The organism is Marinomonas lutimaris (genome assembly GCF_019426345.1).
Taxonomy (GTDB): Bacteria; Pseudomonadota; Gammaproteobacteria; order Pseudomonadales; family Marinomonadaceae; genus Marinomonas; species Marinomonas lutimaris.
Genome location: NZ_JAHLLW010000017.1, coordinates 1 through 96,787, shown reverse-complemented (window position 1 = coordinate 96,787; position 96,787 = coordinate 1). Strand labels below are relative to the sequence as shown.

The 96,787-nt window shown below is 43.0% G+C and carries 84 protein-coding genes and 1 other RNA gene; 45 read left to right on the top strand and 40 right to left on the bottom strand.

Annotated features, from left to right (window positions below):
* Nucleotides 1-92: 92 nt before the first annotated feature.
* The 6 genes from KPL72_RS16720 to KPL72_RS16695 form a co-directional block, all read right to left on the bottom strand.
* Entirely contained in the window at nt 93-1,616 is a 1,524-nt protein-coding gene (locus KPL72_RS16720) for an HAL/PAL/TAL family ammonia-lyase (protein WP_219703797.1), read from the bottom strand.
* A gap of 15 nt (nt 1,617-1,631) precedes the next feature.
* Nucleotides 1,632-2,459, bottom strand: coding sequence for a quaternary amine ABC transporter ATP-binding protein (locus KPL72_RS16715; RefSeq protein ID WP_219703796.1), 828 nt, complete (start codon nt 2,457-2,459; stop codon nt 1,632-1,634).
* A 2-nt stretch (nt 2,460-2,461) separates the two neighbouring features.
* On the bottom strand, nt 2,462-3,307 hold the full coding sequence (locus KPL72_RS16710) for an ABC transporter permease (protein ID WP_212916571.1): 846 nt from the start codon (nt 3,305-3,307) through the stop codon (nt 2,462-2,464).
* Nucleotides 3,308-3,374: 67 nt separating this feature from the next.
* Nucleotides 3,375-4,343 (bottom strand): glycine betaine ABC transporter substrate-binding protein, encoded by a 969-nt coding sequence (locus tag KPL72_RS16705; RefSeq protein ID WP_219703795.1) that lies wholly within the window; start codon nt 4,341-4,343, stop codon nt 3,375-3,377.
* A 274-nt stretch (nt 4,344-4,617) separates the two neighbouring features.
* Nucleotides 4,618-5,373 (bottom strand): histidine utilization transcriptional repressor HutC, encoded by a 756-nt coding sequence (gene hutC, locus KPL72_RS16700; RefSeq protein WP_346729526.1) that lies wholly within the window; start codon nt 5,371-5,373, stop codon nt 4,618-4,620.
* An 83-nt stretch (nt 5,374-5,456) separates the two neighbouring features.
* Entirely contained in the window at nt 5,457-6,131 is a 675-nt protein-coding gene (locus KPL72_RS16695) for a cytochrome b/b6 domain-containing protein (protein WP_219703793.1), read from the bottom strand.
* 184 nt (nt 6,132-6,315) lie between these two features.
* On the opposite strand from KPL72_RS16695, the gene KPL72_RS16690 reads away from it, so the two are divergent.
* From KPL72_RS16690 to KPL72_RS16660, 7 genes are all read left to right on the top strand, one after another.
* The gene (locus KPL72_RS16690) at nt 6,316-7,347 is read left to right on the top strand and encodes an SRPBCC family protein (RefSeq protein WP_219703792.1); all 1,032 of its coding nucleotides are present in this window, start codon (nt 6,316-6,318) and stop codon (nt 7,345-7,347) included.
* 65 nt (nt 7,348-7,412) lie between these two features.
* Nucleotides 7,413-7,610, top strand: a complete 198-nt coding sequence (locus tag KPL72_RS16685) for a hypothetical protein (RefSeq protein ID WP_219703791.1) — start codon at nt 7,413-7,415, stop codon at nt 7,608-7,610.
* Nucleotides 7,611-7,720: 110 nt separating this feature from the next.
* The gene (pepQ, locus tag KPL72_RS16680) at nt 7,721-9,022 is read left to right on the top strand and encodes a Xaa-Pro dipeptidase (protein ID WP_219703790.1); all 1,302 of its coding nucleotides are present in this window, start codon (nt 7,721-7,723) and stop codon (nt 9,020-9,022) included.
* A 302-nt stretch (nt 9,023-9,324) separates the two neighbouring features.
* Entirely contained in the window at nt 9,325-10,317 is a 993-nt protein-coding gene (locus KPL72_RS16675) for a tripartite tricarboxylate transporter substrate binding protein (protein WP_212916578.1), read from the top strand.
* Between the two features lie 79 nt (nt 10,318-10,396).
* Complete coding sequence (locus KPL72_RS16670) at nt 10,397-10,912, top strand: tripartite tricarboxylate transporter TctB family protein (RefSeq protein WP_219703789.1); 516 nt, start codon at nt 10,397-10,399, stop codon at nt 10,910-10,912.
* A 7-nt stretch (nt 10,913-10,919) separates the two neighbouring features.
* Nucleotides 10,920-12,428: a tripartite tricarboxylate transporter permease gene (locus KPL72_RS16665; protein WP_212916580.1), complete on the top strand. Its 1,509-nt coding sequence runs from the start codon at nt 10,920-10,922 to the stop codon at nt 12,426-12,428.
* Nucleotides 12,429-12,831: 403 nt separating this feature from the next.
* The gene (locus tag KPL72_RS16660; RefSeq protein WP_219703788.1) at nt 12,832-14,973 is read left to right on the top strand and encodes a methyl-accepting chemotaxis protein; all 2,142 of its coding nucleotides are present in this window, start codon (nt 12,832-12,834) and stop codon (nt 14,971-14,973) included.
* A gap of 128 nt (nt 14,974-15,101) precedes the next feature.
* Here the strand turns inward: KPL72_RS16660 and KPL72_RS16655 are convergent, their stop codons facing one another.
* Nucleotides 15,102-16,955, bottom strand: coding sequence for a bifunctional sugar phosphate isomerase/epimerase/4-hydroxyphenylpyruvate dioxygenase family protein (locus KPL72_RS16655; protein WP_219703787.1), 1,854 nt, complete (start codon nt 16,953-16,955; stop codon nt 15,102-15,104).
* Between the two features lie 331 nt (nt 16,956-17,286).
* Between KPL72_RS16655 and pcaQ the strand changes: the two genes are divergently transcribed.
* Both pcaQ and KPL72_RS16645 read left to right on the top strand, forming a co-directional pair.
* Nucleotides 17,287-18,252: a pca operon transcription factor PcaQ gene (gene pcaQ, locus KPL72_RS16650; RefSeq protein WP_219703786.1), complete on the top strand. Its 966-nt coding sequence runs from the start codon at nt 17,287-17,289 to the stop codon at nt 18,250-18,252.
* A gap of 34 nt (nt 18,253-18,286) precedes the next feature.
* The gene (locus KPL72_RS16645) at nt 18,287-19,228 is read left to right on the top strand and encodes an AEC family transporter (RefSeq protein ID WP_219703785.1); all 942 of its coding nucleotides are present in this window, start codon (nt 18,287-18,289) and stop codon (nt 19,226-19,228) included.
* A 72-nt stretch (nt 19,229-19,300) separates the two neighbouring features.
* Here the strand turns inward: KPL72_RS16645 and aroQ are convergent, their stop codons facing one another.
* The 4 genes from aroQ to KPL72_RS16625 all read right to left on the bottom strand — a co-directional run bounded on the left by aroQ (nt 19,301) and on the right by KPL72_RS16625 (nt 22,545).
* On the bottom strand, nt 19,301-19,753 hold the full coding sequence (gene aroQ / locus KPL72_RS16640) for a type II 3-dehydroquinate dehydratase (RefSeq protein ID WP_219703784.1): 453 nt from the start codon (nt 19,751-19,753) through the stop codon (nt 19,301-19,303).
* Nucleotides 19,754-19,812: 59 nt separating this feature from the next.
* Nucleotides 19,813-20,745, bottom strand: coding sequence for an AEC family transporter (locus tag KPL72_RS16635; protein WP_219703783.1), 933 nt, complete (start codon nt 20,743-20,745; stop codon nt 19,813-19,815).
* A gap of 83 nt (nt 20,746-20,828) precedes the next feature.
* Nucleotides 20,829-21,536, bottom strand: a complete 708-nt coding sequence (locus tag KPL72_RS16630; RefSeq protein ID WP_219703782.1) for a GntR family transcriptional regulator — start codon at nt 21,534-21,536, stop codon at nt 20,829-20,831.
* Nucleotides 21,537-21,690: 154 nt separating this feature from the next.
* Nucleotides 21,691-22,545: a shikimate dehydrogenase family protein gene (locus tag KPL72_RS16625; RefSeq protein WP_219703781.1), complete on the bottom strand. Its 855-nt coding sequence runs from the start codon at nt 22,543-22,545 to the stop codon at nt 21,691-21,693.
* Between the two features lie 490 nt (nt 22,546-23,035).
* On the opposite strand from KPL72_RS16625, the gene KPL72_RS16620 reads away from it, so the two are divergent.
* The 3 genes from KPL72_RS16620 to KPL72_RS16610 all read left to right on the top strand — a co-directional run bounded on the left by KPL72_RS16620 (nt 23,036) and on the right by KPL72_RS16610 (nt 26,413).
* Complete coding sequence (locus KPL72_RS16620) at nt 23,036-24,250, top strand: LysR family transcriptional regulator (protein ID WP_219703780.1); 1,215 nt, start codon at nt 23,036-23,038, stop codon at nt 24,248-24,250.
* A 142-nt stretch (nt 24,251-24,392) separates the two neighbouring features.
* Nucleotides 24,393-25,340, top strand: a complete 948-nt coding sequence (locus tag KPL72_RS16615) for a Gfo/Idh/MocA family oxidoreductase (RefSeq protein WP_219703779.1) — start codon at nt 24,393-24,395, stop codon at nt 25,338-25,340.
* A 92-nt stretch (nt 25,341-25,432) separates the two neighbouring features.
* On the top strand, nt 25,433-26,413 hold the full coding sequence (locus KPL72_RS16610; protein WP_219703778.1) for an aldo/keto reductase: 981 nt from the start codon (nt 25,433-25,435) through the stop codon (nt 26,411-26,413).
* A gap of 97 nt (nt 26,414-26,510) precedes the next feature.
* Here KPL72_RS16610 and oadA read toward each other — a convergent pair whose 3' ends face one another.
* Complete coding sequence (oadA, locus tag KPL72_RS16605; protein ID WP_212916591.1) at nt 26,511-28,319, bottom strand: sodium-extruding oxaloacetate decarboxylase subunit alpha; 1,809 nt, start codon at nt 28,317-28,319, stop codon at nt 26,511-26,513.
* A gap of 18 nt (nt 28,320-28,337) precedes the next feature.
* Complete coding sequence (locus tag KPL72_RS16600; protein WP_212916592.1) at nt 28,338-29,753, bottom strand: acetyl-CoA carboxylase biotin carboxylase subunit; 1,416 nt, start codon at nt 29,751-29,753, stop codon at nt 28,338-28,340.
* A 200-nt stretch (nt 29,754-29,953) separates the two neighbouring features.
* Between KPL72_RS16600 and KPL72_RS16595 the strand changes: the two genes are divergently transcribed.
* The 3 genes from KPL72_RS16595 (at nt 29,954) to KPL72_RS21510 (ending at nt 33,927) form a co-directional block, all read left to right on the top strand.
* Nucleotides 29,954-30,904, top strand: coding sequence for a LysR family transcriptional regulator (locus KPL72_RS16595; RefSeq protein WP_219703777.1), 951 nt, complete (start codon nt 29,954-29,956; stop codon nt 30,902-30,904).
* A 272-nt stretch (nt 30,905-31,176) separates the two neighbouring features.
* Nucleotides 31,177-32,481, top strand: coding sequence for a methyl-accepting chemotaxis protein (locus KPL72_RS21390; RefSeq protein WP_219703776.1), 1,305 nt, complete (start codon nt 31,177-31,179; stop codon nt 32,479-32,481).
* Nucleotides 32,482-32,625: 144 nt separating this feature from the next.
* A complete protein-coding gene (locus KPL72_RS21510; RefSeq protein ID WP_219703775.1) occupies nt 32,626-33,927 on the top strand; it encodes a methyl-accepting chemotaxis protein in 1,302 nt (433 codons plus the stop codon).
* 74 nt (nt 33,928-34,001) lie between these two features.
* On the opposite strand, the gene KPL72_RS16580 is transcribed toward KPL72_RS21510, so the two are convergent.
* From KPL72_RS16580 to KPL72_RS16555, 6 genes are read right to left on the bottom strand one after another with little or no spacing between them, the layout of a single operon-like run.
* The gene (locus KPL72_RS16580) at nt 34,002-34,850 is read right to left on the bottom strand and encodes a class III extradiol dioxygenase family protein (protein ID WP_219703774.1); all 849 of its coding nucleotides are present in this window, start codon (nt 34,848-34,850) and stop codon (nt 34,002-34,004) included.
* Entirely contained in the window at nt 34,850-35,212 is a 363-nt protein-coding gene (locus KPL72_RS16575; protein ID WP_212916597.1) for a protocatechuate 4,5-dioxygenase subunit alpha, read from the bottom strand. Before KPL72_RS16575 ends, KPL72_RS16580 begins: the two co-directional genes overlap by 1 nt.
* A gap of 41 nt (nt 35,213-35,253) precedes the next feature.
* Nucleotides 35,254-36,126, bottom strand: coding sequence for an amidohydrolase family protein (locus tag KPL72_RS16570; RefSeq protein WP_212916598.1), 873 nt, complete (start codon nt 36,124-36,126; stop codon nt 35,254-35,256).
* A 53-nt stretch (nt 36,127-36,179) separates the two neighbouring features.
* On the bottom strand, nt 36,180-37,268 hold the full coding sequence (locus KPL72_RS16565; RefSeq protein ID WP_219703773.1) for a 4-oxalomesaconate tautomerase: 1,089 nt from the start codon (nt 37,266-37,268) through the stop codon (nt 36,180-36,182).
* A complete protein-coding gene (locus tag KPL72_RS16560; protein WP_212916600.1) occupies nt 37,261-37,938 on the bottom strand; it encodes a 4-carboxy-4-hydroxy-2-oxoadipate aldolase/oxaloacetate decarboxylase in 678 nt (225 codons plus the stop codon). Before KPL72_RS16560 ends, KPL72_RS16565 begins: the two co-directional genes overlap by 8 nt.
* Nucleotides 37,939-37,968: 30 nt before the next feature.
* The gene (locus tag KPL72_RS16555; protein ID WP_212916601.1) at nt 37,969-38,976 is read right to left on the bottom strand and encodes an amidohydrolase family protein; all 1,008 of its coding nucleotides are present in this window, start codon (nt 38,974-38,976) and stop codon (nt 37,969-37,971) included.
* A gap of 682 nt (nt 38,977-39,658) precedes the next feature.
* Between KPL72_RS16555 and KPL72_RS16550 the strand changes: the two genes are divergently transcribed.
* The 3 genes from KPL72_RS16550 to KPL72_RS16540 all read left to right on the top strand — a co-directional run bounded on the left by KPL72_RS16550 (nt 39,659) and on the right by KPL72_RS16540 (nt 42,501).
* Nucleotides 39,659-40,672 (top strand): DctP family TRAP transporter solute-binding subunit, encoded by a 1,014-nt coding sequence (locus KPL72_RS16550; RefSeq protein WP_212916602.1) that lies wholly within the window; start codon nt 39,659-39,661, stop codon nt 40,670-40,672.
* 84 nt (nt 40,673-40,756) lie between these two features.
* Nucleotides 40,757-41,230: a TRAP transporter small permease gene (locus KPL72_RS16545; RefSeq protein ID WP_212916603.1), complete on the top strand. Its 474-nt coding sequence runs from the start codon at nt 40,757-40,759 to the stop codon at nt 41,228-41,230.
* Nucleotides 41,231-41,232: 2 nt separating this feature from the next.
* A complete protein-coding gene (locus tag KPL72_RS16540) occupies nt 41,233-42,501 on the top strand; it encodes a TRAP transporter large permease (protein ID WP_219703772.1) in 1,269 nt (422 codons plus the stop codon).
* Between the two features lie 92 nt (nt 42,502-42,593).
* Here KPL72_RS16540 and KPL72_RS16535 read toward each other — a convergent pair whose 3' ends face one another.
* Both KPL72_RS16535 and KPL72_RS16530 read right to left on the bottom strand, forming a co-directional pair.
* Nucleotides 42,594-43,073, bottom strand: a complete 480-nt coding sequence (locus tag KPL72_RS16535) for a peroxiredoxin (RefSeq protein ID WP_212916605.1) — start codon at nt 43,071-43,073, stop codon at nt 42,594-42,596.
* 62 nt (nt 43,074-43,135) lie between these two features.
* Nucleotides 43,136-45,112 (bottom strand): methyl-accepting chemotaxis protein, encoded by a 1,977-nt coding sequence (locus tag KPL72_RS16530; RefSeq protein ID WP_219703771.1) that lies wholly within the window; start codon nt 45,110-45,112, stop codon nt 43,136-43,138.
* Nucleotides 45,113-45,367: 255 nt separating this feature from the next.
* Between KPL72_RS16530 and KPL72_RS16525 the strand changes: the two genes are divergently transcribed.
* From KPL72_RS16525 to KPL72_RS16515, 3 genes are all read left to right on the top strand, one after another.
* Nucleotides 45,368-46,780 (top strand): aminotransferase-like domain-containing protein, encoded by a 1,413-nt coding sequence (locus KPL72_RS16525; protein ID WP_212916607.1) that lies wholly within the window; start codon nt 45,368-45,370, stop codon nt 46,778-46,780.
* Between the two features lie 212 nt (nt 46,781-46,992).
* Nucleotides 46,993-47,403, top strand: a complete 411-nt coding sequence (locus tag KPL72_RS16520; protein ID WP_212916608.1) for a PilZ domain-containing protein — start codon at nt 46,993-46,995, stop codon at nt 47,401-47,403.
* A gap of 37 nt (nt 47,404-47,440) precedes the next feature.
* Complete coding sequence (locus tag KPL72_RS16515) at nt 47,441-47,956, top strand: DUF501 domain-containing protein (RefSeq protein ID WP_219703770.1); 516 nt, start codon at nt 47,441-47,443, stop codon at nt 47,954-47,956.
* An 85-nt stretch (nt 47,957-48,041) separates the two neighbouring features.
* Here the strand turns inward: KPL72_RS16515 and KPL72_RS16510 are convergent, their stop codons facing one another.
* Together KPL72_RS16510 and glpK are read right to left on the bottom strand one after the other, a co-directional pair.
* Nucleotides 48,042-48,332, bottom strand: coding sequence for a hypothetical protein (locus tag KPL72_RS16510; protein WP_212916610.1), 291 nt, complete (start codon nt 48,330-48,332; stop codon nt 48,042-48,044).
* A 92-nt stretch (nt 48,333-48,424) separates the two neighbouring features.
* Entirely contained in the window at nt 48,425-49,909 is a 1,485-nt protein-coding gene (glpK, locus tag KPL72_RS16505; RefSeq protein WP_212916611.1) for a glycerol kinase GlpK, read from the bottom strand.
* Nucleotides 49,910-50,079: 170 nt separating this feature from the next.
* On the opposite strand from glpK, the gene KPL72_RS16500 reads away from it, so the two are divergent.
* From KPL72_RS16500 to KPL72_RS16490, 3 genes are all read left to right on the top strand, one after another.
* Complete coding sequence (locus KPL72_RS16500; RefSeq protein WP_212916612.1) at nt 50,080-50,850, top strand: DeoR/GlpR family transcriptional regulator; 771 nt, start codon at nt 50,080-50,082, stop codon at nt 50,848-50,850.
* A gap of 195 nt (nt 50,851-51,045) precedes the next feature.
* Nucleotides 51,046-52,533: a glycerol-3-phosphate dehydrogenase gene (gene glpD / locus KPL72_RS16495; protein ID WP_219703769.1), complete on the top strand. Its 1,488-nt coding sequence runs from the start codon at nt 51,046-51,048 to the stop codon at nt 52,531-52,533.
* 121 nt (nt 52,534-52,654) lie between these two features.
* The gene (locus tag KPL72_RS16490) at nt 52,655-53,425 is read left to right on the top strand and encodes a TSUP family transporter (RefSeq protein ID WP_219703768.1); all 771 of its coding nucleotides are present in this window, start codon (nt 52,655-52,657) and stop codon (nt 53,423-53,425) included.
* Nucleotides 53,426-53,428: 3 nt separating this feature from the next.
* Here KPL72_RS16490 and gcvA read toward each other — a convergent pair whose 3' ends face one another.
* The 4 genes from gcvA to KPL72_RS16470 all read right to left on the bottom strand — a co-directional run bounded on the left by gcvA (nt 53,429) and on the right by KPL72_RS16470 (nt 57,480).
* Nucleotides 53,429-54,370 carry a transcriptional regulator GcvA gene (gcvA, locus tag KPL72_RS16485; protein WP_219703767.1) on the bottom strand — a complete coding sequence of 314 codons (942 nt, stop codon included), beginning with the start codon at nt 54,368-54,370 and terminating at the stop codon, nt 53,429-53,431.
* A 543-nt stretch (nt 54,371-54,913) separates the two neighbouring features.
* Nucleotides 54,914-56,293 (bottom strand): glyceraldehyde-3-phosphate dehydrogenase, encoded by a 1,380-nt coding sequence (locus KPL72_RS16480; protein ID WP_212916616.1) that lies wholly within the window; start codon nt 56,291-56,293, stop codon nt 54,914-54,916.
* 262 nt (nt 56,294-56,555) lie between these two features.
* Nucleotides 56,556-56,885, bottom strand: a complete 330-nt coding sequence (locus tag KPL72_RS16475; RefSeq protein ID WP_212916617.1) for a DUF3392 family protein — start codon at nt 56,883-56,885, stop codon at nt 56,556-56,558.
* 34 nt (nt 56,886-56,919) lie between these two features.
* On the bottom strand, nt 56,920-57,480 hold the full coding sequence (locus tag KPL72_RS16470; RefSeq protein WP_219703766.1) for a uridine kinase: 561 nt from the start codon (nt 57,478-57,480) through the stop codon (nt 56,920-56,922).
* A gap of 126 nt (nt 57,481-57,606) precedes the next feature.
* Between KPL72_RS16470 and KPL72_RS16465 the strand changes: the two genes are divergently transcribed.
* On the top strand, nt 57,607-58,218 hold the full coding sequence (locus tag KPL72_RS16465; protein WP_219703765.1) for a uridine kinase family protein: 612 nt from the start codon (nt 57,607-57,609) through the stop codon (nt 58,216-58,218).
* Between the two features lie 37 nt (nt 58,219-58,255).
* Here the strand turns inward: KPL72_RS16465 and dnaJ are convergent, their stop codons facing one another.
* The 3 genes from dnaJ to grpE all read right to left on the bottom strand — a co-directional run bounded on the left by dnaJ (nt 58,256) and on the right by grpE (nt 62,146).
* Nucleotides 58,256-59,383 carry a molecular chaperone DnaJ gene (dnaJ, locus tag KPL72_RS16460; protein ID WP_072840194.1) on the bottom strand — a complete coding sequence of 376 codons (1,128 nt, stop codon included), beginning with the start codon at nt 59,381-59,383 and terminating at the stop codon, nt 58,256-58,258.
* A 164-nt stretch (nt 59,384-59,547) separates the two neighbouring features.
* Nucleotides 59,548-61,464 carry a molecular chaperone DnaK gene (gene dnaK, locus KPL72_RS16455; protein ID WP_212916620.1) on the bottom strand — a complete coding sequence of 639 codons (1,917 nt, stop codon included), beginning with the start codon at nt 61,462-61,464 and terminating at the stop codon, nt 59,548-59,550.
* A gap of 103 nt (nt 61,465-61,567) precedes the next feature.
* Complete coding sequence (gene grpE, locus KPL72_RS16450) at nt 61,568-62,146, bottom strand: nucleotide exchange factor GrpE (protein WP_212916621.1); 579 nt, start codon at nt 62,144-62,146, stop codon at nt 61,568-61,570.
* Nucleotides 62,147-62,331: 185 nt separating this feature from the next.
* Between grpE and recN the strand changes: the two genes are divergently transcribed.
* Nucleotides 62,332-64,002 carry a DNA repair protein RecN gene (gene recN, locus KPL72_RS16445; protein WP_219703764.1) on the top strand — a complete coding sequence of 557 codons (1,671 nt, stop codon included), beginning with the start codon at nt 62,332-62,334 and terminating at the stop codon, nt 64,000-64,002.
* A 115-nt stretch (nt 64,003-64,117) separates the two neighbouring features.
* Here recN and fur read toward each other — a convergent pair whose 3' ends face one another.
* Nucleotides 64,118-64,528 carry a ferric iron uptake transcriptional regulator gene (fur, locus tag KPL72_RS16440; protein WP_012071629.1) on the bottom strand — a complete coding sequence of 137 codons (411 nt, stop codon included), beginning with the start codon at nt 64,526-64,528 and terminating at the stop codon, nt 64,118-64,120.
* A gap of 69 nt (nt 64,529-64,597) precedes the next feature.
* Between fur and KPL72_RS16435 the strand changes: the two genes are divergently transcribed.
* Nucleotides 64,598-64,915, top strand: a complete 318-nt coding sequence (locus KPL72_RS16435) for an outer membrane protein assembly factor BamE (RefSeq protein ID WP_212916623.1) — start codon at nt 64,598-64,600, stop codon at nt 64,913-64,915.
* Here KPL72_RS16435 and KPL72_RS16430 read toward each other — a convergent pair.
* Genes KPL72_RS16430 through KPL72_RS16420 form a run of 3 tightly spaced genes read right to left on the bottom strand, consistent with a single transcriptional unit; the run spans nt 64,912 to nt 66,989 of the window.
* Nucleotides 64,912-65,196 carry an RnfH family protein gene (locus KPL72_RS16430; protein ID WP_212916624.1) on the bottom strand — a complete coding sequence of 95 codons (285 nt, stop codon included), beginning with the start codon at nt 65,194-65,196 and terminating at the stop codon, nt 64,912-64,914. The genes KPL72_RS16435 and KPL72_RS16430 overlap by 4 nt on opposite strands.
* A 1-nt stretch (nt 65,197) precedes the next feature.
* Nucleotides 65,198-65,629 carry a type II toxin-antitoxin system RatA family toxin gene (locus KPL72_RS16425; protein ID WP_212916625.1) on the bottom strand — a complete coding sequence of 144 codons (432 nt, stop codon included), beginning with the start codon at nt 65,627-65,629 and terminating at the stop codon, nt 65,198-65,200.
* Between the two features lies 1 nt (nt 65,630).
* Nucleotides 65,631-66,989, bottom strand: coding sequence for a sodium-dependent transporter (locus KPL72_RS16420; protein ID WP_219703763.1), 1,359 nt, complete (start codon nt 66,987-66,989; stop codon nt 65,631-65,633).
* Between the two features lie 181 nt (nt 66,990-67,170).
* On the opposite strand from KPL72_RS16420, the gene smpB reads away from it, so the two are divergent.
* The 10 genes from smpB (at nt 67,171) to KPL72_RS16370 (ending at nt 76,084) form a co-directional block, all read left to right on the top strand.
* Nucleotides 67,171-67,650 carry an SsrA-binding protein SmpB gene (gene smpB / locus KPL72_RS16415; RefSeq protein ID WP_212916627.1) on the top strand — a complete coding sequence of 160 codons (480 nt, stop codon included), beginning with the start codon at nt 67,171-67,173 and terminating at the stop codon, nt 67,648-67,650.
* A 101-nt stretch (nt 67,651-67,751) separates the two neighbouring features.
* Nucleotides 67,752-68,113, top strand: a transfer-messenger RNA (tmRNA) gene (ssrA, locus tag KPL72_RS16410).
* A gap of 322 nt (nt 68,114-68,435) precedes the next feature.
* Nucleotides 68,436-69,083: a hypothetical protein gene (locus KPL72_RS16405; RefSeq protein ID WP_212916640.1), complete on the top strand. Its 648-nt coding sequence runs from the start codon at nt 68,436-68,438 to the stop codon at nt 69,081-69,083.
* A gap of 270 nt (nt 69,084-69,353) precedes the next feature.
* Nucleotides 69,354-69,965, top strand: coding sequence for a Yip1 family protein (locus tag KPL72_RS16400; RefSeq protein WP_212916641.1), 612 nt, complete (start codon nt 69,354-69,356; stop codon nt 69,963-69,965).
* Between the two features lie 311 nt (nt 69,966-70,276).
* Nucleotides 70,277-73,075 (top strand): monovalent cation/H+ antiporter subunit A, encoded by a 2,799-nt coding sequence (locus KPL72_RS16395; RefSeq protein ID WP_219703762.1) that lies wholly within the window; start codon nt 70,277-70,279, stop codon nt 73,073-73,075.
* Entirely contained in the window at nt 73,075-73,440 is a 366-nt protein-coding gene (locus KPL72_RS16390) for a Na+/H+ antiporter subunit C (protein WP_212916643.1), read from the top strand. The genes KPL72_RS16395 and KPL72_RS16390 overlap by 1 nt, the downstream gene beginning before the upstream one ends.
* Nucleotides 73,441-74,952 carry a monovalent cation/H+ antiporter subunit D gene (locus tag KPL72_RS16385; protein WP_219703761.1) on the top strand — a complete coding sequence of 504 codons (1,512 nt, stop codon included), beginning with the start codon at nt 73,441-73,443 and terminating at the stop codon, nt 74,950-74,952.
* Nucleotides 74,949-75,434 (top strand): Na+/H+ antiporter subunit E, encoded by a 486-nt coding sequence (locus KPL72_RS16380; RefSeq protein WP_212916645.1) that lies wholly within the window; start codon nt 74,949-74,951, stop codon nt 75,432-75,434. Before KPL72_RS16385 ends, KPL72_RS16380 begins: the two co-directional genes overlap by 4 nt.
* Nucleotides 75,428-75,697 carry a K+/H+ antiporter subunit F gene (locus KPL72_RS16375; protein WP_212916646.1) on the top strand — a complete coding sequence of 90 codons (270 nt, stop codon included), beginning with the start codon at nt 75,428-75,430 and terminating at the stop codon, nt 75,695-75,697. The genes KPL72_RS16380 and KPL72_RS16375 overlap by 7 nt, the downstream gene beginning before the upstream one ends.
* Nucleotides 75,698-75,706: 9 nt before the next feature.
* Nucleotides 75,707-76,084, top strand: coding sequence for a Na+/H+ antiporter subunit G (locus KPL72_RS16370; RefSeq protein WP_219703760.1), 378 nt, complete (start codon nt 75,707-75,709; stop codon nt 76,082-76,084).
* On the opposite strand, the gene amt is transcribed toward KPL72_RS16370, so the two are convergent.
* Together amt and KPL72_RS16360 are read right to left on the bottom strand one after the other, a co-directional pair.
* Entirely contained in the window at nt 76,059-79,115 is a 3,057-nt protein-coding gene (amt, locus tag KPL72_RS16365; protein WP_219703759.1) for an ammonium transporter, read from the bottom strand. The genes KPL72_RS16370 and amt overlap by 26 nt on opposite strands.
* A gap of 262 nt (nt 79,116-79,377) precedes the next feature.
* Complete coding sequence (locus KPL72_RS16360) at nt 79,378-81,405, bottom strand: hypothetical protein (RefSeq protein WP_219703758.1); 2,028 nt, start codon at nt 81,403-81,405, stop codon at nt 79,378-79,380.
* Between the two features lie 374 nt (nt 81,406-81,779).
* Here KPL72_RS16360 and KPL72_RS16355 point away from each other — a divergent pair, with 374 nt between their 5' ends.
* Complete coding sequence (locus KPL72_RS16355; protein ID WP_212916650.1) at nt 81,780-82,070, top strand: hypothetical protein; 291 nt, start codon at nt 81,780-81,782, stop codon at nt 82,068-82,070.
* A gap of 23 nt (nt 82,071-82,093) precedes the next feature.
* On the opposite strand, the gene KPL72_RS16350 is transcribed toward KPL72_RS16355, so the two are convergent.
* Nucleotides 82,094-83,611: a Ppx/GppA phosphatase family protein gene (locus KPL72_RS16350; RefSeq protein ID WP_212916651.1), complete on the bottom strand. Its 1,518-nt coding sequence runs from the start codon at nt 83,609-83,611 to the stop codon at nt 82,094-82,096.
* A 531-nt stretch (nt 83,612-84,142) separates the two neighbouring features.
* Here KPL72_RS16350 and rho point away from each other — a divergent pair.
* Nucleotides 84,143-85,408 (top strand): transcription termination factor Rho, encoded by a 1,266-nt coding sequence (rho, locus tag KPL72_RS16345; RefSeq protein WP_072842412.1) that lies wholly within the window; start codon nt 84,143-84,145, stop codon nt 85,406-85,408.
* A 132-nt stretch (nt 85,409-85,540) separates the two neighbouring features.
* Complete coding sequence (locus KPL72_RS16340) at nt 85,541-86,269, top strand: NAD(P)H-flavin reductase (RefSeq protein WP_212916652.1); 729 nt, start codon at nt 85,541-85,543, stop codon at nt 86,267-86,269.
* Between the two features lie 96 nt (nt 86,270-86,365).
* Here KPL72_RS16340 and KPL72_RS16335 read toward each other — a convergent pair whose 3' ends face one another.
* Together KPL72_RS16335 and mqo are read right to left on the bottom strand one after the other, a co-directional pair.
* The gene (locus KPL72_RS16335) at nt 86,366-86,638 is read right to left on the bottom strand and encodes a YfcL family protein (RefSeq protein WP_212916653.1); all 273 of its coding nucleotides are present in this window, start codon (nt 86,636-86,638) and stop codon (nt 86,366-86,368) included.
* Nucleotides 86,639-86,730: 92 nt separating this feature from the next.
* Complete coding sequence (gene mqo, locus KPL72_RS16330; RefSeq protein WP_430010744.1) at nt 86,731-88,281, bottom strand: malate dehydrogenase (quinone); 1,551 nt, start codon at nt 88,279-88,281, stop codon at nt 86,731-86,733.
* Between the two features lie 342 nt (nt 88,282-88,623).
* Here mqo and KPL72_RS16325 point away from each other — a divergent pair, with 342 nt between their 5' ends.
* Nucleotides 88,624-89,025, top strand: coding sequence for a CBS domain-containing protein (locus KPL72_RS16325; protein ID WP_212916654.1), 402 nt, complete (start codon nt 88,624-88,626; stop codon nt 89,023-89,025).
* Nucleotides 89,026-89,049: 24 nt separating this feature from the next.
* Here the strand turns inward: KPL72_RS16325 and hslO are convergent, their stop codons facing one another.
* Nucleotides 89,050-89,925, bottom strand: coding sequence for an Hsp33 family molecular chaperone HslO (gene hslO / locus KPL72_RS16320; protein ID WP_219703757.1), 876 nt, complete (start codon nt 89,923-89,925; stop codon nt 89,050-89,052).
* Nucleotides 89,926-90,183: 258 nt separating this feature from the next.
* On the opposite strand from hslO, the gene KPL72_RS16315 reads away from it, so the two are divergent.
* From KPL72_RS16315 to KPL72_RS16300, 4 genes are all read left to right on the top strand, one after another.
* On the top strand, nt 90,184-92,109 hold the full coding sequence (locus KPL72_RS16315) for an ABC-F family ATP-binding cassette domain-containing protein (RefSeq protein ID WP_219703756.1): 1,926 nt from the start codon (nt 90,184-90,186) through the stop codon (nt 92,107-92,109).
* A 149-nt stretch (nt 92,110-92,258) separates the two neighbouring features.
* Entirely contained in the window at nt 92,259-93,254 is a 996-nt protein-coding gene (gene hemB, locus KPL72_RS16310; RefSeq protein ID WP_219703755.1) for a porphobilinogen synthase, read from the top strand.
* Nucleotides 93,255-93,399: 145 nt separating this feature from the next.
* Complete coding sequence (ppk1, locus tag KPL72_RS16305) at nt 93,400-95,619, top strand: polyphosphate kinase 1 (protein WP_212916658.1); 2,220 nt, start codon at nt 93,400-93,402, stop codon at nt 95,617-95,619.
* Nucleotides 95,620-95,873: 254 nt separating this feature from the next.
* The gene (locus KPL72_RS16300; RefSeq protein WP_219703754.1) at nt 95,874-96,611 is read left to right on the top strand and encodes a substrate-binding periplasmic protein; all 738 of its coding nucleotides are present in this window, start codon (nt 95,874-95,876) and stop codon (nt 96,609-96,611) included.
* Nucleotides 96,612-96,787 lie beyond the last annotated feature (176 nt).

The following is a 96,787-nucleotide window of genomic DNA, read 5'->3' as shown; positions in this document are numbered from 1 at the left end:
GCCGGTTAATAAAGTGTCCAACTTTATGGGGTCACTTCACCAATCTAAGTTGAAAGGGTCTTTTTTTAGAGCGACTTTCTTACTATTGAATATTACTGAACATCCGCAAAATGCGTTGCTAGCAACGCGTTACTGCGAACCAACAGACTACTTTTTTCGATTTCTGGTGCTAACCAGCGATCTTCATCATAAGAAGGAATACTTTCACGAATCAGCTCCCACGCTTTAAAAGTTCCCTCTCCCATGCTGCCAGGTTCAATAAACTCACAGGCTTGGGCGGCACAAAGGTACTCGATCGCTAAGATTTTGTTAGTGTTTTCCAGTACGGTTAATAACTTAAGCGCAGCCATGGTGCCCATACTCAAATGATCTTCCTGCAAGGCAGAAGTCACATAGTTATCTGTCACTGCAGGTACCGCAAAGCGTTTGTTCTCGGCACACAAAGAAGCAGCCACATATTGAACAATCATCATGCCAGAGTTCACACCTGGTTCAGACACCAAGTAGGCAGGTAAACCGCTGACCAATGGATTCACCAGTCGATCCAAGCGGCGTTCAGAAATGCCTCCTAACTCAGCAATGCTGATGGCCATCAAATCCGCCGCAATGGCCACACTCTCACCGTGAGGATTGGCTTGCGAGACCACACGATAATTTTCCGGCGTGCCAAGCACCAACGGATTGTCAGTAGCCGAACTAAGCTCCGTATTTACTTGCATAGCAACATGCTTAAGTTGATCTCTTACCGCGCCATGCACTTGAGGAATAGAGCGAACACTTAAGGCATCCTGAGTGCGAATGCCGTGATGACTCGTTAGATTTTCACTACCTTTGAGCAGACCTCGTAAATTACGTCCAACCGTTTGTACACCTTCATAAGGCTTTAACGATAAGACTTCTGGGTCGAGTGCATCTTGCTGGCCTTCTAATGCCTCAAAACTTAACGCACTAATAACATCTGCCCATTTGGTTAAGCGCCATGCGTCATCTATCGCAAGACAAGATAACCCTGTCATACATGGCGTGCCGTTCACTAGACTTAAACCGTCTTTTGCACCCAATCTAATTGGCTCCAACCCTTCCGCCAAAAAAGCATCGGTGGTTGGTACTACCTTGCCTTGATAAGAAACGGTTCCGATACCTAATAAGCAAACACCAATATGCGCCATATGCGTTAAATAACCGACTGATCCCTGGCTAGGCACCTGAGGTGTTATTCCACGATTCAAGAAATCCAATAAGCCTTGAACCAGATTGCGGTGAATACCAGATTTTCCCTTACTGTAATTCACCACCGCCGCGCACATAATGGCGCGGCACTGCTCATCGGGTAAGATTGGCCCAACGCCACAAGCATGGCTGAGCAAGGTGTTACGAGACAACTTACTCAGTTGCTCTGCCGTCAAACTCACACTACAAAGCGACCCTAAACCTGTGTTAATGCCATAAGCATTTTTGCCACTTTTAACAATGCATTGAACAATAAGCTGGGCGTTATCAATTTTCTCCCAGATGGAGTCCGATAACTCTAGCAAGGTGCCATAACGCGCTACTTGCACAACGTCTTGCCAACGAATCGCTTGTTCGCCAATTATTACTTTTGCACTATTACTCATTATATCGCTCAATTTTCACACAGTTGCGGCGCGACGCTGAACAAAGCGGTCAACGTATTCGTCCGCAGGATTATTCAAAATATCATGAGGCGTGCCGACCTGAATCAATTGCCCGTCTTTCATGATCGCAATACGATTACCAATACGCAGCGCTTCGTCCAAGTCATGAGTGATAAACACGATGGTTTTGTGAAGTGTGCTTTGCAATGTTAAAAGCTGGTCCTGCATTTCTGTACGAATAAGCGGATCTAAGGCACTAAACGCCTCATCCATCAAAATAATATCGGTATCCGCAGCTAACGCACGCGCCAAGCCTACACGCTGACGCATCCCGCCAGATAATTGTGCAGGATAACGAGATTCATAACCTTTCAGGCCAACCGTGTCTATCCAATAATTGGCTTTTTCTTCTTGGTACGCTTTGGTTTCACCGCGTACTTTTAAGCCGTAACCAACATTGTCCAATACGGTTTTGTGAGGCAATAAACCAAAGCTTTGAAACACCATACTGATTTTATTACGGCGGAACTGACGTAGTTGATTTGAGTTGTATTGCAGGATGTCTTCACCGTCTACGTAAATATGACCACTTGTCGGGTCAATCAGACGATTAAAGTGGCGCACTAAGGTAGATTTTCCTGAACCAGACAAACCCATGATGACAAAAATCTCGCCAGAGTCGATGCTCATTGAAATGTCATTTACGCCAACCACACAACCGGTTTTGGCCAAAATATCACTTTTTGATTCAGAGCTTTCGATCAGTTTTATTGCAGCGGGAACATTGTCGCCAAATACCTTAAATACGTTTTCGATTACTATTTTTTGCTTTGAAGAGGTCATACTTATGCTCCGTATTTTGGCTTGCCATAGGCTTGTGTGATTCGGTCAAACACCACAGCTAAAATAACAATGGCCAATCCAGCTTCGAGCCCACGCCCCACATTTAGTGTCTGAATGCCAATAAGAACATCTTCGCCCAATCCTCGAGCGCCAATCATAGAAGCAATCACAACCATAGAAAGAGCCATCATGGTAGTTTGGTTAATACCCGCCATAATGCTAGGCAAGGACAAAGGCAACTGCACACCAAAGAGCAGCTGAGAACGAGTCACACCAAAAGAATGCACAGCTTCAATAACTTCTTTATCCACTTGGCGAATACCCAGATCTGTTAACCGTATAAGAGGTGGCACAGCATAAATAACTGTCGCAAAAATAGCGGGCACTTTCCCTAAGCCAAACAACATAAGCACTGGAATCAAGTAAACAAAACTTGGCATGGTTTGCATGATATCCAGCATCGGCATAAGTACTTTTCGCAACCTATCACTGCGCGCAGAAAGTATCCCCATCGGTATACCAATCAATACCGAAATAAAGGTGGAAATCAGCATCAGCGCCAAGGTTTGCATGAGCTTATCCCACAAGCCAACTGCTCCGACAAAAAAGAGCAAGCCTGTAAGAATCACCGTTGGCAAAATTTTTCTAGTCGCATGAAAAGCAATGACCGCCACAAATATAAGCATCATCCACCAGGGTACAAAGCGGAGAAACTTTTCAAGATTCACGATGGAAATTAAAAGGACATCAGAAATATGTCGAAAGACATCACCGTAATTGGTTACAAGATCATCAACCCAAGCGTTGATCCAATTAGCGGTTGTAAAAGTAAACTGCTGTGGAAACATATCAGTACCTAATTTTTATTCGAAAAATGCGCCTTCTCTGCATTTCCTTTAAGAGAAGGCGTCATGATTAAAGACCGCTTTGAATGTTTTTCGCCGCGTTAGCACTCACCCACGTCGTCCAAATCTCAGGCTTTTCTTTAAAGAAAGTTTTGGCCAGTTCAGGCGCATCAATATGCTCTACGCTCATACGCGCTAAATAGGTATTTAACAGATCAATAGGGATATTTACTTTCGAAAGCACATTCACAAGCTCAGGCGCTTCATCGTGAAAGGTTTTAGATAGTCCAACTTGAATAGTAACGCTTTTGTCTACGCCCGGTTTTTCCTCTAATTTGATTACATCAACACGACCTAAAAGCGCGGTTGGTGACCAGTAATAGAATAAAATAGGTTCTTTACGTTTATAGCTAGACAGTACTGCTGCATCTAAGGCAGGGCCCGTGCCGGATCGGAAATTCGTATAGCTGTTTTCTAAACCATAATCTTTTAGCATTTCTGTGTTTTCTGTTTCACATGTCCAGCCAGCAGGACAGTTATAGAAGCGACCTTTAGAGGGCTCTTCTTGATCTCGAAAAATAGCAGAGTACTGAGCGAGATCGGCAATATTTTTTAAATTAGGAGCGCTGGCTTTAATACCACGAGAAGCATCCCCTTCAACCACAAAACGTGGTACGTACCAACCTTCTACCGCGCCGACTACTGGCGCTCCAACACCTACAACTTTGCCCGCTTCAGCCGCTTTATTCCACACTTCACTTCGGCCTACCCACTCTTCCGCAAACACTTGAATATCATTGGTGCTAAGAGCATTTTCCATTGAGATAGAGTTACCAGGTAAGCTATCTACTTTACAGCCATAACCTTCTTTTAAAAGTGTTTGCATGATCTCAGTTAGCAGCATGCCACTTTCCCAATTCAGTCCTGCAAATTTCACCGCTTTACCTGAATCGCACCAATCACTGGCAAAACTGGCATTTGCGCCAGCGGTTAAAGCAAGGCCCACAGCAACACATTTTACTTTGCTCATTACTTTCATGTGATCGTTCCTCATGTTCGTTTTTTTAATTTGGCCACAAGTTATCGATGCGTCTCAGCTAACCCACACCTAATGGAATTAATTGCATCAATAATATTTTATACAACAAATGGTAGTAACATGTATATACAAGCAAGCCATATGCCAACATTTTTTTCAAACTAATCACGAGAGAAATAAAAGAAAATAAGAAACAAAATAGGTCGTACAGCACATAAAAAAGCCCTTTCTATGCACTAAAAAGGGCTCCTGTGCACCAAAATAAAACAAAAAACTAACGACCAAAATGTCCGAATAGTTGAAAACGCGAACCAGGGTGTAAGAGGCGAGCAGCCGTGACGATCTCATCGCCCGCCCAAGTACGACGCTTGATTTGTAAACAAGGTTCTGATACTTGAATTTGTAGGCGTTCGCATTCGACAGCATTAGGCAAGACAGCTTCTACTAAATGCTCGCCTTCCGTCATCGGTGCTACACTCATCAGGTATTCATAAGGCGTGTGTCTGGCAAAATCTTGTTTATCGTAATCTGGTGCTAACGTTGCATTAACAATTCGTTCTTCTATTTGAATAGGTAAATCGTTTTCGAAGTGCAAAACCACAGAGCGAAAAATGCCATGATTTGTACGAACGCCGAGCGTCATTGCCTCTTCCATGGAGGCTTTGGCAGATTCCAGTACTAATAATTCAGAACGATGTTTATGGCCACGAGCAGCAACCTCTTCCGCTATGTTATGAACTTCAAATAACGCTGAATGAGCTTTTTTCTCCGCAACAAACGTACCTAAGCCTTGGTGACGAACAAGGTAGCCTTCTGCCGTTAATTCACGTAATGCACGATTCACCGTCATACGACTCACACCCAATGCCTTAACGACTTCCGCCTCCGAAGGTATACGTTGATTCGTTTGCCACTCACCCGATGAAATTTTTAACGAGATAGCCTGTTTTAGTTTGGCATAAATAGGCTGTGGTGCATCTGGTAAATCATCGAACAAGTTAGCTAAATTGGGAGCGGTTACGTCAGACACTAGAGATTCCATATGTTCATGAATTTAAGGGGAAATTATATCGTGAGTCGGCAAGAACAAACAATAAACTTGTCTATACACTACTAAATAGGTGCCAGCCAGAGTGCAGCTAACCACGAAAGCCCCATCAATAAAGAAAAGATCACGCCCCAGCGGGGCGTCTTCACCTCAACAGGAGCCGCTTCAATAGATGTCGCTGTGTGATGCTTTTTTCGACCAAGAATCATAGCTTCAATTAGACGCTCTTTGAGGCATAGCTCATGATATAACACAGCCAACACATGCACAGCGACCAGCCCAAGTAGGACGTTAGGTAAGAAGTGATGAATCGACGCTAATTGGCTAGCTAAATCTTCTGAAATTAAAGAATTAAATGGGCCGAACCAAAACACTTCATCACTGGTAAACAGTCCTGTACCCCACTGTACTGAAAGCGCGAGTAACAAAACCACCACCATTAATGCACCGATCGGGTTATGACCTAAATATTTTTTGGGTCGACCAGACAGCAGCGACATAGCAAAGCGAAAAGCGGCTTTTGGCCCTTTCACAAATTGACTAAAACGCGCGTAATAAGAGCCATAAAAACCATAAAGAATACGAGCAACAATAACCGCAGACAAACCATAGCCCATATAAAAATGGTACTGAATATAATCACCGTCTGATTTCCCTGTCACAATCAAACCTGTAAACAAAAGCACCATCAGCCAATGGCTAATGCGCACAGGCCAATCCCACACTAATGTTGATTTCATCTTTATGATCTCCTGCCAATATTCAGCGCCCGATTTCATTCTTGTGCAAAAAACATGCTCTTGCTAAAAGGTGACATTAAACACTATGCTGTGAAAAGCAAGATTCTGATTGCCTATTTTCAGCACTTAGCAGATAAACGCGTATCTCTGAGCATTATCAATATTCGACGGATAGGGCAAAAATATGATTGTCATTGTATTCCTGATTACATTTTGCACCACAGTATTGTTAGCGTATCTATTTTTATTTAATGGTCGCTTTTTTAGTCGGCAAAATGCAGTCATCGGTGTACCTATTGAGGTGATAGCAGAAGATTTAAGCGACCTTACCAACTGGAAAACCTGGTTACCTTGGCTTATTTATGAACCTAAAGCTTATGTTGACTATGAATACTTAAACTCAGGCATTCATTCAGTTTTACCTACTTGCTTAGTTTGGCAAGGTAAACTCATTAAAGATGGCTATATTACTCTAGAGCCATCTCGCTCTAGCGCTCATTACTTTCATACACTATTAGAAGCACCAGCTTTTTATCCAAACGATGTGCATTTCAATATTGATCTAACCAAACAAAAAGACCGCACCTTAGTCACCATCCAGATTACTGGTAAACTGCCTTTTTTCAGCCGTTGGAAACAAAGAAACTACGGCCTCCGCGCAGATAAAGACACAGAACTCGCGCTACTAAAATTATTGGCTTACCTAAACAAATACAGCAAAGCATCAAGCCATGAATACAACGCTCCCGCCTTTGAGTGGCTCGAACGAACCAGGCTGGATAATGTGGATGCGGTGACTCGACCTTTTGTGGTAAGTAACCAGCCAATGTCACAAAAAATGGATCAAGGTTTCCACGATTTAATTACCGAGCTTGGTCCAGAAAATCCACCTGCAGGCCCATGTTTCGCCTTGTACAAAAAAGCTGACATCGCCCACCATTATTTTTCTGGGCGATTAGGCATTCCCGTTCAAAACCTTGTACCGTGTGAACTCTACCCAGAGCGTATTGTCTTACGAGGTAGTTATTTACATCTACGCTATATGGGAAGTTACCAAAACCTTTCTTTGGGGTGGCATGTTTTATACAGTTTTATGAGGCTACACCATTTGAAACCTCATCGACGACACTATGGTGTGGAAGTTTTTGAAGTGGGGCCATTACAAACCAACAACTCAAAAGACTTTGTCACATCAGTATATTTACCCATCAAATAATAGACTTAGCTGTTTTATGGGAAAATGTTTTTTTCAACCCATTTCTTTTAAGGAAATACAACACTATGGTTACCTCCCCCAAAGTTATGCAATTGGTCGAGAGTCTTTTGCGCATTATTTTAACGATTGTATTTTTCTATGCTTTTAAAGCCTTGTTTGATGTAGAAAATGATTTATTGCTGGCGTTCTTTTCTGTGCTATGTGCCTTCGTCTTATTCAAAGGGTTAGTACTGGGTTTCAATAGAATCACAGCCAAAAAATAGTGCCAATCCGCGCTAAACTTAGCGTATCCTAATGGTTTATATCCCCCTGAATACACAATGCAGATTGAATGGATACAAGCCTGCATTCTAGCTAACACTTGCAGATAAACATGAGTCCTTCTATGACGACACTCTATCAAGAACATCTTGCCGTTCTCAGTAATCGATATGAAAACACCATGACACATTTTGGCCTAGACGCCATTGTTTTAGCCTCAGGGGAAAAAAGCTATTATTTCCAGGATGATCACACCCATCCTTTTCATGCCTATTCTGGCGCACAGCAATGGTTACCTTTTACTCTAGGTGCAGAAACCTATGTTGTACTAAAAACGGGCGAAAAGCCGACCTTAATATGGCCTATTCGTGATGATTTTTGGCACGCTCCAAACCCCGTTCCGAGCGGCGATTGGCAACACGATTGGAACATTGTTACCGCACGAAAAGCAGATAAATGGTTTGCAGACTTACCTAAACAAACCGCTTGGCTTGGCCCACAATCGATGCCATTCGCTGTGGCCTGTGAAGGCTTAAAAGCCTATGTAGATTTTGCCAAAGCGGTAAAAACTGATTTCGAAATTCAAGCCATGCGCCAAGCAAGCATGCGCGGCTCTGCCGGTCATATCGCAGCAAAAGAAGCCTTCTTAGCAGGCGGGAGCGAACTAGAAATTCATCTCTCCTTCTTAAAAGCCAGCCAGCAAAGCGCTTTTCAAGAACCCTATCCAGGCATTGTCGGTTTAAACGAGCACGCTGCTGTGCTGCATTATGAACATAAATCCATAGAGCAAATGGCGAATTCTCGTACGCTACTTATTGATGCAGGTGCCAACGAGCATGGTTATGCCAGTGACATTACGCGTACCTTTACCCGCCACGATAATGACTTTAACGCCTTGATCAATGACCTCGATACGATGGAGCAAAAGCTTTGCCGCAGCGCCATGTCTGGTGTTAGCTTCCGAGATTTGCATCAAGACACACTAGTGGGTATTGCGACGTTACTTCTTGAGCATAAGGTTTGCTCGTTAAGTGTTGAGGAGCAGTTAACCAAGCGCATTCCACAAGTTTTCTTTCCCCATGGTTTGGGTCACTTGCTTGGCTTGCAGGTTCACGATGTGGGCGGTCATCAAATTGATCAAGCGGGTACATTAAGCAAGCCAGACGATAGTGCTCCATTCTTGCGCCTCACCAGAACATTAGAGAAAAATATGGTGATCACCATAGAGCCTGGCTTATATTTTATTCCAATGCTAATCGACAAGATGAAGGCAGAGGTATCAAATCACGGTTGCGATATGGCACGTATTCAGCACTTCATGCCTTATGGCGGCATCCGTATTGAAGACAATGTCGTGGTGAAAAACGACCAGCCAGAAAACCTCACTCGCATCGCCTTTTCCAATCAAGCCTAAGCAAAATCGTTTACTTCTTCATCAATATCAAAGGATTGATATTGATGAAGCCTCCAATCTTACTTTTTTCTGGCCGAATCTCCCGTAATTTACATATTTAAACTTAGTCATCTATAACTAAAAGACAATAAAATGAGTAAAATATGGAATACATACAGTATTTATCAATAATCACTCATCGGCTAAGGTTACAACGGTTGCAAAATATCTGTTTAAGGATTAGTCAGGTATTTATAGACGATAATAAAAAAAACACTAACCAAGCCAAAACCATCGCAAGATGGACGCTACAGAGGCCCCTAATGAAAAAAACAACAATTGCGTTACTAGCAGCACTATCCCTTACTTCCAGTCTAACTCTCGCTGATTATCCTACCAAAGACATTCAAGGCATTATCCAATGGGGAGCCGGTGGCTCAACTGATACGGTTATGCGCTCTATTGCCCCACACGTTGAAAAAGAGCTTGGCGGCGATATCATCCTGACCAACAAAACTGGCGGTGTTGGTGCTATTGCGACTAAATATGTCAATGCGAAAAAAGCCGACGGTTACACCCTTCTGATGGGTGCCGAAAATCCTCAGATGTATAAAATCCTAGGGCTTTCCAATATCGACTACAGCGATATGATTGCAATAAATGTATTGGCTCGTGGGACGCCAATTATTGTGGCAAACAACGACGCACCATTTAATACCATGCAAGAACTCATCGAGTATACAAAAGCTCATCCAGGCGAAGTAAAATTCGGCTCTACAGGCCCTGGCGGATTAACCTCTATTGTGACTGCCATGCTGGACTCTCAAGTCAAACTAAACTACATCAGCATTCCGTACAATGGTGATGGTCCAGCGTTAACAGCACTACAAGGTGGTGCTATTGATGTAATGCCTGCTGTATTAGGCGCGACCATCGAACAAATTAAAGCGGGCCGAATGAAAGCCATCAGCCTTGTCGACGTGGAGTCAAATAAGCTACTTCCTGACCTTGCGCCTATTACCGATGCATTACCAGGTATGAAATCTTACTTACCATGGGGACCTTTCTTTGGCGTGTTCGTAAAAAAAGGCACACCAGATGAAGCCGTAGAAAAACTACAAGCGGCCTTCCAAAAAGCTGCTTACAACAAGGACTTTGTTGACCTAATGCAAAAGCGCGGTTTTACCATCATGAATATTTCTGGTAAAGAAGCTGATTACTTCCTAGAAGCTTACCGTTCAACGTCTTCTTGGCTAGTACATGACGCTGGTTTTAGTAAGTTCTCACCAGAAGAGTTTGGCATCCGTAAACCATAAGGCAGCCACTCCTTTTTGATCCTAGACGCGACTTACTCACTGTAAGCGCGTCCCATCTTTTGTTTTATCTGGAGTTACAATGTCCAGTCAATCTCCTTCATTAACAACTCGCAAACCCGGCGAGCGTATTTTTTGTTTTCTGCTGGTTTTAGGAAGTGTTTATCTGTTTTGGCAAGCTTATAAAATTTCAGGCTTCAGCTCGTTAAGCTCTCCTGGCGCTTTTCCACTTGCCGCCTCCGCTGCCATGGTACTGGCATCCTGCATAACGTTTTTGAATACGCTGAAAGCACCAGCCGCAGAAGATGTTCGTTTCGTTTATCACTGCTTCCCGCCAGTAGTGGCGTTTATTATGGCGTTGATTCTCATCTATTCAGTGGTTTTAGAAAGTCTAGGATTCGTTCTGACAAGCTTTGTTTTTCTGTTTATTTCCATCCAGTTTTTATATCGACGCAGTCCACTCACGACGCTTGCTATTACATTGCTATCACTGATTGTTGTGTACATTATTTTCCGCCTCGTTTTTCAAGTCGTGCTTCCCGAAGGCATAATGCCTGAGCGCGAAATTCTATCCTCAATAACATCTTTGTGGAGATAGTCATCTTATGGATGCTTTTAATTATTTCGCCATGTCTTGGCTGTCCCCAGAATTACTAGGCTTAACAGCGCTAGGTACTTTCTTAGGGATTTATGTCGGCGCGATTCCCGGCTTATCGGTCACTATGGCCGTTTCTATTTTGATCTCGTTTACGTTCTCATGGGACGTGAATTACGCACTGTGTCTTATGGTTGGCGTCTATATGGGCGGAGTTTATGGTGGTTCTCGTACCGCTATATTACTCAATATCCCAGGCGCACCTTCCGCGATTGCTACGGCATTAGACGGTTACCCGTTGGCGAAAAAAGGCTTAGCTGGGGAAGCCATTGGTTTGTCTACGGTTATGTCCGTGGTCGGTGGTTTTGTCGGCATTATCGTCTTGGCGATTGCGGCACCGACAGTGAGTGAGTTTGCCATCACCTTTCAACCACGTGATTACATGATGTTGGGCATACTCGGCATTATGTTAGTAGGCTCTTTGTCTGGTAGCAGTTTGGCACGAGGTATTTTTGCGGGCGCTCTTGGACTATTGATAGGTACCGTTGGTCTAGACCCTATGACAGCTGAGGAGCGCTTTACGTTTGGCGTGGTCGAGCTTTGGGATGGCATTAACCCTGTTGCGGTGATGATTGGTATGTTTGGTATCTCTGAAGCCTTGCATCAGTTACACCATATGAACAAAGCCGTAGTGAAGCAGAAGATATCTCGCATCATTCCGAAATGGTCAGACATTAAAAAGTACATGCCACTTAGTCTACAAACGTCTTTCATTGGCGTCATTGTAGGAGCGTTACCCGGAACAGGTGGTGATATTGCCGCTCTGATGGCTTACGACCACGCTAAACGCGTTACCAAAAATCCAAAAGTCCCATTTGGAGAAGGCGCCAAAGAAGGCTTGATCGCACCAGAATCGGCGAATAATGCCGCAGTCGGTGGTGCTTATATTCCAATGTTAACTTTGGGAATTCCTGGCGACGCAGTAACCGCGGTATTCATTGGCGCCTTGTTTATACATGGTTTGAATCCAGGTCCTTTGCTGTTAGTCGAACAACCTCACATGTTCTGGTTTACCGTCGGCAACCTAACATTAGCCAATATTTTCGTGCTGATCTTTGGCTTAACTGGCATCAAACTATTCTCGAAAATCGTCGAATGCCCTAAAGGCATTTTGATTCCGCTGATTTTCCTTTTATCTATTGTTGGCGCTTATGCAATTAACAATGCCATTACAGATATTTGGTGGATGTTAGCCTTTGGCGTGTTTGGCTACTTTATGCGCCTCTATGGTTTTCCGGTTGGCCCTGTAATCTTAGGTGTAATTCTGAGTTCACTAACCGATGAAAACTGGCGTCGTGCCATTCTGACGGAGCGCGGCAGCGTGAGCGATTTGTTTATCAATATGCTCCATAGCCCACTATCAACCGTATTGTTCAGCGTGATTGTATTGATCCTCTTTACTAAATCTCCTATTTGGACGAAATGGTTAAAACGGAAAGTTTTTCGCCCATCTGCATAGCTTTTTATTAGCAATAAACAAACACCGGCTGTCTCGTTTAATCAATGACACAGCCGGTTTTTTTTAGGCTCCACCATTCAAAAATACTTATTATTGATTCTTGGCTAATCCTTCAATTTACATCTGAAAGCGCCATATTGTTGATTCTTATCGCCAAAACGAACCAATCTGGAGCAATAAAAACCATAAAAAAACCAATACGGTGCAAGCCTAAAATATCAAGATTAAATAAAACACTGTTTTATTCTTTATATCCAGTCGAATTATAATGTCACTTTATAAGTTTGCAGTACATCAAACTAAAGTTTTAAATTGAGAAAACAATGGCAAAAAAATTGCTTTTTTAAAGCTCCCCTAAGCGCCTGCAACGAAGTAGTGCTTAACGCAATGGAGCGATATAGACATGAGTTTGAAAAGCAATCAGATGTTACTTTCAGCAAAAGAACGTCGTTGGTTACCTTGGTTTGGCAATACTGGTCGACTCTCTCTTTTTTGGTCATGCTACTTAAATAAAGAAACCTATCCTAATATCGAAAAAACCTTTGAAAGCATTGCCAACACAAGGGTAAAACTACTCAATACTTGGGTAAATAATCAATGGTCGCAGTTGGATGTTTTGTTAGAAATCATCACCGGCTCATTCCCACATATTGAACAAGAAGCGCTAGAAGAACGCCTAAACATAGTGCCTGATGTATCCGAATATTTTGTGATTGATACTCAAGGCAAAGTGCTCAAATCCACATACAAAGATCGCGTTAATAAAATAGACTTACAAGCTAAAGCAGTAGAAGCTGGCTTAAATCATCAGTTCCTCCATGGACCTTATGTGGACCAAAACACGCTAAGCATTGGTGCTTCCAGCTCAAAATTCCATGATGCCGTGACGCTGATGTTCTATCTGCCAATTAAACAAAACGGTGTCAGCGTAGGTGCCATTTGCGCTCGTGTTCCCAATGATGTTGTTGGCGACCTGATTCAGCGCGAAGCCGGACATATTTATAAAGAATCCGGCGACAACTATTTGTTCATGGTGAAATCTGAGTTCGACAAATCCCTACTACCCGGAACAGCGCTTTCCCGTTCACGTTTTGAAGACAATACCTTCAGCCATGGAGAGAATCTAAAAGGCGGAATCACAACAAATTGGGGAGCTGTAAAAGTTCAACAGCATACCGAATTTGAAATCCGCTTTACTGACCCAGCAACAAAAGAATTGCATCCAGGGGTACGAGAAACCATTAAAAACGGTCAGAATCTTTTTGTAACTTACCCAGGCTATTCTGACTATCGACACATTCCCGTTATCGGTAAAGGCGTCACCTTTCAGTTAAAAGGCAGCCCAGACACATGGGGAATGATGTGTGAAGGCGATTTGGAAGAAGTCTATCGTCGTCGCTCTATCAATCTAAAATTAATGAAAAGCTACCTAATGGCCTCCAGTGTTCCTCTTGTCGTTAGTACCTCATTACAAGCCTACACCAATTTATCCATCGTCTTGACCAGCGTGGCGGCTTTCGCCAGCTTAGGCGTTGCTGGGCTGCTGTTTAATAGGCTCAGCACCAAAAAAATAAGCAGCAGCATGAGTCAAATGACGGAAGTAATTCAAACCATCGCAGAGGGTGAAGGCAACCTTAAGCAGCGTCTTGACGACGATCTTGCCAACGACGAAACCGGCGATATGGGACGCTGGATGAACAGCTTTATAGATAATCTTGATACCACTATGGGACAAGTTATCTCTGCCAGCACCAACGTCAAAAAGTCTAATGACTTTATGGTTCGTACTAATGAAGAAGCTAGCCAAGCCTCACATTATCTCGAGTCCACCGTAGAAAGCATGCTTAACGTATTTCAACAACAAATAAACGAAGTGCAAAACGCCTCGAAAACCGCGGATGATTTGAAGCAAGCTATGAATCAAGTGGCAGCAGAAACACAATCTCGCTTGCTAGACGCCAAAACAGGCACACAAGAAATACGCGATGTAGTACGGGCCACAGCGGAATCGGTAAAATCACTAGATCAAAAAACCAATGAAGTCGCAGGTATCATCACCACTATTTCGGATATTACCAACCAAACCAACCTATTGGCATTAAACGCTGCGATTGAGGCCGCAAGGGCAGGTGAACATGGACGTGGGTTTTCTGTCGTTGCTGACGAAGTACGCAGTCTAGCGTCCAAAACAGCCGCTGCTGCAGAAGAAATACAAGCCATGCTAGAAGGTATTCAGGAAGAAACACGCAGTGCGGTGAGTTTTATGGAAAAAGGCGCAGAAAATGTCGATAAAAATCTCATGGCAAACGAACAAACCAACACTGGCGACAGTGCTTTATACGCCTTAGTCGACACCATGTTTGAGGCTATTTTATTGCTCAACGAAAGTAACAAAGAAAATGCGAAAACTGCCCATGAAATGGGTGCAGCGACAGAACAAATGCAACGCTCGATTGCTGCACTACAAAGACGCTCGTCCCGCGTTGGATTGTCAGCACTAAAACTCAACTCGCTGGTTGGTCAGTTCCAAGTAACCGCCAAATAACAAAAAGACGCAACTGTCTTTTTCACTTTATTAAAGCAAAAAAAACCGGAGGAAGTTTCCTTCCTCCGGCATAGTTTCCTCACAAAAGGATACGCCTAAAATACATCATTCCCCGCAATGACAATGATTTATTTTTTCTCTTGGCGCGCCTGTGAGGCAAGACGGACAAATGCATTCGCTTCGCCATAACGGCTGTAATTACCAACTCGTTGTACAACTTCAAAAAAGACGCCATGCACTTCTTCTGTATAAAAATGGAAGAATTCACCTTCGTCATTTTGGTCATACATGATGTTGTGTGACTGCAATTTTTTAATCATCTCTGCAGGCAAGCCAAAGCGCGCTTCAATATCACGATAATAGTTCTGTGGGATTGGCAGCTGTTTTTCGCTATCAATGTTTTTTGCCGCAGCAAAAATATCATCACAAGCAAACGCAATTTGATGCACACCAGAACCTTTTGATTTCTGAATAAAACGCTGTGCCGACGCGCCACGTGCGTTGGTCATATTCAATGGAATACGTACACGCTTGTCTTTGCTTAGCGCCGTACGACTCACGACCAACCCATGAATATCCGGCAAGTCTTGACTGGCATCGATATCGAAGCCAAACAAGGACTTATAAAAGAAAGTCGCCGATAGAAAATCGGTATTGGAAACCGTTTGGCCAATGTGATCAAAGCGGGTTAAGCCCACGCCTGTTTCACCTTGAATGCCTTGAATGGGTTTAAAGTCCACCTCAAAAAAACGTACCGCAGCATCTGCAGAAACAAGATACACCAAGCTATCACCAATACCTCGAAGCGCTGGGATGTTTAATTCCCCAGGACCGGCTTGGTTTTCAAAACGCTCTACTCGATAACGCTCAGCCAGTGACAAGGTCGCTTTAACATCTTCAGAAGCAAACGCCATTGCACAAACTGACACACCATGTTTTTGATAATGCTCGTGGGCTTGGCTTTTCGGTTCGCGGTTTAAGATCAGGTTAATATTTCCTTGGCGCATCAAGCTAACGTTTTTAGAGCGATGTTTATGGGTTTCATGAAAACCTAACTGGGCCAAAGTATTGGTTAACGCTTCTCCGCTTTCGCCTTCAATGGCAAACTCTATGAACTCAACATCACTCACTTGTGGCGCTTCAATTGGAGCATTTTTTTCTTCACGTTTGCTCACCGTTTGGTCATCGAGCCAAATCAATGAACGCATGCCATCAATGGCTTTTTCCAGTGGAGAAGAAGAGCGGAATTCGTCGTTGAAAATTTCATGAGACAAATAGTCATCAAACCCTTTGTCTTTCAAAACTTGTAGAAACTCGACCACTGGCATGTCGCCTTGGCCAGGGAAACAACGGAAATGTCGACTGTATTGCAACACGTCCATCTGTAGACTTGGCGCATCAGCCACTTGCACCAGCGCAATCTTGTTTAAAGGAATGTCATCACGCAGAACATCTAGCGTGTTGCCACGGGAAAACATGTGGAAGGTATCTAAAATTATCCCCAAGTTCGGATGATCAACACGCTTCACTAAATCCCATGCTTCATGATAATCAGCAATATGGAAACCCCAAGCTAGGGCTTCATAACCCAGCATGATGCCTTCTTTTTTAGCTATTTCAGCCAGAGCAAATAAGTCCGCCGCGCAAACATCACGATCCGCAGAAGAATAAGGCTGCACGTTACTGCAAAACAACAAACGATTCGTACCCAGCTCATGAGCAACATCTATTTTGTGTTGCAACATCTTTGCCTTTTGCGAGCGCATTGGCTCAGGCATGCCTTCCATATCGCGGAATGGTTGCAAAGCAATAATTTCCAAGCCTAGATCTTGCGCCATACGGCGCACATCTTTTGGCGAACCATCGAACTGAGTTAAGTCATTCTCGAAGATTTCCACACCTTGGAAGCCAGCTTTTGCCGCCGCTTCGAATTTTTCTCTCAGCGTGCCAGATATGGTTACGGTTGCGAGTGCTGTTTTCATTCTTACGCCCTGACTGTCTACATTTCATAACGAAAACGATATATGAGAAACAAACCTGTTTTTTGCTTCTATATTTACTAATATTGATGCTAGCACAAGACTTTGAAATTGAACGTCATCTTAAGAATGAAATAAAGCGCCAAAAATATATCGAAAAAGGAATACATAGCATCTTTCCAAAAACGTGACATAGGAGTGTAATATAGGAAAATCATTCCCTTATTAGCGCTTGTAATGAGCCTGATTCCTTAGTGTTTCTTACTTAGTGGCTGACTACCTAATAACCAATTAGCAGCGACTGAAACCATGCGTGTACGATGGGAGACTTTTTATGTTAGAAAACCGTATTAAATATCGCCACCTTCAATGTTTTTTAGAAGTCACTCGCCAAGGCAGCGTTGTTCGCGCCGCCGATGTATTAGCTCTCACCCAACCAGCTGTATCAAAAAAACTGAAAGAATTGGAAGACATTTTAGGCGTCAGGCTCTTAGAGCGCAGTAAAAAAGGCGTTGAGTTGACTCCATTCGGCAATGTATTTCTGGAGCACGCTAGCACCAGCGTTGCGGCATTACGAGAAGGCACCGAACGCGTTGTTCAAGCACAACAAAAAGGCATAAGCCGAATCAGTATTGGTGTTTTACCAACCGTTGCGACCAGTATTTTACCGGAATCCGTGAAGCGCTTTCGTACCGGTGGTATTGATGTTCGTCTGCATTTGGTCTCTGGCCCAAACGCCTTATTAATGAGCCAACTAAGAGTTGGCGAATTGGATTTAGTAGTTGGCCGCCTAGGCGTTCCAGAAGCCATGTCTGGCTTGTCATTCCAACATTTGTATTCTGAACAGGTAACTTTTACCGTTCGCCCCAATCACCCATTGCTAACAAAAGAAAACTTCCAAATCAGCGATATTGCCAATTACACCGTGCTCTACCCGCCAAAAGGTTCCATTACCGCACCTTATGTAGATCGTTTTTTATTATCCCAAGGGGTTAGCACTCTCACCGATAGAATCGACACCGTATCAGATTCATTTGGTAAGGAGTTTATTCGCAACAACGATGCAGTGTGGATCATTTCCCGTGGCGTAGTAGCGCGAGAAATTTCGGATGGCGAACTGGATGAATTGCCTATCGACACAAAAGAAACGCTAGGGGCGGTTGGTTTAACAACACGAGCGGACTCGGTGCCGTCTATGGCGCTTAAACTCTTTATGAATGCCATTCGAGATACGGCACAAACCTTAGACAGCTACTACAAACCGATTGATCATCACCATAAAGATGGCCCAGCCATTTAAACTGCTCTTTTAGTTACAAAAACAGGAACCTTAGATGCTGACTATTGTTGCGATCACAACTCCGATTTTTATCATGATTATGTTGGGGTACTTTGCGGTTCGCGTTAAGTTGGTTCCTGGTGACACCATTGCGGGCATGGCGAAAATCGTCATGTATTTCACGCTTCCTGCATTGATTTTTAGCACCTTGGCCAGAATGGAATTTAATGAGGTTATTGTCCCAACCTATCTTGCCACATACGCCATTGGTTCAATCTTAACCCTTCTTATTGGAATGGTGATTAGCTTAAAAATAATGGGGCGTTCTTTAATAGAGAGTACGTTGAAAGGCGCGGGAATGTCCTGTTCAAACTCGGCATTTTTCGCTTATCCTGTGATGCTACTGGCCTTTAGTGATCCCCCAACGGCAGCATTTGCCATGTCATTAATCATAGAAAACATTCTGGTTCTGCCAATCACATTTGTGATTCTAGAAATAAGCGCTTCCAGAGGACAAGGCTTAAAACCCTCCTACATGCTCTATACCGTGGTAAAAAGGTTGATCAAAAATCCGTTGATTCTGGCCGTCACTGGCGGTGTATTAGCCTCGACCTTTCATCTAGAATTGCCTGCTGTGATTGATCGAGTATTGGTCATGCTATCCGGAGCATCTGCCACACTCGCACTCATTGTGCTTGGCGGTTCATTAGTCGGAACCAGCCTAACAGGCAATGCCAAAGACATTTGCTTTGTCACCACAGGAAAACTCGTACTACATCCATTGATGATTGCTGTCGTGGCACTCTTTATGCCAGAAATGGACCGTAACCTGCTGCTCGGTGGTATCTTGATTGCGGCCGTTCCTATGATGAGTATTTATCCCATTATCGGTAGCCAGTATGGATTCCGTTCTCTTTGTGCAAGTATTTTATTGATCACCACACTGGCGTCATTCGTCACGCTTGCCGTTATTTTGTCTCTGATGGGCTTAAGCTAAGACCATCAGAAAGACAAAAATGGATTATAAATGAGTATTTTGAATCTGTTTTTAACAAAGTATTAGCAAGCACTAAGCTTTGATCTTATGCACTAAGCCCTGAATCCCCAACACATACCCTTGAACGCCCATACCAACGACGATTCCGGCCGCGGCAGGAGAGATATAAGAGTGGTGACGGAAGGCTTCGCGAGCGTGTACATTAGAGATATGAACCTCAATCACGGGCACATCAGCGCCTTTTATCGCATCGTGAAGCGCAACAGATGTATGAGTATAAGCACCTGGATTGAATACCACACCCAATACTTCGCCCGCTTTAATACGACGTCCCGCTTCATGAATGAGGTCAATCAAAACACCTTCATGGTTAGATTGATGGCATTCCACCTCATGACCTAATGATGCCGCCGCTTCACGACACATAGCTTCAACATCAGCGAGCGTCTCGTAACCATAAGTTGCTGGCTCACGAGTGCCAAGTAAATTTAAATTTGGACCGTTTAATACCATGATGGTAGACATAATAATTGCTCCTATAAATCAATATAAATATTCAAACAAACTGGGGGATGGTCTTACTCTTATACAAAGAATCGCAATAAGACGCTCAAGGTAAAAAATGACAACACAGTGGTTATTAACAAAGTGCTGGCGCAAAAAGTGCGCGCGCCATATGCCCCGCAAACAATGGGATAAGTGCTAAACATAGGCACTGAAGCGAATATAATTACCGCGATTTTGAATTCGTTTGCCATGTTAGGTGTAAGCAACAAGAACAAGGTAACCAGCACTGGAAACAGCACTAACTTACCAGCAGCCACCAGCAAAATAGGGCTTAGTTGACCTTTAATAGATACGCCAACTAAAGAGCCGCCAATCACAATAAGCGCAGCTGCAGAAGCCGATGCAGCCAGTAAATCCAAGCCTTTGCCAATAAAGTTCGGCAAACCTAGTTCAAAAATAGAAAACGTTAGGCCAGCGACTAACGCAATTAATAATGGATTAGTCGAGATGCGCTTTAAAACAACAATGAAAAGCGCTTTACCACTGCTTTCACTCTTACCCAACACTGTTTCTATAAAAATTAAGCAAATTGGCAGAAAGATAATATTTTCGACCATCAACGACATCACAAATGCCTGCGTCAAAGGAGGATCAAAAAACTGTAATAGGACAGGAAAGCCAATAAAAGCGCTGTTTGACATGGTTGCCCCAACACCTCTTACGCCAGCATCAACCAAACCACTTTTAAGCAATCGCCAGCTCAGCAACACAGTAATAAAAAAAGTCGCTAAACCACTCGCTGCATACACAGCAAGATAGTCAAAATGCAGGACTTCTTTCAGCTCCATGCTTGATAATTTCATAAAAATCAAAGCAGGCAAGGCAAGATACAAAACAAAACGACTTAACCCAGGAATTGCAGCTTGCGGCAGAAAGGAATATCGAACACAGATAAATCCCACAAATATCAAAAAAAAGATCGGTGCTGTGATGTTTATTACGGCTTCCATGTCACCATATCCTCGTGGTTTATTGCGTTATATGCTTTTAACTCGGCTAGAACTTTCATCATAGAAATCATATCGAATGAGCGTTAAGCGATAGCTTTAGATTTTGTATTGAATGATATTTTTTCAGGATCTGGTAGGACCAACCCTTTCTGAATATGCGAATCTAAGATAGTCAATACTGACTCAATTTCATCATCAAGAAGGTGTTTAAGCAGTTTCTGATGCTCTTCTACAGAAGCTTGGCCGCGAAATGGCCGGCGGTGTAACGCCAACACCTGATAACGCATATAAAGCTCAATCACTGATGCGTGGTAACGAATCAACTGCTGCGAACCACAATGAGACACCATGGTAACGTGAAAGTCTCGGTCAGCTTTTTCCCATGCCTGAACATGGCTACCTTCATCTTCCATCATCAGCTTTTCAACACAGTTCAAACGAAAATGCGCGCTGATCAAAGCGGACTTCCATTCCATATGACCTATTTTATTTTCCATTGATTTGCGTACTGCCGACAACTCCAACATTTGTCTCAGCTCTAATAATTCACGCAAATCGGCGGTAGAAACGGGTTTTACAGTAAAACCTTTTTGATCTACAAATAGTACAAAACCATCTGATACTAAGCGCATCAAGGTTTCACGTAAGGTATTCACACTGGCACTGTAACGAATACGCAAGGCGTTTAATTTAAGCTTTTCACCTGGAGAAAGCTTACCCGTTACGATATCTGAACGTAGCTGCTCATAGACAGATTGCCCAACCAATTTACGGTCATCGGAGTTAATCATAGAAAATTTTAAAGGCCTTTTCTTTTTCTTGTAAGACCTCTGCACTATATCACGAGCAAAGTTATCTTAGTGGATAAACCAAACTAGAAGACGCCATTTGGCGTCTTCTCTTCATCACTCATTCTATGAATTTATTTAGTTACCAACAATCTCTCTAGATCAATGAGCTCACTACATCGTATTTTTCACGGAATTGATCCCAAACAGGTTTCACATCCGTTACTTCCTGACCAGTGAAAATTTCGAAAGCATCGATTCCTTGATAAAAGAACAAGTCAAAGCCAGACACAATTTGCAGACCTTTTTTATTAGCTTCTATCAAAAACTCTGTATCCATTGGGGTGTAAACCGCATCAAACGCCCATTTCTGCCCTTGAATCAACTCTGCCGCCAATGGCATACCTGGACTTTTCAAATGGCCAACAGGTGTACAGTTTACCAATCCATCGACTTCTGCGGCTGCTTCTGCAATGTCTTCTTTGGCAACAACACGCGCCTTGTAGCCAGCTTCATTAATAGCATCAACCAAAGATTGCGCGCTGCGTTCGCTCAAATCGGTGACTAATACTTCTGTCGCCCCCACTTCAAACAAGGCAAATCCAATCGCTCGGCCCACACCACCAGCGCCAATCATCAGTACTTTACCTGCTGGCAAATCCCCGACTCGACCTTTATAACCACGAATAAAACCAGTGTAATCGGTATTAAAAGCACACACTTTGCCGTCTTTTAGTAACAAGGTATTGCTGGCGCCAACTTTCTTCACCGCGTCGTTTACTTCGTCTGCGCTGTCGATGGCGATTTGTTTATAAGGAAAAGTAACATTAGTGCCGACAAAACCTAAGGCACGAATTTCAGCAAGCTTGGCGTTAAAGGATTCCGCCGTATCATCTTCTGGCACTTGCAACTGATAATCCACTGGCAACTGCTTTAGTTCACCCAACATCATGTGTAAAGAAGGAGATCGAGAAGCGGCAATAGCCTGACCAATTAGACCTAAATGTAACATTGTAATTGCCTCCAACGTATTCCAAAAAAGAATGTCATAGCGTTAATAATTGAGAATTAGAAGATAAAAAAACGCTGCTACTAACAGTGTGTTAATGCTCTATTAAGGAGTCCTTCTGGAACGAAAACCCTTGTTAAGTCTTACGTAAGCAACACAGGTCACTGATACAAAAACGCTTCTTTTATCAAAGATAGAAGAAGCGTATACCAAAACTCGTGTTTTGTTGTATGACAATTTGACATGTATTTTGAGTGAAAAAATTATATCAGCATTACCTGTATCAAACAGCAGGCATCAAAACAAACGAACAATAAAAAAGTTGTACCCAAATCTATTATTACCATTTGAAAAATAGAACGCATTATTTCCATGTATTCTAGATGATCAGGCCATTCTGGTTGCATATATCAAACAATCAGAGATTAATCTTAATCCTTGATTCCTTTGATATTCATTTTTGATATAGTTTATAAAAAACTAAGGAGGTCTCATGGAGATAGCAATTCCCAACTTACGGCATTTACGGGTATTTCTAGCAGTCGCAGAACTAAAAAGCATCACCCGAGCTTCTGAAAATATCTTTTTATCTCAGCCAGCTATCACTCAAGCCATCGCCAAGTTAGAAGGCTTATTAGGTGCACCACTTTTTGAGCGCCATTCAGATGGCATGTATCCCACACCGTCAGGCGAGGTATGGCAAAACCGTGTTAGTCGCGCCATAGATTATATTCAAACCGCCACACAAGAAATCGTTAAAGACGCGACTCAAAAAGAACGTACACCTAAAAATCTCATCGCCTTAATTAGCACCACACAATTAAGAGCTTTAATTGCTGTGAGCGAAGCGCAAAACTTCAGCATTGCGAGCCGAAATCTAGCTGTGTCACAGTCTTCAGTGCATCGTGCGGCTCGTGACTTAGAGCGCCTGCTCGGCGTTATATTATTCGAAAAAAACAGCTTAGGCACCAGCGCAACCAAAGCAGCTCAAATCTTAGCAAAAGCAACAAAATTGGCCTTCAGCGAATTACGCCAAGGCATTTACGAGATCAACGCCTTACAGTTTAAAGATGTCAGTACTATCACAATAGGCAGCATGCCTTTGGCACGTATGACCATTTTGCCAAAATCGATTTTACAGTTTAACGAGCGTCATCCTGATGTGAACATCAATGTAACCGAAGGTCCGTATGCGGATTTGCTTCATCACCTACGCCAAGGCGACATCGACATTATTTTAGGTGCCTTACGTCATCCAACACCGGCGGATGATGTGGTTCAGGAAGAATTATGGGCGCCACCATTGTCGGTAGTGGCTCGTAAAGATCATCCATTAATGAGCAAAAGCACCATCAGCGCACAAGACCTCGCCGAGTTTGCTTGGGTCGTTCCCGCCAAAGGCACACCGACTAGGCAAGCTTTCGAAGACATTTTCAAAGACGCTGGTATCGCCTTACCAACACGATTGGTTGAATCCAGTTCACAGATACTTATTCGTGAGCTATTAATCGAAAGCGATCGGTTGACTCTCATCTCGGCACACCAAGTGGAGCGAGAAATTAATATTGAATTGCTCAATGTCATCAACTTTCCGTTGGACCATACACGCCGCCCAATTGGGCTTTGTGTGCGAAAAAGCTGGCTTCCGACCGTCACTCAATCCCACTTTCTGAGTTTATTACGAGATATCTCAGAACATTTTCGGTGAAAGCTAAAAACTGTCATTGCAAAAAATGAATAGCTTATGCGGTTAATGGATTACCCCCAAGAGGCGACGAATGTTAGATTCTTTAATAATATCAAAGCCTAATTTTTTAAAATAACAGACTCATATTTACAGGAGCTGACTAATGAGAATTTGTATCGCTGGTGCATCAGGCGCTTTCGGCATGAAACACATGGACGCCATTAAGGCGATCGAAGGTGCAGAAGTCGTTTCTGTGGTTGGCACAAAAATCGATGCGATTAAAGCCTTCGCTGAAGAGCGCGGTGTTCCTCACTACACAACGGATCTAGCAGAAAGCCTAGCTCGTGATGACGTTGATGCGGTAATCCTAGCTACCCCAACTCAAATGCACGCAGCACAAACGATTCAATGCCTAGAAGCTGGCAAACATGTTATGTCTGAAATTCCAATGGCAGACAACATTGAAGACGCTCGCAAAGTGGTTGAAGTACAAAAGAAAACTGGCCTAGTTGCCATGGCAGGACACACTCGTCGCTTCAATCCTTCGCACCAGTGGATTCATAACAAGATAATGGCTGGCGAATTAAACGTTCAACAAATGGACGTGCAAACCTACTTTTTCCGCCGTTCCAACAAAAACGCCCTTGGCCAAGCACGTTCTTGGACTGACCACCTTCTATGGCACCATGCTTGCCACACTGTGGATTTGTTCCAGTACCAAACTGGCGGAACAGCAAGCAAGGTTCAAGCACTTCAAGGTCCGATCCATCCTGAACTGGGCATCGCCATGGACATGAGCATTGGTATGAAAGTGCCTAACGGTGCAATCTGTACGCTATCTTTGTCCTTCAATAACGACGGTCCATTCGGTACTTTCTTCCGTTATATTTGCGATAATGGCACTTATATCGCGCGCTACGACGATCTATTCGACGGCAGCGAAAACAAGATTGACCTATCTGGCGTAGCGGTTTCAAATAACGGCATCGAACTACAAGACAGAGAATTCATTGCAGCGATTCAAGAAGGTCGTGCACCAAACTCTTGTGTGACTCAAGCCATTGAAGCGATGGAAACGCTACATCGCCTGGAAGAATGTCTAGAAGCCTAAGGCGCAATAGTCTAAAGTGACAAGACTCTAAAGTGACTCAACAACACTCAAACGGGGAGCTTCGGCTCCCTGTTTTTATTAAGGATATTGTTATGTCAAAACACCCTCACTTAGCCAGCCCCAAAATCGGCTTAGGCTGCATGAACCTATCCCATGCTTATGGCTCACCGGTTGAAGAAGATCAAGCTATCAAGGCACTTCATCAAGCTTTTGAAATGGGCTATCGCCATTTTGATACCGCGACTTTATATGGCGGCGGCAACAATGAGCTTTTGGTTGGCAAAGCGCTAAAAGATCGCCGAGATGAAATCTTCCTCGCCAGCAAATGTGGCATGGCGATGGTGGATGGCAAAAAAGAGATTAACGGCCGACCAGAAAACATCCGTAAGCAATGCGAAGACAGCCTAAAACGCCTGCAAACAGAGCATATCGATTTGTATTATTTGCATCGCTTGGACTTCAATGTGCCCATCGAAGAAAGCGCAGGCGCTCTGGGCGATCTGGTAAAAGAAGGCAAAATTGGTGCTGTGGGGTTATCAGAAGTGTCTGCTGAAACGCTAACTCGTGCTCACAACGAGTTCCCAATTACCGCGATTCAGTCCGAATATTCTTTATGGACACGTAACCCAGAAATTGCTGTGTTAGAAGCCTGTAAAAAATTAGATATTACTTTTGTCGCTTTCAGCCCAGTAGCACGCGGATTCTTAACCGGTACTCTGAAAGACATCGCGGATTTAGAAGCTAAAGATATTCGCAATAACATGCCACGCTTTAACGCCGAGCATTACCCGAATAATCTTGCCTTGTTGAACGATTACTTTGCCCTTGCCAAAGACATCGGCTGTACTCCAGCGCAACTGGCTTTGGCTTGGCTCACCGCAAAAGATGAAAATATTGTCCCTATTCCGGGCACTCGTTCGGTTAACCATATGAGAGACAATTTTGAAGCGGCGCAATTAAAGCTAGATGCCAAACAAGTCAGCTTGCTAGACGAGATGATTAATCAAAATAACGTCCACGGCACGCGATATACCGCAGCCCAACAAGCCGAAATCGATACAGAAGAGTTTTAACCTTAGCAAACCTGCTCAGCCAATAAAAAGCCCCTTTGTCGATAACAAAGGGGCTTTGTTTTTAAAGCGTTTTCTAGGGTATTAACCGAACCTAGGTTTACGCAATCTCAATCAGCATTTCACCCGGGGTAACTCGGTCGCCTTTCTTAACGAAAACGCCTTTTACCGTACCCGCCACATTGGCATGTACTTCGGTTTCCATCTTCATCGCTTCAGTGACGAGTACAGCTTGACCCGCTGTTACCGTGTCGCCTTCTTTGACCAAGACATCAATGATATTACCTGGCATTGCTGCGCTAACATGGCCTGGTTCTGTGGCACGAGAGCGACCCGCACCACCTTCAGCAACGTATTCGTTCAGAGATTCGAACACCACTTCTTCTGGCATACCGTCCAAAGACAAGTACAACTTGCGCTTGCCAACCCCAAAGTCACCCACGCCGGTGATTTCCACATTGTAGACTTCACCATGCACATCGATCTTGAACTCGGTAGCTAAGCCACCCGCTGCTGCACCTTGGCCAGCCTGCTCTGGCGGTAGCAAGACTTCTGGAACCAAGGTTCCGTCAGCACGTTGCTGTAAAAACTCACGGCCTAGTTCAGGGAACATAGCAAAGGTCAGTACGTCCTCTTCTGATTTCGCTAACTCGCCGATTTCTTTGCGCAGCTTATAAAGCTCTGGAGACAATGAATCTGCAGGACGAGCATCGTTAACCGATTCATTACCTACGGCTTTTTTCTGCACGTCTGGATTGACTGCCGCTGGCGGTTGGCCGTAGCCACCCAACAAGTAACGTTTCACTTCATTGGTGATGGTTTTATAACGCTGACCTGCCAATACGTTATAAACCGCCTGTGTACCAACGATTTGCGAGGTAGGCGTTACCAAAGGCGGATAACCTAAGTCAGCACGAACACGAGGAATCTCGGCAAACACCTCACGAATCTTGTCTAAGGCATTTTGCTCTTTTAACTGGTTCGCCAAGTTGGACATCATGCCGCCCGGTACTTGGTTAACCTGAACAGACACATCTTCGCGAGTAAATTCACTTTCAAATTGATGATACTTTTTACGAACATCACGGAAGTAATCGGCAATCTCTGACAACAAGGCCAAATCTAAACCCGTGTCGTAATCGGTATCTTTCAAAGCCGCCACTTGAGTCTCAGTCGCTGGGTGGCTGGTGCCACTGGCAAAGGATGAAATCGCGGTATCAATACGGTCGGCACCAGCTTCGATGGCTTTAAGCTGACACAAAGGCGCCAAACCTGAGGTTGAGTGGCTGTGTACGACCAAAGGCAAGTCGACTGCTTCTTTGATGGCTTTCACCAGATCATAAGTCGCATAAGGCGTTAACAAACCTGCCATGTCTTTAATAGCAATAGAATCTGCCCCCATGGCTTGCATGGCTTTAGCTTGCTCGACAAACAAGGCTGGCGTATGCACTGGGCTGGTCGTATAACAAATCGTACCTTGCGCATGTTTACCGGCTTTTTTTACCGCTTTCATCGCCGTTTCGATATTACGCAAATCATTTAGCGCATCAAACACACGGAAAACATCGATACCATTGTCTGCGGCCTTTTGCACAAAAGCTTCCACAACATCGTCAGCATAATGGCGATAACCCAGTAGATTTTGGCCACGCAATAACATTTGTAAACGGGTGTTTGGCAAAGCCGCACGAAGCTGACGCAAACGCTCCCAAGGGTCTTCTTTCAAAAAGCGTACGCAGGCATCAAAGGTTGCGCCGCCCCACACTTCCAAAGACCAAAAGCCTACTTGGTCGAGTTTCTCACAAATAGGTAACATGTCTTCCGTACGCATACGTGTAGCAATAAGTGATTGGTGAGCATCACGCAAGGTGACATCTGTCACTTCTATTTTTTGTTTAACTTGACTCATTTTCCTTCCTCCTGCGGATTATCGACCAACATGCGCTGCAATAGCGGCTGCCAACACCAAAGCGATATCACTTGGATGGCGTCTAACGGAATAATTTAATAATTCAGGGTGCGCTGGAACGAATCCAGTATTGAATTTCCCTTTGATGAAATCTGGATGTTTTAGAATTTGCTGATAATAATTGGCCGTGGTTTTGATACCATGCAAACGCATATCGTCAATAGCCCGACGACCGCGCGCCACCATCTCATCCCAGGTCAGCGCCCACACCACCAACTTCAAACACATGGAATCAAAGTAAGGTGGAATCTCGTAACCAGTATAAATCGCCGTATCCACACGAACCCCCGGTCCACCCGGTGCGTAGTAGTGAGTAATACGCCCAAAGCTGGGTAAGAAATCGTTCTTTGGATCTTCCGCGTTAATACGGAACTGCATCGCATAACCACGATAACTAATGTCTTCTTGGCGGAAGCTGAGCGGCGAACCAGCCGCGATACGAAGCTGTTCACGCACAATATCGACACCGGTGATTTGTTCGGTAATCGTGTGCTCAACCTGAACTCGCGTATTCATTTCCATAAAATACACTTCATTACCAGACAATAAGAACTCCACTGTACCCGCGTTGACATAGCCTACTGCTTTGGCTGCTCGCACCGCGAGATCACAAATGTATTGGCGTTGTTCTGGAGTGAGTTGTGGGCTTGGTGCAATCTCTATGAGCTTTTGGTTACGACGTTGAATCGAGCAATCACGTTCATACAAATGAATCGCATCACCTTGGGAATCCGCCAAAATTTGCACTTCAATATGACAAGGGTCAACAATGCATTTCTCTAAAAACACTTCAGCTGAACCAAAGGCTTTGGTCGCTTCTGAAATAACACGAGGATATTGGGAGGTTAATTCTTCTGGTGTATCGCAGCGGCGAATGCCTCGACCGCCACCACCAGAGGTTGCCTTGATCATCACCGGATAACCCACTTTCCCAGCTAAGGCAAGCGCCTCTTCAAGGTTCGCTAAATTCCCCTCTGAGCCAGGTGTAATTGGAATACCTGCAGCACGCATACTGTCCCGCGCTTGGGTTTTATCGCCCATTTTATGAATGACAGAAGAATGAGGCCCGATAAAGGTAACGCCTTTTTGCTCACACAGCTCTGCAAAATGCGCATTTTCAGACAAAAAACCATAACCTGGGTGAATCGCATCACAACCTGTTTCTATGGCTAAGTTCACTAGACGCAAAGGGTCTAAGTAACCGGCAAGTGGATCATCGCCTAACGAGTAAGACTCGTCTGCACGTTTGACATGCAACGCATATCGATCCGGTTCCGTAAATATCGCGACAGAGCGAATCCCAGCCTCTGAGCAAGCGCGAATGATACGAACCGCAATTTCACCTCGGTTAGCGATCAACACTTTTTTTAACATGAGTCACTCCTTTCTTGTTTGAAGAGATCACTGCACAACGTAGCCAGCACAACTTTTGTACAAATATCTCTGAATATTCAGACTACTCAAATACCAACCAAAGTAAAAATTGATATTACGACATTTATGTATAAGCTATTCCTGATAGATAAAAGCTGATAGATAAGAAAAAATAGATAAACCAAGGGGAAATAAAAACAATGCCTCAAAGTGTACAAAGTTTAGTCAGCCGACTCACTTTTAGACAGTTGCAAGTATTTAAGAGCGTTTATGAATTAAGCAGCTATAGCCGAGCTGGCGATATGTTGGGCCTTAGTCAGCCTGCCGTTAGCAACCAAATACGACAACTTGAACAAGCACTGGAACAACCACTGTTTGAATACGTTGGTCGCCAGCTTTACAGCACTGCGACGGCGAAGCGATTAGCTCAATGCATTCAGGCCATGTTTGATGAAATACAACGTTTTCAAGATGACTTATCAGAAGAAGCGGGGCTGATATCTGGTGAGTTAACCTTGGTTGCTGTGAGTACAGCGCAATATGTGGTGCCTTACTTACTTCGGGCTTATACCAGCCTGCATCCAAACGTCACAATAAATGTGAAAGTCATGAACCGCGCGGCGGCCATTGAACGACTCAACGAAAACCATGATGAATTAGCAATAATGGGCATGGTACAGAATGATAAGCCTATGTTTAGTATACCTTTTTTGAACAATGAGTTAATCGCTGTCGTACCACAAAACCACCCTCTTCTCACTCTAGAAGAGATCTCATTAAGTACCTTTTTAGAAAACAATTTACTACTTCGAGAAGCGGGTTCAGGCAGTCGATTAGCACTAGAACTGCATTGCCAAAAACAACGCATTCGCCTGCAAGCAGAAATGGAAATTGGCTCCAATGATGCCATAAAACACGCTGTTATTGCAGGGCTTGGTGTGGCTGTATTGCCCAGACTATGCATTCTCTCTGAATTAACTCTTGGCACCTTAATCGAAGTACCGATCAAAGACTTTCCCCTTCGCCGATCTTGGTGTTTAATCCATCCACAAGGACGTCACCCAACCCCAGCGATGCGTTCTTTTATTGACTATATTCAACAGAATATCGGTCAGTTTGAAACCATGTTTTCTCGAATGACTGAAAAATAATTTATTCAGGCCCTTTAGAGAAGGCTAACTTCCTTATCTACAGGGCCACTCATAGCTAATCATTTTTTCTTCCCCAAAAGACAACATCTATTCACACAGTGTTACTCAGTATTAGTGAACCACTAACAAACATCACGCGTATATGACACTTATCACACATTAAAGCCAAGCATTACAGTGTAAAATTCAACCAATACTGTAGGAATATGCCTACACGAAATCAGGGGGATACAGCTGTCTTACTGACGAAACATCCCAAGCGAGGAACTGTAATGTTTTTTACGAAACAAAAGAAAGCTAACGAAGAAACCATACCTAAGAACGAAGATTCGGCTTTCATCAAAGCGATGGAAAAGTTTTGTGCAACTATTAATTTTTTACCTGACGGCACAGTGTTAGACGCTAATTCATTATTCCTCAATACCGTGGGATATTCACTAGCAGAGATTCAAGGTCAAAAACATGCTCTATTTTGCCCAACTGAAGTTATATCCAGTCAAGATTACAAATATTTTTGGTCAGATTTAGCCGCTGGTAAAAGTAAACAAGGCACTTTTTTACGTAAGCATAAAGACGGTTCAGACATTTGGCTTGAAGCCACTTATTTTCCAGTCGAAGTCGATGGAAAAATAGTCAAAGTGGTTAAAATTGCTTCCGATGTTACGCAAAATAAAATCATTACTGATAGCCAAAGTGCTGTCTATAACGCTATTGATAGATCCTCAGCAACCATAGAATTTATGCCTAACGGCACTATTATCACGGCTAATGATAATTTCATTTCTACTATGGGGCACCGTTCTCGAAAAGACATTATTGGTCAACATCACCGTCAATTTTGCACACCTGAATTTTATCAAGAAAATCCTAAATTCTGGGCAGAGTTAGCTCATGGTGATTTCAAAACAGGACAATTCAAACGTATAAACAAACAAGGCAAAACAATTTGGCTCGAAGCTAGCTACAACCCAATTTTCGACCAATTTGGCAAAGTTATTAAGATTCTTAAAGTCGCTTCAGACATTACAGAACGAGTAAATACGCAACTAGCAATTCAGCACGCTGCTGAAGTGGCAAACTCAACATCGTTACAAACCGCCAAAGTGTCTGAAAATGGCGCAGATATATTACGCCGTACCGTTAATACCTCTGACAAAATCGTAGCAGATATTCAAGTATCTACCGATCTGATTGAGCAGCTAAATCACCAATCGCAAAGCATCGCCAAAATAGTCTCCACCATTGGCTCGATTGCCGATCAAACCAACTTGTTAGCGCTAAATGCGGCGATAGAAGCCGCCCGTGCAGGAGAAAATGGCAGAGGTTTTGCTGTTGTCGCTGATGAAGTTCGTACGCTCGCCGCCAGAACAAGTAAATCCACGGTCGAAATTGAAGACATGGTCAAACAAAATAGTAATTTAACCCTGCAAGCAAAAAATAGCATGAGTAAAGTAAGTGAACGCTCAAGCGAAAACGCACAACTAATTAATGAAGCATCAGACATCATTGATGAGATTTTAAAAGGCGCTAAACACGTTTCAAATACAGTAAGTACATTGCTGCATACAGAAAACTAATTACCTTTTCTTATCTAAAAGGTAACCAACCGTTACATTTCAGGACATTTTCACTACAGCTATAGAAATAAACACCATTTATAGTCTGATTATTAACACAGCAATAAACACTAAAAAATATGCAAGGCTAGGGAGAAGAAGCAAATGTTTTTCAGTAAAAAACAGACCGAATATAAACCAGTTCAATCTGTCGATAGTGCAGCAATAGAAGCAATGAGCAAATTTTGCGCTACTATCAGTTTTTTACCTGATGGCACCGTACTAGAAGCAAATCCCCTATTTCTTAATGCGGTTGGCTACTCTTTTGAAGAAGTTCAAGGACAAAAGCACGCCCTATTCTGCCCGACTCAAATCACATCTAGCCTAGATTACAAAAATTTCTGGCCAGACCTAGCGACAGGAAAAAGCAAACAAGGCACCTTTTTGCGCAAGCACAAAGACGGTTCGGATATTTGGCTTGAGGCGACTTATTTTCCTGTTGAAATAGATGGCATAGTAGTGAAAGTAATAAAGATTGCTTCCGATGTGACCAAAGCTAAACTTATAGCAGACAGTCAGCTAGCCGTTTACAACGCTATTGACCGCTCTTCTGCCACCATTGAATTTACACCAGACGGCACTGTAATTAGCGCAAATGACAATTTTTTAATGGCATTAGGTTATCAGTCAAAAAAAGACATAATTGGCCAGCACCACCGTAAATTTTGCACTGAACAATTTTATCAGGACAACCCAAACTTTTGGGCAGAGCTTGCTAATGGCGACTTCAAAACTGGTCAATTTGAGCGTGTTGGTAAACAAGGACAAACTGTCTGGTTAGAAGCCAGTTACAACCCTATTTTCGACCAATTTGGTAAGGTTGTAAAAGTCCTTAAAGTTGCCTCTGATATTACAGAACGGGTCAACATGCAACTCGCTATTCAACACGCAGCAGAAGTAGCTCACTCCACGTCAGTAGAAACCGCGCAAGTTTCAGAGAATGGCGCTCAAATTTTACGCCGTACAGTCGAAACGTCAGACAAAATTGTGGCCGATGTTGAAGTTTCTACCGAGTTGATCGAACAATTAAACCATCAGTCTGAAAGTATCGCCAAGATAGTGACAACCATTGGGTCTATTGCTGATCAAACCAATTTACTGGCATTAAACGCCGCGATAGAAGCCGCTCGCGCTGGCGAAAATGGTCGTGGGTTTGCGGTAGTGGCCGACGAGGTTCGAACACTAGCAGCAAGAACAAGCAAATCAACGATCGAAATTGATGACATGGTAAAACAGAACAGCAACTTAACTCGTCAAGCCAAAGACAGTATGAGCAAGGTGAGTGAACGCTCTAAAGAGAATGCGCAATTTATAGATGAAGCATCCGGCATCATTGATGAAATCCTGAAAGGCGCGATACACGTTTCCAATACCGTTAACAAATTATTGGATATTGAGAAAAACTAAAAAAATCCGCTAGCTATTATCGTAGATAGCGGATTTTTTATATTCACCATGGAATGCTCTAACAAGAAGATTTGTTACTTCGGCATTTCATGCTCTAACAACATCAAACCAGAACCTGTATTCGAAATTGGCGCATGGTAATTTCGATGCAGCTCGGTCACTTTACCCAGTAAAGTACCACGCATAGCAATCAACATATTTAGCTCAACAGCTTGCGCTCCACCTTGCTCAACAAGATCAATATTAGAGTATTTCGTTAAGGCTTCAGGGTCAGTAACCAACTTATCAAGGCAATCAATATCAAATGCACGATTGATAAAGCCCGCTCGTTCACCATCCAGCTGATGAGACATGCCGCCAGTTCCAAAGACAACCACATTGATGTCTTTTTCGTAAGATTCCACAGCACGGCCAATCGCTCTGCCCAGCTCAAACGTGCGTTTAGGTTGAGGCATTGGGTACTGTTCACAGTTGATACATACTGGAATAACTTTTACATGACCATATTTATGACCTGGCCACATAAGGTTAAGTGGAACCGTTAACCCATGATCAACCTTCATTTCTTGGCAGATCGTCATATCAAAGCCTTCGTCGACAATGCTGTTAGCAATGTGCCAAGACAAATCAGACTCACCAGTCACTGGTGGAATCGTCGGAATACCCCAGCCTTCATCAGAGTTGTAATACTCATCTGCAACCCCCATTGCAAACGTTGGCTTTTTATCGATAAAAAACTCTAAGCCGTGGTCGTTGTAAAACAAGATGATGACATCAGGCTTTTTCTCATTTAGCCAATCTCGCACTGGTGGGTAACCATCAAAAAATGGTTTCCAGTATGGCGTTTCCTCCAACCCATTTGCCATTGCGTTAGCAATCGCAGGGATATGAGAAGTCGTTACTGCACCAATAATTTTAGCCATTAGACTTCTCCTCGCCCATTTTTTTCTAGCATTGCTTTGAATTCATCAGTGCTCATGCCTGTTTGCAATCCACCAATATCTTGCATGTTTAGCTTTAGCAAACCGGTAAACTTTGCTAAATAATAAATACTGCCACCTTCACGCAAAAGCCCAATCACATCTCTATTACGAATGGCTTCTTTTTGCGCTTCTGTGAGTTTGAACTTTTCACAGTAAGCTTCTGGGTCGGCGTTAAATTCGTCACGTGCCACTTGATCATTAAACGAGTAACACATTTTATTTAAGCCATAGCCTTTTTTGGCCATTTGACCATCAAAAAGGTACGTACCTTGGAACTGTCGATCTGTGTAGTTACTAGCCATGTTGGTAACCTCTATTTTTATACTTGGCGGCTGGGTTTGGATTATTCCCAATACAGACGCATTGGATTATCCACCAGCAACGCTTGCTGTAGCTCTTGCGTCGGCGCGATATGAGGAATCACATCTACAAGGTGGCCATCATTTGGTGCTTCCACTTTCATATTAGGATGCGGCCAATCAGTTCCCCACAATACACGATCGGAGAATTTTTCCACCAACATACGAGCAAAAGGATAGACATCAGAATAGTCAGGCGCATGTTGCGTTAAACGCTCTGGACAACTAACCTTGCACCAAACATTGTCATTATCCGCCATGAAGTTAACAAAACGCTGGAAATCTGGATGATCCACGCCATTGGCAACATTTGGCGTTCCCATGTGGTCAACCACAATGGTGGTATTCAATTCTTTCAAGAAAGGAATCAAGTCTTCTAGATCCGCGGCTTCAAAGTACACCACAATGTGCCAACCGAAAGGACGAATTTTGTCAGCAATTGAGAAAAACACTTCTCTTGGCGTACTGTCTACAAGACGTTTAACAAAGTTAAAACGCACCCCACGAACACCCGCCGCGTGCATTTTTTCAAGTTCTTCGTGGGTTATTGAATCATCCACAAACGCGACACCTCGAGCCAAGTCGCCAGCGGCTTCTAACGCATCGATCAAAGCCGAGTTATCGGTACTGTGGCAAGACGCTTGAACAATTACGTTGCGAGAAAAACCTAGATGATCACGCAAGGCAAACAACTGCTCTTTTGACGCATCGCAAGGCGTGTATTTACGTTTTGGATGGTAGGGAAATTTATCCGCTGGACCAAAAACGTGGCAATGCGCATCTACCGCGCCTGCTGGCGCTTTGAAAGCGGGTTTGCTTGGAGCAGGATGAAATGGAATATAATCTTTGTCCATCATGTTCAAATACCTATTTTTTATAATTCGTTTTACTATCAATTAAAATCGCGTATCTATAAACCATTGCCATGGGCAAATACTTGCCCGTCAAATAGCTTTCTTGCGGTACGTAAAATGGCGGCAGAACCGACATCGCCGTTCTCATCTTGATCTAAAATCACCGTCATCGCGCCAATCGGATGCTCAACATCCAAAGTCATACGAGCACTTGACTTAAACTTAGCTACTTCATTAGCAGGAGAGCCTTTCAGAACCGCCGCTGTTGCCACACTGACTGCGCCTAATACGCCAATAGAGGCATGGCAGCGATGAGGAATAAACGTACGCGTCGAGATCGCTCCACCATTTGTTGCAGCGCTCACCATAGTCATTTTAGGAACGGATTTTTCTTTCACGTTACCCAGATTCATCATAGGACCAACTTGCAAACGAATGGATTCCAGCTTCGCACGCAGTTCGTCATTGGCTTCAAGCTCTTCACGAGATTCAGTACCAGTAATCCCCATATCAACAGCACGGATGATCACCACAGGCATACCGTTATCGATGCAAGTTACTTCAATGCCATCAATCACATCGACTACGTTACCCGTTGGCAACAAAGCACCACAGCTCGATCCTGCGGTATCTTGAAATACAATTGGAACCGCCGCAGAAAAGCCGGGCACGCCATCAATGCGAGCATCACCTTCGTACTGCACTTCACCGTCTTTGACCAACACACGTGCTACTGCGATTTGACCTGTGTTTTCCATGAAAATACGTACGGAGGTTTCGCCCTCTTGTGCTTCAACCAAGCTGCGCTCAATGGCAAACGGCGCAATACCCGATAGAATATTGCCGCAGTTTTGCGCATCGGTCACGATCGCCTGATCAACAAATACCTGTAAAAACAAGTAATCTACATCAGCATCGTCACGTGCAGACTTTTTCACCACAGCGACTTTTGATGCCAATGGATCTGCACCACCGATGCCGTCGATCTGACGTTCATCTGGCGAGCCCATCACGCGCAATAAAAACTGCGCACGCGCATCAACATCAGCAGGTAAATCTTCCGCTAAGAAATACGCCCCTTTTGATGTGCCGCCACGCATCCACATACAAGGCGCACTCTTTATAACGCCTGAATGTTTAGACATACTTTAAGCCTTTCTCTTTTAGGCGTGGGCGCATTTCATAAATGTCTAAGCCCAATTCGCCATTCGCCATACGTACGCGTTTTGCTTCTTCGTTTGCCATACGTTTACGAGACAATTCTAATACTTCAGCAGCATTCTCACGGCGCACGACAACCACACCGTCATCGTCGGCTACAATCACATCACCAGGATTAACCAAGGCATCAGCGCAAACCATAGGTACGTTCACTGAACCAACGGTTTCTTTAATCGTACCTTCAGCAAACACGGCTTTTGACCAAACAGGGAAGTTCATTTGGCGAAGGTCGCGAGTATCACGAACGCCCCCTTCGATAATCAAGCCAACCACACCACGAGATTGCGCTGATGTTGCTAACAAATCCCCAAAGAAGCCGTGATTCGAAGGAGACGTTGGCGCAAACACCATCACGTCACCCGCTTTGCACTGTTCAATCGCCACGTGCATCATCCAATTATCACCAGCGGCGCCAGAAATAGTGACAGCAGAACCAGCAATGGTTTTGTCCATCTGGATTGGACGCATGTAATGCGCCAATAGACCAACACGGCCTTGAGATTCATGAATCGTCGCTACACCGCACTCAGCTAAACCATCGATTACAGCTTGGTCGGCACGTTCAATATTTTGTACTACTACATTGTTTCGCATGATTTTTTTATCCCTTTTTAATCGAAAGTCTTACGCCTTAAGTCTGGAAAAAACACGACGAGCGTTGCCTTCAAAAATAGCTTGTTTCTGCTCTGCGGATAGCACTGTGTTGTTGTCGATATAACGTTTCGTGTCATCAAAATAATGACCTGTTTCTGGGTCAATACCACGTACAGCACCGATCATCTCAGAAGCAAACAAAATGTTCTTAGTAGGAATAATATCAAGAAGTAGATCGATACCACGTTGATGATAAACACAAGTATCAAAGTAGATGTTATTCAACACACGTTCAGCAAGATCAAAACCTTGGTCTTGTGCCATGCCACGGAAACGTCCCCAGTGATAAGGAACGGCACCGCCACCATGAGGGATGATGATTTTTAGCTCAGGAAAATCCTTAAAGACATCGGACATCATCAATTGCTGGAAACCAGTAGTATCTGCGCCTAAATAATGCGATCCAGTGGTGTGGAAACAGTCATTACATGCCGCGCTTACATGGATCATCGCAGGGATGTCGTATTCGCACATTTTTTCATAGATAGGATAAAAAGAACGATCTGCCAAAGACTTATCTTGCCAATAACCGCCACTTGGATCTGGGTTCAAGTTGATACCAATAAAGCCCATTTCTTCAACTGTACGAACAATCTCAGCAACTGACTTGCCTGGGTCAACACCTGGTGATTGTGGTAATTGTGCAACAGGAGCAAAGTTCTCAGGAAAAAGATCACAAACGCGACGAATCAAATCGTTTTGGTGTTCGGTCCAATATTGGCTGGTGTACTCATTACCAATATGGTGTCCCATCCAGCTAGCACGAGGAGAGAAAATAGTTAAGTCAGTACCACGCTCTTGCTGTAAACGCAGTTGATTATTGATAATGCTGTCGCGAATTTCGTCATCCGAAACAATGACTTTACCTTTTTCACCAACAAAAGCAGGGTCTTTAGCAACCTGAGCTTTTTGCTTATCGCGGTATTCACCAACACCAGGTGGTGTCGTCGTGTAATGTCCATGGCAATCTATAATCATGTTACTACTCTCTATTCTTATTTAAGGCGTTGTTTTTATTTGAGACACTGCTTTCATTTAAGGCAATTGCTGTGGAATAGAAGATTAGGCGTCTACTTTTATGTTCCTTACCTTTTTTATTTGAACAGTCATTCAATCCCAATATGTTCAGAGTATTCTTTAAGTGTAGACAATTTGGCTATTTCAATTTGGCCGAAAGGGTATTGCATTTTGAGATAGCTGTTTTTAAATACAGGTGTCATATCTACTCATTTCAGATATTTATTCTGGTGGAATTCGTTTTTTTGTAGGCCTGCCCTATACTAAAAACAAAGCCACCACATTGATATATATAGACTTTATAAAAAACATGCAGACAAAAAATGTTTTTGTATTCCTTTTTCGATATATAAGAGTCATAAAAAATTCATTTCTAAAAATGCAAAAATTACGACATTTTGATGGTGTTGCTTAGCAAAGCAGGCCAACAAGCGAATATCGAGAATTATGCAAAGACACTACATTTACGTGTTTGTCGGTCTTTAGGAAAAAATATAGGGTATTTTTGGAATGATCCTATATTATTTAAAAGCGTAAAAATGTGAATTGCGAGTACAGGACAGCCTGACTTACGACAAAGTAAGACAGAAAATACAAAAATAATACGACCGGGACACACGATCCCGAGCTTGGAGACGTAAAAATGAATCTAACAAAAAAAATCACACTTGGTTTACTTGCAGCTGGGGCAGTAAGTAGCGTTAGCGCAGCAGACCTAACTTTGACTATTGGCCACGTAGATCCTCAAGATTGGACGACCTCTAAAAAAGGCGCTGCAACTGAAGTTTTCAAAAACTTAGTGGAAGCAGAGTCTGGTGGTCGTATTGAAGTCAATGTTTACCCTTCTGGCCAGCTTGGCGGCGAAACGGATCTTGTTCAGTCTACTCAAGAAGGCACATTGAGCATGACAATGGTATCTGGCGCCTTTGCTAAAGTTTGTAAAGAAGCAGCGGTTCTAGAAATTCCTTACCTATTCCCATCAGCCCCTGTGGCCTGGGAAGTTCTAGACGGCGAATTCGGTAAAGCATTGTCTGAGCATTGCTTAAAAGAAAGCGGACTACGCACTCTTGCCTATGGCGAAACAGGCTTCCGTAACTTCACTAACTCTAAACGTCCTGTTGCAGAACCAAAAGATTTGAATGGTTTGAAAATCCGCGTTCAAACATTGCCTCTGTACGTAGAAATGGTAAAAGCGATGGGCGCAGAACCTACACCAATCGCATGGCCTGAAGTGCCATCTGCATTAACAACTGGCGTGGTTGACGGACAAGAAAACCCTGTTAGTGTTATTGAAGCGAACAAATTCTATGAGTTCCAAAAATACCTAACACTAGACGGTCACGTTTACGGCACAGATTTCTTGCTAATCAACGAAGATCTTTATCAATCATTGAGCGATGAAGACCGCGCTATTATTGACCGCGCAGCTAAAGTAGCAGGAACCTTAGGTCGTGCAGTACAGCAATTTAACTCTGCTAAAGGCTTAAAGTCTCTTGCAGCAAACGGCATGCAAATCACCACGCCAACACCTGCTCAACTAGCTAAGTTCCGCGATATTGCGCAACCAGCTGTTATAAACTGGTTGAAAGGTGAAGTGCAACCAGAGTGGATCGAACGTGCTCAAATGTCTGTAAAAGTCGTTAGCAATTCGCAATAAGTTCAGTATTTGAAATCAGGTAACCGAAAACTTTGCTTATGGTTTTCGGTTACTTTTCCTTTGTCACAACCCGGAAAGCTCACCATGAAGCGCCTCTATAAAAATACTCTCGCAATTTTAACTGGTACATCCCTATTCGTTATCTTTGGCGTTGTTTTAGTTAGTAGCTTGAGTCGCTACTTATTTAACTCACCGATCCAATGGAGCGAGGAAGTCGCAAAATACGCCATGATCTACGGCACTATGTTTGGGATGGCATTGTGTTATTTAGAAGGCATTCACATTCGTTTTACTTTTTTAGAAGACTTGGTCTCAGCCAAAATTCGTCATGCTCTACATTTTATATCTGACGTTATCGCACTAGTAAGCGGCTGCGTACTGACCTATTCCGGCTACATTTTCATGATGAAGCGAGGTGCAATACAAGCTCCTGGCACAGGCATTCAGATGTATTATTTTCAAGTCGCCATGGTTATTGGTGGCGTGTGTCTAACTATTGCCGCACTCATTCGTCTAATCGACTATTTTCAATCAACAACGTTAGAGAAAGGACAGTAATCATGCTAGGTCTTGGGATTCTTATTGTTCTTTTGATTATTGGCAGCCCTATTGCGTTCGCCATTTTACTAGGCGTTGTAGGTCATGTTTACACATTACCTTTTAATGTCAGTCTCGTCGCCCAACGTATTTTCAGCGGCTTAGACTCTTTTTCTATTTTAGCGATTCCACTTTTTGTTCTGGCTGGCGAGCTAATGAATGAAAGTGGTATTACAGGCCGAATTATCAACTTTGCTAACGCTTTAGTTGGTCATATGAAAGCAGGCCTTGCCCATGTAAACATCTGGGCATCTGTCATTTTTGCCGGATTATCTGGTTCAGCTGTTGCCGATACCTCGGCACTTGGACGTGTTTTTATTCCGACGATGGAAAAAGAAGGTTATCCGCGCTCTTTTGCTGCGGCATTAACCGCCGCATCGTCTGTTATCGGGCCGATGATTCCGCCAAGTATTCCAGTGATTATTTATGCTTTGATCACTACCGGTGTTTCTGTCCCTGCACTCTTTCTTGCGGGCGTAACACCTGGACTATTTCTAGCTATTGGTTTATCTATCTATGTTTACTTTTTTGCGGGTCATTACGCGCCTTTAAAAGCAAAACTGTCCATGAAAGAGCGCTGGAAAGCCTTCGTTGAAGCTTGGATTCCGCTATTCATGCCAATTTTCATTGTGGGCTCAATCCTTACCGGTATTGTGACACCAACGGAAGCTGCTGCCTTTGCTGCTGCTTATGCTTTATTGGCAGGTATATTCATCCTGAAAAGCCTGAAAGTATCGAGTTTGCCACGCATTTTCATTCGAGCCATGCGTGACTCGTCTGTGATCCTAATCGTGATTGGCGTTGTTGCTGCAGCGAACTGGTTGTTAACTTTCTCAAGAGTGCCGCAAACGGTTAGCCAAATGGTACTAGAGCAAGTATCTAGTCCTTGGATGTTCCTAATCCTAGTCAACGTAATTTTACTGATTGTCGGTCTATTCCTGGAAGGGATCGCAGCGATGCTAATATTGCTACCGATTCTGCATCCTATTGCGATGAGTCTTGGTATCGATCCAGTACATTTTGGTATTGTGGTGATTTTCAACCTGATGATCGGCCTTGTCACACCACCAATGGGAATTTGTTTATTCGTGTCTAACTCGATTGCTAACGTAGGTATTGCAGCTATATCAAGACAAATCATGCCACTCTTCTTAGTTGAGCTGGCAGTACTAATCTTGATTACCTTTGTGCCAAGTACGGTAACCTTCTTACCAACTTTATTTGGTTATTAGCCAATAATGAACGAAGCATAAAGATGAGATATAAAAAAACGACGCTCGGTGCGTCGTTTTTTTTGCCTGACTAATAAGGCTAAACAAAAAGCTTATAGCTGAGACAAAACATATTCAGCTGAACTCACTTTGTATTCACCAGGCTCATCCAACCATAACTGCTGAACAATGCCATTGGTCACTAACATGGCATATCGACGGCTACGAATGCCCATTTTAGCGGCGGAAATATCCAGCTCTAATCCCATAGAGCAAGTAAACTCAGCCAGACCATCAGCGGCCATTATCAGGTTTTCAGCGTTATTTGCCTTACCCCAAGCATTCATAACAAAAACGTCATTCACAGAAAGACAAACAATGTCGTCTATCCCTTTTTCTTTTAAAGCATCAAAGTGCACAACAAAGCCAGGTAAGTGGCTAGCACTACAAGTTGGAGTGAAAGCACCCGGTACGGCAAACATCAACACAGTTTTGCCAGAGAAGAATTCAGTGACATCTACTGTCTCTGGACCCTCTTCTCCCATCACCTGAAACGCACCATGAGGTAACATATCACCCATAAGAATCGACATGAACTTTATCTCCAGAGAATTAAGTTACCCCAATATTAACGCAACCTATCTTAGAAAAACCATCAAACAATCTTAAATTGACTAAGTAGTTGCTTCTGATGAGATGCCAGTTTAGACAATCCTTCGCTGTCTTTCTCGCTCTGATCAGACCCCAATGCTGCTTGTTCAGACATCTCAGATATTTCTAATACATTTTGTTTTATTTCTTGTGCCACGGCAGATTGCTCTTCGGCGGCGGTGGCAATTTGCATACTCAAGTCTCGAATCTCAGCCATACTGCTTTGCAATTCAACCAGTGATAATCCGACTGTGCGGGCTTCCTCAACACTAGAAGTTGCGCTTTTACGACTATCCTCCATACTAGCAACGGTTTTTGTCACGCCTTGCTGTAATTGTGCGATAACGTGCTGAATCTCTTCAGTGGAGCTGTGCGTTCGAGTCGCCAAAGTACGAACCTCATCTGCTACCACGGCAAAGCCTCGACCTTGCTCTCCAGCACGAGCCGCTTCTATCGCCGCGTTCAATGCCAATAAGTTCGTCTGCTCCGCAATACCTTGGATCACCTCCAAAATACGATCTATACTCTTCGAATGCTCATCCAGTTCATTCACAACCGAAGTCGACTCTTCTATTTGATCGAGAAGATGTTCGATCTTATGAATGTTGGTATCCATTTGTTCGCGGTTTTTATTAGCTCTTTGATCAACCGATTGAATCTGATGCAAAATAATTTCTGAGCTTTTTGCCACCTGATCTACCGTAGATACCATTTCTGACATGGACGAAGCCACTTCTGTGGTTCTTTCATTCTGTGCACCCATCAAGCGTTTAGAATCACTCGCTAAACGAACATTACTGCCCGCAGACTCAGCCACTTCATTAGACGCCTGATCAATTTCAGACATGACCTTCTGTAACTTCGCCACCAACCCATTTACCCAAGCGGATAACTCACCAAACTCATCTTTGGTTTTCACTTTACTGCGCTGAGTAAAATCCCCATCCGAAATCTCGCCTAATACTGTCATCACTTCTTTCAATGGAAGGCGAATACTTCTACTCACCCATAAAGTCACCAGCACAGCAATGACTATAGATATCACCAACACTACTTCAATAATAAGGGTAGATAATGACGCTGCATTCGTCGCTTCTGCTTTAGCACTAGCACCCATCAAAGTTGCTTCAGACAATAACTGTTGCACAGACGCATTAACCAACTCCATGCTATCTGACAGCTGTTTCGCAAGTACTTCAGATTCTTGCACCAGACGAGCATTCTCGTAAAATTTCGCCACCACACCATCGTCAGATATCACACTGATTTCTATTTCACTCACTAAATCATTGATATTGTCATCATTTAAATAAGATTGTTTGTCTTTTAGACTAGAAATTATAGATGCCATGCCCTCGCGCAATTCCTGCATTTTATCTAGGCTACGTACATCAAAATAATCATTAATGGATACTTGAAGACTTTCTATTTGACTGTGCATATAAGAAGCAGCAAATTGAATTTCAGAGGTATCGCCATCCGTCACTAGTATGCCCAAGTCTTCAGCTGCAAAATTAATGGCATCTTTTAGATCAAGTTTCTCATCTGGCACCACAGCCTGCAGTTGCAGCATCGTTTTATGGTTAGAAAAAGCCACATCGGTGTAACCAAAAAATTTGGCAACTTCTACATTGATGCTTTCTAAAGTTTGATTCATCACAGGAAGGTCCTGAAGTTGCGCAGACAACTGCTCAGACACTTCACTAAATTCCTGTTTATGCTTCAAAAAACGTGCGGATAAATCTTCTAACGAATCGGGGGTTTTACTAAGTAAGTACTGTAAAACCGCAGCGTTGGCTAAGCTCACATCTTCTTTAAGTGCGTTACTGGTAGATGAGATATCTGCCACTTTCCCTGTCACTACATTTAATCTATCTTCAATTTTGTTGATGCCAACAAATCCAGATGCAGCAATCATCAACAAAAGCAGCAGTAAAATACCAAAGCCAAATAAAATCCTTTGAATAACGGACAACGACATAATCGACCTCTAAATTAAAATCTGCACTAAATTTTTTATTTGCCTATCTTAAGGCAAGACATTCGAGTTTACGGAAATCTGACCAAATATACAGGAATACCATAACACTTTGTTTACAATTAGTGTCCATTCCAGAGCGGCAAAAAATGCTACTTAGCATGCTGATCTCTAACACCATCTAAACAGCATAGATTTCTTTCAATCCGCCAATCTGGTAGATTGAGTACCTCTCATTTTGAATGCGACCTGCACTTTATGGATTGCCCCTTATACGAAAAAATCGCCAACCAAATTGAACACCAAGTTCATGAAGGTATTTTCTTACCAGGCGCAAAGATCCCATCAGTTCGTAAATCCAGCAAACAAATGGAAGTCAGTGTCGCCACCGTACTACAAGCTTACAGTTTGCTAGAAGATCGAGGAGTCATAAAAGCACGTCCTCAGAAAGGCTATTTCGTTCAAGAAAACCAATTACAGCCTAAAGAGCCTGCAAAAATTGAACCGACTAAGAATGATGGCACCATACATGCGCTCCTGCGACGCTTACTGCACGCTTCGCAGGACGGCAATATCATTCAGTTTGGCGCGGCCATACCCAAAAGCCAGTTCTTACCAATAAGACAGTTACAGCGCTCTGTAGGCCGCCTGATGCGCTTAGAACCTGAAATATGCGCAGCTTATGAGTTCACGCCAGGATCACTTAGCTTGCGCCGACAGATTGCCATCCGCATGCTCGATAGCGGCTGCCAATTACAACCCGACGACATAACCATTACTCTGGGTTGTCAAAACGCCTTGATGCTTTCATTACAAGCGGTTGCAAAAGCTGGCGATACTATCGCCATCGAAAGCCCTGCTTATCATGGTGTATTACAAATCATTGAAGTGTTGAACTTAAAGGCAGTTGAAATTCCATGTTCTGCGGGAACAGGCATAGACTTAGATATTCTAGAAAACGCCGCCAAAGAATGGAGTATAAAGGCGTGCGTGGTGACACCTAATAATCAAAACCCAATTGGTGCCACACTCAACCACCAAGCAAGGCAACGTATTATTAATCAATCCGTTCAATACGGTTTCACTCTGATTGAAGACGATGTATACGGAGAGTTGAGTTATAAAGACAAGCGAGAAAGGTCTCTAAAAGCAGACGACAAACATAACACCGTTATTTACTGTAGCTCTTTTTCCAAAAGTATTGCGCCTGGGTTTCGCATTGGTTGGATTGTTGGTGGCCCTTTTCAAACTCAGATTGAACATTACGCTTATGTTCAATCCCTGGCGATTCCCACATTAACGCAAACAGCTATCGCCAATTTTCTAGAAAACGGCGCGTATGATCGTCATTTACGAAAAACCCGACAATCTTATCAAGACAACTTAGCTCGCTGTCAGGCGCTCATTCAGGATCACTTTCCTGCAGGTACTCAAACCTCTACGCCAAAGGGTGGATTTTTATTATGGGTCACTTTACCAGACACGGTAAACGCGATGACACTTCATGCTCAAGCGTTAGAGATTAGCATTGGCTTACTACCGGGCTTAGCCTTCAGCTTAACAGCACAATTTAGCCATCATTTTCGTCTAAATTACGCACTAAATTGGGATAATAAAACCGACGCCGCACTAAAAGAGCTCGGTAAACTTTGCCAACAACAAATAAGCTGATCTAAGCTAGTCATATGAGCTTAGTGTTACTAAATGCACAGCATTGCGTAAGGCATTTCTACATATAAGTAGAAGTTATGATTTTGTTCTCAGACATCCTAAAATTCGTCTGTACAGACAGGGCAAAAAGCGTACAATTCGCATTCTTTTTTAAACACTCTGCCTTCTTGGCCGATAACATGAATATCTGAAATAGTAGCTGGCTTGTTGCGATGGAATTTGTTGCACATCCGAGAGACCTTCCGTTAGACATTACGCTAATAGAAGATCAGCCCTTTCCTCAAATTACTGAAGATAGAGCTGGGTTTGTCGGTATCACATATGTCACCCTTCGTCCTTTTGACAATGGACGCTCGGTAAGAATTACATTGGAAGAGATTGACCCAAACTTTTGCGTGTCTGGCCGTATCGTTTGGTGCAATAAAGAGACTGACGGCTATCGTATTGCCATTGAATTCCCAACCAAAGAAGAGTGTTACTGTGTTCGCATGATCGAGCAGCTCTCTCAGATAGAACATTACCGACGCCAAGCTAAAATCGAAGGCCGACGACTCAACTACAATGAAGCCGCCGCTGAATGGATACAAAAATTCGCTGCCAGCTTTCCTGCGTTTACTATTTAATTTTTCTCTTCTAGAAGACACGATTCAATAAGACACTATGACAACAACACTTTCTCAGCGTGATATCGATATCATCACCGCACAGCTCGGACGTACTCCAAGCGGCATTAGCGCCATTGCACATTATTCACCTAACGGTATTCCTCAAGTATTAGAAATGGAAACTTGGGTTTTCGAGCAACCATTTCCTACTCTTTATTGGCTTTCCAGCAAGGCTATCGACAAAGCTTTGGCAAAAATAGAAAGCCATGGTGTTGTAAAAGAGCTTGAACAGCGCATAAAAGACGACGAAATATTACGAGAAGCACATCATGCTTCTCACCGCGATTACATCGCAAGGCGTTGGGAAGTCATGAGCGCTGAGCACAAAGCTATTATTGAAGAAAAAGGCTTCAAGCCTTTATTTGATAAGCTGGGAATTGGCGGCATTGCAAATTGGGATCAAGTTCGATGCCTACATATGCAATATGCTCATCATTTGGCAGGTAACAATGTTATTGGTCGTATTCTCGACGAAGAATATGGCATGAAAGCCATCGCTGACGCTGAATAACTTCAATTAAAAAACGCACATAAAAAAGGGGAACGACCTATCATGTCACTCCCCTTTTTGTAAGTACGAAGCTTAAAGCAAGGATTTATTTCAAGCTCTTTAGAGTAGCTCTTAATTCTTCTGCAGTTGTTACCTTTGGCAAGACTTCACGGATACGATTGAACGCAGCCTGAGCAACAGCAGCACGCTGTGCATAAGTAGTTAATGCACCACCAGTCCAACCTGCCAACTTAACCATTTCATTTTTGAAATGATTACCACCAACACCATGCCCGCCTAGCGACATCAATGCATCTTCGATCTCTAAATAGCTTGGACGCTCACCACCAAACTTCATAAAATCATCTTGCTGTACTTCGGCAAACTGTTTCGACATTCTCTAAACCCTTTGTGAATAAACATCCTTTGTTAAAGTTAGCCATATTTGCCTTATCACACAAGACAAAGCATGTATCAAATCGTAAAAAGCTAGTCTCGAGTGCGAACACGATCCACGGCTTTTTGCCAACCTTGATACAACTTATCACCTGTGCCTTCTGCCATTGTGGGTTCAAAACATTTATCTGCTTTCCACAAGGCTTCAACCTCATTAAGAGACTGATAAAGACCAATCTGCAAACCCGCCAAAAATGCAGCGCCCAATGCTGTCGTTTCTGTGACGCAAGGACGTTCCACCGTAATTTCTAACAAATCACTTAAGAACTGCACCATCACATCATTTATTACCATTCCACCATCGACACGTAAAGAGCTAAATGTTGCGCCATCTTGTGCCATGGCACCTACTAGGTCTTTTGTCTGATAACACACAGAACGCAAACCAGCGCTAACGATATCCGCAACACTAGTATCACGCGTTAATCCAATCATAGCGCCACGGGCATCTGGATCCCAATATGGTGCACCCAAGCCAGTAAAGGCTGGCACTAAATAAACAGAATCATCATTCAATGCTTGCTGCGCGAGACTTTGTGTTTCCTTGGCATCAGAAAATAGCTTCAAGCCATCTCGCAACCATTGAATCGCCGCACCAGCCACAAAGATACTACCTTCAAGCGCATACGTGACTTTTCCGTTTAAACGATAACCTACAGTCGTAAGTAGCTTATGTTCAGATCGAATAGCTTTATCGCCAGTATTCAAAATCATGAAACAGCCAGTACCATAAGTACTTTTCACCATACCCGGCGTAAAACATGCTTGCCCAACTAAGGCGGCTTGCTGATCACCAGCAACACCATTCACAGGAATTTCAGCCCCCAACCAAGAAGCATCAATAACACCAAAGTCTGCGCTACAGTCCAACACTTCAGGGAACAATACATCACCGATTCCTAGCAGCTCGATCAGTTCGTCATCCCATTCTTGAGTATGAATGTTGAATGCCATAGTACGAGCCGCATTGGTCGCATCAGTTTTATGAGATTTTCCGTTAGTTAATCGCCACAATAAAAAACTGTCGACCGTACCAAAAGCCAAACGCCCTGCTTGGGCTTTTTCACGCGCACCATCAACATTATCTAAAATCCAACGAATTTTGGTGGCAGAAAAATATGGATCGATTAATAATCCGGTCTTTTCTTGTACTTTTTCACCTAAACCTTTATCGCTTAATGACTGACAGAATCCACTAGTACGTCTATCTTGCCAAACAATCGCGTTATAAACCGGCTTGCCTGTTTCGGTATCCCATAAAATGGTAGTTTCACGTTGATTAGTGATACCTATGGTTGCTATCGCTTGCGCATCGATGCCTGTATCCTTGAGAACAGAGCGACACACAGCTAAAGTAGATGACCATATATCCTCTGGATCGTGCTCAACCCAGCCATCATCAGGGAAAATTTGCGGAAACTCTTGTTGAGATTGGCCAACACGAGTGCCTTTTTCATCAAATAAAATAGCCCGAGAACTGGTGGTGCCTTGATCAATAGCAAGAATATAATGCGTCATGGTGAATTCTCTTTGAAATCACAGCCACTCAAAAGTAAGCGACTTAATTGTTGTTTTGTTTTTTGAACATGAATATTCAAATACGAATATTCTCTATTAAAAACCAATGCGCACTCATTTAGCAAGCCTCGCTTAACAAGTAATGTCTTTTATCAGGAGAAGAAAACAATATGGGCCAACTCTCTCGCCAAGACAATATTGTCGCCATAGTGAAAGAAAAGGGTTATGTGACCATCGATGAACTGGCCAGCCAATTCGCCGTTACACCGCAAACCATTCGTCGCGATATTAATGAGCTGGCTAAAGCTGGGCAAATACGCCGACACCATGGTGGAGCAAGCTACGACTCCAGTACTACCAATGTGGCTTATGCCACTCGACAAATTTTGCAACTTCCAGCAAAAGAAAAAATAGCCAAACGAATCGCTGCAGAAATCCCCAATCATGCTTCCTTGTTTATCAACATTGGCACCACAACCGAAACCGTTGCACGGGAGTTGTTGAATCATCAAGGCCTGCAAGTTATAACCAATAACCTTAACGTTGCCGCCATTTTAAGCGGAAAAGAAGACTTTACTGTTATTATTGCAGGCGGTACCGTTCGTGCTCGAGACGGTGGTGTTATGGGTGAAGCCACTATAGACTTCATCAATCAATTCCGTGTGGACTTTGGCATCATAGGTATCAGTGGTATTGATCCTAACGATGGCTCACTATTGGATTACGATTACCAAGAGGTTCGAGTAGCTCAAAGTATTATCAATAATTCTCGTACCGTTTTTCTGGCTGCTGACAGCGCGAAGTTCGGTCGTAATGCTGTCGTTAGATTAGGCAACATAACCCAAGTCGACAGGTTGTTTACTGACGAACAACCACCAAAAGCCATTATGAAATTGATGAAAGAACATAAAGTTCGATTAGAACTTTGCACGCCTAAGTAATCCTTAGGCGTCGCACCACGCCTCAAATTCAACGCAATAAACAGCCATTTCGACTCTTCTTCAGACCAAAAAAAGATTAAATATTCACCAAAACTTCACAAAGCGTTATTGTCATAATAGGTTTAGAGGTTTAATATCGAAAACAAATGTTCATTTTCGAACATAAACATTCGTATTTTAATCGTGAGGCTTAGCATGAATCACTCCCATTTTGACCTATTTGTTGTTGGCGGCGGCATTAACGGCACTGGAATAGCCGCCGATGCAGCAGGACGAGGCCTAGATGTTGGCCTTTGTGAAATGGGAGATTTGGCTCATGCCACGTCATCATCGAGCAGCAAGTTAATCCACGGCGGTTTACGCTATTTAGAGCATTACGAGTTTCGCCTAGTAAAAGAAGCCCTAACAGAACGCGAAGTATTACTCAAAGTCGCGCCTCATCTTGTCACACCAATGCGCTTTCAAATGCCTCATAGACCGCACCTACGTCCAGCTTGGCTGATACGTATTGGCTTATTTCTATATGACAACTTAGGTAAACGCGAAACACTGTTAGGCTCTAAAGGCGTCAAATACGGCGCAGACAGCCCATTAAAAGATGATATTACACAAGGTTTCGAATACTCAGATTGCTGGGTGGACGATGCACGCTTGGTAGTGACCAATGCACTGAGCGCTCAACAAAATGGCGCTTCTATTTTTGCTCGCACTCGCTGCACTTCTGCTAAACGTATCGACAACCAATGGCATATCTGTCTAGAAGATCAAATCACCAAAGAAACTCATGAAATAACAGCCAAAGCCTTGGTAAACGCAGCGGGCCCTTGGGTGTCTTCGTTCATAGAAACGAAACTAGAACAAAAAGCCCCTTACGGCATTCGTATGATCAAAGGCAGCCATATTGTTGTGCCAAAACTGTATCAACACTCCAACGCCTTCATTATGCAAAACACCGACAAGCGTATCGTTTTTGCAATCCCTTACCGCGAACACTACACATTGTTAGGTACAACTGATGTCGAATACAAAGGTGACCCGAACGATGTTGCTATTTCAGAAAATGAAACGCAGTACATATTGAAAGTGGCAAACGATCATTTCAAAAAGGCACTCACGCCTACGGATGTTGTCTGGAGCTATTCTGGCGTAAGACCGTTGTTAGAAGACGAGTCTTCTGATCCGTCTGCCGTGACTCGTGACTACACACTGCACCTTGACGACCAAAATCATAAGGCACCGTTGCTAAGTATTTTTGGCGGGAAGATCACTACCTACCGTAAACTAGCGTTGTCTGCGATGAAGAAGCTTACGCCCTACTTTGATAGCCTTGGAGACGAATGGACTCATAGCAAACCGTTGCCAGGCGGTGACTTAGGCATGTCTCTAGATGGTTTTGCAATGAAGTTACAGCAAGATTATCCCTTTATAGGTGCACAGCTTGCTCATAGATTTGCTAATAGCTACGGCTCACTAGCCCACATATTATTAAATAAAACCAATTCAGAGAGCGATCTTGGCCAACACTTCGGTAATCAGCTCTATCAAGTGGAAGTGGATTATTTGATCAACCATGAATGGGCTCATTCGGCAGAAGACATTCTTTGGCGCCGCACTAAACTTGGCCTTGAATTCACACCAGATCAAGTAAACGCACTTGAAAGCTACATACAGACCAAAATTTAATCTAGCCCAATAGAAAACTCGATAATTACTACTCTTTAGCCTGTCCAAACGATTGTTTGGACAGGCTTTTTTTGATCTACTAAAAAGCATCAAGCCCGCACCTAACAGGAACCTAAACTCAATGGACTTTGTTTTTTTCGATATCTCTATTTGGATCTACCTTGCTCTCTTTGCTGCCGCTTTTTTTGCAGGTGTCATTGATGCTATTGCAGGCGGTGGTGGTTTAATTACTGTGCCGGTTTTATTAGCGGCAGGGCTGTCACCAGCCGAAGCACTTGCTACCAATAAATTACAAGGTTGCGCAGGGACAGTCTCAGCGTCTTACCACTTCATAAAAAAAGGCCAAGTGAAGCTGTCTGATATGTGGCTCCCCATTTTGATGACAGCCATCGGCGCTATCTGCGGCACACTATTAGTCTCTTATTTAGACAGTAGCCTACTGCTAAAAGCCGTTCCAATTATCTTAATCGCGGTAGCCATTTTCTTTTTCTTCTTACCCAAGGTTCAGCCTTACATTGCCAGTAAATTTTCACTTACTCATATACAGTTTGCAGTGATTATCGGCACTAGTATTGGTTTTTATGATGGCTTGATTGGACCAGGAACAGGCGCTTTCTTTTCTACTGCTTATTTGTGTTTGATGGGGCTCACGGTTGTTTCAGCAACGGCTCATACAAAAGTACTCAACGCGACCAGTAACCTAGCCTCTTTGGCCATGTTTGCCTTTAGCGGTCACCTTATTTGGGCATTAGGTATTGTGATGGGAATTGGACAATGGTTTGGCGCGCAAATTGGCTCACGCCTCGTCATCACCAAAGGTGCGAAACTTATTCGCCCAATGGTGATTATTATGTGCTTGGCAATTTCGATTAAATTACTATTAGATAACTAATTTTCATGAAATCAGATCATCGGGCGTCGTCAAAGCATCCTCTTGTGAGTATTCGTAGCACTGCGCTACTAACCAACTAAGCAACTGCTGAACTGGCTCTCGTTGACGCTGCATTTCAGGACACACAAACAAATACGCATGCCCTTCATCCAATATTTCCGCAAACGGCATTATCAATCGCCCATGCTGAATATCATCCATGACTAAAGGCGTTCTACCTAAAGCAACACCTTGCCCAGCAATAGCGGCCTGCACGGCAAGATCGCCTCGGTTAAAACTGATACCACGAGAAGGTTTAATACCTTTTGCATTAGCGAGTAGCAGCCATTTTTCCCATTCCGCGTAAGGGCTAGAAAAACGCCATTCAGAGTCATCATTTAATAAAGGCACTTGTGCTAATTGACTAGGTTCAGCTAACGATCTCAGCTCTGCAAATGCGGGACTACAAACTGGAAACACCTTATCTTTCATCAAAGGAACAATATGCCCTTTTGAGCTATGGACATGACTATGCACTATCGCCACATCAATTCTGTCGCGCTGAAAGTTCACCTCTCTATCATTAGCCTGAATACGAAGCTGTAAATCAGGGTAAGCTTCTTGCAAACTACCTAATCGAGGAATCAACCACTTGGTTGCAAAGGACGGCATAACAGAAACCGACAAAATATTAGACGTTTCTTCTTCCTGTAATTCTAGAACCAAGTCATTAATTTCAGTAAAACTATGATTCAACTGCACGGCCAAACGCGCACCCGCCACCGTCAACTCAAGACGTCGATGATAACGGACAAACAAAGTCAGCTTTAAACGCTCTTCTAACTGCCGAATTTGCTGGCTCACAGCGCCTTGTGTAAGGTGCATTTCTTGCGCGGCTTTTGTAAAACTCAAATGTCTTGCCGCGATGGCAAAGGTACCTAACCCTGCTAATGGAACAGACTTCATAAAACAATCACCATAAGACGATCTCAGCTACTGCAAAATTTAAAAAACGCAAAATCAAAAAAAGAATGAAAATAAGCCAAAAACAGCGAAAAGCGTATAACCAACTATAGATAAATACATATAAAACAACAATTTAACAAAAATAGACTCTCATTTTTTAATAACAAAGACTGCATTTATTAAATAGATCGGGTATTTTGCATTAATTTGTCTAATCCAACAAATCAATTTATATCGTTTGTAACACACAAGCAAAAATATAAAATATTCGCATCTCTTAGGTTGAACAGCGACCTAATATTTATCGATACAGCCCTAACTGTATTGCCTCTAAAACTTGTCCCACAGTCATGTTTTAGATGAATATCACCATTCCCCACAGGATGATGTTATTCGCAACTGCTAGTTACTTTTGTTGAAGCCGGACCTTGTCCGGCTTTTTTTTTGCTTAAAATCTCAAATTACACAGAGTTAAAGCAAAAAAAAACGGCGACCCAAAGGGTCGCCGTTAAATAACAAACACGTAATGTGTCCGGTCATTTCTTAAGCTGCTTTTGCTTTACTCTCAAGCAATTCAACCTTGGTAAAATTTGCCTGTGCAAGTTTCTCCATCAAACGCACAACCTGACAGCTGTAGCCGTATTCGTTATCATACCAAACATATAGAGTCGCTTGATTACCACGAACTTTCGTAGACAAGGAATCTAGAATGCCTGCTTGCTGAGAGCCAATAAAGTCGGAGCTAACCGCATCACATTCTTCACTGTAACCAATCTGACCTGTTAATTCAGCGCTATTTGATGCAGATTTTAACAACTGGTTAATGGCTTCAACCGACGCTGCAGACTTCAAATTCAGACTCAAAACAGCGATAGAAACGTTGATAACAGGAACTCGGATTGCGCTGCCACTCAACTTACCTTCTAAAGAAGGAATCGCTTTTGATACTGCTTTTGCTGCACCCGTTTCAGTCATTACCATGTTCATGCCCGCAGCACGACCACGGCGATCACCTTTATGGATATTATCGATTAGGTTTTGGTCATTCGTGTAAGCATGAACAGTTTCTACATGACCAGACTCAATGCCGAATGTTTTTTCTAGTACTGACAAAATAGGTGTAATCGCGTTTGTCGTACAAGAGGCAGCAGAAACAATACGATCAGCGTCTGTTACATCATTATCGTTTACACCAAAAACGATGTTTTTCATTTCTTTACCAGGAGCCGTTAGGACAACACGCTCAATGCCTGGACGATTCAAGTGAACACTCAAACCGTCATGATCGCGCCAGCGCCCTGTGTTATCAACAAGCAAAGCGTTGTTAATACCATGGGCTTGGTAATCAACTTCAGCAGGATCAGAAGCATAAATCACTTTAACTGGCGAACCATTGATGATCAGAGCTTGATTCTCTTCATCCACTTTTACTAAACCGTCATATACACCATGAACAGAATCGTACTTCAGCAAGCTAGCACGTTTAGAAAGGTCGTTGTCGCACGCTTTACGTACCACAATCGCTGCCAATGCCATGCCTGGAGTGGTATGACCAAGTGTACACATACGACGTGCGAGCAAACGACCAATACGACCAAATCCGTATAAGACAACCGGCGTTTCAGTACCATCATTTGGCTGAGCAGCCAATACAGATTCAACATCCGCTTCAGCAATCAAAGACTCTAGTTCTACAACGGTATGAGCGGTATCACTTGCCAACACTTGCTCTAACACTTGATAAACTTGGACAAGGTCTAATTCAGGATGCTGATCAAACGCAGCCATTAACCCAGTTACAGAATCCGCCATCAAGGTGTTTCCTGCCAACTGAACTTTTACCGCTTTTTCACGACCAAGTTTACCTAAAAGAGGAATCATAGATTCTGCTTGTGAAAGTGCTTGTAACCAAGTGCTTGTCATTTTCTGCCCCCGAAAAAAGACTCTGTTGTATCAATATGAGCGCAGTCTAACGGCAGATCAGGACAAAAACAAATTGTAAGAAGACTACAAAAAACCTTTAAAATCGGGCATTTAGAGTATTTTTTTATAGAAATAACGAAATAAAAAAGAAGGTCTAGAAACTTTACTACATAATCACACAAATACTCGAAGGATCTACGTAAATAGCATGATTATGTTGTAATTTGGCAACGAAACCTGACAGGAAATTTCATGAATTATTTTATAAATGACGCTTTCTTTCAGCTAAAACGCCCAAAAGACAGAAGCAAAATACAATCAGCGCTGGACGATAAACCAAATCCACTCGGGTAATCCCCCAATAAACTAATGGCTGGCCCCATAAGGTTAAGAGCCCATAACCAAAAGTACACATCAAAATAAACGCTATTACTCGAGCAAGAAACACCCAAGAAGATACCAAGTTTTTAAGAAAGCCATTCACCTTATCCCCATAAACTACCAAGCAGGTCGCTACCAAAGCTAAAGAGATATCCTGAAGATAAGGCTGGAGAAAGTGCGCAAAACGAAGATTGAGATCAAGAATAAACATAAATAATTAACTACACGATAAACAAACTAGAGGATTATTGATTTTTACGAGACAAGGCCTCAACATCAATTTGGCCAGAACGAGTCGCCAATTTTGGATTTTCATCAACGTACATAAGAGATACGTCATAAGTCGTATTATGAAGCTCAATCATGGTGCCATCTTGAAACAACCATTTTGAACGTCCAATACCATTATTAAGAAAACCTTCACTAGGCTTACCGTATTTTCGCGCAAGCAACTCCCCTAGCGCCTTACGCTTTTCACTGCTCTCCACAACCCCAGATAACAGCGCCTGACGAACATAGCCCGACCCGTTTGAATAAATTGTCGCACTGGTTACACCCAAAATACCTTCAGGCCCTAAACTATAACTTACTACACCATCTTTATAAGATGGATAGCTATGCATCCCCATACTATTAAGCTGCATCTCTAGCCGAGATACGCTTAAATCATTCAATGGCAAACCAAACAATTCCGCTATATTAGAGCGCGCAGGAGCGCTACTCTCTTCAGCCTTAGCTAACGTCGCAGCCCCCATGGAAAGACCAAAAATAAATATAATCAACGCTGAGGCAACTTTAGTAGGCATTAATCCTTCCTTTGAGATGTCATGCACTAGTTTGACGGGCAAAAATGATCAAACCTGATATATAATACAACATTATAAACTCCTTAAACTCAAGGAGCATCAAAACTTTATTTTCTGAGGTAATACATGGCTCTTGTTATTGGCATCACAGGCGTTTCCGGCAGCGGAAAAAGCCGACTTTGTTCTTTATTAGCGGAAGGTCAAGGTGACAAAATCACCGTCCTATGCCAAGACAGTTTCTACAATGGATGCGGCAGTATTGATCCAGACGTTTATAACTTTGACGATCTAAGCTCACTAGATATTGAAAGCCTCACTCTAGCGATTCATAACTGCAAAAACCGCCAGCAGCCTAATGAAATTCCAGTTTACGATCATTCGCAACACAGACGCATTGGCTACCGCAATCTAGATCCAACACATGTCGTTCTCGTGGAAGGTCACATGATGTTCCAGGATCCAGGTATTCGCGATGCGGTTGATTACCTTCTATATGTCGATACCGATATGGACATTGCCATTGTGCGACGCTTGAAACGCGACATTGCAGAACGCGGACGTGACGTCAATGAAGTCACCAGCCGCTACATGCGTCATGTACGTCAAGCATCACTCAAAACCATCGATATTCGTAACAAAGCAGATTTCATTATTCCGAACAATAAAAGCTTCACCAATGCCGCGGGTTTATTACGCAACCACATTGATTACTTACTAAAAGAAAAAGGCGCCAAATAGGCGCCTTTTTCTTTTATATTGCCGAAACAACAAGGTTTTATTTCTTAATATCGTCAAAGAAGCGCTTCACACCATCAAACCAGCTTTTCTGCTTAGGTGAATGATCAGTTCCTTCACCCATACTTTCAGCCAATTCAGTGAACAATTCTTTTTGGCGAGAAGTCAGATTTACTGGCGTTTCAACAACAACCTTGCAAATCAAATCACCTACTGGACCGCCACGAACAGGCTTCACACCTTTATTACGCAGGCGGAACAACTTGCCAGACTGACATTCTGCAGTCACTTTCAAACGCACACGACCATCTAGGGTCGGCACATCAATTTCGCCACCTAATGCCGCTGTTGTGAAGCTAATTGGCACTTCACAATAGAGGTTAGCGCCATCGCGCTCAAAAATGCTGTGCGGTTTAACAGAGACTTGAACAAACAAATCGCCCGCTGGACCGCCATGAGTTCCTGCCTCACCCTCACCAGACAAACGAATACGATCGCCTGTATCTACGCCAGCAGGAATTTTTACATTAAGCGTTTTGTATTCTTGAACACGACCTTGGCCATGACAATCTCTACAAGGATCACTGATCACTTGACCAGCACCGTGACATTCTGGACAAGCCTGCTGAACTGAGAAGAAGCCTTGTGACATACGTACTTGACCAGCACCGCCACAGGTTCCACATGTCTTAGGTGTTGAACCTTTCTTAGCACCAGAGCCATCACAGGTATTACAGTTCACCAAAGTTGGAATGCGGATTTTTTCTTCACATCCCCAAACGGCTTGCTCAAGGTCAAGCTCTAAAGTGTAACGTAAATCGGAACCGCGACGAGTTCGGCTTTGACCGCCACCACCACCGCCAAAAATATCACCGAATACATCACCAAAAATATCACTAAAACCACCAGCTCCAGCACCGCCGCCATAGCCACCTGCTTGACCATTTACGCCGTCATGACCGAATCGGTCGTAGGCTGCGCGCTTGTCATCAGAAGACAGTATTTCATAGGCTTCAGCCAGCTCTTTGAATTTATCGAGTGCTTCTGGATTGTCTGGGTTCTTATCTGGGTGGTACTTATTCGCCAAAGAACGATAAGCTTTTTTAATGTCTTTCTTATCCGCGTCTTTGGCCACCCCAAGAACGTCGTAATAGTCTCTTTTGCTCATCGCAAGCATTCCTGAATTGAAAAGTCTGAATTAAAAAGTCTAAATCTAAAAAAACTAAATTTTAAAAATCGTCAATCTTATATTTTGCAAATAGCAAAGCACGGTCTAAAACCGTGCTCGCTATAAACAACCCCATTATTAATGGGCAAATAAGTGCTTAGCGCTTATTTTTTATCTTCTTTCACTTCCTCGAATTCTGCGTCAACCGCATCATCCTGAGATTTAGCTTGCTCACCTTCAGCTGGTTGTGCACCAGCAGCGTCAGCTTCTGCATACATCTTCTGAGCCAAAGTACCAGATGCTTGAGTCAACGCATTGGTTTTCTCTTCAATCTTCTCTTTGTCGTTAGACGTTAGCGCTTCTTCAAGTTCAGTGATCGCAGTTTCAATCGCTTCTTTCTCTTCAGCCGTTGCTTTATCGCCAGCATCAGTCAAGGTTTTACGAGTTGCGTGGATCATGCCGTCAGCAGTGTTGCGAACCTGTACAAGCTCTTCGAACTTACGGTCTTCTTCCGCATTCGCTTCAGCGTCTTGAACCATTTTTTCAACTTCTTCATCGCTCAAACCAGAAGAAGATTTGATAACGATAGATTGTTCTTTACCAGTCGCCTTGTCTTTCGCAGACACACTCAAGATACCGTTGGCATCAATGTCAAAGCTTACTTCGATTTGTGGCACACCACGTGGAGCTGGTGGAATGTCAGCCAAGTCGAAACGACCTAGAGATTTGTTCTGAGACGCTTGTTTACGCTCACCCTGCAATGCGTGGATAGTTACCGCATTTTGATTGTCTTCTGCTGTAGAGAAAGTCTGAGATTTCTTAGTAGGAATCGTCGTGTTTTTCTCGATCAATGCTGTCATAACACCACCCATTGTCTCGATACCTAGAGACAGTGGAGTAACGTCTAGAAGAAGAACGTCTTTCACATCACCAGAAAGTACCGCACCTTGGATAGACGCACCGATTGCGACCGCTTCATCTGGGTTCACGTCTTTACGTGGCTCTTTACCGAAGAATTCAGTTACTTTCGCTTGAACTAGTGGCATACGAGTCTGACCGCCGACCAAGATAACTTCGTCGATATCAGAAGCAGTCAAATCAGCATCTTTCAATGCTTGACGGCAAGGCTCAAGAGATTTCAATACTAGCTCTTCAACCAAAGACTCCAACTTAGAACGAGTCAATTTTACGTTCAAGTGTTTAGGCCCAGTCGCATCTGCAGTGATGTAAGGCAAGTTAACTTCTGTTTGAGAAGAAGAAGACAACTCAACTTTCGCTTTCTCACCGGCTTCTTTCAAACGTTGTAGCGCTAGTGGATCATTGTGTAGATCGATGCCAGACTGTTTTTTGAATTCAGCTGCCAAGTATTCGATAACACGCATATCGAAATCTTCACCACCTAGGAAAGTATCACCGTTTGTAGACAATACTTCGAATTGTTTCTCGCCATCTACGTCAGCGATTTCGATGATAGAAATATCGAATGTACCACCACCAAGGTCATAAACCGCGATAGTAGAGTCGCCAGAGCTCTTGTCTAGGCCGTAAGCCAAGGCAGCCGCTGTTGGCTCGTTGATAATACGCTTAACTTCTAGACCAGCGATTTTACCCGCATCTTTCGTTGCTTGACGCTGAGAGTCGTTGAAGTAAGCAGGAACAGTAATAACCGCTTCTGTTACTTTCTCGCCTAGGTAGTCTTCTGCTGTTTTCTTCATTTTCTTAAGAACTTCAGCAGAGATTTGTGGTGGCGCTTTTTTGTCGCCTTTTACTTCTACCCACGCATCGCCATTATCTGCAGCAATAATTTTGTAAGGCACCATAGAGATGTCTTTTTGAACCACGTCGTCTTTAAATTTACGACCGATCAAACGCTTAACCGCGAACAAAGTATTTGTTGGGTTTGTTACCGCTTGACGTTTAGCTGATTGACCAACCAGTACTTCGCCATCTTCCGCAAATGCGACAATGGAAGGTGTGGTGCGATCACCTTCAGCGTTTTCAATAACGCGAGCTTTTTCGCCATCCAATACGGCAACACAAGAGTTCGTTGTACCTAAGTCAATACCAATGATTCTACCCATGGTTTGTATCTCCAATAAATTCGTTTATGACGATGATAATTCTGTATTTGGGTACGCTTAAAAGTATTTCAAGCGTCCAGTGTCAAAAAAATGACAGTATTTTTTAAGCTGCGCTTGAAACCACTACCATTGCAGGACGTAATAAGCGGCCATTAATGGTGTAACCCTTCTGCACAACATCCATAACGGTGTTCGCTTCTAGTTCAGGGTTTGGCACCATAGTGATGGCTTGATGCAACTCAGGGTTGAATGGTTCGCCATGTGGATCAACCACTTTCACCTCAAAACGAGCCAAAGTCTCAAGCAAATCTTTTAGCGTTAGCTCAACACCTTCACGTACAGGGTCAGATTCACCTGTGTCTGGCGCAGAAGCCAAAGCACGCTCTAGATTGTCCGCCACGTTCACAATGGATTTAGCAAACTTTTCTAAACCAAATTTGTGCGCTTTCTCGACATCTTGTTCTGCACGACGACGTACGTTTTGAGCGTCTGCATGAGCGCGAAGTGCCGCTTCTTTATACTGAGCGACTTCTTCCAATGCTTTTGCAAGCTCATCATTTGCAGTAACTTCTTCTAAAGTCTCTACTTCAGGCTCTAAAAGTTCTTCTACTGTTTCGTTTTGCGTTTCGCTTTTCAAATCATGCTCCGCGTCTAGATTAGGATTTTTTTGCTGCTCACTCATTTTCAACTCCAAATAACAGAAACAATGCTTCCTATGTGCAGGGTATATGGGGTCAGCTTTTGACCTTTCAACACTAAAGCCGCATTAATTTCATGGGAATTAAATTTACTAACTAGACTTGTCAAAAAACAACCAAGTACTGTATAAATAACCATATAAATATTTTCTCTTTCTTGGAGCACTCTATGCTGACCAGCATCGCTATTTCCAACTTCGCCATTGTTGAATCTCTAGAATTAGAATTCAAAAAAGGCATGACCGTGATTTCAGGTGAAACAGGGGCAGGTAAATCCATCATGGTGGATGCCTTGTCACTTTGTTTAGGTGATCGTACCGATGCCGCTGTCGTAAGACATGGGCAAAAAAGAGCCGACATCAGCGCCAGCTTCGATATTCAACACTATCCACACGTACACAAATGGCTGGAAGAAAGAGACCTAGAACACGATCAACATTGCATATTGCGCCGTGTTATCAGCAAAGAAGGTCGCTCCAAGGCTTACATCAATGGTCGCCCTTGCACATTAAGCGATCTAAAAGACGTTGGCAGTCAGCTGGTTGATATCCACGGACAGCACGAACACCAATCGTTACTTAAAAAGAACGCCCAAAGACAACAACTCGACGAGTATGGACGTCTGACTGACTTGAGTAAAAAAGTCAGTCAGCAATATTCAATATGGCGACAACTCAAAGAAGAACTGTCTGCTCAGCAGAATCGCTCCTCGGAACAAGATGCCAAGATACAACTACTGTCTTACCAAGCACAAGAGCTACAACAGCTTGATCTAAAAGAAGGCGAAATCGAAGAGTTAGAAAACGAGCAAGCTTTCTTGTCGAACATTGCCGACTCACAATTTAAAGCCTATCAAGCCAGCGGCATTTTGATCGACAGCGACGAAGGCAATGTTTGCTCTTTATTACACCAAGCAATCAATAGCGCTAGCCAAATTCGTCCAGCCACCAAAGAATTGGAAAATGCATTAGAAATGATGAATGTCGCTTTAATACAGGCACAGGAAGCAGCCGACAGCCTACATCATTATCAAGACACGCTAGAACAAAATCCCGAGCGCCTCATGGATATAGAGCAACGCTTATCGGACATTTATGACACGGCTCGCAAGCACCGAACCTTGCCAGAAGGCCTTTTATCCTTACGAGAGAGTGTCGAAGCAGAACTAGACAGCTTACAAGGTAGTGAAGAAAGCCTAGAGTCACTAAAAGAAAAAGAAGAGCAAGCCTATGAAAAACTCACCGCGCTTGCCACCACATTGACAGAAAAGCGCATTACCGCCAAAGATGAGCTAGCGCAGAAAGTCGAAGAACAAATACATGGATTGGGCATGCCACATGCGCGCTTCTTTATTCAATGTCAGCCACTTACACAAGTCTCGGCAAATGGTTTTGAAGACATCGAATACATGATCGCTTCCAACCCAGGACAACCCGCTCAGCCATTACGTAAAGTCGCCTCAGGTGGTGAGTTGTCACGTATTAGTTTAGGTATTCAAGTAGTGACCGCTCACACATCAATTATCCCAACATTGGTGTTTGATGAAGTAGACGTAGGCATCAGCGGTGGTATCGCGGAAGTCGTTGGTCGTATGCTGCGCTCTGTGGGCAAACGAGGCCAAGTCTTTTGCGTTACTCACCTTGCGCAAGTGGCAGCTCAAGGCAATCAGCATCTACGAGTCAGTAAACTGGTTGAAGATGAAGCAACCTCCTCTCAGGTCGAGCTACTTAAGGATCAAGATCGAACACAAGAAATTGCACGCCTACTCGGTGGATTAGAACTGACTGAGCAAACCCTAGCTCATGCTCGTGAAATGCTTGGCAACGTTCAACTGCAATAGCATTATAGTAAAAATGGCATCGTCAAAACATTGCCACCAGAAGTAAAAATAAAAAAAGGGCCTAAATTCTGCGATTTAGGCCCTTCCCATCCATTCCCCTTAGGTAAACGAATATTTATTTTTTCTTTGGGCGCACGTAGATAATCAAGCTGTGATCTTCAATATCAAAACCATGCTCTTCGGCGATTTCACGCTGACGTTTTTCAATAATTGGATCTACGAATTCAATGACTTTGCCAGTTTCTAGACAAATCATGTGATCGTGGTGATCGCCCTTCGCCAACTCAAAAACAGCTGTTCCTGCTTCGAAATGGTGACGTTGCACCAAACCTGCAGTTTCAAACTGAGTTAGCACACGGTAAACTGTCGCCAAACCAACATCTTCACCTTGATCAAGCAGAGTGCGATAGACATCATCAGCACTCATGTGGCGGTCACCCGCACCTTCAAGAATTTGTAAAATTTTCACTCGTGGTAGAGTTACCTTGAGTCCCGCTTTCTTTAGCTCTTGATTTTCGCTAGTCATGAGTCATTCTCTATTCGATCTTGTTGATAATTACTTTATCATTAGCACACCAGAGTAAGGATAATACAAATGAAAAAATCAGTTTTAATATTATGCGCAGCACTTTCACTTAGCGCATGCAGTTTATTTCCACCACCTTACAAGGTTCCAGTAACACAAGGAAATCTTGTAACGAAGGAACAACTATCACAGTTACAAATTGGCATGTCTGAATCTCAGGTCACTTACCTACTGGGTACTCCCATGCTAAGAGACACTTTCAAGCCAAACGAATGGCATTACCTATATACAGCTCTATACGCAACACCAGATACCAAGAAAAGTGATGCAAACGACCTGGTGCTAATTTTTAGCGACGGCGTTTTAACACAAATCAAAAACAACTAATCCTTTGTTGTTTTCGCTGCACGGTTGGCCCTAGCTTGCTTTGGGTCAACCTTCAGCTCACGATACAACTCGACTCGCTCGCCTTCTTTTAATTCTTGCTCTTCCGCATTTCGCACTGCTTTACCGAAAATGCCAACTTTTACTGTTTCTACATCCACATCAGGAAAAAAAACATGAATATTAGAACGGCGTACTGCATCACGCACGGTACAACCTTCTTCAACCTCTAAAGCAATAATTTTTTGCTTCTCAGGTAAAGCGTACGCTACTTCAACTCTCATACTATTCACCGTATACTACTTTTGCACGCTTGCTAAAAGAATCCACCATCGTATTGGCAATTTGACTAAACACGCCACCAAAAGCGAACTTCAGCATACCGCTTAATTCAAACTCAATACTCAGCATAATTTTGCAACTTGTCGGAGATAACTCCGTGAAAGTCCATATGCCGTGCAAACTCTTAAATGGCCCTTTCACCAAGGTCATTTCAATTCGACTAAAATCTTCCAAAAAATTCTTTGTCGTAAACGATTGTCGCACTGGCCCTTTACCTACTTCCAAAGACGCCACAATTTCCGTTGGCGTTTTTGAAATTAATGTAGAATTCAAACACCCAGGTAAAAACTCAGGATAACCGTCAATATCGTTTACCAAAGCAAACATTTGCTCGCAACTGTAGTTAACATGTGCGAAGCGTTCTATATGACTCAAACTACACTCCTATCCAGCCAGCAAGAGTAATCACAATCATTGCTGGAATACTTATGTATTTCAATGTCTTATACCACCATTGAAAATGATTTGCTTGTTTTGTAATCATCTCATTTTGCAACATGGAATGTGGAATAAACCAAGCCACCAAAACAGACAGCAAAATAGCTCCCACAGGCAAAAGAATCAAAGACGTAAATTCATCTAACAATTCAAAGAAATTCAATCCGAAGACAATTTTGCTGTCCCAATGATTAAAAGACAAAAGCACCGCAATACCAACAAACCAAACGGCAATCCCCATCAATAGAGCAGCTTTCAAGCGGGCGATATAAAATTTTTCATGCAGCCAAGCAACAAACAATTCTAACATGGATATGGCCGACGTAAGAGCCGCAACTACCAACAATAAAAAGAACACGCCCGCGAAAAATTGACCTCCAGGCAAGCCACCAAAAATGATAGGCAGAGATACAAAGGTCAAACTTGGTCCAGCTTGTACATCAATATTAAATGAAAACACCAATGGAAAAATGACCAAACCAGCCAAAATAGCCACCAGCAAATCCACACCAACCACTATGCTACAAGCTCGGGCAATCGACATACGCTTGCTCATATAAGCACCATAGGCAAACATGGCGCCCATTCCCACACTCAAACTAAACAAAGCTAGCCCAACCGCAGACAAGACAACTTCAAAGGTAATATCCTGCCAAGACCAACGAAACATAAAGTCCAGTGCTGCATTCATATTACCAATAGTCATAGAATAAAACGCCAGCAACAATAACGTCACCACCAACACTGGCAATAAAATCCGTACCACGGCAGACAAACCACGAGTAACCGACTGCCCAACCGTTAATACCACTAATGCCATAAATACAGAATGCCACAACAGCATTTCTGTTGGTGTCGCTAATAAAGTATCAAACATGCTGGATGCGCCAACTTGCGTAATGTCTTTAAAATCACCAGACACAGCGCGATCTAAATAAGCCAGAGACCAGCCCGCAATTACGCTGTAAAAAGTCAGAACTAAAAAGCCCGTTATACCAGCTAACCAAGGCACAAACACCCAAGCTGGGTGAACAATGCGACGCTCACTTAAATCGTTTACCGTATCAATTGGATTAGAACGAACCGTACGGCCCAAAGCTACTTCAGCCATCAATACAGGCAAGCCGACCAGCAACAAACACAAGCAATACACAAACAAAAATGCACCGCCGCCGTTTTGCCCGAGCACATAAGGAAACTTCCAAATGTTCCCCAATCCCACCGCCGATCCACTGGCCGCAAAAATAAATATCCACGGACTTGACCAGATACCTTGTAAACATCGACTTTCAGGCATAAATTTAGGCTCTAAATACACAAGATGTGTTTAAGGATAGGAATAAAACGCATACGTGGCCAACACATAAGCGCTACCTAACCAGACAAATTAATTAACAAGTGCGAATTTTCCAACATTCAGGCGCATACCTCAAGAAAAGCATAGGTTTTTGCCACTATCGACCGTATAATTTCCAACTATGAGTAAAGTAAAGAAAAAATCCAGCAGCACGGGCACCATCGCGCTTAACAAACGTGCAAAATACGACTACTTTGTTGACCAGAAGTTCGAAGCCGGTTTGGTTTTATCTGGTTGGGAAGTAAAAAGCCTCCGCGAAGGCAAAGCCCAATTAGTAGACTCCTTCGTCATCATTCACCAAAACGAAGCGTGGCTCGTCGGCGCGCGTATTACGCCACTGCTTAGCGCCTCAACGCATGTCGTTTGTGAACCGATGCGACAACGCAAATTACTATTAAACCGCAAAGAACTTGACCGGATCATCCAAGTCACCGAGCAAAAAGGCAAAACCTGTGCGGCCATGGCGCTGTATTGGAAAGGCAACAAGATCAAATGCGAAGTCGCCTTGGTAACCGGTAAAAAAGAACACGATAAACGAGATACCGAGCGTGATCGTGATTGGTCAAGAGACAAAGAACGACTAATGAAACACAGTGCTTAATAGACGCTTTTTAACCTTAGGTTGAAATAAGTAGACACTAAGCATTTCTGCGTTACCTCTAGCGTAAGCGTATTGTTTGCGCTAGACTAGCGTTGCTTTTTGGGGGCGACATGGTTTCGACGTCGGTTACAAACCCAAAGGTGCATGTCGAGAGTGATGCGTGATCTCGTTAATCCCCCGCATCAATTTTATAGTCGCAAACGACGAAAACTACGCTTTAGCAGCCTAAACCGCTGCTAGTGTGCTGCCCTCAGGTTGCTTGTAGCCAGAGATTCTGCAGTATCATAAATTACAAGATGCTAACCGATGCCCCGCCTAGGGATAAGGTTCTAAGACTAAGTAGGCTCGCCATTAACACCCTGTCCTTCGGGCGGTTCGTGGTCAAATAATAGAAGTGACTATGCATGTAGAGCCGATGGCAGAGGACTGACGGACGGGGGTTCGACCCCCCCCGCCTCCACCAATTAAAGGCTTGATTTTAAAAGGGTTTGCACTTTTTAAAATGAGGTCGACACACAAACGACACACTGTTTGTGAGTCATATAAAAAACCACCTTCGGGTGGTTTTTTATTGCCTAAAATTTATTATCTCTTTGTAAAATGTTAAATCTAGCAAGTCACATACCTTATAAATCGCCTAAAATCACTCTAATTTAAGTGCTACGTTAGAGTAAGGTTTTTGAAAAATACGTAAAAGGCGAAGGACATATCTCGGTTTTGCTCGCTATCTGTGTTTTCATGGCTGTTGGATAATTGTTTTTTGATACGCAATGGAGAACGCGACTATGAGACTTTTCACTTTTTTTGTGCTGTTTTCGGCTCTTCTCTCGGGCTGCTCATCCAATGTGAAGTTGGCAGGACAAAATGTTAGTAATGTTGACTCAAATGTAGATATTGATAAATCCGCTACGATTGCTGTGGTTCCAAGCAAAGAAGGCGATGATCTGACGAATAAGCGATACATCCCCGATATTATCAATGCATTGAAAGAGCGTGGCTTTACTAATGTCTCGGATTCTCAAAACAATCCTGACTATCACCTATCGGTTAACTTTACGTCAGAAGAAACCACAGAAACCAAGAAGGTTCCTGTGTTTAATAACGAGCGAAATATTCCTTATACTGTTTGCCGTAGAAACCCAAGCACAGACGCACGAACCTGTGTTACACGCTACCGTCAATTTATGGAGCCTATTGTTAGCGGTTACGATAAGGTAGATACACCGACTAAAGTTTATACATTTCAGTACAAGCTGACGGATAAGAAAAACAAGTTAATTTTAGATTCTAGCAATACTGTGGTTCACCCTACTTGTTCGAAATGGAAAATGTTCGAGTTCTTGGCAAAAGAAACAATTGCCAGAGCCAATTTCAATGACCCTGTCGACAAACCTTATGCAGTTGAAATGAAAGAAGACTATAACTGCCAATAAAAGTCATCTAGAAACAACAAGCTAGGTGCGGCTCACCTAGCTTGTTCAGTTTATTATTTATCTATTTCTCCATCTACTGTGCTTTCCTGCTCGTTCCGCTTACTACTAAATAGTCTGAGCAACTGAGTACTTATAAAAAAACGTTATCATCTTTTCAGTCTATTTCTGCGTATCCATCTATACTGTATATAAGCCACTTTTGTTTGGGCGTGGCTGTATCAGGACTTTTTCCAAATCCATTATGCTCACGTTGTGAGACAGGGGGAATCCATGATCAATCATGTTTGGGGTCTTATTCATCATCCAGATAAAGAGTGGCGCGAAATAAATAAGGAGCATGAGTCAGTAAGCCATCTGTACTTACATCATGTTCTTTGGATGGCGGCCATTCCTGTTGTCAGTACCTTTATCGGTACGACGCAATTTGGTTGGACGTTCGGAGGTGACGAAGCCATCAAGGTGTCTTTTATGGATGGCCTTGGTTTAGGCGTGCTGTTTTATGCTCTGATTCTTGTCGCTGTAGCGATGGTCGGTAGTCTAATTCATTGGATGGCGCGAAACTTCCCGAATCGCCCTCCTCGTCAAGAATGTATAGTGTTTGCGGGGTATATTGCTACACCCATGTTTTTAAGCGGTATCTTTGCTATTTATCCAATCATTTGGCTATGTTTGCTCGCTTGTGTGACAGGTGTCGCTTATACAGGTTACCTATTGTATCGCGGCACGCCGAGCTTCTTGGGCATCAGCCATAAACAAGGTTTTATTCTCTCTAGTACCACGCTTGGTATAGGGGTTTTAGTGTTAGAGGCTTTGTTGGCTGCTGTGGTACTACTTTGGAGTCTCGGTTCTGAACACAGCATTGTGTGGAGCTTCTTCCAATAACGACTCTTTATTTAGTCTGATAGACAGACAAAACCAGCGCCTTTCTTTAGCAAGCAGCGGAACTTTTTCTGCTGCTTGCTTTCTTATGCTTACTTATTGTTGTCACTAATTTATGATACTTTTCATATGCCAGTGGTTTTAGGCTATTGATTAGATTGATAAAAGGCTATGCTTACAGGATCATTACTCTTCTTATTTGTAGAATGAACTCTTTTAAATAATCACATTTAGAGAACGATTGTTAGGACAACAACCATGCTCGCACAGTACATTCAAACTATATTGCCGCTCACTAGAAAGGAGTTTTGCCCTTGAGCTCACTTATTTGGCTACCTTTTCTTCCTTTATTAGGTACGTTAATCCCGCTTATTACCGCTCGCTTTAGTCGCACCGCTTGTGCGTTTATGACAGCTGCATTACCTGCTTTAACTCTCTTTTTAGTCCTTACTCATGCTGGTGATATTTTCCAAGGGGAACGTTTTCTCGCGGCAATTCCTTGGATACCAGCCATCGGATTAGAGCTGGCCTTCCGTTTGGATGGCTTGGCGCTGTTATTCTCTATTTTGATTCTGGGCATTGGTTTACTGGTTATTCTGTATGCCCGCTATTATTTATCAGCGAAAGATTCCATTGGTAAGTTTTACTCTTACCTAATCCTTTTTATGTTCGCCATGCTCGGTGTGGTGCTGTCTGATAACTTGATTCAGCTGTGGTTTTTCTGGGAATTAACAAGCATTAGTTCCTTCTTGTTGATCAGCTTCTGGGGACACAAAACGGAAGCGCGAAAAGGCGCTAGAATGGCGCTGACGGTTACTGGCGCTGGCGGCTTGGCGTTATTAGCTGGTTTGCTAATTCTAGGAAACACGGTTGGCAGTTTTAGCCTTCAAGATGTTTTAGACAGTGGAGAATTAATTAAAGCCAGTGCTAATTACCCAATTATTGTTGTTTTGGTTTTACTTGGTGCTTTCACTAAGTCTGCGCAGTTTCCATTCCACTTCTGGTTACCTAATGCCATGGCTGCACCAACACCAGTAAGTGCGTACCTACATTCTGCCACAATGGTAAAAGCTGGTATTTTCTTGATGGCGCGGTTTTATCCAGCGCTGGCGGATACTGACCTTTGGTTCTTGATCGTTAGCCTTACTGGTCTTGCTACTTTCCTTGTCGGCGCGTACATCGCGATATTCCAACATGATTTAAAAGGGCTGTTGGCTAACTCGACCATCAGTCATTTAGGTTTGATTACCTTATTACTCGGCATGGGGACAGACCTTGCCGCCGTAGCGGCCATCTTCCATATTATCAACCACGCCATTTTTAAAGCGTCTTTATTTATGGCGGCAGGTATTATTGATCATGAATCTGGCTCCCGCGATATGCGTCAGTTAAATGGTCTCTGGAAATACATGCCTTATACGGCGACTTTGGCTATGGTGGCATCTGCATCCATGGCTGGCGTGCCATTGATGAATGGCTTCTTGTCGAAAGAGATGTTCTTCACTGAAACCTTGCATCAGGCATCGCTTGGCTCTTTGTCTTGGTTTATTCCAGTACTGGCGACTTTAGGCGGCGTATTTGCCGTTGCTTACTCAATGCGCTTTATTCACGATGTGTTCTTTAATGGTGAGCCAATTAACTTACCTAAAACCCCTCATGAGCCACCACGTTACATGCGCGTACCAGTAGAGATTTTGGTTGGACTTTGTTTGGTTGTCGGTATTTTCCCAAGCTTAATCGTTGGCGACCTATTATTTGCTGCCGCTGGTGCAACGTTAAATGGTCCGGCCCCCACTTATAGCCTTGCCATTTGGCATGGTTTTAACTTCCCTCTATTAATGAGTTTGATTGCCTTGATTGGCGGTTTGTACATGTATCACAACCGCTCTCACATGTTTAAGTTCCAAGCGCAATTTCCAACCAGTGATCCTAAATTGGTGTTTGAGGGAGTGGTTCAATACCTGACAAACAAAGCCAGCCGCATTATTGCTTTCACAGAGAACGGTTCATTACAGCGCTATATTTTCTTTGTCTTAGCTTTCGCCATCGTGATGACGGCATCGACCTTGATGAAGCTAAATACAACTGCAGGACAACGTCCTGAGATACCTCTTGATGCATTGTCTATCACTTGCGCTGTGCTGCTATGCGTTTCCGCTTTAGCTACCGTGGTATGGCACAGAAGACGGGTTATCGCTTTGCTCACCCTGTCTGTTGTAGGTTTGATTGTTTCGTTAGCATTCGCTCAGTTTTCAGCCCCTGATTTGGCGCTTACTCAGCTTTCGGTTGAAGTTGTGACGGTGATCTTATTGATTTTGGCGCTGTTCTTTTTGCCACAAAATACACCAAAAGAATCCTCTCCTCGTCGCGTCGTTCGAGACTTGAGTCTCGCGTCGTTAATTGGTGGCGTGGTCGGTACTATTTCTTATGCCTTGATGACTCGCCCTCTCGATACGATTTCGACCTTTTTTACCGAGAACAGTAAAACTGGTGGCGGTGGGACCAATATTGTAAACGTGATTTTGGTGGATTTCCGTGGCTTTGATACCCTTGGTGAAATAACCGTATTGGGGATTGCCGCACTAGGGATTTACAAGTTAATCGCTAAAATGCGTCTTTATATGCCTTCTAGCAACGATAATGGCTTGGCTTGGTCGGAAGATCGCTACCCGATTCTTTTAGCTGTGATTTCACAGAGTTTGTTGCCATTAGCACTTTTAGTATCTGCGTATATTTTCTTACGCGGGCACAACATGCCGGGGGGTGGCTTTATCGCCGGTTTAATTACATCGGTTGCCATTATTCAGCAGTATGTGGCGCACGGCGTTGACTGGATTAAGACTCGTCTCAAGCTGGATTATCAAATCATGATTGGTTCAGGCATTGGTATCGCAACCCTAAGTGGTTTGGGTAGCTGGGTCTTTGGTCATACTTTCTTGTCATCTTGGTTTGATTACTTCTACTTACCAGTGATTGGCAAATTCGAATTAGCCAGTGCCATGGTTTTTGATCTTGGTGTTTTCCTTACTGTGGTTGGTGCAACTATGTTGATTCTTGCCAATCTAGGTCAATTGACCACCAGTGAGCGTCCTATTCAAAAGGAGCATGATTAATGGAAGGTTTATACGCGTTTTGCGTTGGCTTATTAACAGCCTGCGGAATCTTTCTTGCATTACGAGGCCGCACTTTTTCCGTCGTTATCGGCTTAACTCTATTGTCTTACGCAGTGAACTTGTTCTTGTTTGCCAGCGGCAGACTAAAACTCAATGCCGCAGCTGTTCTGGGCGAGTCTGAGCAATACAGCGACCCACTTCCTCAGGCGTTAGTGCTAACGGCTATTGTTATTGGTTTTGCGATGACAGCCTTTGCAGTGATTTTAGCAATGCGTGCTCGTGCTGATTTAGGCAATGACCATGTTGATGGCACTTTGCCAGCACAACCCGGCGATGCTTCGCAAAAATCAGGAGGAAACCAATAAATGCAGCACTTGAGCATTTTTCCAATTCTGATTCCTTTGCTATTTGGCGCCATCATGTTGTTGCCGCCAATATCTCGGGATATCAATTCACAACGTATCACATCGATTGTCGGCACCTTATTTTTACTGATTTCATCAGCCGCTTTGCTTTATCAAATAAATACCGAAGGAGTTCAGCTTTATGCCCTAGGTGGCTGGCAAGCGCCTTTTGGTATTGCATTAGTTGCAGACAAAGTTTCTAGCCTTCTTGTGCTATTAACTGCTTTTTTGGCTTTCTGCGTGATGCTTTATTCAGTAGCAGGACAAGACAAAGGCGGTGCGTATTTTCATCCTTTGTTTATGTTCCAAATCATGGGCATCAACGGTGCTTTCTTAACGGGCGACATTTTTAACTTATTCGTCTTTTTCGAAGTCCTGTTAATCGCTTCCTACGCACTATTAATCCATGCTGGTGGCAAGCAGAAAACTCAAGCCGCTCTGCACTATGTTATTCTTAACCTTGTTGGTTCTAGCCTATTCTTGTTCGGTCTTGGCATTCTATATGGCACGCTTGGAACACTGAATATGGCAGACATGGCAATCAAAGTCGGCCAACTGCAAGGTGAAACCGCGACATTAGCAAAAACCGGTGCATTGTTATTATTAGTTGTATTTGGCTTAAAAGCGGCCATGTTACCAATGCATTTTTGGTTACCGAAAACCTACGCTAGCGCTAGTGCGCCAGTCGCGGCGCTATTTGCCATTATGACTAAGGTGGGGATTTACAGCATTTTCCGTGTCTACACAGTGATTTTTGGCGACGATGCTGGCGAATTAGCCAATATTGCCACTCCTTGGTTATGGCCAATGGCTTTGTTAACTATCACCATTGGTACCATAGGTGTATTCGCAAGTCCTGGAATCAAAACGCTTAGCGCAAATTTAGTTATTATCTCCAGTGGCAGTTTGCTTGCTTGTGCTGCAATCAATTCTGAAGCCGCAACCTCTGCGGCTCTGTATTACATGGTGCACAGCACCTTAGCATCAGCAGGATTATTTTTACTAGCCGATGTTATGTCTCGCCAACGCGGCAAAGCTGAAGACCGTTTTGTTCGATCTCGTCCTTTTATTCAACCTAGATTACTAGGCTTTGCGTTTGCAATTTCTGCCTTAGCGTTAATAGGTATGCCACCATTATCTGGGTTTGTTGGCAAAATTATGATACTGCAAGCAACACAGTCTTCGGCGCAAACTATGTGGGTTTGGCCGTTGATTCTAATTGGTAGCTTGGCGGCATTGATTACTTTCTCAAGAGCTGGCACAACGCTATTCTGGCGTCACAATGGCAATGTAGCTGCAGAAGCAGAACCTGCTAAAACCACTGAAATAATGGGTATCGGATTATTGTTACTAGCGTCTCCAATTCTGGTTATATTTGGTGGCGATATCAGTGAATTCACTCAACAAGCAGCACATTATCTTCACGACATCCAAGCTTCTGCTTATGCTTTATTACCAGGAGTAGCACAATGAAGTTATTCCCTATGCCATTCCACAGCCTACTACTGTTTGTAGTTTGGCTGTTATTGAACAATTCGGTTAGTGCTGGCCATATGGTGCTGGCGGTTTTCTTTGCGATCACCATTCCGTTACTAGTAAACAGTATGCGTGATGAACACCCAAAGATTCTTAAACCTTGGCTGGCGATTCGTTATGTACTCATGGTGTTAAAAGATATTTTGACCGCCAATGTGCAAGTGGCGTTACTGATTATTGGCCCAATCAAGAAACTAACACCTGGCTTTGTCGCGATTCCGATCAATATCGATTCAGACTTAGGCATCACAATTTTAGCCAGTACCGTATCTCTTACACCAGGAACCGTGAGCGCAGAAGTATCGAAAGACAAAGCGTGGCTATATGTCCATTCACTTCACCTAGATGACGAAGCTGAACTGATTAAATCGGTTAAGCAACGCTATGAGAAGCCAATCAAGGAGATATTTGGATGCTAAAGATAACCATCACCATAGTGGCGGTGTGTATTTGCATCGCGTTGATTTTGAATTTATGGCGCCTCTTAAAAGGCCCAACTTTATCGGACAGGATTTTGGCGCTAGATACCATGTACATAAACGCTATTGCTTTGATTTTGCTCTACGGCATTTATGTAGAAAGCGCATTGTATTTTGAAGCGGCGCTATTAATTGCCATGCTAGGGTTTGTCAGTACAGCAGCTCTATGTAAATACTTACTTCGCGGCGACATTATAGAATAAGGATCAGTTATGCCTTTTTATCTCGAAATTATCATCTGTGTGTCTTTACTTATTGGCGGTGCGTTTCTGTTGATTGGTTCATACGGGCTTGCTCGTTTGCCTGATATATATATGCGTTTGCACAGTCCAACAAAAGCATCAACATTGGGAATTACTGGTGTTTTGGTAGCCTCGATGATTTTTCAAAGCCACTTGAAAGGATTCCTATCCATCCAAGAGTTTTTGATTACTTTATTTCTGCTAATTACAGCACCTGTAGCGGCAAATATGATAGCTAAGACAGCGCTGCACTATCGTATTAACCCCATTGAAAAAACTCGAAACCAAGAGCTTATGGACACGATCCGCGACCGAGAAACACCTAAAGCGCCGCAGGATCAACCATAAGAAGTTTGGCAATATCTGAACTTATCATGGGCTTATGATAGTAGTAACCCTGAAAGATCTCACATCCTAAAGATTTCAACATCTCAGCTTGCGGAGCGGTTTCAACACCTTCCGCAACAATCACTAGTTCTAAACTACGCGCCAAATGAATAATAGTTTCGCAGATCTTAGCATCTTCGGTATGAGTATCGCATTCGTCAACGAATGATTGGTCAATTTTCAAAATATCCAGGGGTAAGCGCTTCAAATAACTGAGCGATGAATACCCTGTGCCAAAATCATCTACCGAGATTCTGATGTCTAGTGCTTTCAGCTCTGCCATTACTTCAATACAACGCTGAATATCCTGCAGCAGAACCCCTTCGGTAATTTCAATCTCTAGTAAAGATCCATCAATACCGTAATCGCTCAGCTTCTGTGAGATATAAGGCACGAGAGACTCGGACACCAGATGGCGACCAGAAAGATTCACCGCAATAGGGACAATCAGCAAACCTTGGTCACGCCACGCTTTTTGCTGCTGTAACGCTTGATCAATCACCCATTCATCAATTCTAGAGATCAAGTTAGATTCTTCTGCCATTGGAATAAAGTCAGCGGGAGAAATAAGGCCTTTGGTCGGATGATTCCAACGGATCAGCGCCTCCAAACCAAGGATATTAGTTTTCTCCATAAAGACTTTGGGTTGAAAAACCAAAGAAAACTGTTCAGATGCAAGCGCATCATTAATTTCTTTCTCGAAGCCAAATTTTTTCGTAACAATATTGGCCATTTCAGGAGTAAAGAATTGTGCATTATCACGGCCTTTTTCCTTCGCCCAATACATAGCGATGTCGGCTTGCTGAATAAGCTTGTCGGCATCCAAACTTTGCTCGCCGGTATAGGCAATACCGATACTCGTTGGGATCGTAAAATATTGCTCGTTCAAATGTACAGGAGCTCGCATGGCCTCTAAAATTTGTTGCGCTCGCTTCGCCAAACGACTTTCGGTGACATCTTCCGTCATCATAAAGACGAATTCGTCGCCGCCCCAACGAGCAATAACATCAAACTGATCAGACACTGCAATTAAACGCCTTGCCACTTCACACAACAACTCATCACCCGCTTTATGCCCTAACGTATCATTAATAATCTTGAAATTATCCAAATCTAAAAACAGCAATCCAACGGACGTTTTCTGTTTAGTAGCAAAGAGCAAAGCGCTAATAAGGGAATCCATTAAATAAGTTCGATTATATAAACTGGTCAAAGGATCGCTGTACGCTAGAAACTTCAAGCGCTCCTGTAACTTTACATGACGAGTCATGTCCCTAATATGAAGTGTGTACTCACTTTCTTGTGAAGAGTCTGCATTCGCCTTAGTAATCGCAATTTCAGCTGGAAAATCATTGCTAGGACTTCGCTGTAATCGAAATGGATTTCGTCGATTAAGAATCAAGCCATTTGACGTTGAGAAGCCGGAGTTCAAGCTCTCAAAAATCTTTTTCCTATCTTCTTCACGGACAAAAAGACCAATAAAGCTCTTACCCTCAACTTGTTTTTTGAGACAGCCAAATGTTCGTTCTGCCGCTGGATTAAATTCCATGACAGAGCCAAAACGGTTAATGGTCACGATACAATCCATCGAAGAATTCAATATTGCAGACTTACGCATTTCACTTTCTTGAAAGCGCATCAAAGCATCGTCTCGTTGTGCAATTTCGGTGCTTACTCGGTCAATAACTTGATTGTATTTTCGAGCAATCTGGCCTACTTCCGTAAAGGGCTCTTCTGGTACAGGTGTAGAAAAATCCGCATTATTTTGTTGGTATTGCATGGAGGTCAATAAATCAAATAGCTCAGTTGTCGCCCTATGCTCTGCGACGTTCAAACCTTGCTCTTCTTGCTCTTTGCTTGCTCGTAGTGGCATAAAGCGATTTAGCAACCACATACAGGCATAACCCACCACAAAGCAGTAGATACCAATAACAACAATACCTAATGCTTGCACCCCAAGCTGTTCTACAAACCCTAATCCATTATCAATTTTATCTGCTTGACCAAACAGAGCGACGCTCAAAGTCCCCCATACACCCGCAAACAAATGTGCAGGAACCACATCGAGAGCATCATCTAAGCGACTGCGCTCCATCAATACACTACCGAAATACACCACCACACCAGAAACAGCGCCAATAACAACAGACGCCCCAGGTGAAACGACATGACAAGAAGCGGTAATACCTACCAAACCGGCAATAGTTCCGTTCAGCACAAAGCCGACTTCAATGTAACCATCACGGAAATAATTAATACCTGCGGCAATAAGAGCGCCCCAAGCAGCAGAAATAAAGGTATTTAGTATGATCATTGGCACGGCATCCGTTAGCGCTAATGTGCTACCACCATTAAAGCCAATCCAACCAAACCAAATTAGTAATGTACCTAGAGCAGATAACGGGAGATTATTACCCGGCGGTAAACGGATGCCTTCTTCAAAACGCCCCATGCGAGGTCCTATAATGATAATCGCAGCCAATGCAACCCAACCACCAACAGAGTGCACTACGGTAGAGCCTGCGAAATCGATAAAGCCAAGTGCTTCAAGCCACCCCTGAGGCCCTGCTGAAGGATAAACACCAGACCAAGCCCAATGCCCGACAATCGGATAAATAAACGCACTTAATACTACAGTAATCGCCAAATAGCCGATAAATGTCATGCGCTCAGCAACCGCTCCAGAAGTGAGCGTCGCAGCGGTACCACAGAACATCATCTGAAAAATAAAGAAGCTTATTTCCCAAGGCGTGTGCTGATCATCAAAAAAGAAATCGCTAGCGCCAAATAGCCCTGCAACAGAGTCACCAAACATGATGCCAAAGCCAAACAACCAAAATAACGTCGTCGATATAATAAAATCAGATATGTTTTTTGCGGCAACGTTAATGCTGTTTTTACTGCGGATACGGCCACTTTCTAAGCACAAAAAACCAGCTTGCATCATAAATACAAACGCAGAGGCCACCAACAACCAATAGTATTCTGCCATATACATCCTAAACAGTTAAAACCGCACCAAAAAGACTCATGCTAAATAACGTGGGGCAAATAACGCACACCATACAAGAGCACAAGAACAAAATCGTAAAGACAAGCAACAAAAATAAAAGCGCTAACTAAGTCATTCAATAGTTAAGCCAACTATTGAAATTACCCAATCATAAAATACAGGACGACAAAAAAAGGCTACTCAAATGTTCATTGAGCAGCCTTTCCAAACAACCATCAGTATGTAGGTTCTCTAAACGAAATTAACCGTTTAGCGTAAGAACATTGGTTTTGCTGATGCGATGACGATAAATTTCACGAAGATATTTGATCGCATTTTTAACGTTATTTATATCCAGACGAATATCGTTAATAGAGACAAAACGTTGGTTATTATCAATCAGTTCACGGTACTTTTTCTCGTACATAGGTTTAATTGCATACCAGTTTGTGTCTAGAATTTTCGCTGGATTTTCATAAGTCGTAAAGAACTTATCTACCAAGGCGTCATCAAAATCATCATCTTGAATCATTTTAATAATCGCTTTGTCTATTTCATCCGTGTATCGGTAATCATCACGAGCAAAACAACGTTTCATATAAGCGACCATTAGCGTTAAAAAGTCATCGCTTAAACATGGGCTTTTAGCAATAAGTGTCGTTAATGACAAGTTTGCTGATGCACCAATAACAAGCGCGTAACGCTTTAATGTTGTATTTGGACATAAACGATTCAAGTGCATTTTTAAGCGATTCAATGCGGTGAAAGACAGTTTGTAGTCTCTAGGCAATGAAATAATAGAAACGATAGACGAACAGTTCTTAAAGAAATGCAGATGGTTCAATGCCGTCGCATCATAACCACTTTTACGATAGTTCTTAATCGCTTCTCGGTATCGATCCGATTCAACAGGCAACACACTGACACCTTCAATCGCGGATGTGTCGTTATTAAAGTGTGGTAACTCAATTGAGCGACAGAACAAGTCATCAATATCAACACTATCCTGACGTGTCCCTTCGTTCACCACGCTTTCGGCGTAAGCCACTGCAACAGGGCCAGCTAAACTCATAAATAAGTCATTAGCGTCCAAACGAATGGTTTCAGCAATATCGATGCCAGCACGACGGAAGTAGTCTTCGTCATAATCTGTTGTGACAGCTTGTGCAGTCAAGATGTTAAAAATTTGCTGAGAAATATACTGGTTAGCGTATTTCTCCATAGTATTCACATCAATGTTATCAGAATCACCGCCGTTCTCTTCCTCTGCATAACGCATAATATCGTTGGATATCAGCATCATAGAATTCCACGGGCGAATACGTTCCATCACATCAGCAGGTACTTCGTCGTCTTCACGTTCTTCGTTGTACGAGAAATTCCATTCTTCTGAAATGTATTTGGTCAGTAAACGACCAGCGTTGATGTGTAATGCTTCCGAAATCTCAACATTTTTCCCTGAGATGTTCGGCAAAATACAAATGCCAGAAGTAAAAATAGGCTCAAAAACAAAGCTATGACGTTTATCCGCCATTTGACTCTGGTCGGAACGATAATCAAAGGTTTTACTTAGGTAAGAGAATTGTTGTGCTAAACCAAACTCAGACGCCATACCAGAACCGGTACCGCCACCAGCACTAAAAATATAAAAATAAAGGCGCGATTGATTGGCCTTAATGCCACAAGAATCAACCAAATAAGAATGCATCTGCTTCCAGTTTTCGTTACGGAATGTCGTCGCATCTTTATTTAAAATAATTTTCGCGAGATATTGCCCTAAAATTGGAGCATTACCCGCACCACCAGCATGGACTTCAGATAAATCCATTATTTGTAATTTGGTGTATTCTTCTAAAAACTTCGTTCTACCTTCTTGATTAGAAAAACGAATCCTTCCTTCAATATCTTTATCTAAATCACCAAGTAAAACGATAGGCTCAATCAAAAAAACTGGCTTAAATCCGTCCTTACTTTCGAGTGGCAAATGCTTACGAATCCAGCGCATAGGTCGAAATTCATGCTCACTATCTAGTATTTCTTGGCTTTCTACTTCTCGCATATAATTTGTTCTAGCATCGTATACTAGAGATGCGACATCCAATGCGATATTAGAACCACAACGTCCCAAACCAATTAGACATACAGATGGAAACACCTGTTCATTTACGCCTTCTTCGTCTGTCGTTTGTGGATGTATTCGATTACGAACTACGTCCAAATTTTCTAAGATCTGTTCTAGGTTTGTCTCAGTAAAATAAAGATGTTCTATTGGGAGATTTTCTTGGCTCATGCGGCATCCTTTTTGAAGCAAATAACTACAACAGATAATCATTCACGTTATCAACCAAACAACATGATATTAAAGCAGAAGGTTCACCTGTTAAATGCACTATTTAATTAATTTTATTGCTGATAGACATTGTGCAAACAATATCATCCTTACATAACAATGACACTAATATGGTGAATGCGTGCACAAAATAAATAGGAAAATGGTTACTTTGAAACGCTCTTGAGAGAGATCAACTGGCTATTTAGCGATATAAAAAGTTATTTCCTGAACTCACGATGCGTTGTGGATAATACTGAGAAGAAACATACACACAGATTATTTTTTGTACTATTCTATAAAGTATCTCAAATAACATATCTCAGGTGGATGTTTTGTCGATCTCATCTGTATCTAGCAAACCTTTGTATCTGCCTAGCGTCACAACGTCGGCGGATGTTTCTGTGCGCCAAGATTCACCGCGGCAACAAGACCCAGTTCAACTGTCAGATCGTGCTAAACAGCTACTAACCGCACAACTAGATCCAGAAAAATCGGAAGAAAAAGACAATGAAGGGAAAGAGTCTGTGCAAATTTCGTCCAGTATTGGACGACTATCGCGAGTAACAGGGCTTCAGCGAGAAGAAGTCGCTGCTTTGTATAGATCTATTGATAAACTAACCTAAACCAAAGCAGCGCTTTTTTTCACTCAGCTAAAAGTAAGAGTATACCCATCGGAAACGAGCGATTCAGCCTCTCTCTGGAGATTGGCCAAAGTCAAAGGTCTACTATCTAACCATTCAGGTAAGAACTCAGCATGAAGACTTTTGTTATCCGCTTTTAAAGTAAAAATAGGCATGTCGCCTTCTTTTCGGTCGTGGTGCAATAAAATCGATAATCTTAGCAAAATAGACAAGCGGTCTAAGTCCTGCTGATCACTTTTCGTAAAGCGGTAATCTAAAGACTGAGTAAACTTGCGGCGATGACGAAGAATTAAATTCGCCAACGCTTGTTGCTCTTGCTGAGAAAAGCCTGGCATGTCCGATTCACGGATAATGTAAGCGCCATGTTTATGATATCTGCTGTGCGAAATACCTGCCCCGACCTCATGAAGTAGACCTGCCCAACGCAATAAATCTTCGCTGGAAATACTGTTTAAATTCCAATCATCTTTCACTTGGGCTAATGCAGATAATGCGGTATGCGTGACGAGTTTTGCCTGCTCTGTATCGATATGATATTGGTTCAACATATAGTTAACGGTACGCTCACGGATATCGGTTTCAGCGTAACGCCCCATAATGTCATACAGAACACCTTCCCTTAATGCACCGTTCGAAAAATCCATTTGCTTAATATCAAAGCATTCAAATACAGCAGTCAATATGGCAATACCAGCGGCAAAGGTGCTTTTTCGCTCAGGTTTTAGACCAGGCAAATCGATATTGTCAGCATGCCCTGCAGCAAACAACGCTTTTTGAATTTGTTTCAGCGCTTTTAACGTAACCCCCTTCTTACTCCAATTATTTTCCTTAACAATATTGAAAGCCGCTTTAACTGTACCTGACGAACCAATCGCCACATCCCATGTTTCATCAAGGTAATCGTCTTGGATGCTAAGTAACTCTAGACGAGCTGCAGTGACTGCTTTTTGAAAGTTAGACTTATTGATGACACCATCATCAAAAAAGCGCTGTTTAAAACTCACACAGCCCATGTGAAGACTTTCCGTTAATATTGGCTCTAACTGCTTACCGATAATAAACTCGGTGCTGCCGCCACCAATATCAACCACCAAACGTTTTGCATCGCCATGATCCATTGTTCTGGATACACCCACGTAAATCAAACGCGCTTCTTCTCGACCCGCAATAATTTCAACAGGATGACTCATGATATCCATCGCTTTACCGATGAAGTCATAGCGATTTTTGGCAACCCTTAAGGCATTGGTACCAACAACACGAACAGAGCCAGGCGGCATGTCTTCGATGACTTGCGCGAACTGTGCTAAACAATCTAAGCCCCGCTGTTGGGAAGCTTCATCCAAATGGCCATTAACCAAACCAGCGGCCAACTGAACCTTTTCTCCAAACTCTCCAGTGATTCTTAACTGCCCATGAGTAACTTGGGCGACAACCATATGAAAGCTGTTTGAGCCTAAGTCTATGGCCGCAATTTTTTCAAATGGGAAGTCATGAGATTGTTGCAAAAAGAGTGATTGCATTCAAAAAGCCTTATGATGCCGAAGTCTTAATAAGGACAAGAGTATATCAGTTACTGATCGATGTCATTGGCAACAAAACCCCAAAAACAACGAAGTATTTGATGAATTTTTTATAAAATTTAGCGCCTTTTAATGAAAAGCAAGGCCTATTAATGACTTAATTCAAAAAAACCGCCTAGCTGAGGCCGCGAAAAGCCTGAGTTTGATCAAAAAATTACCAGAAAGTGTTTTTTTCCTGAGTTTCACTATAGACCTCGCCTTTAAGTCGAACTATAGTATGGATGGTCTTGATAGTGATAAATCAGTAATCAGATCACATTTAGATCCCAATCAAATTGTTTCGCGCTGTATTGGCTTTTGCCCTATCCGGGCTTGTTTAAACCTGAACAAAAATTTAACCATCTTGTTCTGTGTTTTTGGTGCCGAGTAGCTGATACATTGTAAAATACTTCCAGACACAAATTATTGTTACTAATTGATTAACTCTAATTCCGTCAATTTTCCTCAAATGAGCTAATACAAAACCCGTTTATGAACCTTACCGACTTAAAACAGAAATCAGTACACGAACTTTTAGAAATCGCAGCAGAAATGGGCCTAGAAAACATGGCTCGTTCTCGCAAGCAAGATGTTATTTTCTCAATCCTAAAGCGTCATGCAAAAGGTGGGGAAGACATTTATGGCGACGGTATCTTAGAGATTCTACAAGATGGCTTTGGCTTCCTTCGTTCACCTGACTGCTCATACTTAGCAGGTCCAGACGATATTTATGTATCACCAAGCCAAATCAGACGCTTTAATTTACGTACTGGCGATACTATTGCCGGAAAAATTCGTCCACCAAAAGATGGCGAGCGTTACTTTGCTCTACTAAAAGTCAGCGAAATCAACTTTGACAAGCCAGAAAGCGTTCGTAACAAAATTCTTTTTGAAAACTTAACACCCTTATTCCCTGATGAACGCCTATTGATGGAAGCTGGTAACGGCTCTACTGAAGACGTGACATCTCGTATCATTGACCTTGTTGCCCCAATGGGTAAAGGTCAACGTGCATTGGTTGTTTCGCCGCCGAAAGCTGGTAAGACGTTTATGTTACAAAACATCGCCAATGCCATTACTCGTAACAATCCAGAATGTCATTTGATTGTGTTACTGATTGACGAACGTCCAGAAGAAGTAACCGAAATGTCTCGTACCGTTCGCGGAGAAGTGGTTGCCTCTACATTCGATGAACCACCAACTCGCCACGTTCAAGTAGCTGAAATGGTACTCGAAAAAGCAAAACGTCTAGTGGAGCATAAACGTGATGTTGTTATCCTATTGGATTCCATCACACGCTTGGCACGTGCCTACAACACTGTTATTCCTTCATCAGGCAAGGTATTGACTGGTGGTGTGGATGCAAACGCACTAGAACGCCCAAAACGCTTCTTTGGTGCGGCACGCAACATCGAAGAAGGCGGTAGCTTAACTATTATCGCAACGGCGCTTGTTGATACAGGTTCTAAAATGGATGAAGTTATCTTTGAAGAATTCAAAGGTACAGGTAACTCCGAATTGCACCTAGACCGTAAAATTGCTGAGAAACGTACTTTCCCTGCAATCAATATTCGTCGTTCAGGTACTCGCCGTGAAGACTTACTGACATCTGAAGATGAACTACAACGTATGTGGATTCTTCGTAAACTACTGAATCCGATGGAAGACGTTGCAGCAACAGAATTTTTGATTGACCGTCTAAAAGTAACTCAAACTAATGATGAGTTCTTTGAGTCAATGAAAGGCAAAAATAAATAAGTAGATACTTCTGCAGCGAGAAGTCTGCGGTAGAAAAGCCACTTTACGAAGTGGCTTTTTTTTACTTACATAATCAACCAAATTCCGCCGCTACCATCTTTAGGGAGCGTGACTAATATTGGAGTCGTTTAAATGAAAGAAATTACCGCGACGGTAAGTGCTGTTGAATCAATCAACCAAAATGTATATCAGATTACCTTAAAGGTAGATGATCTAACATTTGAAGCTGGCCAATATCTAATGGTGGCACTACCAACAGGCGAGCAAGTTCCTTATTCCATCGGTAGTGCACCGCATGAGCTGCCATTTTTGACACTATATATTCTTGTTTCAGATTCTGCATCTCTTGCCAGTAAAGTCGTTGAGCACATTAAGTCCAACAATAGCATTACAATAAAAGCACCAGGTGGAGACTGTCATATTGCCAATGGCGTTCTAGATTCTAATCCAGAAAATATCTTATTGATTGCTGGTGGAACGGGGTTTGCTCAAATAAAAAGCCTGTACAGCCATTTGGTCGAGCAAAATTTTACTGGTAATGTGTCATTCTACTGGGGGCTAAGAACCTCAGAAGATGTCTTTGCTCAGGGCTGGCTAGAAGAAGCACACAAGTACACACCTTTTACATTAGATGTCATAGTGAATGAGAAAGGCGATGAATGGCACGGACGAAGCGGCTGGTTATACGAAGCGGTTTTAGCTGATCATCCAGATCTCAGTAAAAGCGCAGCTTTTATCAGCGGATCTGTTGGCATGGTGTATGGCACGCTTGACCAGTTGGAACTAAAAGGTCTTAGCAAAGAAAACTGCTTTTCTGACGTTTTTGCATATGCACCACACCCAGATAAACCAGTACTCTGATACTATTTATTGATATAAAAAGTGATGGATAGCAAAAGGGAGCAATCAGCTTATTTGGTGCTCCCTTTTTATTATTCAAGCAGAGGCAATAAAATATTAAGCCGCTGTGGAAATTACTGTTTCCCACAATGCTTTAATGTTTTCTTGATCACCGTCTGTTACGCCTTCGGCTTCCAGTGTATCTTGTAAGACTCCAGTGAAAGCATGATCAAACTCTTCTCGCCCTTCTCCTTCTGTACTACTATGCAAGCCCAAAAGCCCTAGAAGATAAGCGCAGTAAAATAGCTGATCACCTTCTTCTGCTTGATGCTCCATGTCTCGCAATCTGTCACACAACTGATCTGCGCGGTCAGCAAAGGTTATTGTCATATTCAATCTCACAATGGTGGTATTAATTTAATCTACAAAAAAGCTGGGGATTCCCAGCTTTTGAAAAATGTATTCTATCAAGGTAAGTTACGTTAAGGCTTTAATTTTAGAGTCTCTAATGTGTTCGCTCGAATAGAAAGAAGTAAGTCGGTATTTTCTACCAATGATTCACCGTAAGAAGGCACCATTTCTTTCATTTTCGCTTGCCATTCAGGCGACTCGACACGCTCAGGGAAACAACGTTCTAGAATACCAATCATGGTATTCACTGTTGTTGAAGCTCCAGGAGAAGCACCTAACAAAGCGGCAAGAGAACCATCTTGAGTCGTAATTGCTTCGGTTCCGAATTCTAGCTTACCGCCTAGTTTCTCGTCTTTCTTAATGATCTGAACTCGTTGCCCAGCGTACGCAAGCTCCCAATCTTCATCCTTTGCATCAGGAAAAAACTGACGCAATGAGTTACAGCGGTCTTTATGAGATTGCATAACTTCACTAATCAAGTAGCGAGTCAGGTCCATGTTGTTTTTACCAACGCTTAACATTGGTTTGATATTGTCGAAGCGAACACTCTTCGGCAAATCAAAAAATGAACCTGTTTTTAGAAATTTCGTCGTAAAGCCAGCAAATGGACCAAACAAGATAGCTTTTTTGCCATCAATGATACGCGTATCCAAGTGCGGTACAGACATAGGTGGTGCACCAATAGGCGCAGCGCCATAGACTTTGGCAAAATGCTGTTCAACCAATTCCGGTTTTTCACACACTAGCCACTGACCGCTAACAGGGAAACCACCAAAACCTTTGCCTTCCTGCACTTCTGCTTTTTGCAACAAAGGCAAAGCACCACCGCCAGCACCTAGGAAGACAAATTTTGCGTCGATGGTTTTGCGAGCGCCATTCTGCTCAATCTCAACGTCCCAGCGGCCGTCAGATCGTTTTTGTAAATCTTTAACTTCACAATTAAGGTTTAACTCGAAGTTGTCCAAGCCTTCTAAATGCTTACTCATATTACGAGCAATAGCACCAAAGTTTACATCAGCACCATGTTCAACACGTGTTGCAGCAAGTGGTTCACTGTCATTACGGTTATTCATAATAAGAGGCATCCATTCTCTCATTTTTTCACGGTCTTCCGTATATTGCATTTCTCTAAAAGCAGGATGTGCACTCATTGCAGCATGGCGAGCTTTTAGCATGTCGACGTTACGCTGCCCCCATACAAAACTTTGATGTGGCACACGATGAATAAACTCCTGAGGCGCTGGCATCAAACCTTGTTTTACAAGATAAGACCAAAACTGAAGACTGATTTCAAAGGCAGCGTTAATAGTGACAGCTTTATCAATATTGACAGAGCCATCAGTATTTTCAGAAGTATAATTAAGTTCGCAGTATGCAGCATGGCCCGTACCAGCATTATTCCAGCCATCGGTACTTTCCTTTGCAATACTCCCTAAACGCTCAACCATTAATATGGTCATGCTAGGGTCCAGTTGCTTTAGTAACACTCCTAGGGTAGTACTCATGGCACCACCCCCGACTAGTAAAACGTCTACAGAATTTGAGGTCATATGATTTCGCCGTGTCATAGCCAATTGTGAATTTGAGAGTGATGCAGAAAAAGGGCTTTTGACCAGCAGCAGTATGTCAGAACACACGACTTTACTTTCTCCACCCTCTCATCAGAACGCCTTTGCTCGTATGCCGAAAGTACATAGAAAATCAGCTTAATAAGGGATTCTGAGCAGGTGTAAATCAATTATACGGATTTTAAAAATAATGTCTTGAGACCTTAGTATAAGAATGTAGATATATTCACATTTGCACTTTCACGATAATGCTCATTTTATTGACTTTAGCGACAAGAAAGACGATGTTAACAACATTAAGAAAAAACATGCTTCGATTTCGCTGTTATATTAAAAAAATAATGTTCAGTATAAATATACTAAATTCTATATTTTATGTACTGAAGGAGTGTGCCTATGAAAGCACAAGATATCATGGTGAAGAATGTCATCTGTGTCGAAATGGATGAGCGCTTACCTAATGTCAGACAAATCATGGAAACGAATGGTTTTCATCACCTACCAGTAGTTGAAAAAGGCAAACTGGTTGGCATCATTTCAGATAGGGATCTGTTGCGCCTAATCAGCCCTTTTATTGATAGCGTTTCAGAGCAACCTAGAGACTTAGATACGTTAAACCGAGCTGCCCATCAAGTAATGACACGACAACCGATTGCGGTCAAAGCAGAAACGCCTATTGAAGACATTGTTGCTTGGCTAAAACGAGTAGACATTTCCTGTCTTCCAGTGACGGACGACGAAGATCATGTCATTGGTATTATTTCGTGGCGTGACCTTGTCAATCACGCCACATTTTAGTTTTAGCGTCTATTGTATTTTAAATTAATGGGTTTTGGCTTGATCACCCAGTAAATCAACCAAATCGTCTTCAGTAAATTCATACTTTTCTGCACAGAACTGGCAGTCGACCTTCACGCTACCTTGTTCGATAAGAAGCTCGCGAATCTCTTCAGTGCCTAAAGACATAACAGCGTCTAAAGTACGCTGACGAGAACAAGAACAACCAAACTGCATTACTTTTGTATCGTACAAGCGAACTTCTTCTTCGTGGTACAAACGATGCAGCAACTCGCCTGTTTCAAGGCCAAGTAATTCATCTTCTTTCACGGTAGAAGCTAAATGAGTCAAACGTTCCCAAGCATCTTCGTCGCCTTCTTTTGCCTGCTCTTCTGGCAAACGCTGCAAAAACAAACCACCACATTGTGCACCATTAGCCGCCAACCAAACGCGACTTGGTAACTGTTCAGACTGAGAGAAGTACTGCTCAAGGCATTCAGACAAAGTATCACCAACAATTTCTACAATACCTTGATAACGCTGACCATTACGTGGTTGGATAGTAATTGCCAAGTAACCGCCTTTAAGCACATCTTTTAAAGAAATAATCTCAGGCACTTCTTGGTTGTCATCCCATTGAGCAATACCACGAAGGTTTTGCTGCTCGTCACATTCCGTCATCAAGGTCGACAGAAAGCCGTTGCCTTTGGCTTGAATAGACAATACTCCATCTATTTTGACGATGTCTCTTAATAGCGCAATCGCAGCAACAAACTCACCAAGAAGTTTTTCAAGCCCTAGAGGGTATTCTTTACGTTTGATGATTTCTTGATAAGCGTCATTCAGTAACACTCGTTCGCCACGAACATTACTATTATCAAAGGAAAAACGCTGTATTTCATTGATGGTTACATTGTTCACAAAGCACACCTTGTTCAGGCTCAAAGCCTGACTAAAAGAATTCAAATTAATATTACAGCCATTTTACCCTTGAGCTGATCAATCATCCACTTTAAAACCGTCATTAACTGGGGATATGTAATGGGAATATGCACGCTTGCTATTTCGTTTAGTCTAGCAGCACTCTAAAATGTTCAGCATTACGTTTTCTATTGAAACGACGATTAAAACGGCCAACATCATTTCTCATTAATTAGAGATAAGAGATTCCTAGTTTTTATGATCCAATTTACTGAAGTTAGTTTACAGCGCGGCACTCAGTTCCTACTTGAAGATGCCAGCCTCACCATTTTTGAAGGCCAGAAAGTCGGCCTCATTGGTGCCAATGGCGCAGGCAAATCCTCCTTATTCGCCATGATCAAAGGCGAGCTACATGCAGACACCGGCGAAGTTGTTTTACCAGGGCAACGACGTATAGCCTTTATGGCTCAGGAAGTGGAAGAAACACAACGCAGCGCATTGGATTATTGCCTAGATGGTGATGACAGGCTCAGAGAAATAGAACGAAATATTGCAAAAGCACAAGCAAGCGGAGACGATCACGCTCACGCCAGCTGGTTAGGTGAATATGAAAACGCTCATGGCTACACGGCGCAATCAAGAGGCGAAACACTTCTTCAAGGTCTAGGCTTCAAAATGACAGACATGCAAAGACCCGTGTCTGACTTTTCTGGTGGCTGGCGAATTCGCCTTAACCTTGCCAAAGCTTTAATGTGCCCTTCCGATGTACTCTTGCTCGACGAGCCAACCAACCATTTGGATTTGGACGCTGTCATGTGGCTGGAGAACTGGTTGCGCCAATACCCCGGCACCTTATTATTAATTTCCCATGACCGCGATTTTTTAGATGGTATTTGTAGTCACATAGTTCATCTCTATCAAAAGCAATTGGTGCTTTATAAAGGTAACTACTCGGATTACGAACGCCAACGCGCTGAACACTTGGCACAACAACAAGCTAACTACGAAAAACAACAAGAGAAACGCGCTCATCTACAACAGTATGTAGACCGCTTTCGCTATAAAGCCGATAAAGCCAAGCAAGCTCAGAGCCGCTTAAAAATGCTCGAAAAGATGGAAATTATCGGCCCAGCCCATATCGACTCGCAATTTGAGTTTACGATTCCGGTTGCCGAAAAAACCTCTCAGCTGTTGGTTAATTTATCACAAGCTGATTTGGGTTACACATCCGAATCTGGCGCAAAAACCGTTCAGCTTGGTAATACCAACTTTGCCCTTCGAGATGGGCAACGCATTGGTTTACTTGGCCCGAATGGCGCAGGTAAATCGACTCTAATCAAATCCATTGTTGGCGAAATCAGCATTTTGGCTGGTGATCGCATCTTGGGAGAAAACCTAAAAATCGGTTATTTCTCACAGCATCAACTCAGCGCCCTCGACTTAGAAGCTTCGCCGTTACTGCATATTCAACGACTCACACCAAAAGTACTTGAAAGCGATATTCGTCGTTATTTAGGTGGCTTTGGGTTTATTGGTGACGATGCATTGCGTGCGGTAAAAGGCTTTTCAGGCGGCGAAAAAGCGCGTTTAGCCCTGTCGTTAATCTCTTGGACCAAACCAAACTTATTGGTACTCGATGAGCCAACTAACCATTTAGACATCGAAATGCGTCAAGCATTAACAGAAGCCTTGCAAGAGTTCCCTGGCTCCATTTTATTGGTATCTCACGATAGACATTTACTTAACAGTACCGTCGATGAATTTTACCTTGTTGCTGACCATCAAATCCAAGCGTTCGATGGTGACTTGCCGACTTATCATGCATGGTTACAAGCAAGACAAGCCAGCGCCGCACAACTTGAAAAAGGCGAGCTAGCAGGAGACAAACTCGATAAAGTGGATCGCAAGGAAGAACGACGTAAAGCCGCTGAAATGCGCGAAAAATTACGTCCGCTTCACAAGCAGATCGAGAAGTATGAAAAGGCGGTTCAAGCAGCACAAGAACACCTTGATCGCATTGCTGAAGCGATGGCTGACTCCAGTCTTTATGAAGCCGATCAAAGAGAAAAATTACAAAGCTTGTTAAGCGACGAGGCGAAATGGAAAAAAGCTCAAGCGGAAAGTGAAGAAGCTTGGTTCGAGGCACAAGAAGAATTGGAAGAAGCCGAAGCGCAACTCATCTAAACTCAAACAAAAAAAGAACGGATAAACAAAGACTAAGTGCTATAAATCCGTAAAGTTTTGTCTTAACACAAAGCTTTTAATCTGGCACTGACTTAATATTGTAACAATACTAAAGTACATTCATACACAGCGAAAAGGAGAGATATTGGATGACATTTCCATACACTCGTATGCGTCGCATGCGTAAAAATGATTTTTCTCGCCGCCTGATGCGCGAACATCGCCTTACTGCAGACGATTTAATCTACCCAATGTTTATTATCGAAGGCAATAATGTGCGTGAAGCCATTCCTTCCATGCCAAACATTGAACGCCTTTCTATCGACCTACTTTTAGAAGAAGCCAAAGAGCTTGTCGAATTGGGCATTCCTACGATCGCACTCTTTCCCGTTGTAGAAAGTGATAAAAAGTCCTTGCTAGCCGAGGAAGCTTATAATCCAAATGGTTTGGTACAACGTGCTGTTCGTGCCTTAAAAGAATCTTTTCCAGAACTTGGTGTACTAACAGATGTTGCGCTAGATCCTTATACCACTCACGGTCAAGACGGTATTATTGATGACTCAGGTTACGTGCTGAATGACATCACCGTCGACACTTTAGTTAAACAAGCGCTTTCACATGCCCAAGCTGGCGCAGACATAGTTGCACCATCTGACATGATGGACGGGCGCATTGGTGAAATCCGTGATGAACTTGAAGCCGAAGGCTTTATTAACACGCTTATCATGGCATACGCCGCCAAATACGCTTCGGCATATTATGGTCCATTCCGTGACGCGATCGGCTCAAGCGGCAACCTTGGCAAAGGCAATAAATTTACGTATCAGATTGACCCGGCTAACTCCAACGAAGCCATCCGCGAAGTGATGCTAGATATAGAGGAAGGCGCGGATATGGTCATGGTAAAACCTGGTATGCCTTATTTAGACATCGTACGCCGAGTAAAAACAGAACTTGAAGTACCAACGTTTGCTTATCAAGTAAGCGGAGAGTACGCGATGCACATGGCCGCCTTTCAAAATGGCTGGCTAGATAAAGATACGGTAATGATGGAATCACTCCTAGCATTCAAACGCGCTGGTGCAGATGGCATCCTGACTTACTTTGCAAAAGATGCAGCACGCCTGCTGAAAACTAAAAGCTAACGGCTTTTAGTAAAAATAAACACACAGAATCGGTGACCAGCAGGCTGCGTTGGTGTAATTTGTTAGTATATGCCTACATACTGTAGGCAAAGGAACAATGATACCAACAACACAATAAAACGGTATTTAGAGAGAATTAAAGCGCATGTCTGAGCAGTCGGTGAACGAAATAGATAAAAAAGAAACCATTCCTAGTCCTCCTTTAGAGTTGGACGCAGAGCTTGTTTTAGAACCCATTCCGGAACAACCACAAGATCCCAATAAGGTTGCGATTGAAGAGCGCCTACCTGAAGAGATTGATCTAGCTGATCCAGAACTCTACTTCAACCGCGAGTTAAGTCACTTACAATTTAACGCGCGCGTTCTTGAACAAGCCATGGATGAAAACCACCCAATTTTAAACCGACTGATGTTTCTGTGTATCTTCAGCTCAAACATGGACGAATTCTTCGAAATACGCGTCGCAGGTTTAAAAAGCCAATTAGAATACAGCCGTGAAAAGAATGGCCCTGACGGCATGCACCCTAAAAAAGTGCTTGGCTTAATTAGCGAACACGCTCATAAATTAGTACGTCGTCAATACCGCATTCTCAACGACATTATTTTGCCCAAACTGGCAAATGAAAACGTTAAGTTTATTCGTCGTACTGTATGGAATGAAAAACAAGCCGCTTGGGTAAAACGCTACTTCCGTGACAATGTATTGCCCATCATCAGCCCTATCGGCCTCGATCCGGCACATCCGTTCCCAAGACTAGCGAACAAGACCTTCAACTTTGTTGTTGAACTGGAAGGTCGTGATGCCTTTGGCCGCGAAAATGGCCTTGCTATTGTTCCGGCACCAAGCTCGCTACCGCGCTTGGTAAAACTACCAGATGACGTTTGTGAAGGGGGAGATAATCTAGTTTTTCTTTCTTCTATCATTCATGCCCATGCTGATCAATTATTCCCAGGCATGACAGTCAAAGGCTGTTTCCAATTCCGCCTTACCCGTAATGCCGATTTAGAAGTAGACTCCGACGATATTGGTGTTGACTTGGCTGGTGCGTTACGCACAGAGTTACAGAGTCGTCATTACGGCAGCTCAGTGCGATTAGAAATCGCCGAAAACTGCCCACTTCATATCGTCGATTCTTTGCTTAAGCAATTTGATTTAGAACAGCAAGATTTGTATCGGATAGATGGTCCTGTAAACCTTAGCCGTCTTATGGCAGTGCTAGAACTCGTTGACCGTCCCGACCTGATGTACCCTCCTTTTTCACCAGGTTTGCCAAGAAAACTCGCTAGCTCTGGTGGATTATTCGAGGCAATTCGCCAACGTGATTATCTGCTGATGCATCCGTTTGAGAGCTTTTCACCTGTTATTGATTTATTGAGCGAAGCAGCAAAAGATCCAAGCGTTGTCGCTATTCGTCAGACGTTATACAGAACGGGGTCTCGCTCGCCGATTGCCAATGCATTGGTTGAGGCCGCTCGTAACGGCAAAGAAGTCACTGTGGTCATCGAATTACGCGCTCGCTTTGATGAAGCAGAAAACTTAGCCTTAGCAAGCCGCTTACAGGACGCTGGTGCCATTGTTGTCTATGGTGTTGTTCGTCATAAAACCCATGCCAAAATGATCCTAATCGTCCGTAGAGAAGGCGCAGACCTAACTCGTTACGTTCACTTGGGCACAGGTAACTATCACGCAGGTAATGCTCGCCTCTACACCGACTATAGTTTTATGACCTGCGATAAAGAGATTGGCGATGATGTTCATCGCGTATTCCAACAACTCACTGGCATGAGCAAAGAACTGAAGGTCAAAAAACTATTACATGCTCCATTCACCCTTCGCGATCGCTTGCTGGAAATGATTAATAGAGAAGCGGAAAATGCCCTCAATGGTGACCCTTCTCGCATCATCATTAAAGTGAACTCTTTAACTGAGCAGAGACTTGTTCAATCACTCTATAAAGCATCCCAAGCGGGCGTAAAAATAGATTTAATTGTTCGTGGAATCTGTACATTACGTCCAGGTATCAAAGGCATATCGTCTAATATTAGGGTACGAAGCATCATAGGACGGTTCCTAGAGCACACTCGTGTGTATTACTTCTATAACAACCGCAATCCACAGGTTTATCTATCTAGTGCTGATGGCATGGACAGGAACTTAAACAACCGCATTGAAGTCGCCTTCCCTCTTCAGGATTATAAACAGACTCGCCGAGTGAAAAAGGAACTTGAATATTACCTAACAGATAATACGCAAAGCTGGATTTTACAAAGCGACGGCTCATACCAGCTATCCAAACCTAGAAAAGGCGAATACCGCAGCGCACAACGAGCATTACTTAGTGAATTAGCCGATAATACTCGATAATCCTCAAAGCGCTCATATACATAAAGCCCAGCATCAGACTGGGCTTTTTTGTGCATAAAAATAGAGTTTATCCCCAAGTATTACGAAACACCGACACTATCAAGCCTTCACATACTGTCACTTTAATAGAGTGATAATCATTTTTTTTGTCTGTCTGTGAATACGACCATCCTCTATCTATTCACGACAACTGTATATAGAATAATCAAAAATGTGCATAGAATGAGTTAAAATCATACAAAAGAGGCACTCTTATGAAAAAGGTCCAAAAGTTCTTTTCAGCTTTAATTATTGCACTCCCTCTTACAGCACAAGCCCAAACAGTAGAACTAACGACAATGAACTGGCCACCATTCTATGCAGAAAGTTTAGAGAAAGGCGGCTTCATTACAGCTATTGTAGAAGAAGCACTTGCTGAATCAGGTTATGACTCTACAATCGAATTCACAGGCTGGCAAAACGCATTGGACAACGCAAAAAACGGTGACAAAGACGCTATTGTCGGCGGCTACTATTCCGAGGAAAGAGCGAAAGAATATTATTTTTCAATCCCCATCTACACGGTTTTAGCAGGTTTAATCAAAAAGCCTGACTTCCCTCTTACTAATTATTCTTCATTTGAAGAGCTTGATCAGTACACTATTGCAAAGTTGAAAGGCACTGTAATCGGAGAATCATTTGATAACTTCCCATTTACAAACCTTAAAGAATACGCAGAAGTTTCTGATGCAATTAAAGCATTAGATTCTGATGAGGTTCAGCTGTACGCAGACAGTTTAGCCGTCGCAAAAGAAGCAGCTAAAGCCGCAGGCATTGATGGTTCCCAGCTACAGATACTTCTTCCCCCTCTAGAAGAAAATGATCTATACCTATTGATAGCAAAGTCAGCACCAAACGCGGAAGAACTTCGTGATGCTTTTAATAAAGGCTTAATATCACTTCAAGCTTCTGGACGTTACGACGAAATCTTAACGGAATTCAATCAGCAGTAAGATGCTTACCTGATATCCAACAAGCCCTAACAGCATAGCTATCAGGGCTCCAAACGACCCCGTCCTGTTAAGCAAGGCGGGGTTCTTTTCTTTGAAAGCTTGACGATGCTTATCTCCTTGCGGGACTCACACATACGTGTCTTTGATAAAGAGCCCCACACGTGGGAGAGGTTCTT

Excerpts from the sequence above, each read along its gene's own strand:
- KPL72_RS16720 (WP_219703797.1), bottom strand. The coding sequence starts at position 1,616 with ATGAGTAATAGTGCAAAAGTAATAATTGGCGAACAAGCGATTCGTTGG.
- KPL72_RS16715 (WP_219703796.1), bottom strand. The coding sequence starts at position 2,459 with ATGACCTCTTCAAAGCAAAAAATAGTAATCGAAAACGTATTTAAGGTA.
- KPL72_RS16710 (WP_212916571.1), bottom strand. The coding sequence starts at position 3,307 with ATGTTTCCACAGCAGTTTACTTTTACAACCGCTAATTGGATCAACGCT.
- KPL72_RS16705 (WP_219703795.1), bottom strand. The coding sequence starts at position 4,343 with ATGAAAGTAATGAGCAAAGTAAAATGTGTTGCTGTGGGCCTTGCTTTA.
- KPL72_RS16695 (WP_219703793.1), bottom strand. The coding sequence starts at position 6,131 with ATGAAATCAACATTAGTGTGGGATTGGCCTGTGCGCATTAGCCATTGG.
- KPL72_RS16690 (WP_219703792.1), top strand. The coding sequence starts at position 6,316 with ATGATTGTCATTGTATTCCTGATTACATTTTGCACCACAGTATTGTTA.
- KPL72_RS16685 (WP_219703791.1), top strand. The coding sequence starts at position 7,413 with ATGGTTACCTCCCCCAAAGTTATGCAATTGGTCGAGAGTCTTTTGCGC.
- pepQ (WP_219703790.1), top strand. The coding sequence starts at position 7,721 with ATGAGTCCTTCTATGACGACACTCTATCAAGAACATCTTGCCGTTCTC.
- KPL72_RS16675 (WP_212916578.1), top strand. The coding sequence starts at position 9,325 with ATGAAAAAAACAACAATTGCGTTACTAGCAGCACTATCCCTTACTTCC.
- KPL72_RS16670 (WP_219703789.1), top strand. The coding sequence starts at position 10,397 with ATGTCCAGTCAATCTCCTTCATTAACAACTCGCAAACCCGGCGAGCGT.
- KPL72_RS16665 (WP_212916580.1), top strand. The coding sequence starts at position 10,920 with ATGGATGCTTTTAATTATTTCGCCATGTCTTGGCTGTCCCCAGAATTA.
- KPL72_RS16660 (WP_219703788.1), top strand. The coding sequence starts at position 12,832 with ATGAGTTTGAAAAGCAATCAGATGTTACTTTCAGCAAAAGAACGTCGT.
- KPL72_RS16655 (WP_219703787.1), bottom strand. The coding sequence starts at position 16,955 with ATGAAAACAGCACTCGCAACCGTAACCATATCTGGCACGCTGAGAGAA.
- pcaQ (WP_219703786.1), top strand. The coding sequence starts at position 17,287 with ATGTTAGAAAACCGTATTAAATATCGCCACCTTCAATGTTTTTTAGAA.
- KPL72_RS16645 (WP_219703785.1), top strand. The coding sequence starts at position 18,287 with ATGCTGACTATTGTTGCGATCACAACTCCGATTTTTATCATGATTATG.
- aroQ (WP_219703784.1), bottom strand. The coding sequence starts at position 19,753 with ATGTCTACCATCATGGTATTAAACGGTCCAAATTTAAATTTACTTGGC.
- KPL72_RS16635 (WP_219703783.1), bottom strand. The coding sequence starts at position 20,745 with ATGGAAGCCGTAATAAACATCACAGCACCGATCTTTTTTTTGATATTT.
- KPL72_RS16630 (WP_219703782.1), bottom strand. The coding sequence starts at position 21,536 with ATGATTAACTCCGATGACCGTAAATTGGTTGGGCAATCTGTCTATGAG.
- KPL72_RS16625 (WP_219703781.1), bottom strand. The coding sequence starts at position 22,545 with ATGTTACATTTAGGTCTAATTGGTCAGGCTATTGCCGCTTCTCGATCT.
- KPL72_RS16620 (WP_219703780.1), top strand. The coding sequence starts at position 23,036 with ATGGAGATAGCAATTCCCAACTTACGGCATTTACGGGTATTTCTAGCA.
- KPL72_RS16615 (WP_219703779.1), top strand. The coding sequence starts at position 24,393 with ATGAGAATTTGTATCGCTGGTGCATCAGGCGCTTTCGGCATGAAACAC.
- KPL72_RS16610 (WP_219703778.1), top strand. The coding sequence starts at position 25,433 with ATGTCAAAACACCCTCACTTAGCCAGCCCCAAAATCGGCTTAGGCTGC.
- oadA (WP_212916591.1), bottom strand. The coding sequence starts at position 28,319 with ATGAGTCAAGTTAAACAAAAAATAGAAGTGACAGATGTCACCTTGCGT.
- KPL72_RS16600 (WP_212916592.1), bottom strand. The coding sequence starts at position 29,753 with ATGTTAAAAAAAGTGTTGATCGCTAACCGAGGTGAAATTGCGGTTCGT.
- KPL72_RS16595 (WP_219703777.1), top strand. The coding sequence starts at position 29,954 with ATGCCTCAAAGTGTACAAAGTTTAGTCAGCCGACTCACTTTTAGACAG.
- KPL72_RS21390 (WP_219703776.1), top strand. The coding sequence starts at position 31,177 with ATGTTTTTTACGAAACAAAAGAAAGCTAACGAAGAAACCATACCTAAG.
- KPL72_RS21510 (WP_219703775.1), top strand. The coding sequence starts at position 32,626 with ATGTTTTTCAGTAAAAAACAGACCGAATATAAACCAGTTCAATCTGTC.
- KPL72_RS16580 (WP_219703774.1), bottom strand. The coding sequence starts at position 34,850 with ATGGCTAAAATTATTGGTGCAGTAACGACTTCTCATATCCCTGCGATT.
- KPL72_RS16575 (WP_212916597.1), bottom strand. The coding sequence starts at position 35,212 with ATGGCTAGTAACTACACAGATCGACAGTTCCAAGGTACGTACCTTTTT.
- KPL72_RS16570 (WP_212916598.1), bottom strand. The coding sequence starts at position 36,126 with ATGATGGACAAAGATTATATTCCATTTCATCCTGCTCCAAGCAAACCC.
- KPL72_RS16565 (WP_219703773.1), bottom strand. The coding sequence starts at position 37,268 with ATGTCTAAACATTCAGGCGTTATAAAGAGTGCGCCTTGTATGTGGATG.
- KPL72_RS16560 (WP_212916600.1), bottom strand. The coding sequence starts at position 37,938 with ATGCGAAACAATGTAGTAGTACAAAATATTGAACGTGCCGACCAAGCT.
- KPL72_RS16555 (WP_212916601.1), bottom strand. The coding sequence starts at position 38,976 with ATGATTATAGATTGCCATGGACATTACACGACGACACCACCTGGTGTT.
- KPL72_RS16550 (WP_212916602.1), top strand. The coding sequence starts at position 39,659 with ATGAATCTAACAAAAAAAATCACACTTGGTTTACTTGCAGCTGGGGCA.
- KPL72_RS16545 (WP_212916603.1), top strand. The coding sequence starts at position 40,757 with ATGAAGCGCCTCTATAAAAATACTCTCGCAATTTTAACTGGTACATCC.
- KPL72_RS16540 (WP_219703772.1), top strand. The coding sequence starts at position 41,233 with ATGCTAGGTCTTGGGATTCTTATTGTTCTTTTGATTATTGGCAGCCCT.
- KPL72_RS16535 (WP_212916605.1), bottom strand. The coding sequence starts at position 43,073 with ATGTCGATTCTTATGGGTGATATGTTACCTCATGGTGCGTTTCAGGTG.
- KPL72_RS16530 (WP_219703771.1), bottom strand. The coding sequence starts at position 45,112 with ATGTCGTTGTCCGTTATTCAAAGGATTTTATTTGGCTTTGGTATTTTA.
- KPL72_RS16525 (WP_212916607.1), top strand. The coding sequence starts at position 45,368 with ATGGATTGCCCCTTATACGAAAAAATCGCCAACCAAATTGAACACCAA.
- KPL72_RS16520 (WP_212916608.1), top strand. The coding sequence starts at position 46,993 with ATGGAATTTGTTGCACATCCGAGAGACCTTCCGTTAGACATTACGCTA.
- KPL72_RS16515 (WP_219703770.1), top strand. The coding sequence starts at position 47,441 with ATGACAACAACACTTTCTCAGCGTGATATCGATATCATCACCGCACAG.
- KPL72_RS16510 (WP_212916610.1), bottom strand. The coding sequence starts at position 48,332 with ATGTCGAAACAGTTTGCCGAAGTACAGCAAGATGATTTTATGAAGTTT.
- glpK (WP_212916611.1), bottom strand. The coding sequence starts at position 49,909 with ATGACGCATTATATTCTTGCTATTGATCAAGGCACCACCAGTTCTCGG.
- KPL72_RS16500 (WP_212916612.1), top strand. The coding sequence starts at position 50,080 with ATGGGCCAACTCTCTCGCCAAGACAATATTGTCGCCATAGTGAAAGAA.
- glpD (WP_219703769.1), top strand. The coding sequence starts at position 51,046 with ATGAATCACTCCCATTTTGACCTATTTGTTGTTGGCGGCGGCATTAAC.
- KPL72_RS16490 (WP_219703768.1), top strand. The coding sequence starts at position 52,655 with ATGGACTTTGTTTTTTTCGATATCTCTATTTGGATCTACCTTGCTCTC.
- gcvA (WP_219703767.1), bottom strand. The coding sequence starts at position 54,370 with ATGAAGTCTGTTCCATTAGCAGGGTTAGGTACCTTTGCCATCGCGGCA.
- KPL72_RS16480 (WP_212916616.1), bottom strand. The coding sequence starts at position 56,293 with ATGACAAGCACTTGGTTACAAGCACTTTCACAAGCAGAATCTATGATT.
- KPL72_RS16475 (WP_212916617.1), bottom strand. The coding sequence starts at position 56,885 with ATGTTTATTCTTGATCTCAATCTTCGTTTTGCGCACTTTCTCCAGCCT.
- KPL72_RS16470 (WP_219703766.1), bottom strand. The coding sequence starts at position 57,480 with ATGCCTACTAAAGTTGCCTCAGCGTTGATTATATTTATTTTTGGTCTT.
- KPL72_RS16465 (WP_219703765.1), top strand. The coding sequence starts at position 57,607 with ATGGCTCTTGTTATTGGCATCACAGGCGTTTCCGGCAGCGGAAAAAGC.
- dnaJ (WP_072840194.1), bottom strand. The coding sequence starts at position 59,383 with ATGAGCAAAAGAGACTATTACGACGTTCTTGGGGTGGCCAAAGACGCG.
- dnaK (WP_212916620.1), bottom strand. The coding sequence starts at position 61,464 with ATGGGTAGAATCATTGGTATTGACTTAGGTACAACGAACTCTTGTGTT.
- grpE (WP_212916621.1), bottom strand. The coding sequence starts at position 62,146 with ATGAGTGAGCAGCAAAAAAATCCTAATCTAGACGCGGAGCATGATTTG.
- recN (WP_219703764.1), top strand. The coding sequence starts at position 62,332 with ATGCTGACCAGCATCGCTATTTCCAACTTCGCCATTGTTGAATCTCTA.
- fur (WP_012071629.1), bottom strand. The coding sequence starts at position 64,528 with ATGACTAGCGAAAATCAAGAGCTAAAGAAAGCGGGACTCAAGGTAACT.
- KPL72_RS16435 (WP_212916623.1), top strand. The coding sequence starts at position 64,598 with ATGAAAAAATCAGTTTTAATATTATGCGCAGCACTTTCACTTAGCGCA.
- KPL72_RS16430 (WP_212916624.1), bottom strand. The coding sequence starts at position 65,196 with ATGAGAGTTGAAGTAGCGTACGCTTTACCTGAGAAGCAAAAAATTATT.
- KPL72_RS16420 (WP_219703763.1), bottom strand. The coding sequence starts at position 66,989 with ATGCCTGAAAGTCGATGTTTACAAGGTATCTGGTCAAGTCCGTGGATA.
- smpB (WP_212916627.1), top strand. The coding sequence starts at position 67,171 with ATGAGTAAAGTAAAGAAAAAATCCAGCAGCACGGGCACCATCGCGCTT.
- KPL72_RS16405 (WP_212916640.1), top strand. The coding sequence starts at position 68,436 with ATGAGACTTTTCACTTTTTTTGTGCTGTTTTCGGCTCTTCTCTCGGGC.
- KPL72_RS16400 (WP_212916641.1), top strand. The coding sequence starts at position 69,354 with ATGATCAATCATGTTTGGGGTCTTATTCATCATCCAGATAAAGAGTGG.
- KPL72_RS16390 (WP_212916643.1), top strand. The coding sequence starts at position 73,075 with ATGGAAGGTTTATACGCGTTTTGCGTTGGCTTATTAACAGCCTGCGGA.
- KPL72_RS16385 (WP_219703761.1), top strand. The coding sequence starts at position 73,441 with ATGCAGCACTTGAGCATTTTTCCAATTCTGATTCCTTTGCTATTTGGC.
- KPL72_RS16380 (WP_212916645.1), top strand. The coding sequence starts at position 74,949 with ATGAAGTTATTCCCTATGCCATTCCACAGCCTACTACTGTTTGTAGTT.
- KPL72_RS16375 (WP_212916646.1), top strand. The coding sequence starts at position 75,428 with ATGCTAAAGATAACCATCACCATAGTGGCGGTGTGTATTTGCATCGCG.
- KPL72_RS16370 (WP_219703760.1), top strand. The coding sequence starts at position 75,707 with ATGCCTTTTTATCTCGAAATTATCATCTGTGTGTCTTTACTTATTGGC.
- amt (WP_219703759.1), bottom strand. The coding sequence starts at position 79,115 with ATGGCAGAATACTATTGGTTGTTGGTGGCCTCTGCGTTTGTATTTATG.
- KPL72_RS16360 (WP_219703758.1), bottom strand. The coding sequence starts at position 81,405 with ATGAGCCAAGAAAATCTCCCAATAGAACATCTTTATTTTACTGAGACA.
- KPL72_RS16350 (WP_212916651.1), bottom strand. The coding sequence starts at position 83,611 with ATGCAATCACTCTTTTTGCAACAATCTCATGACTTCCCATTTGAAAAA.
- rho (WP_072842412.1), top strand. The coding sequence starts at position 84,143 with ATGAACCTTACCGACTTAAAACAGAAATCAGTACACGAACTTTTAGAA.
- KPL72_RS16340 (WP_212916652.1), top strand. The coding sequence starts at position 85,541 with ATGAAAGAAATTACCGCGACGGTAAGTGCTGTTGAATCAATCAACCAA.
- KPL72_RS16335 (WP_212916653.1), bottom strand. The coding sequence starts at position 86,638 with ATGACAATAACCTTTGCTGACCGCGCAGATCAGTTGTGTGACAGATTG.
- KPL72_RS16325 (WP_212916654.1), top strand. The coding sequence starts at position 88,624 with ATGAAAGCACAAGATATCATGGTGAAGAATGTCATCTGTGTCGAAATG.
- KPL72_RS16315 (WP_219703756.1), top strand. The coding sequence starts at position 90,184 with ATGATCCAATTTACTGAAGTTAGTTTACAGCGCGGCACTCAGTTCCTA.
- hemB (WP_219703755.1), top strand. The coding sequence starts at position 92,259 with ATGACATTTCCATACACTCGTATGCGTCGCATGCGTAAAAATGATTTT.
- ppk1 (WP_212916658.1), top strand. The coding sequence starts at position 93,400 with ATGTCTGAGCAGTCGGTGAACGAAATAGATAAAAAAGAAACCATTCCT.
- KPL72_RS16300 (WP_219703754.1), top strand. The coding sequence starts at position 95,874 with ATGAAAAAGGTCCAAAAGTTCTTTTCAGCTTTAATTATTGCACTCCCT.